Below are 115,343 nucleotides of genomic sequence, written 5' to 3'. Positions count from 1 at the left end.
ATGGCGTCGTAGCCCTCAAGCCGCAGGACCTCTTCGACGAGGTCGTTCGGGTCGGTGAGGTCGGGACGCCAGGACGGCGGGGCGACGGTCAGTTCGTCGATGCCCTCGACCGTGCAGCCGACGTCCTGGAGGCGGGCGACCACGGTCTCGGCGGGGTACAGCACCCCGGCGACGGCCGACGGGTGGGCGGCGCGCATGTGGATGCGGACCGGCTCCCAGTCGGCGTTGACCTCGGTGACGCCGGCCTCGCCCGAGGCACCCTCGCCGCCGATGGCGGCCAGGAGGTCCACGGCGCGCTGCGCGGCGGCGCGGGCGGCGTTCGGGTCGACGCCCCGCTCGAAGCGGCGGGAGGCCTCGGAGGACAACTTGTGGCGGCGTCCGGCGCGCGCGACGACGACCGGGTCGAAGTTCGCGGCTTCGATGACGATGTCGCGGGTCTCCGCGCCGATCTCGGTCGAGGCGCCGCCCATCACACCGGCCAGGCCGATGGGGCCCGAGCGGTCGGCGATGACCAGGTCCTCGACGGTGAGCGCGCGCTCGACGCCGTCGAGGGTGGTGAGCTTCTCGCCGTCGGTCGCGCGCCGGACGACGATGTCGCCCTGGAGCTTGTCGCGGTCGTAGGCGTGCAGCGGCTGGCCGAGTTCGAGCATCACGTAGTTGGTGATGTCGACGGCGAGCGAGATGGGCCGCATTCCGGCCATCTGCACCCGGCGCTGGAGCCACAGCGGGGACGGCTGGGTCGGGTCGACACCGGTGACCGTACGGGCGGTGAAGCGTCCGCAGGCCGCGGCGTCCTCGACGTGCACGGGGTAGCCGTACGAGTTCGGGTCCGGCACGTCGAGCAGCGCCGGGTCACGCAGCGGCCGGCCGTAGGCGGTCGCGGCCTCGCGGGCCACCCCGCGCATGGACAGGCAGTAGCCGCGGTCGGGGGTGACGGCGATGTCCAGGACCTCGTCGACGAGCCCGAGCAGCGCGATCGCGTCGGAGCCGACCTCGACCTCGATCGGCAGCACGATGATGCCGTCATGGTCGTCGCCCATGCCCAGTTCGCGGGCCGAGCAGATCATGCCGTGCGAGTTGTGGCCGTACGTCTTGCGCGCGGAGATCGCGAAGCCGCCGGGCAGCTCGCCGCCGGGCAGGATCGCGACGATCTTGTCGCCGACCTCGAAGTTCCGGGCGCCGCAGACGATCTCCTGCGGCTCACCGGTGCCGTTGGCGTCGCCGACGTCGACCGTGCAGAAGCGGATGGGCTTCTTGAAGCCCTCAAGCTCCTCGACGGTCAGGACCTGGCCGACGACAAGCGGGCCCTTGAGGCCTTCGCCGAGCGGCTCGACGGTCTCGACCTCAAGCCCTGCGGCGACGAGTTTGGCGGCGACGTCGCGGCCGGTGGCACCGGCCGGCAGGTCGACGTACTCCCGCAGCCAGGAAAGCGGGACGCGCATCAGATCTCCATACCGAACGGGAGGGTGAAGCGGACGTCACCCTCGACCATGTCCCGCATGTCCTCGACGTTGTGCCGGAACATGAGGGTGCGCTCAAGGCCGAGGCCGAACGCGAAACCGCTGTAGACGTCGGGGTCGACGCCGCACGCGACGAGCACCCGAGGGTTGACCATGCCGCAGCCGCCCAGCTCGATCCAGCCCTCGCTGCCGCACGTGCGGCAGGGGCGGTCCGGGTTGCCGACCGACGCCCCGTGGCACACGAAGCACTCGAGGTCGATCTCGGCGGACGGTTCGGTGAAGGGGAAGTACGAAGGGCGCAGGCGCGTCTTCGTGTCCTCGCCGAACATCGACTGGATGAAGTGGTCCAGGGTGCCCTTGAGGTCGCCCATCGTCAGGCCCTTGTCGACGGCCAGGCCTTCGACCTGCCCGAAGACGGGGGTGTGCGTGGCGTCCAGCTCGTCGGTCCGGTAGACCCGGCCCGGGCAGATCACATACACCGGGGGCTCGCGGTCGAGCATGGTGCGGATCTGGACGGGCGAGGTGTGCGTACGCAGGACCAGGCCCGAGCCCGGCTCCCCGTCGGGGCCGGCGACCCAGAAGGTGTCGTGCATGGTGCGCGCGGGGTGGTCGGGGCCGAGGTTGAGGGCGTCGAAGTTGAACCACTCCGCCTCGACCTCGGGGCCTTCGGCGACCTCGTAGCCCATCGACGTGAACACGTCCGCGATCTTCTCGGACAGCGTCGTCAGCGGGTGCCGCGCGCCGACCGGGGTACGGTCCCACGGCAGCGTGACATCGACGGACTCCTCGACCAGGACGCGGGCGTCCCGCTCGGCCTCAAGCTCGGTCTGGCGGCCCGCCAGCGCCTTGTTGACCTGGCCGCGGGCCTGGCCGACGCGCTTGCCGGCCTCAGCCTTGGCCTGCGGGGGCAGCGCACCGATCTCCCGGTTGGCGAGCGCGAGGGGCGACCGGTCGCCGGCGTGGGCGAGCCGGGCCTCCTTCAGTGCGTCGAGGTCGGCGGCCGCGGTGATCGCGGCGAGCGCCGCATCGCGGGCCGCCTCGATCGCCTCCGGCTTCAGAGCCTCGACCTCCACCGGGTCGTACGACTTATTGGGTGCCGACATGTTCTTCCCGTGCTCCTGTCAAGGGTGTACGCCCGCTCGCCGCGGTCCGGTGTCCAGTGACACCGGCCGGTGGGGGGCGACGATGACGTACGGTGACGCCGGTCCCGAGTCTAGGCGCTCAGCCCGGACAAGCGTGATCGAGGTCTCCGTACGGGGAAATATGGGTGCGGCCCGGGTTCCGCCCGCTCAGCGCGATCAGCGCAGTACGTCGGGCATCGCCACAGGCAGGATAAATCGGAAGCGCGCGCCGCCGCCGGGCGCGCGGCCGACATCGATGCTGCCGCCGTGCGCTTCGACCAGGCCCTTGGCGATGTACAACCCCAGGCCGGTCCCGCCGCGGCGGCGGGTACCACGCCAGAAGCGGGTGAACACCAGACCGAGCAACTCGTCGGGGATACCGGGGCCTTCGTCCACCACGGTCACCTCCACGCCTTCGTCGTCGACCGGCTGCGCGGCGTGTGTGGTCACGATGACCGGCCGCAGTCCGATAGTGACGGCTCCGGCGCCGTGGCGCACCGCGTTTTCCAGCAGGTTGCCGAGCACCTGGTGCAGTTTGTCGCGGTCCGTCCACAGCTCCGGCAGCTCACCGTCGACGGTGACGGTGAACCGCTCCTCGGGCTGCCCCGAGGCGACCATGGCGTCCACGTGGCGGTGCACGGCCGCCTCGACATCGACGATCTCGCGGTTCAGCTGGACCCTTCCGGAGTCGATCCGGGAGATGTCCAGAAGCTCGGTGATCAGCCGGGTGACCCGGTCGGCGTCCGCGTCCACCGTTTCGAGCATCAGCTTCTTCTGCTCGTCGGTGAACCGCTCCCACTTCTTGAGCAGGGTCGCGGTGAAGCCCTTGACGCTGGTCAGCGGGGACCGCAGTTCGTGGGCGACGGTGGCCACCAGGTCGGCGCTGTCCCGCTCGACGCGACGCCGCGCGTTGGTGTCGCGCAGCGCCACGACCAGTCGGCTGAGCCGGCTGTCCGGACCGGGTTCGCGCACGAAGGTGGCGGTGACCAGCACTTCCCGGCCACCGGGCAGCAGCAGGTTGCGCTCCGGCTGCCGGGTGCGGGTCCGCAGACCGCCGTACGGGTCGGTGCACACCCACCAGCGGCGGCCTTCGAGGTCTTCGAGGGGCAGCGCGTCGGCGATGTGCTTGCCGAGCGCGTCGGCGGCCCGGGTCCCGGTGATCCGGGTCGCGGCGGTGTTGAAGCACACCACGTGGCCGTCGGCGTCCGCGACGATGAGCCCGTCGGGCAGATCATCGGGTTCCAGGGCCGGTACGGGTGAGAAGCCGTTGTCGGGGGCGCGGCGCGGCGCGGGAACGTTCTCCGCGACGAGGCGGGACACGGTTGTACGGCCGGTGTCGCCCATGCCGATCGACCCCCTCTGCCTGTGGCCTGCACGTCCCACCACGTCATGCCGTGTCGCACATGTCCGGATTAGCCGGTCCACACACGACTCGTACGCGTTCGAACCTCCGGGCGCGTCACACTACTCCGGTCGACCACTCTGCCACCACTACCAGGCTCCAAGCGCCGACGTCATCCTCACGTCTCCGTCGCTGGCGCTCCGGAGTCGTTCTGCGTCGGCGCGTCGCCCGGCCCAAGCTGCGTCCTCCGGACGCGCTTCTTCGCTTCGCTCAGTCGCCTCGCACGGGTGGCGCAGCGTCCCGAGCGCGACGAAGGAGCCGGCGAAGCTCGGCGGGTGTCGCAGGTTGACCGGGCGACGCGCGGCGCCGAGCGACGACTGAGCGAAGGGCACGAAGCAAAGGGCACGAAGCGAAGGGCGCGAAGCGTCCCGAGCGCGTCCGGAGGACGCAGCTTGGGCCGGGCGACGCGCGGCGCCGAGCGACGACTGAGCGAAGCGAAGGCGGCGGGAGGAAAACGCCGCGCTTGGAGCCCGGCATAAGAACAGCTCAACGCTGTGCGCGGGCGGACGCGTACAGGCACACAGCCGCCGCGGTCGCCAGGTTCAGACTCTCGGCCCTGCCGTGGATGGGCACCCGTACGACGGCGTCGGCCAGGTCCCGGGTCTCCGCGGGCAGGCCCCACGCCTCGTTGCCGAACACCCACGCGGTGGGCTGGACCAGCGCGCCGCGGTCCTGTTCGTCGTCGAGGTCGTCGTCCCCGGCGCCGTCCGCGGCCAGGATGCGCAGGCCGATCCCGCGCAGCTGCGCGACCACGTCCTCGACCGGCACGCTGGTGACCACAGGCAGGTGGAACAGGCTGCCGACAGAGGCCCGTACGGCCTTGGGGTTGTAGAGGTCGACCGACGCGTCGGTGAGGATCACGGCGTCGGCCCCGGCCGCGTCCGCGGCGCGCAGGACCGTGCCGGCGTTGCCGGGGTCGCGGACGTTGGCGAGCACGGCGACCAGTTTCGGCCGGGCCGCGACCACGTCGGCCAGAGGGACGTCGATGAAGCGGCAGACCGCGACGATGCCCTGCGGGGTGACCGTGTCCGAGACCGACGCGATGACCTCGTCGGTCGTGTGGTGGACCGGGACCCGGGCGGCGTACGCCTGCTCGATGATCTCCGGGTAGCGCCCGGCGGTCTCGTCGGTGGTGAACAGTTCGACGAGGGTGCCCGGCAGCGCGGCGGCCTCCCGGACCGCCTGCGGCCCCTCCGCCAGGAAGCGGCGCTCCTTGGTCCGGAAAGCACGTCTGGCGAGCCGCCGGGCCGCCACCACCTTCGAAGACTTGGTGGATGTCAGCTCGGAGCTCGCCATTCGTGTTACCGCTCTCAACTACTCGGTCTGGACCTAGGACGTGCGTTCAGTGAAGAACGGACGGATCAGGCCGCGACCCGGGGCGCGTTGATGTCAGCCGGGAGGGCCTTCTTCGCGACCTCGACCAGCGTGGCGAACGCGTTGGCGTCGTTCACGGCGAGGTCGGCGAGGATCTTGCGGTCGACCTCGATGCTAGCGGCCTTGAGGCCCTGGATCAGACGGTTGTACGTCATGCCGTTGAGGCGCGCCGCCGCGTTGATGCGCTGGATCCAGAGCTGACGGAAGTCGCCCTTGCGCTTCTTGCGGTCGTTGTAGTTGTAGACGAACGAGTGGAGCAGCTGCTCCTTCGCCTTGCGGTAGAGCCGTGACCGCTGGCCACGGTAACCCTTGGCGCGCTCGAGAACTACGCGGCGCTTCTTCTTGGCGTTGACGGAACGCTTGACGCGTGCCACTTGGTACTCCTTGTGTTCGGAACGGGACGTGATGACCCCGCCCCGGGGTGACGACTGGACCGGCGCCTGGACTCACTTCACTACTGGGACCCGGGGGCTGGCCCTCAGGACGGCACAGCGGCTGTGGTCCGGCACACGCGGCTCACTTGCCGAGCAGTTTCTTGACCCTCTTGAGGTCGGCCTTCGCGACGACGACGGTGCCGTCGAGGCTGCGGGTCTTCTTCGAGGACTTGTGCTCCAGAAGGTGGCGACGGCCGGCCTTCTCGCGCATGATCTTGCCGGTGCCCGTGATACGGAAGCGCTTGCTGGCGCCGCTGTGCGTCTTGTTCTTCGGCATGTCGCCGCTGCTCCTCGTCGTGCTGCCTGCCTGTCCGATCAGCCCTCGCGGGTCGCACCGGACAGGCGCACAGGTTCTCAGTGTCTGGATAGCCTCACAGGTCCCGCCACTCGGGCGGGCCCGGTGCGGTTGACCCGGGGAGAGGTCAGACCTGCTGCTCGGCCTCGGCCGGCGCAGCTTCGTCCGCGGTCTCCACGGCTTCCTGCTCGGCAGCTTCCTCCACGACGTCCTCCTGCTCCTCGTGCACCTCTTCGGGTGCCTCGTCGGAGTGGGAGTCGCCGCGACGGGCGGCCTTGCGGGCGTCAGCGATCTCGCGGGCCTCGGCCATGGCTTCGGTCTTCTTCTTGTGCGGACCGAGCACCATGATCATGTTTCGGCCGTCCTGCTTCGGGTTCGATTCGATGAACCCGAGCTCCTGGACGTCCGTCGCCAGACGCTGCAGCAGCCGGAAGCCGAGCTCCGGCCGGGACTGCTCGCGACCACGGAACATGATCGTGATCTTGACCTTGTCGCCCGCCTTGAGGAACCGCTCGACGTGACCCTTTTTGGTCGTGTAGTCGTGCGGGTCGATCTTCGGCCGGAGCTTCATCTCCTTGATGACCGTGTGCGCCTGGTTCTTGCGCGCTTCACGTGCCTTCATGGCCGACTCGTACTTGAACTTGCCGTAGTCCATCAACTTGGCAACGGGAGGGCGGGCCGTGGCCGCGACCTCTACAAGGTCCAGGTCGTATTCCTGGGCAAGTTCCATGGCCTTGTTGATGGGCACAATGCCCACCTGCTCGCCATTAGGACCGACGAGTCGCACCTCGGGGACGCGAATCCGGTCGTTGATGCGGGGCTCAGCGCTGATGGGGCCTCCTCCTACCTGAAGTGGTCGCGGTCTGGCGGCCACATAATCCACGCGGTCGACCCCACCGATGCCGGGGCCCGCCACGACCAGGAGGCCGAACAGCAGAAAACCCCGCATGGGATGCATGCGGGGCTCCATCTGCACCGGTGCGGCACAGGCATCTCAGCCTTATGCGCTCAACACGGACGGGAATCGCTCCCCGTTCCCGCTGGACCGGACCATGACCCGTCGTCCCGGGGGGCGACAAGGTGGGAGACGGAGCCTCCACTTGCAGACCGGCGACGGTGAGGTCCCCGGTCGGTCGATTCCCAACACTACCATCCCTACTCAGCTGCGCCCGTCCGGTGCGGTGACGCATCTGAGTAGGTGAGCGGATGCGGCCTGCGGATGCGCGGATGCGGACCGCCTCAGCCGAAGACCGGCCCGGTGTACTTCTCCCCCGGGCCCTTCCCCGGCTCGTCCGGGAACAGCGACTCCTCACGGAAGGCCAGCTGGAGCGTCTTCAGCCCGTCGCGCAGCGGACCCGCGTGGTAGGTGCCGATCTCCGGCGCCGCGGCGGTGATCAGACCGGCCAGCGAGGTGATGAGTTTGCGGGCCTCGTCCAGGTCCTTGTGCCCGGCGCCGTCCTCGGCCAGGCCGAGTTTCACGGCGGCCGCGCTCATCAGGTGGATGGAGACGGTGGTGATCACCTCGACGGCGGGGACGTCCGCGATGTCGCGGAGGTGGGTCTCAGCGGACGTGTCGGCAGAAGTAGCGCTTTCGGTCATGCGCCCCAGTGTCGGGCATACCGGGACCGTTGCGGCACCTGCCCCCTTGGTGCGCTCGGTTACCCCGCCGGCGCCTCCCGCTGGAACACCGCACTGGCGCACCCCACGGGCGCACCTCACGGGCTCACAACGTGTCCGGCGGCCGGACGAACAACGGTTCCCCCGGGGCCGGGGCGCCCGGTGCCAGCAGCGCCAGGTCGAGCCCGCCGTCGAGCCGCCCCCGCACGGTGTCGTCCGCCGCCAGCCGGGCCGCGATGCGCTGCGCCGCGGCGGTGACCTCGGCGGGCGGGGCGGCCGACGCGAGGGTGAGCACGGGGTCGCCGTGCCCCCCGGGGCTGAGGTAGGCGGCGGTGACCTGCGTTTCGACTGAGACGGCGGTACGGACCGCGGCCGCGACTTCGGGGTCCTCGTGCGCCGGGAGGTGAACCCTGTTCTCGGCCAGCGCGCGCAGCCGCGGTCCGGTGATCTCGTACGGGACAGGTCCGGCGAGGTCGAGCAGGAGGGTGTCGGCCTCCTCCGCGTAAGTCGCCTGCGCCGCCTGCAGGGCCCTGACCGGCACCGGCCTGGCGTCCGCCCGCCAGGCGGTCATCGCCGCCACCGAGGTGAAGGCAGGCAGTGCCTTGCGCCCGTCGGGCCCGGTCAGTGTCGGGACGGCCATGTCGCTGGACTTGTCGTGCCTGAGGCCGTTCCCGTCGACTTCGACCTCGCCCAGGACAGCTACGACAGGGACGAGGAGCCGGGCCGCGCGCAGCGCGGTGAACAGCCGTGCCTCGTTCGCCGTGCTCTTCTCCGTACGGACGGCCGTCAGGGCCGTGACCAGCGCCGCGTCCGCGGTGCCGTCGTCGCCGGAGAAGCCGGGGTCGGGGATGTTCCTGCCTTCGAAGTCCACCGCACGACTTTATCCGCCGCGTTCCACCCGGCTGACTCCGCCGCCGGACTCCGCTCGGCACCTCCGACGCCGCCCGGCTCCGCCGCTGACCCGGCCACCGCCCGGCTCAGCCCGCCGACGCCCTGACTGACTCCGGGCGCGGCAATGGGCCGCTGCCCGCCGGACCGACCACAGACCCGGCGGGCAGCGGCCCACGGCAAGTGGACGCCCCCTTCTTGGTGATGCCGGAACAGTCGGCGGGGGTGCACCCCCGCCGCCCACGGGCCGGCAGTGCTTGTCCGGTGTGGGGGAACCGCGCCAGACCCGGACCGTTCTTCACGATCCGCCCCGGCATCCGTTCCCCACCCCGTCCGCAATGTGCCGCCCGCGTCCCGGTGTCCCCTCAAGCTAGGCCCCGGTACGGCCTGCCATTCGGGTTCATATCCATTTCACCCGGACGGGGGACATCTGGCCGCTTTGTTCAACACGGTCGTCAGTTTTGCGGTAGTCCAACACCCGCGCCGCCCGGCACCGTCGTCAGCTCTGCGGCAGTCCGAGCCGCCGGTACCGCTCCAGGCGGGCGGCCAGGCGCGGCCCCGGCTCCACACGTCCGAGCAGTTCCAGTTCCTGCGCCAGGACGTCCCCCACCCGCTGGACGAACGCCTCGGGCTCGTCCGCCGCGTCCGGGTGTTCGGGCACCACCCGGTCCACGATGCCGTCGCGCAGCAGGTCCGCGGAGCGGATGCCCTGCCGGGCGGCGACCTCCGGTGCGTGGTCGACGGTGCGGTAGCGGATCTCCGACGCGCCTTCGGGCGGCAGCGGGGACAGCCAGCCGTGCTGGGCGCACACGACGCGGTCGGCAGGCAGCAGGGCGAGTGCCCCGCCGCCGGAGCCCTGGCCGAGCAGGAGGCACACAGTGGGTGCGGGAAGCATCACCAGTTCGACCAGGCACCGGGCGATCTCCCCGGCCAGTCCGCCTTCCTCCGCTTCCTTCGACAGCGCCGCGCCGGCGGTGTCGACCACGGTGACCAGGGGCAGGCCGAGTTCGGCGGCGAGCCGCATCCCACGGCGGGCCTGCCTGAGTCCCGCCGGGCCGAAGGGGCCGTACGTACTCTGTCTGGCCCTGTCCTGTCCGAGCACGACACAGGGCGCGCCGCTGAACCTGGCGAGGGCCAGCCGGAGTCCGGGCTCGTTCTCCCCTTCCCCCGTCCCGCGCAGCGGGGTCACGTCGAGGGCCGCGTGGCGCAGCAGCGCCCGCAGGCCGGGCCGCCGGGGGTCGCGGGAGCGGACAACGGACTCCCAGGCTGTGCTGGCGCCGGGCTCCAAGCCCTGGCGCCCGCCGCGAAGCGGATGTGGTTCACAGTCTCCAGTCTCCGGCGCTTCGCTCCGGTGCCCGTCGGCGCCGGCCCGTCGCCCGGTCGAACCGCGTCCGCCGCCGGGTTTCGCCGGTTCGTTCGACGCGCTCGGGACGCTTCGCGCCCGTCGCCCCGCAGAGGCACCGCCCGCTGGGGCGTCCTGGTGCGGGCCGAGCACGTCGAACACCCGCACCGCCACGTCGCGCAGTTCCTCCGGCGGCACCACCGCGTCGACGAGCCCGTGCGCGAGGAGGTTCTCGGCGGTCTGCACTCCTTCGGGGAAGGGCTGGTGGTAGAGCGCCTCGTACACTCTCGGCCCGAGGAAGCCGATCAGCGCGCCGGGTTCGGCGGCGGTCACGTGGCCGAGCGATCCCCAGGAGGCGAACACTCCGCCCGTGGTGGGGTGTCTGAGGTAGACGAGGTAGGGCAGCCCGGCGGCCTTGTGCTGGGCGACGGCCGCGGAGATCTTGACCATCTGGAGGAAGGCGACTGTGCCCTCCTGCATGCGGGTGCCGCCGGAGGTGGGTGAGGCGACCAGCGGCAGCCGCTCGGCCGTGGCGCGTTCGACCGCCCGGACGAGGTGTTCGGCCGCGGCGACGCCGACCGATCCGGCGAGGAACGCGAACTCGCAGGCCACCACGGCGACGCGGCGGCCGTGGATGAGTCCTTCGCCGGTGACCAGGGCTTCGTCCAGGCCGGTCCGCCGCCGGGCCTCGGCGAGCTGCCCGGCGTACTCCGGATCACCGGACGGAGGTTCCACCGGCGGTCCGGTCCAGCGGGTGAAACTGTCCGCGTCGAGGACGCGGACGATCAGGTCGAGGGCCGGAAGGGATCTACGTCGCGGAATGGCCATATCTGCCCGGTCTCCGATCGCTGGTGATCACGTGACATCACTCTCGGCCCCCTACCCACAAGTAATACTGATCTGGCAGGCTGCCGCCATGGTGAACCTCGCTGCCGCGCCCCCGCACCTCTCCGCCGCGCCGGACCGGTCCCGCTACGACCAGGCCACCGCGCACCTCCAGGCCCCGTTCGCTGTGGTAGACCTCGACGCCTTCCGGGCCAACGCGGCTGACCTCGTCCGCCGGGCCGGCGGGACCCCGGTACGCATAGCCAGCAAGTCCGTACGGTCCCTCCCCCTGCTGCGCGAGGCACTCGCGGTCGACGGCTTCCGGGGGATCATGGCGTTCACCCTCCCCGAAGCCCTGTGGCTGGCCGCCGAGGGCATCGACGACATCCTCGTCGCCTACCCGTCCACGGACACCGACGCCTTCGCGGCACTCGCCGCCGACCCGGTCGCCGCGTCGCGCATCAGCGTCCTGGTCGACGACCGCGGCCACCTCGACCTGATCGACCGGGCCCGCGCCGACAAGTCGGTCGACATCAAGGTGTGTCTGGACATCGACTGCTCGCTCCAGTTCCTGGGCGGCAAGGTGCGCCTGGGCGCGTTCCGCTCGCCGCTGCGCACCCCCGAGCAGCTCGTGGACATGGCCGGGGCCGTGTCCAAGCGTCCGGGTTTCCGGCTGAGCGGTCTGATGGCGTACGAAGCCCTCGTCGCGGGTGTCGGCAACGACGTCCGCGGCCGCCCGGCGTTCTCCCGGGTGATCAGGGTCCTCCAGGGCCGGGCCGCGGCCGAACTGGCCGTCCGCCGCGCGGAGATCGTGCGCGCGGTGGGCAGGATCGCCGAACTGGACTTCGTCAACGGCGGCGGCACGGGAAGCCTCGAAATCACCAGCGCGGAGTCCTGCGTCACCGAAGTCGCCGCCGGTTCGGGATTGTTCCAGCCGCACCTGTTCGACACCTACCGGCACTTCCAGGGCAAGCCGGCCGCGCTGTTCGCGCTGCCGGTCGTCCGGCGCCCCGGGGTCGGCACCGTCACCGTCCTGGGCGGCGGCTATCCGGCCTCCGGCGCGGCCGGCAGGGACCGGCTGCCGCAGCCCTACCTGCCCACGGGCCTCACGCTCGACGGCAAGGAGGGCGCGGGTGAGGTCCAGACCCCGCTGCACGGCACCGCCGCCGACGACCTGCTGCTCGGCGACCGGGTGTGGTTCCGGCACGCGAAGGCCGGGGAGCTGTGCGAGCGCTTCGACGCCCTGCACGTCATCGAGGGCGACCGGGTGACGGGGGTCGTACCGACGTACCGGGGCGAGGGCAAGACGTTCTTGTAGGGCCTGCAGGCAGCCGCACACACAAGATTCCCGTGCATCTGAGAGGCGGAAACACCCTCTGGATATCCGGAAATCCCGGTTTCCGGGCACGCCTCACCCAGTGGGCGGTGTGTTCCCCTCAGTCCGGTTGTCGCCCCGCTGTGGTGTGGTGGGTCCTTCAAGACATGCACGGTCTATCGGGGGTTGTCCGCAGTGACACAGGTTGCCAACAGCACTTGTCTCGCCGTGACCTACTTCCTCGGCGGCGGCCCGAAGGCCGCCGCCGCCGGCCACGCCCCGGACTGGCACCCGGCGGATCCGGGCATGCGATCGCCGCTCTGATCCGGGGCTGACCAGGCGTTAAGGAGTCCTCCGGGCGCCTGGGAGGACCCCACCCGCGGACGAACCACTGTGCTAGCGCACGGTTTTGACGCACAATGCGGTGACACGGTCGCGGCACCATCGCCCCCGGTCGTCTCAGGAAGGGTCGGAAGCCATGACGGCGCGGCTCGACAGGCTCAGCGAAGAGCACCCCGTCACCGGAGTGACGATCTGGCGCGGCTGCGCGGTCGTCCACATCGTCGGCGAACTGGACGTACACAACGCGCCGCTGCTGCGGCGCACCCTCGTGGAACTGACCGACGGGGGCTGCCAGCGGATCGTCCTCGACGCGACCGGCCTGGTGTTCTGCGATTCAGTCGGCCTGGGGGTGCTGATAGACGCCTACCGGATGCTGGAGGCGTGCCAGGGCCAGCTCAGGATCGCGGCGACGGAGCGGCACATCCGCGAGACCCTGCGGATGACCGGACTCCTGGAGATCCTGGGTGTGCGCGACACCCTGCGGGAGGCGATGGCCGACTTCGGGGAGATCCGGAGCTGAGCCGCGGAATCCGCTGGCAGCGGACCGCGGGCACGGGTCAAAATGAGACATGATCACCGACCACTGGCCCCTGTTCGGTCTGCGCGTCACCACGCCACGCCTGGAGCTCCGCGTCCCGGGTCTCGACGATCTGGCCCTACTGGTCGAGCTGGTGGCCCAGGGTGTGCACGAACCCGGCTACATGCCGTTCAACTTCCCGTGGACGCGGGACGCCGAGCCCAAGCGGTCCCGCGGCATCCTCCAGTACCACTGGGCGCGGTGGGCGTCGTGGAAGCCCGACGACTGGACCTTGATGCTGGCCGTGTTCCACGAGGGCGCGCCGGTCGGCGCACAGGACGTCACCGGGCGGAGGTTCGCGGCCTCCCGGGAGATCAGCTCTGGTTCCTGGCTGGGCCTGCCGCACCAGGGCCACGGCCTGGGCACGGAGATGCGCGCGGCGATGCTGCACCTGGCGTTCGAAGGGCTCGGCGGGCAGTGGGCGAGGTCGTCGGCGTTCACCGACAACCCGAGGTCGCTGGGGGTGTCCCGGAAGCTCGGCTACGTGGACGACGGCTTCGAGGTGTGGCCCGACGACGAGTCGGGCGCCCGCATGGTGCAGCGGCTGCGCCTGTCCCGCGCGGACTGGGAGACGCACCGCACGGTGCCGGTGGACATCCACGGCCTCGAAGCGTGCCGGGACATGTTCGGAGTGTGAACCCCGGGCGGTGGACTCCGGCCGGTGAACCCCGGCGGGTGAACCCCTGCCCGTGAACCCCTGCCCGTGAACTCCGGTCAGTGTCCGGGGTGTACGGGACAATTCACGCATGCAACCACGCCTGATGCTCCTCGACACCGCCACCCTCTACTTCCGCGCCTACTTCGGCATCCCCGAGGGTGCGATGAAGGCCCCCGACGGCACGCCGGTCAACGCGGTGCGCGGGCTGCTCGACTTCATCACCCGGCTGACCACCGACGCTCCCCCCACCCACCTGGTGGCCTGCATGGACGCCGACTGGCGGCCGCAGTGGCGGGTGGACCTCATCCCGTCGTACAAGGCGCACCGGGTGGTGGAGGAGGTTCCCGGCGACACGGACGTCGAGGAGATCCCCGACACCCTGGGCCCGCAGGTGACGATCATCGAAGAGGTGCTCGACGCGCTGGGCGTCGCGCGGGTGGGCGTGCCCGGCTACGAGGCCGACGACGTGATCGGGACGTACGCGACACAGGCCGGTATGCCGGTCGACATCGTGACGGGCGACCGTGACCTGTTCCAGCTGATCGACGACAAACGTGGCGTACGGGTCCTCTACACGGTCAAGGGCGTCGCGGCCCACGAGGTCCTCGACGACGCCGCCGTACGGGAGCGCTACGGCGTGGGGGCGTCCTCGTACGCGGACTTCGCGACCCTGCGCGGGGACGCCAGCGACGGCCTGCCGGGGGTCAAGGGGATCGGCGACAAGACCGCCGCGCTGCTGATCGCCGAGTACGGCGACCTGGCCGGGGTGATGGCGGCGGCCGACGACCCCGCGGCGAAGCTGACACCCGCACGGCGTAAGCGACTACAGGAAGGGTTGGGCTATCTGGCGGTAGCGCCGAAAGTCGTCCGGGTCGCGACCGATGTGCCGCTGCCGGCCGGGGTTGACGCCGGCGTCCCGAAGGCCCCCAGGGACCCCGACGCCTTGGCTCTGCTCGGTGAGCGGTGGGGCCTGGGCGGTTCGCTGCGCCGGGTCGGGGAAGCCCTGGCGTCACTCGGTTGAGCGATAGCGCGGCTCGCTCGAAAGAGTGCATTCACCCCTGCGCCCGGCGCACGGTGACCTGATCCATTAAATGTGACCCAGGTCACACACAAACCTACCGGGAAGTCGCGTCACTTTCCGGAGGGACCCCGGTCTCTCCAGTTATGAACACTGAGCGTGACACCACTGTTTTGACCGATCCCGACTGGCTGCGCGAGGAATGGCACCGGGTGACGACCCGGGCCGGCTGGCCGGGCCGGGTCGCCTGGCACAGCGAGGCCGCCGAGGCCTGCGTGGACGCGTTCGCGCACCACGGACACCTGCGGGCGGCCTGCCTGGCGCTGAGCCGGGACCGCACGGCTGCCGAGATCCCCCTCGAAGTGGCACTGTCCGAGTTGGACGCGCTGTTCCTGTGCGCGACCGGGGCGGAGGCGCCCAGCCAGGTCGTCCAGGCCTATCTGGCGGTGCGGACCCGGGCCACCTCACCGGGCACGCTTCCGCCCTGCACCGACCCGATCACCGAGTACCCGTCGGCGGCGGTGCTGCAGCAACGCCTGCGGGAGCGGCTGCGGTCCGGTGAGCACACCCGCCTGACGGTGGTCCGGCTCGAAGTGCCCGAGTCGCGCTTCTGGGGCTGCCTGCGGCACCTCCTGCTGACGGCCCGCCACATGGAGCGGGCGCTCGACGAGGAGGTCTACGCGGTCCCGTCCGGCCGGCTGATGGCGCTGGTCGACGCGGAGCACCCGGAACTCCCGGAGCGGCTCGACCGCCTGTGCCGCTCACCCGTCGATCCGCTGTCCGGGCCCGCGGGGGCCCCGGGCGTGGTCCCGCACGTCCCGCGGTCCCATGTGCGGCTGACCGTCGACTCCACTCCGGGGCGGGGGCTGTGACCGTGACCGGCTTTGACCGGCGGGTGGCGGTCGCGGACGGGCCCGCCGTACAGAAATTCGCACTTTTCCGTACCCCCGCGCTTGACCACGCGCCCCACGAGACACATCAGGTGACGCTGCGTCACAGCATCAGTGCCCACAGGCTCGGGGCGGGCGCGGTGCCACACACCCAGCGCCCACCCCGGACCACGCACGCCGGGGTGCACTCCCTCCGGTCCAGGACGCCCCGCCACTGGTGGACAGCCCCGCACAGGTCGACCACGATGCTGCCGACACGGGTCCTCGGTTCCGACCCGGCTTTGTTCGGTGTGGTGGTAGTTGGGGGCGATCGGTGGCACGCGAAGACGACACCGGAGCGGAAGCCCCGGGAGCCGACGAATCTGGAGCCGACCCCGGTACGGACGGTCCCGCGGGCCTGCCTGCGGACCCGGTGGAAACGACCCCGGACGGGGAGCAGGACCCGGACGGGGAGCAGGGCCCGGCTTCCGGATCTGACGGTCTGTCCGGCACACTGCCCGACCAGCGCAGAGCACACGGGCAGACCGGTGGACAAGACCGGGAACGCACGGAACACGGGTCCGACCACCCCGTGGGTCCGGTCGTCCCGGTGGACATCCCAGCCCAGGCCCGCCGCGAGGACCACCCCGAGCAGTACCAGACCTACGGGTTCAGCCCCGTGCCCGGCCAGCGCAGCGCACCCGACATCGAATTCGACGACGCCGGGTGGGACGCGCGGTACCCCGGCCTGCCCGACGGCGACCAGTCGTCCGGTCTGCCGGGGCAGCGTGACCTCTGGTCCCCGCAGCCGGGCCTGCCGGGCTCCGGCCACCCCGAGCCCGGGCTGCCCGGTCAGCGGGCTGTCGCCGCGGACGGATCCGAAGCGGCCGGCGCCGGCGCGCCCCGGAGCGGGCCGCCCGACCCCCAAACGGCCGGTGCCGTCCCGGCCGCCCTCGGGCACGTCCCGCCCTCTTCCTTCGGAGCACTGGTGGACCCACAGCCCTACCCGGAACACCAGTACGCCGGGGAGGACGCCCCCGGCGTGTGGGACGCGGAGACCGCGGGTGCCGGCGGTGACGCACCGGGGCCGAGCGACGCCGAGCTGGCGGACCGGGTGCGGCGGGGCGACGACTCGGCGTACGAACTCCTGTACGCCCGGCACGTCCGGGCGGTCCGCCGGATGGCACGGTCCTGCGCCCGTACCGCCGAGAACGCCGAGGACCTCGTCGGTGAGACGTTCACCCGCACGCTGCAGGCGCTGCGCGGGGGCCACGGCCCACGCGAGGCCACCCGCCCGTACCTGCTCACCACAGTGAGGCGGGTAGCCGGCGACTGGGCCCGCAACGACCGCCGGATGTGGCTGACCGACGACATGGCCGCAGTGGAGGCGGGTGCCGGCGCGGGACTGGGCGCCGGGCTCGGTCTGGCCGGTCCGGACGTGCCGGAGGACCCCGCGGTCCTGGCCGCCGACTGCGATCTGGCCGCCAAGGCGTTCGAGGGGCTTCCCGAGCGCTGGCGGGCGGTGCTCTGGTACACCGAGATCGAGCAGGAGAAGGCGGTCCGCGTCGCGCCGATGCTGGGCGTCAGCCCCAACGCGCTGGCGAAGCTGAAGGAGCGGGCCAGGGACGGACTGCGCGCCGCCTACCTGACCGCGTACGCGGCACACGGCGTGCCGGAGGAGTGCCGCCCGTACGCGAAGGACTTCGGCGCGTTCGTCCGGGGGAAGCTCGGCAGCCGGGCGGCCGGTTCGGTGGGCGACCACCTGGACGTGTGCGACCGCTGCCGGGTGGCGTGCCTGGAACTGTGCGAAGTCAGCACGTGCATGCGCCTGGTCGCAGGCGGGCTGCTCGGCCCGGCCGCACTGGCGTACCTCGGCGCGGTCAGCGCCGCCGCGGCGACGGCCACCGGGTTCGCGGTGGTGGCGGGCGCGGGGACCGGGACGGGAGCCGGCACCGGTGCCGGAGCGGGCGCCGCCGCAGGATCGGGTGGTTCTTCCGGCGGTGGTGCGGGGGGCGCCGCCGCCAACCAGGGCGGGCAGACGGCCGTCCGCGCGACGATGCTGGCCGGCGCGGCCGTGGTGGTCGCCGCCGTGGTGGCGTGGGCGATGACCGGGGCGGGCGGCGACAAGCCCAAGGCCGCGCCGCCGCCCCCGGCCCCCGCTCCGGTCTCGTCCCCCGCGGTGCTGCCACCTCCGCCTCCGCCAGTCGTCGTGACACCGGCGCCTGAGCCTCCCCCGCCGCCGACGCCCGCTGCGACGCCGACGCAGCCACCGGCACCCGCACCAACACCCAAGCCCGCGGTGGAGCCGCCGCAGCCGGATCCCGTAGCGGAAGTGACAAAACCGAAACCGCCTCCGCCCAAGCCGAAGCCGCCGGTCCCAGTGCCCGTGCCAGTGCCGGGGAAGCCGAAACCGAAGCCGCCGGTGGTCGTCCCGCCGGTGCGCGGACCGCGCGGCGTGGTCGTGCAGCCGGACCGGATCTCCATCAACAACGGCCGGGGCGCCCGGGTCGTGTGCGACGGCGAACCCGGCGGCCGGCTGGGCCCGGCCCGCTGCGACAAGGTCACCGTCGACGTTCCGCTGAAGGAGAAGCAGAAGGACCGGCTGAAGGGCCTCGTCAAGCCGGGCTGTACGACCTTCCCGGCCCGGAACGGGCGCCCGGAGGTCCGGATCTGCCGCCGCTGACCGACGCGACCGCGGCTCAGGCGGCTCAGACGGCTCCGGCGGCTGAGGCGGTCTGCTGCCAGGGGGCGGCCCGCTCCAGCTGCCCCGCCAGCCGGAACAGCGTCGTCTCGTCGCCGTACCGGCCGACGAACTGCACGCCGACGGGCATGCCGTCGGCCGACCGGCCCAACGGCACCGACATCGCCGGCTGCCCGGTGATGTTGGACAGGCTGGTGAACGCTGTCATCACGGCCATACCCTTGAGCGCCGCCTTCGCGTCCCGGTTCGGGTCCATCTCGCCGGTCTTCGGCGGGAGCACGGCCACCGTCGGGGTGAGCAGCAGGTCGTAACGCCCCATCAGCCGGGCCGTCAGGCGACCGCAGGTGTGCATCGCTTCCACCGCGGCGAGGTAGTCGTCGAGGGTGACCCGCTTGCCGGCCCCGTAGATGACCGCCGTCGTCGCGTCGAGGTCCTCCGTACGCAGTCCACGGCCCAGTTGCGCGAGCCGCCGGTCGACGTCCCGGACCAGGTGCGCGCCGCTGACCGCCGCGATGATCTCACCGGGCCTGGGCAGTCCGGCGGGCCAGGACACCGGTTCGACCTCGTGCCCCAGGGCCGCGCACAACCGCGCGGCGTCCTCGGTCACCCCGCGGCATTCGCCGTCCACGACGGTCCTGGGGTCCACCGGGTCGAGGAGCAGGCCGATCCGCAGGCGTCCCGGATCGGCGGTGACCTCCGTCGCGTACGGGCGCGGCGGGGCCGGCGCGTGGTAGGGGTCGCCGGGTTCCGGAGCGCCGGTGGCGTCGAGCAGGACCGCGCTGTCGCGGACTGTACGGGTGAGCGCGTGCGCGCCGGCCATCCCGGCCCAGGCTTCGCCCGCCCAGGGCCCGGAAGTGATCCGGCCGCGGGTGGTCTTGAGGCCGAACAAACCACAGCAGGAAGCCGGTACGCGGATGGAGCCGCCCCCGTCGGTACCGTGGGCGGCCGGGACGATGCCGCCGGCGACGGCTGCGGCGGACCCGCCGCTGGAGCCGCCGCTGGAGCGTCCGGTGTTCCACGGGTTGCGGGTGGGGCCGTGCAGTCCGGGCTCGGTGGTGAGGGACTGGCCGAACTCGGGGGTGTTGGTCTTGCCCAGGAGCAGCAGCCCGGCCGCGCGCAGCCGGGTGACCAGGGTGGATTCGACTGTGGGGCGGTAGTCCGCGTACAGCCGGGAGCCGTTGGTGGTGGGCAGGCCGACGATGTCACAGAACAGGTCTTTGACGAGGTACGGGACTCCGGCAAGCGGCCCGGGGACCGGGTTCGCGGCGGTCTGGCGGGCCTGGTCGTCGTTGCGGGTGATCACCGCGTTGAGTTCCGGGTTGTGCGCTTCCAGAACGGCGACGGCCGCGTCGAGGACCTCGACGGCCGTGACGTCGCCGCGGGCTATCAGGTCGGCGAGGCCGACGGCGTCGTACGCCTGGTATTCGTCGGTACGCATCGCGGTCCCCCACGGGTCGGAGCGTGGTGACGGGGGCTCAGGTCTTTGCGGACCTGAACCCCCGTCAGCATGACTCCGCCGACTGTACGGGAGCGCTCCGCGGTCAGTTGAGGGACGAGTACGAGACCACTCCGCGGCGCAGCGCGTCAAGGGCCCGGTTGGCGGTCTTGCGGACCTTGCTGCCGTCGGGGGCTGCGACGGCGATCTGGCCGAGGAGATCGATGAGCTGCTTCATCCAGCGGACGAAGTCGCCCGCGGGCATGTCCGATTCACCGAGGACCTCGTCGAGGCCGTGGCCCAGCGCCCAGCGGTAGGCCGTCCACGCGAAGCCCGCGTCGGGCTGCCGCAGGAAGTCCAGGCCGTGCTGCTCCTCCAGCGCGCCGAGCCGGCCCCAGAGGCGGACCATCCCGCCGAGCGCGTCGGCGGCACCGTCGGGGACCCGGGGCGGGACCGCGTCGTCGGCCTGCCTCGCCTCGAACACCAATGCGGAGACGCACGCGGCGAGTTCAGCCGCGTTCAGCGACTCCCACAGCCCGTCGCGCAGGCACTCGGACGTGAGCAGGTCCAGCTCGGTGTAGATACGGGCCAGTCGGCGGCCCTGGTCGGTGACCGTGTCGCCTTCGAGGTAGTCGAGGTCCGCGAGCATCGAACAGACCCGGTCGAAGGTCCGGGCGATCGTTCCCGTACGGCCCTTCATCCGGCTTTCGAGCTGCTGGTTGTCGCGCTTGAGCCGGTAGTAGCGCTCCGCCCAGCGGGCGTGGTCCTCGCGGTCCGCGCAGCCGTGGGAGGGGTGCTGCCTGATGGCGTCGCGCAGCCGCTTGATCTCGGCGTCGTCGACCGCCTCGGAACGTTCCTTGCGGTGCCGTCCGGGCTCGATGTGCCCCGCCTTGGTGCGCAGCGCGGAGGCGAGGTCCCGCCTGGACTGGGCACTGCGTGCGTTGAAGGTGCGCGGGATGCGCATCTTCTCCACCGCTTCGACGGGGACCGGGAAGTCGACGGGCGCCAGGCGCCGCACCTGCCGGTCCTCGGTCAGCACCGAGGGGCGGGGGCCGTCGGCCCCCTCGCCCATACCGGGGTCGAGGACCAGTGCGAGCCCGGCGGACTTCCCAGTCGGGATGAAGATCACGTCGCCGGCGCGGAGTTTCTCCAGCGACGTCAGCGCCTGTGCCCGGCGCTGCGTGGCACCCTGCCGGGCGAGGTAGGTCTCCCGGTCCTTGAGCTTGCGGCGCAGCCCGCCGTACTCCTCGAAGTCGCCGAGGTGGCAGGTCATCGCCTCGTGGTAGCCCGCGAGGCCGTCCTCGTTCTTGCGCACCTGCCGGGCGATGCCGACGACCGACCGGTCGGCCTGGAACTGCGCGAACGACGTCTCCAGGACCTCGCGCGAGCGGTGCCGTCCGAGCTGGCCGACGAGGTTCACCGCCATGTTGTACGACGGTTTGAAGGAAGACTTCAGCGGATAGGTGCGGGTGCCCGCGAGGCCGGCCAGGGCGCGCGCGTCGAAGGTCGGCTGCCACAGCACGACGGCGTGGCCTTCGATGTCGATGCCGCGCCGCCCGGCCCGCCCGGTGAGCTGGGTGTACTCCCCGGCGGTCAGGTCGGCGTGCGTCTCGCCGTTCCACTTGACCAGCTTCTCCAGGACCACCGAGCGGGCCGGCATGTTGATGCCGAGCGCCAGGGTCTCGGTGGCGAAGACCGCCTTGACCAGGTTCTTCACGAAGAGTTCCTCCACCACCTCCTTGAAGGTGGGGAGCATCCCGGCGTGGTGTGCGGCGATGCCGCGCTGCAGCCCTTCGAGGAAGTCGAAGTAGCCCAGGACGTGCAGGTCCTCTTCGGGGATGTGCTCCGTACGCGCTTCGACGATCTCGCGGACCTGTGCCCGTTCGGCGTTCGAATTGAGACGCAGACCGGCGTGCAGGCACTGCTGCACGGCCGCCGCGCAGCCCGCGCGGCTGAAGATGAAGGTGATCGCCGGGAGCAGTCCCTGCGAGTCGAGCTTCTCGATCACGTCGGCCCGGCTGGGCGTCCACATGCGCTGCTGCCGGGTGTTCTCGCTGCGGCCCCTGCCGCGCCGGTACTTGTCGTACGGGCGCCCGCCGCCGCGCTCCTGTTCCCGGGCCAGCTGGACGAGCTCGGGGTTGACCTCCTGCTGCTCGTCGTCGACGAAGAGGTCGTACGTACGGTTCCCGGCCATCACGTGCTGCCAAAGGGGCACCGGGCGGTGCTCGGAGACGACCACCGCGGTGTCGCCGCGGACCACGTCGAGCCAGTCGCCGAACTCTTCGGCGTTGGACACGGTGGCCGACAGTGAGGCGATGGTGACGGACTCGGGCAGGTGGATGATCACCTCTTCCCAGACCGCGCCGCGGGACCGGTCGGAGAGGTAGTGCACCTCGTCCATGACGACGAAGCCCAGGCCGCTGAGCTGCGACGATCCGGCGTACAGCATGTTGCGCAGCACTTCAGTGGTCATCACGACGACCTGCGCGTTGCCGTTGACCGTGTTGTCACCGGTGAGCAGGCCGACCTTGGCCGCGCCGTACTTCTTCACCAGGTCCTGGAACTTCTGGTTGGACAGCGCCTTGATCGGCGTGGTGTAGAAGCACTTCTTGCCCTGGGCCAGGGCCAGGTGTACGGCGAACTCGCCGACGATCGTCTTGCCGGAGCCGGTGGGCGCGGCGACGAGCACACCGCGCCCGGCCTCCAGGGCCTGGCAGGACTCGATCTGGAACGGGTCCAGGGGGAAGTCGCAGGCCGCCCGGAAGGCGAAGAGCTCGGTGCGCTCTTCCGCCGCGCGGCGCTTGGCCGCCGAGAAGCGCTCTGCGGGAGAGGGTTCTGCGGGGGAAAGCTCCACGGGGGAGGAATCCCCAGCGGTGGTGTCCTCGAGGTTCTCAGGGGTGCTCATGCCGACCACCTTCCAGAAGTTGTCAGGCGGTACGGGGAACACTGGGTGCGGCGCGCGCCGCTGCGGTGAACAAGCTGCATCTCACCGGAGAGCGTACCCGCCTGACCAGTTAAGACACGATCATTTTCAGGGCGCCTGGGACGCACTCGACGCTGAGCGGCAGCGCGCTGATCCGTTCGCCGTCGGCCCACCCGTTGACCCGGGGCGCGGACAGCGTGACGGACTGCCCCCGGTGGACGGTCACCTTGGGGTGGTCGAGGTGTCCGCCCTTGAACACCTTCGGCAGGACCCGGAGGAGTTCGGTGCGTGTGCAGGCGTCGACGACGATGACGTCGAGTTTGCCGTCGGTGGGGTCGGCCTGGGGGCAGATCCGCAGGCCGCCGCCGTAGTAGTCGGTGTTGCCGACCGCCACCAGCATCGCTTCCTGCTCGAACCGCCGGCCGTCGACCTCAATGCGGTACGGGATGGGTTTCAGGTCACGCATCTCGGCGAACACCGCGGCGGTGTACTGCATGCGCCCCAGCGGGATGGTCATCCGCTCGGCCCGGTCGACCACCCGGGAGTCGAATCCCGAGCACAGCACGGTGGCGTACCAGCGCTCGCCGACCTTGCCCAGGTCGAGGGTGCGGGTCCGGCGTCCGGTGATGGTCCGGGCGGTCGTACGGAGGTCCCGTACGCCAGGCAGGCCCAGCGAACGCGCGAAGTCGTTGCCCGTCCCCACGGGGACGACGGCGAGGGGGGTGCCGGTGCCGGCGACGGCCTGTAGCGCCTGGGACACCGTGCCGTCACCGCCAACGGCGACGACGGCGCGCACGCCGCGCCGGACGGCGGCGCGCAGCCGTTCGACGGCCCGGGGGAGGTCCGGGCCGTCGATCAGCAGGATGGTCGCGCCGGCGGCCTGCAGATGCGCGGCCAGTGGGGCTGCGGTTATGGCGCCCCGGCCACGACCGGCACCGGGATTGACGAAGAGTACGGTCTCACGGGTCACGGCCGGTCACAGTAGTGCACGGTGACCGGGTTTCAGGTGACGAAATGATCACATGCGGAACCACTCACCGGCCGACCCGCACTGTCAGGTGATGTCGTCGGCCCGCTGGAGCGGTCCGACGGGCTCCGCCACCCGGTCCCCGGCGTGGGCGCCCGGAGCGGACGGGCCGAGGTCGAGCGGGGAGGCCTCGTCGTCGTCGAGCTCCCGGCCGCCCAGGGCGTCGACGCGCTTCTTGTCACGTCTGCGGTCGTTGATCCAGGCGATGCCGACGGCCAGGAAGTACAGCACGACGATCGGCACCGACAGCAGGCACATGGTCACCGGCTCAGTGGTGGGCGTGGCGACGGCCCCGAAGACGAAGATGCCCATCACCGCCCAGCGCCAGGCGCCGATCATCTTGCGCGCGCTGAGGATCCCGCCGAAGTTCAGCATCACCAGGACCAGTGGCAGCTCGCAGGCCAGGCCGAACACCACGACCATCCGGACCACGAAGTCCAGGTACTCGTCGAGCAGGATCTGGTTGCTGGCGTCCTCGATGGTGAACCCGAGCAGCACCGGCAGGGTGTGTGGCAGGATCGAGTACGCGAAGTAGGCCCCGCCCAGGAACAGCGGGACCCCCGCGGCCACGAAGGCCAGCGAGTAGAGCTTCTCGTGCTTGTGCAGGCCGGGGGCTATGAAGGCCCACAGCTGGTAGAGCCACACCGGACTCGATGCGATCACCCCGGTGGCCAGGGAGATCTTCAGCATCATCGAGAACGGGTTGAGCACGCCCGACTGGACCAGGACACCGTCGCCGCACTTGGTGCTGCCGGTGCCGTGCACGTTCTTCAGGTCACACACCGGACCGACCAGGAAGCCGCCGATCTCCTTGTAGTAGAGCGATGCGACGACCGTGACCACGATGAGGGCGAGCAGCGCCTTGACCAGCCGATTGCGCAGTTCGCGCAGGTGGTCCATGAGGGGCATGCGCCCCTCGGTGTCCTTCGATGCGGCGGCGCGTTTGCTCCGCATCCCTTTGATCCCACTCACTCTTCAGGTTTCCGCTCTCAGCCGTCGGGTGCGGAAACTAGCGGCCGGTCTGGCCCGGTTCACCGACCGGCCGGGACTCCGTGGTCGCGCCGGGCGCGGCCTGGATGGTCCGGGGAGCCTCGGACTGCGCGGCGGGCGCCGGCTCCGCGGGCTTCTCGTCGTCCTTCATCGCCTTGGCCTCGCTCTTGAGGATGCGCATCGACCGGCCGAGGGCACGCGCGGTGTCCGGCAGTTTCTTCGCACCGAACAGCAGGATCACGACAACGAGAATCAGAATGATCTCGCCGGTTCCGAGCCTTCCACCAAACATGAGTTCACTACTCTCGCAAGCCGGGATTGATGTACCCGATCGTACGCCCTCCTGTGTTACAAGCGCGCAAAGCCACAGTGGACGACACATGCACAAACAGGAAGGGCTGCGGCACCGGGCATTACGCCTTGTCCCTCCCGGCGGCCCGCGCCCCGGTGTACTGCCGCAGCGGCTCGGCCGCCTCGGCCAGCGCATCCGAGGAGGATTTCAGCCGGTCGACGGCGGCTGCGGACACACGGGTGAAGTGACGCAGCTCACCGAACAGCTGTACGCCGTACTTGACCAGCACGCCGAGGCCGGCGAGGACGAGCAGGACGAAGGGCGCGATCAACCAGAGCATGGGGCGACTGTACCCACGTCACGGCGCGGCCTGGGAACGCGGCAGGACCGCTTCCCCCGCGACGCTCACGGACGGCACCCCGCCGTCCGACAGCAAGGCGACCAGCTTCTCCCCCGCCGGCCGGCGCACCGAGTCCTCGCACCCCGGGCAGCGGAAGCGGTAGAACGCCCCCGCCGCCCGGACCACCAGGCGAAGCCGGTCGGCGCCCAGTTCGACCCGCCCGCACAGCGGGCAGCGGACCGCGAAGACCGGTGGAGCGGCAACGTTCACCACAGACTCCTTCAGTTTCCGTACGCGGCCAGCGCCGCCTCCGCCGAACCGCGCACCTGCGCGACGAGCTCGGGCGGCGAGACCACCCGGCCCTGTCCGCCCAGGCGCAGCGCGAGGCGGCGCATGCCGGACACGTCCGGCGAACGCAGGGTGATCCGCGCGCCGCCGTCAGGGGTGTCCTGGACCTTCTCGCAGGTGTAGTACTCGGTGACCCAGCGCCCCGCCGGTCCGACCTCGAACACCACGACGGTGTCGTGGTCGCTTGGCTGCACCAGCGACTGCGAGAGGTCGAGGGGGGCGACTTCGTGCTCTTCGGCCGGGATGCCGGTGATCTCCGCGGCCACCACCCGGTCCAGGCGGAACAGTCGGCGGTCCTCCGCGCGCAGGCACCAGCCGACCAGGTAGGTGCGGCCGTCGACGATGACCAGCCGGACGGGGTCCACGTCGCGTTCGGTGACCTCGTCCCGGCGCGGGACGTAGTAGCTGAGTTTGAGCCGCCGCTTCTCGGCGATGGCGCGGTCCATGGTGGCGTACGCGGACTCGGCCGCCTCAAAGTCGACGGAGACGTTCGCGGCGGCCTTGGCCGCGTCGCCCGCGGCGTCCTCCAGTTTGGCCGTCACGCGGCCCAGGGCGGCCTTGTCGCGGTCGCGCAGGCCAGGCAGGCCCGAGAGGGCGCGCAACGCGACCAGGAGCGACAGGGCCTCGTGCGGGGCCAGCCGGACCGGCCGCACCGGGGCGTCGAGGTTCTCCAGCCAGATCCGGCCTTCGCTGTCCACGTGGGGTTCGAGCAGGTCGTCGGCCATGAAGCTGGTGCCGCACATGTGCAGGGTGCCCAGGTCGGCCTGCAGGTCCTCGGCTTCCACGCCGAACGCCCGCGCGACGTCCTCCAGCCTGGTGCCGGGCCGCTCACGCAGGTACGCGACCAGCGAGAGGAGGCGGCGGGTGTCGTCGATAGCGTTGCTCATGCCCCGGTCTCCTCGGCGATGACTGACTTCAGCTGCTGGATGACGGCGTCCCGCAGGTCCACCGGCTCCATGACTACGACGTCGGGACCGAACTCGGCGAGCGTGCGGTGCAGACCGTGTCCGTACGGCAGTTCGATCTCGTCCCAGTCACCGTCGACGGGACGCTCCTCGGTCGCCCGGGAGCGCAGTGGGTACGCCGACCCGCGGCGCACCTTGAGCCGGGCGGTGCGGTCCCCGCCCTCCCCGGCGAAGGCCGCGACCTTGCCACGGATGTCCACGTCGTCCGGGACGGGTGCGGTGAAGGCCTGGCGCAGCACCTTGACCTTGGGCTTCTCGATGATGCGGTCGAGGCGGAAGACCCGCTGCTCGGCGCGCTCCCGGGCCCAGCCGACGAGGTACCAGCGGCCCCGCCAGCAACTCAGGCCCCACGGCTCGACCGTTCGCACGCGCGCCTCGGTGGTGCCGGAGCTGCGGTACGGGAACTGGACGGGGCGGCGGTTGCGCAGCGCGTCGAGCAGCGGCCCGAAGGCGGGCTCACGCACGGACACCCGCGGTTCCAGGGTGCGCAGCGGATCGGTGTCCATCTCCACGCCTGCGGCCTTGAGCTTGAACAGCGCGCCGCCGGCCGCCCCGGCCAGGGCGGACTGCTGCCACGCCCCGGCGGCCAGCGCGAGCGCGGCGGCCTCCTCCTGGTCGAGTTCTATCGGCGGGAGGGTGTTGTGCTCGGGCCGGATGCGGTAGCCGTCCGGGGCTTCTATCAGCGGGTCGTTGGCGCCCGTCTCGATGGTGAAGCCGAGTTCCCGTACGTCGTCCTTGTCCCGCTCGAACATACGGTCGAAGGATTCGTCGGAGGTGGTCAGCCGGTAGGACTCGATGGAGCGCCGCAGCTCCTCCTTGGTGACGTACCGCCGGGCGGCCAACAGGCACATCACCAGACTGACCAGTCGTTCCTGCTTGGGAATCGCCATCCCCGCCCCTTTCGCCGCCACTCAGGCGCGGCACTCGTCCGCAGCAACGACCGTATCGCGACCGTGGCGGCACCTTTACCTCTTCAGAACCAAACGCCCCCGTACGTCCGGAGTGTTCCGACGCACTCCTCGCTAAGCTCACCAACCGTGATCAGTTGGCGTCGTGGAGAAGTTGTCGAAGTCCGCCGTACGTGGCGGGGCGCGGTCGAAGTGCTAGTCAACACGGAGGACCTCGGTCCGGTCCGCGCTCTGGCCTATCCGGAGGTCGTGGGTACTCCCGGGCCGGGTGACGTGGTCCTGGTGAACACCACGGCGTTGACCATGGGTCTGGGCACCGGCGGCTACGCGCTCATCGTGGCGCTGCCTGAGCGGCTCCCCGCGGATCCCCCCGCGGGCCCCGGCCACCTCGTCAAAGCCCGCTACACCCCTCTGCAGACCGTCGTCCTGGGCGTGGACGAGCAGGACTCCCCGCACCACGGGGTGCTGCGCGACGCCGACGACCTGGACGGCATGCCCGTGGTCGTCGCCGACCTGCACTCGGCCCTGCCTGCCGTCTGCGCGGGAATCCGGGCTGACCGGCCCGGGGCGCGGACCGCGTACGTGATGACCGACGGCGGGACGCTCCCCCTGTGGTTCTCGATGACAGTCGACACCTTGCGTACGGCGGACTGGCTCGCCGGGTCCGTCACCGTCGGGCAGGCCTTCGGCGGCGATCTGGAGGCAGTCACCCTGCACACCGGGCTGCTGGCCGCCCGGCACGTCCTCGGCGCGGACATCGCGATCGTGGCCCAGGGCCCCGGCAACCTCGGCACGGGCACCCGCTGGGGCTTCTCCGGAGTGGCGGCGGGTGAGGCGGTCAACGCCGCGGCCACGCTCGGCGGGCGGCCCGTGGCGTCGCTGCGCATCTCCGACGCGGACGGCCGGGAACGGCACCGCGGGGTGTCGCACCACAGCACGACGGCGTACGGACGGGTCGCGCTGGCCACGGCCGACGTCCCCGTGCCCGAGCTGACCGGCCCGCTGGCGGACCAGGTCGCCGAAGACGTCAAGGCGCTGGAGCGGCACCGCATCGTGCGCGTTGGTGTCGACGGGCTGGACGCGGCGCTGCGCACGGTCCCCGTGAAGCTGTCCACGATGGGCCGGGGGCTGGACGAGGACTACGCGTACTTCCTGGCGGCGGCCGCCGCCGGACGCCACGCGGCGGGCCTTCTCACCACTCCTTGGGAAACGCAGAAGCCGGGATGGACCCCGTACAGGATTCATCCCGGCTCGACTGCTGCTGACTAGCGCACGCCCACCAGGTCCACGATGAAGATCAGGGTCTCGCCCGGCTTGATCGCGCCGCCGGCGCCACGGTCCCCGTACGCCATCTTCGCGGGGATGACCAGCTCGCGGCGGCCGCCGACCTTCATGCCGAGGATGCCCTTGTCCCAGCCCTCGATGACCTGACCGAGACCCAGGCGGAAGTCCAGCGGCGCGCCGCGGCCCCAGGAGGCGTCGAACTCCTCGCCGGTGGAGAACGCGACACCCACGTAGTGGGCGCTGATGTTCGAGCCCGCGACGGCCTCGGCGCCTTCGCCGACCGACAGGTCGCGGATCTGCAGCTCGGCCGGGGCCTCGCCACCCGGGAATTCGATCTCAGGCTTCGTGTTGTTGTTCGCGGTCATGCGCTTGGTGCTCCTTGCTGATCCGGTACGGCGTCGCCGTCGACGCCGCGTGTGTTTCCCAGAGAGTCGTGCCCGCTTCCGGGCCGACTAGCCCTGCTTCTGCGGCGGCACGACGCCGAGGACGTCGATGACCCAGACGAGGGCAGCGTTCGGCGGAATGCCCGACGCTTCCTTGCCCTTCGCGCCGTAGGCCTTGTCAGCGGGGGTGACGAGCAGGACGCGACTGCCGACCTTTTTGCCCGTCAGACCTTCGACCAGGCCCGGGAGCGTGCCCTGGGCCAGCGGGATGCCCTGCGGGCCCGACCCGGTCCACGTGTCGCTGACCTGCTTGCCGCCGTCCCACAGGTACGACCCGAGGTTGACGATGAGCTGGTCGCCGTCCTTGATGGGCGCGCCCGCGCCCTCGATCAGGACCTGGGTGGACTGCTGCGTCGGCGCGGGCTTCCCGGCCGGGATGGTCACGCCGTCCGGCTTGTCGCCGACCGTCTTGACCTTCGGCAGGTCCGCCGGGACGTCCTTGACCGCGGTGCCCTGGGCGACTGAGTTCTTGCCGAAGCTCGAGACGATGTCGACGACGAAGACCAGGGTCTCGTTCTTGCCGATGTCCGCGCCCCGGCCCTCGGCCCCGTAGCCCTTGTCCGGCGGGATGGTCATCAGCAGCCGGCTGCCGACCTTCTTGCCCGGGATGCCGTCCAGCCAGCCCTGGATCAGGCCGCCGGTCAGCGGCATCGGCCCGAAGACCGACCCGCGGTCGAAGGAACTGTCGAAGACGGACTTAGTGCTCCAGGCCACGCCTTCGTAGTTGAAGGAGGTCTGGTTCTCCTTTTCCGCCACCGGACCGGTGCCCTCGGTGAGGACCTCGACCTTCAGCTCCGTCGGCGCCGGGCCGTCGGGGACCTTGATGTCCGGAGTCGTACCGAACTGCTTGCCCGCGGTGGCGGCACCCGTGGTGCTCACCCCTACCTTGCGGGCGGTGGAGGACGGGGAAGGGCTGCTCTTGCTCTTGCTGTCGCCCTTGTCGTCACCGCACGCGGCGGCGGTGACCATCAGGACGGGGACCAGCGCAAGCGCGGCGATTCGACGGCGCACAGTGTTCCTCTGCGGTGGCGGATGGTGGGTGTCCGAGAAGGACGCCGACACTCTACGGGGTACGGCGGTTAATACCGCGTGAAGATGCGCACCCGCGGCCACGCCTGTCCGTGGAACAGCCCGTCCCGCCGGGGCAATCAGCGGAACGGGCTGCTCTTTGTGACCTTGGGACCACAGACGGTACGTCAGGTCACATGCTGGCGATCAGCTTCTCCACCCGCTCGTCCACCGAACGGAACGGGTCCTTGCACAGGACGGTGCGCTGCGCCTGGTCGTTGAGCTTGAGGTGCACCCAGTCGACGGTGAAGTCCCGCCGCTGCTCCTGCGCCCGTTTGATGAACTCGCCGCGCAGCTTGGCGCGGGTCGTCTGCGGTGGCAGGGACTTGGCCTCGAAGGTCTTCAGGTCGGTGGTGATGCGCTCGATCTGCCCGCGCCGCTGCATCAGGTAGAACAGGCCGCGACGCCGGTGGATGTCGTGGTACGCCAGGTCGATCTGGGCGATCCTCGGGGAGGACATGGGCAGGTTGTGCTTGGCACGGTAGCGCTCGATCAGCTGGTGTTTGATGACCCAGTCGATCTCCCCCGACACCATGTCGAGGTTGCCGGTGTCGATGGCCCGCAGTGTGCGGTCCCACAGCTCCAGGGTCTGGGCGACGACCCCGGTGTTGATGCCCCGCCGGTCGGCGAAGTCCTGGGCCTTGCTGAGGTACTCGCGCTGGATCTCCAGCGCGCTGGCCTCCTTGCCGTTGGCCAGGCGCACCTTGCGCTGGCCGGTGATGTCGTGGCTCACCTCGCGGATCGCCCGGATCGGGTTCTCCAGCGTCATGTCCCGCAGGACCGTGCCGGCTTCGATCATGCGCAGCACGAGGTCGGTGGAGCTGACCTTGAGCAGCGTCGTCGACTCGGCCATGTTGGAGTCCCCGACGATCACGTGCAGCCGCCGGTAGCGCTCGGCGTCGGCGTGCGGTTCGTCACGGGTGTTGATTATCGGGCGGGAGCGCGTCGTCGCGGAGCTGACGCCCTCCCAGATGTGCTCGGCGCGCTGGCTCACGCAGTAGACCGCGCCGCGCGGGGTCTGGAGGATCTTCCCCGCGCCGCACAGCAGCTGTCTGGTCACCAGGAAGGGGATGAGCACATCGGCCAGGCGGGAGAACTCGCCGTGCCGCGCCACGAGGTAGTTCTCGTGACAGCCGTACGAATTCCCGGCGGAATCGGTGTTGTTCTTGAAAAGGTAGACGTCTCCCGCGATCCCCTCCTCGTGCAGACGCCTTTCGGCATCGACGAGAAGGCCCTCGAGGATTCGCTCACCGGCTTTGTCGTGGGTCACCAGCTCGGGTACGGAGTCACACTCAGGTGTGGCGTACTCGGGATGACTGCCCACGTCCAGATACAGCCGGGCACCATTGCGTAGGAAGACGTTACTGCTTCGGCCCCATGACACGACACGGCGGAAGAGGTACCGCGCCACCTCGTCCGGGGAGAGCCTGCGCTGTCCCCGGAACGTACAGGTGACGCCGTATTCGTTCTCCAGCCCGAAGATTCGGCGGTCCATGAATCAACATTACGCTCATGACAGGCCGTTATGGCACAGCTCCGTACGGGTGATTTCAGAAATTTCGATCTTTCTCCACCGCGCGTCCCGGCACCGGACCGCAGGAAGGACCCGCCCGTGTCCCGGGCGGGTCCTTCCACTGACATGACGTACGGTCAGGACTCCGCGGAGTCCCCCGCCTCCTCAACCGCGGCGGCCACTTCGGCGTCCGTGCCGTTGAGGAGCCGGGCCAGCGGCCCGCCGACGATCCGCTTGAACTTGCGCTTCTGGGTGCGGGTGCGGTCCAGCACCGCCACCTCCAGCTGCGAGGCGGTGATCGTCCGCTTCTCCCCCGCGCTGTCCCGGGCGAGCGCGTCCACCGCCACCTTGAGGGCGTCCGACAGCGAAAGCCCCTGCTGGTGGTGCTGTTTGAGCTGCCCGGTGATCTGGTCGGAGTTGCCGCCCATCGCGACGTACCCGTGCTCGTCGGCGATCGAGCCGTCGTACGTCAGGCGGTAGACCTGGTCGTCGGAGGGCGAGTCGCCCACCTCGGCGACGATCAGCTCCACCTCGAACGGCTTCTCCCCGCCTGAGGAGAAGATCGTGCCGAGGGTCTGCGCGTACAGGTTCGCCATCCCGCGCGCCGTCACGTCGGTGCGGGCGTACGAGTAGCCCCGCACGTCGGCGTAGCGCACGCCGGCGATCCGCAGCTGCTCGAACTCGTTGTACTTGCCGACCGCGACGAACCCGATGCGGTCGTACAACTCGCTCATCTTGTGCAGTGCCCGGGACGGGTTCTCCGCCACGAACACGATTCCGTCGGTGTACGTCAGCACAACCACACTGCGGCCCCGGGCGATGCCCTTGCGGGCGTAGTCGGCCCGGTCCGCCATGGCCTGCTGCGGCGACACATAAAAGGGCGTCGTCACCGTGGAGTCCTTTCCCGAGTGCTCATCGTTTTGTCCGCAGGAGATGTCAGGTCAAGGACGCGGTCGGGCCGTCCGGATGGTGCATCCGGGCGCCGACGATCCGCTCCACGATCGTGCCGAGCTCGTCCTCCGGCATGCGGCGCACGCCGTCCTCGGTGACCACTGTCACCACCGGGAAGATGCGCCGGTACAGGTCGGGCCCGCCGGTGGCCGAGTCGTCGTCGGCCGCGTCGTACAGCGCCTGCACGCACACGGTGACGGCGTCCTCGGCGGACAGGTCCGGGCGGTACAGCTTCTTCATCGACCCGCGGGCGAACAGTGATCCGGAGCCCACCGCGTGGAACCCCGTCTCGTCGGACCGGCCGCCGGTGATGTCGTAGCTGTAGATCCGGCTCTCCGCCGACTCGACGTCGTAGCCGGCGAACAGTGGCACGACGGCCAGGCCCTGCATCGCCATTCCGAGGTTGCTGCGGATCATCTGGGAGAGGCGGTTGGCCTTGCCCTCGAGGGACATGACCGTCCCCTCGATCTTCTCGTAGTGCTCGAGTTCGACCTGGAACAGCTTGACCATCTCGATGGCCAGGCCGGCGGTTCCGGCGATACCCACACAGGAGTACTCGTCGGCCGGGAAGACCTTTTCGATGTCCCGCTGGGCGATGATGTTGCCCATCGTCGCCCGGCGGTCGCCGGCCATGACCACGCCGCCCGGGAAGGTCGCCACGACGATCGTCGTGCCGTGCGGGGCCTCGACGACACTGCCCGCAGGCAACGGTCTTCCGCCGGGCAGGAGTCCGGGCTGGTACTGGGACAGGAAGTCGGTGAACGATGACGAACCGGGGGTCAGGAAGGCAGCCGGCAGACGCCCGGCGCCATGAGTGTTGGCTTCCACACGATCCCTTCCAGGTAGGAGGCGGCGCGGCGTGCGACGGCCGGCCGGTCCTTGAGGACTTGCCTAGTGCGGCGTTGCAGGTGAAGCAGGGTACGGCCCGGACCTTACCGGTTCCATGATCGATGCCGGTGTGCCCGGCCCCGGCGGACATCCGGACCGGACGGGTTCCGGTGCGGTCGGGGACCACGGAATTCAGCCTCCGCCGCCGACGGCGGACCGAGTGGCGCAAAGCTGGACCTTTGGATTCCGCTGAATTCTGCCAGTATCCGTTGAATTCCCGCGAAACCAGGAAGAGTCCTGCGATTCCCTGAGTCCTGGGAAAAACTTCACCACCCTCGCCGATCTTTACCTATACATTGCCTTTTATTGACCACCCTTTTGCACGAAGGACCGCACGAATTCTTCGGCGTTCTCTTCTAGGACCTCGTCGATTTCATCGAGAATCGAATCGACGTCGTCGGTCAGTTTCTCCTGCCGCTCCTGAAGGTCCGTGGCCTCCTGCGTCTCCGTGGTGGTCTCGTCGACCTCCTCGGAACGCCGGTTCGCATGCTGCTGCCCGCCGCCGGTGTCTTTTGTAGGCATTCCGCTCACCCCGCCATTTCTTTCCGCATTTCCGGTCGGCGTCGCGATGGGCGCCGGTGATTCAGACCCTTCACGTGACAGGTTGTGGATGATCCCGGTTTGCGCGGTATCCGGCCTCTGTCCCGTTTTCTGGGGATCCGTACGGATCCCCTGCGTACGTTGTTCCCCCACTCGCTCCACATCACCCGTGGAACAGACGGTTCACCTGACGGCGAACGCCTGTTCCACCCTCCGGGAGTCCCGCGGGGGACCGTCTCAACCGCCGGTGAGGGCCCGGACCAGGTCCTCGGCCGTACGGCACCGGTCGAGCAGGTCCTTGACGTGCGCCCTGGTCCCCCGCAGCGGCTCCATGGTGGGCACCCGCTGGAGCGAGTCGTGCCCCGCCACATCGAAGATGACCGAGTCCCACGACGCCGCCGCGACCTCGTCCGGGTACTGCGCCAGGCAGCGCCCGCGGAAGTACGCCCGGGTGTCGTCCGGCGGCTGGTGGACCGCGCGCTGCACCTCGGCCTCGGTCGTGATCCGCTCGAAGCGCGACTCAAGCTTGTTGTACAGGCCCTTGTCCGGCCGGACGTCGGCGTACTGCAGGTCCACCAGGCCGAGGCGCGGAGCGTCCCAGTCGAGGCCGTCCCGCTGCCGGTAGCCCTCCAGGAGCTGGAGTTTGGCCACCCAGTCGAGCTCCCGCGCCAGCGACATCGGGTTGCCCTCCAGCCGACTGAGCACCGACTCCCAGCGGTCCAGGACGTCGGTGGTGACCTCGTCCACATCCGAGCCGAACCGGTCCTCGACGTACTTGCGGGCCAGCTCGAGATATTCCATCTGCAGCTGGATCGCCGTCAGTTTCCGGCCACTGCGCAACACCATCAGGTGCTTGAGCGACGGGTCGTGGGAGACCTGGTGCAGGGTGCGCACCGGCTGGTCCACGGTCAGGTCGGTGGTGATGAACTTGTCCTCGATCATCGACAGGACCAGCGCGGTGGTACCGAGCTTGAGGTACGTCGAGATCTCCGACAGGTTGGCGTCACCGATGATGACGTGCAGCCGGCGGTACTTCTCCGCGTCGGCGTGCGGTTCGTCGCGGGTGTTGATGATGGGGCGCTTCAGCGTCGTCTCAAGGCCGACTTCGACTTCGAAGTAGTCGGCGCGCTGGCTGAGCTGGAAGCCGTGCCCGGAGCCGTCCTGCCCGATGCCGACCCGGCCCGCTCCGGTGACCACCTGGCGGGAGACGAAGAACGGGGTGAGGTGGCGGACGATGTCGGCGAACGGGGTCGACCGCTGCATGAGGTAGTTCTCATGCGTGCCGTACGAGGCGCCCTTGTTGTCGGTGTTGTTCTTGTAGAGCAGGATGTTCTGCCCACCGGGCGCTTCGGCCGCCTTCCGGGCGGCCTCGGCCATGATGCGTTCGCCGGCCTTGTCCCACACGACCGCGTCCCGCGGGTTGGTGTTCTCGGGACCGGAGAACTCGGGGTGCGCGTGGTCGACGTACAACCGCGCGCCGTTGGTCAGGATGACGTTGGCCAGGCCGACGTCCTCGTCGGTGAGCTGGCTGGCGTCGGCCAGTTCGCGGGCCAGGTCGAACCCGCGCGCGTCGCGCAGTGGGTTCTCCTCCTCGAAGTCCCAGCGCGCGCGCCGCGCCCGCTGCATGGCCGCCGCGTAGGCGTTCACGATCTGAGACGATGTCAGCATCGCATTGGCGTTCGGCTGCCCCGGAACGGAGATGCCGTATTCGGTTTCGATGCCCATCACGCGCCAGACGGTCATGCGACCCCCTCTGTTGCCCGGCCGGTCCCCGGAGCCGGAGCAGGTCACAACCGCGGGACGGGAGCGGACTGCTCCCGTACGACGCTGTGGACCGCCCGGCCAGGGACACCCTGGTCATGCCTTGAGCCTATTGCTGCGGATCGTCCCGTGGAATGCCATTGGACGGATCACCTGCGTGGTTTCCGTACGACGGCGTCCTTCCGGCCGACCCCGGTCGTGCGTGTCGCCGCGGTCCGCATAACCTGCGGACCGCGGCGACTGTGTCCGGTCTTTCGCGGACTGCGCCGGGCATGAGGCCCTCCGCAGAACCGGCGGAGGACCTTCGCCCTTCGGCTTGCCCCGCGCCTAGAGGTACTGCCCGGTGTTGGCGACAGTGTCGATGGACCGGCCGGCCTCGGCACCCTGCTTGCCCGAGATGAGCGTACGGATGTACACGATCCGCTCGCCCTTCTTGCCGGAGATCCGCGCCCAGTCGTCGGGGTTGGTGGTGTTGGGCAGGTCCTCGTTCTCCTTGAACTCGTCGACGCACGCGGCGAGGAGGTGGGTCACGCGGATGCCCCGCTGCCTGGCCTCGAGGAAGTCCTTGATGGCCATCTTCTTCGCCCGCCCGACGATGTTCTCGATCATCGCGCCGGAGTTGAAGTCCTTGAAGTACAAGGTCTCCTTGTCACCGTTGGCGTACGTGACCTCCAGGAAGCGGTTCTCGTCGGTCTCGGTGTACATCCGCTCCACGGTGGCCTGGATCATCGCGCCCACCGTGGCTTCGCGGTTGTTCCCGTTCTCGGCCAGGTCGTCCTCGTGGAGCGGGAGGCTGACCTTGAGGTACTTGCCGAAGATGTCCCTGGCCGCTTCGGCGTCCGGACGTTCGATCTTGATCTTGACGTCGAGGCGGCCCGGCCGCAGGATCGCCGGGTCGATCATGTCCTCGCGGTTGGAGGCGCCGATGACGATGACGTTCTCCAGACCCTCCACGCCGTCGATCTCGGAGAGCAGCTGCGGGACGATGGTGTTCTCCACGTCCGAGCTGACACCGGAGCCGCGGGTGCGGAACAGCGAGTCCATCTCGTCGAAGAAGATGATGACCGGCGTGCCCTCGTTGGCCTTCTCCCTCGCCCGCTGGAAGACCAGGCGGATGTGCCGCTCGGTCTCGCCGACGTACTTGTTGAGGAGTTCGGGGCCCTTGATGTTCAGGAAGTAGCTCTTGCCCATCTCCGTGCCGGCCATCTCCGCGACCTTCTTGGCCAGGGAGTTGGCCACCGCCTTGGCGATGAGTGTCTTCCCGCATCCGGGGGGCCCGTACAGCAGGATCCCCTTCGGCGGCCGCAACTCGTGCTCTTTGAACAGGTCGGGATGGAGGTAGGGGAGTTCGACCGCGTCCCGGATCATCTCGATCTGGTTCCGCAGGCCGCCGATCTTCGTGTAGTCGATGTCCGGGACCTCTTCGAGGACCAGCTCTTCGACCTCGCTCTTCGGGACGCGCTCGTACACGTATCCCGAACGGGAGTCGAGCAGGAGCGAATCCCCCGGCCGGAGCGGGGCGTTCAGGAGCGGTTCGGCCAACCGGACGACACGTTCCTCGTCAGTGTGGCCGAGGACGAGCGCGCGCTCGCCGTCCTCGAGGAGTTCCTTGAGCATCACCACGTCGCCGAGCCGTTCGAACTCCATGGCTTCGACGATGTTGAGTGCTTCGTTGAGCATGACCTCCTGGCCACGCTGGAGTCCGTCGAGGTCGATGTCGGGACTGACGTTCACCCGGAGCTTGCGGCCCCCGGTGTGGATGTCTGCCGTGCCGTCCTCGTTGCCCTGCAGGAACGTGCCGAAGCCGGACGGCGGTTGGGCCAGCCGGTCGACTTCCTCCTTCAGCGCGACGATCTGGTCACGGGCTTCTCGGAGCGTCGCGACGAGCCGTTCGTTCTGCGACGTGAGACCTGCGAGTGATGACTGGAGTTCGACTACCCGCTCGTCCAACAACCTTGCCTGCCTCGGTGACTCGGCGAGCTTGCGACGCAGGACTGCTACTTCCTGCTCTAGAAAGGACACCTGGCCCATGAGGTCGTCCGTACCCCGGGCCGGCCTGCCACTACGGTTCATGTCATCGTCGTGGACTGCCACGGTCCTCACCTCCTCCTGGGGAGCTGCGACGTCTTCCGACCCTACCTACGGCAGACGGGGTGTAAACCCCTTGATCGGAAAGACGGTCCGGGCGTGTCCTGTCTTCACCCTTGTGACTGCCCCCACATGCTGTGCGGTCGTGATACCCACCGTTGCGTGCCGGGAATCTGTCCGGAGGTAGTGTCTATAAGACAGATCGCGATAGAAAACAGTACGGTTTCCACACAGATGGGGCGCACGCATGTCCGCAGACAACGAACCACTTGAGGTTTGGATCGACCAGGATCTGTGCACCGGGGACGGGATCTGCGTGGAGTACGCCCGCGAGGTGTTCGAACTGGACATCGACGGGCTGGCGTACGTGAAGGGCCCGGACGACGAGCTGCGCACCGAAGTCGGCGCCGCCGTGCCGGTGCCGCGCAACCTGCTGGTCGACGTGATCGACGCGACGGCGAAGTGCCCGGGTGACTGCATCCACGTCAAGCGCGTGAGCGACGGTGTGGAGATCTACGGTCCTGACGTCGCCTGACACGGTCCGCTCCACGGCCTGACATACCTGAAAGCCGGTCCTGACCTGTCGTCAGGGCCGGCGTTTCCGTCTGCGTGGCCCGCGGTCGTACCGGGTTTCAGTCACCGGTGTGGTTGCCGCTGCCGTCAGCCGGGGCGGTCGTGCCCGGCCGGCCGCCGTCGAAGGAAGCGCCGGCGTAGACCGCCGCACCGCTGAGGACGGCGATCAGGAACACGATGACCATGTACGTCACCGCGGTCTTCGTCGTCATGTCTTCGCGTGGGGCGGGGCGCTCGGTGTGGGCGAGGGCTGTGCCGCCCCTGGGCTTCATGGCGACTTCGTCGCGGTTCTCAGTCACCCTTGTGACGTTAACGATCGACCCCGGGGCCCGTACAGGCCCCGGGGTCGGTCTCTGTGATTTCTATGACACGGCGTCAGGAGCTACCGGACCTACGCGGTCCCGGCCGCCTCCGAAGCGGGGGTCTGCACAGTGGCCGCCTCCACGACAGCTTCTTCCACGGCAGTGGTCTCGGCGGCATCGGAGCCGCTGCCTTCTCCCGTTGCTGCCGCCTCGGCGGCCTTGCGTGCCTCCAGACGCTCCTTGAGCGAACCCTTCGGCTTGCCCTCCTGCGCCGCCTGCCAGTCCTCACCGTACGAGCCCTTGGAGGGGCGCAGACGGCGCAGCGGCGGTTCGACGCCGTCGGCCAGCCTACGGGCGGTGACCAGGAAGCCGGTGTGCCCGATCATGCGGTGGTCGGGGCGGACGGCCAGGCCCTCGACGTGCCAGGTGCGGACCATCGACTCCCACGGCTGGGGCTCGGCGAAGCCCTTGAGCTCACGCATGGTCTCGACCGTGCGGGACAGCTGGGTGGTGGTGGCCACGTAACAGACGACGAGGCCGCCGGGGACGAGGGCCTTGTGGACGGCTTCGAGGCATTCCCACGGGGCGAGCATGTCGAGGACGACACGGTCGACCCCGGTCTCGCTGAGGTTGTCCTGGAGGTCGCCGACGGTGAGTTTCCAGGACGGGTGTGGCCCGCCGAAGAAGGTTTCGACGTTCTTTGTAGCGATCTGGGCGAAGTCGTCGCGGCGTTCGTAGGACGACAGCGAGCCGCCGTCGCCCACTGCGCGCAGGAGGGAGCAGGTGAGCGCGCCGGAGCCGACACCGGCCTCCACGACGCGGGCGCCGGGGAAGATGTCGGCCATGGCGACGATCTGGCCGGCGTCCTTGGGGTAGACGACGGCCGCTCCGCGCGGCATGGACAGGACGAAATCGGAGAGCAGGGGGCGCAGCGCGAGGTATTCGACTTGTCCTGTGGAGCGCACCACGGAGCCTTCTGGGGCTCCGATCAACTCGTCGTGCTGGAAGGCACCCTTGTGGGTGTGGAATGCCTTGCCTGCTTGAAGTGTGAAGGTGTGGTGGCGGCCTTTGGGGTCGGTCAGCTGGACCTGGTCCCCGACCTGGAATGGGCCGCGTCGGCGGGCGGCACCGGTCGGTTCGGACATGTCGTACAGCTTAAGGCGTTGCCCCCGGTGCGCCTTACCAAGGGGTCCTGCTGGTGAACGCGGTGACCGTCGTGATCGCCTGCCGACCAAACCCGGCCCTTGTCGCCTAGCATTCGGTCGTGGACGACTCCAGACCGCAGGACGTACGTGACGAGGGACAGGACCCGTCGCGGAACCGCGGCATGCTCATGGGTCGGCCGTTCGGGGTGCCGGTGTACGTGGCGCCGACGTGGTTCCTGATCGCGGTGGTGATCACCGTGCTGTTCGGCCCGACGTTCGGGGAAGTGATCCCGGGGCTCGGGAACTGGCAGTACGCGGTCGCGTTCGGTTTTGCGGTCCTGCTTTATCTGTCGGTCCTGGTGCACGAGTTGGCGCACGCGGTCACGGCGCAGCGTTTCGGGTTGAGTGTCAAGCGCATCACCATCCAGTTCCTGGGCGGGGCGACGGAGAGTGACAAGCCGAAGACGCCGGGCAGCGAGTTCGCGGTGGCCGCCGCTGGGCCTGTGCTGTCCCTGGTGCTCGGCGGAGGGTTCTGGCTGGCCGCGCAGCCGTTGGACACGGACAGTGTGGGGGGCCGGATGGTCCTGCTGCTGGGTGTGTCGAACCTGCTGGTGGCGGGGTTCAACCTGCTGCCGGGGCTGCCGTTGGACGGTGGCCGGATGCTGCGGGCCGTCGTGTGGGGTGTGAGCGGCCGGCCGTTGAAGGGGACGGCCGCTGCGTCGTGGGCCGGCCGGGTCCTGGCGGTGGCGACGCTCCTGTTCACGGTGTGGTGGTCGGCCGGGGAGAGCGGCGGTACGCGCCTGTACCTCCTGCTGTGCGGCTGTTTCGTGTCGATGTTCATGTGGGCCGGAGCTGTGCAGTCGCTGCGGGCTGAGCAGATCCACGAGCGGCTGCCTGAGCTGTCGGTGCGCGGGCTGACCCGCCGGGCCGTGCCGGTCCCGGCGGACACGCCGTTGTCGGAGGCGCTGCGCCAGGCGGACGAGGCCGGGGCGCGGGCGCTGGTCGTGGTCGACGGGGCCGGTGCGCCGGTCGCGCTGGTGAACGACGCGAAGATCCTGGCGGTGCCGGCACACCGGCGTCCGTGGGAGTCGGTGGGGCCGCTGTCGCGTCCGCTGGAGCCGGGGTTGCGGGTCTCCGCCGAGCTGACCGGCGAGGAACTGCTCGGGGCGCTGCGGGTCGCGCCGTCGACGGAGTACCTCGTGGTTGAGGCCGACGGCAGCGTGTACGGAGTCCTGGTGCGCAGTGATGTGGAGCGGGCGTTCCTGGGTCTCATGCGCAACTGAGCGACGCCGGGCGTACGGACGTGTTGACAGACGTCGGCCGTACGCCCGCCGAATTTCACTTGGGTGTGATCGTGACCTGGTAGGTGCCGGCGCCCTTGGTGGTGATCTCCAGGAGGGACTGACGGTCGTCGCACCTCTTCCAGCGGGTCCGGCCGGGGCCGGTGACGTCCACCGTGTAGCCCTTGGCGTAGACGTCCCTGGGGATTTCTATGTCCGTGGTGCCGCGGACGTCGCGGCGGGTGGTGAAGGTCAGGGTGTACGTGCGGGTGGCCGTGTCGTAGGCGTAGGCCGTGGGCGCGCCGGCGACCGCCTTGGCGTAGGGCTGGACGAGCAGCCGGTTGTTGGGCTTGGGCTGCCCGGCGGCGTCGTTGAAGCAGTAGCCGCCGCCGCTGCACCAGGTGTAGTTGGCCCACCCTGAGGAGAAGCGGTCCATCGCGGCGGTGATGCGGTTGTACATCAGGGGGATGTTGGGGAGGGACGCGTCGGGCGGGCCCCACTCCCCCACGATCACCGGCATGCCGTACTGCTCGGGGTAGGCGCTGACAGCGGCTTCGTAGTTCTCGATGAATCCGCCGTCCGGGTCGTAGTCCGCCCCGACTTCCATCGCCGATTCGTAGAAGTGCGGAGCGTACGCGGCTTTGTCGTCCGTGATCTTCCCGAGCGCGGTCGGGACGCCGAAGCCGACGATCGGGGTGGGTTCGACGAAGACCCAGTTTCTGCGGTCGACGAGCCTGATCGCGTCGGTGAGACGGTTCCACATCCCGGTGATCTGGGTGGCTTCGATGCGTCCCGCGGCCGCCGGGAGGTCGTCCGGGACGGTCTCACCCGGGAGGAACTTGCCCATGGGCTCGTTCATGAGGTCGTAGCCGAGGACCGCGGGGTGCCGGCCGAAGGTGGCGGCGACTTTCAGCCACATGTCCGCGTGGGCCTTCTGGAGGTCCGCGTCGGTGTAGAGGTGGTCGAACGCGGCCTGGACGCCGGGGGTGTAGTACTCGGCGAACCAGTCACCCGGGACGGTCTCGTAGGGCTGTCCGTCGTCGCGGGTCGTCCACTCCGGCATCCCGCGGTGGTGGCTGAAGTACGGGCCGTAGACGTCCTGGTGGGCGTCGAGCATGACTTTGACACCGTACTTGCCGGCCCAGTCGAGGATGCGGTCCATCTTCTTCAGGTAGTCGCGGCTGTAGCGCCCCGGCCGCTCTTCCAGGTCGTCCCAGAAGAACAGCACCCGGGCGAGGTTGTAGCCGCGGGCGGACATCATCCGGAAGTCCTCCTCGGTGATGTCCTTGAACGCTTCCGCACCGCGGTGTTCCTTGTCGCCGACGTTGAACCCGCGCCATTGGGTGGCGCGCCCCTGGCCGTCGGCGATGAAGGTCTTGTCACCGACGGTGACCTTCGACGGCGTACGGGACGACTCGTGCGCTGAGGCCGGGGCTGTCGCGGTGGCCAGGAGCAGGGCGGCCGTCGCGGCGGCCACGGCGGCTGATCTGGGACGCAGAGCTGTGCGCATAGAGGTGAGGCCCTTCGGCTGGGACGGAGGGTGCGACCACGTACACGAGCGGCGGCTGAGCGTAATGCCACAGAAGACTGAAATACAGGCTCCGCAGCCCCCGTGTCGGGGGGACCTCGTACGCTGGCTGGTTATGAGCACCGTCGACCCCGCGCCCCCAGCCGAGCCCGCCGTCACGCCGCCGCGGCCCCCCGTGTCGCTGTCGCCGTCGCGCGCGCAGGACTTCATGCAGTGCCCGCTGCTGTACCGGCTGCGGGTGATCGACAAGCTGCCGGAGAAGCAGAGCCCCGCGGCGACCCGCGGCACGCTGGTGCACACGGTCCTGGAGAAGCTGTACGACCTGCCCCGCCCCGACCGCACGGTCGCGCACGCGCAGGCGATGGTGCGGCCTTCGTGGGAGGCACTCCTGGCGCAGAAGCCGGAGCTGGCCGACCTGTTCGACGGTGGGGAGGACGTCCGCGCGAAGGAGTTCGCGCAGTGGCTCGACGAAGCCGAGCGGCTGGTGGAGCAGTACTTCGCGCTGGAGGACCCCACCGTCCTGGACCCGGCCGAGCGGGAGATGTACATCGAGACGACGCTGGCGGACGGCCTGACGCTGCGCGGCATCGTCGACCGGCTCGACGTCGCCCCGGGCAGCGGTGACCTGCGGGTGGTGGACTACAAGACGGGCAAGGCCCCGCCGCTGCGGTTCCGGGACAAGGCACTGTTCCAGATGACCTTCTACGCGCTGGTCCTGTGGCGCGCGAACGGGACGATCCCGCGTCGGCTGCAGCTGGTGTACCTCGGCAACGGCGGCGAGGTCGTCACCTACGACCCGGTGGAGAGCGACCTGCTCGCGACGGAGCAGAGGGTCAAGGCGCTCTGGGCGGCGATCGAACTGGCCACGCGCACGGGCGACTGGCGGCCGCAGCGCAGCAAACTGTGCGGGTGGTGCGAACACCAGTCGGTGTGCCCGGAGTTCGGCGGGACGCCGCCGGTCTATCCACTGCCGGTGGTCCCCGCGTAGTCGGCGCCCAGCTCAGCGCAGCAGACCCACCACAAGCGACCGAGCGAAGCGAAGAAGCGCGCCCGGAGGGCGCGGTATGACCGGGCGACGCGCGGGCGCCGAACAGCTCCGGAGCCAAGCAGACCCACCACAAGCGACCGAGCGAAGCGAAGAAGCGCGCCCGGAGGGCGCGGTATGACCGGGCGACGCGCGGACGCCGAACAGCTCCGGAGCGCAGCGACGGAGATGTGAGGATGACGCCCGCGCTTGGAGCCCGGCAAAAGAACAGCCCGCGCTCGGAGCCCGGCAAAAGAACAGCCCGCGCTTGGAGCCCGTACGTTCAGAGGCTTCCAGGCCGTACGAGACCGCTTTCATAGGCGTAGACCGCGGCTTGCACCCGGTCGCGCAGACCCAGCTTGGTCAACACGTGCCCGACGTGCGTCTTGACCGTCGTTTCGCTGACGTAGAGCTCCGCGGCGATCTCCGCGTTCGACATCCCCCGGGCCACCAGCCGCAGCACTTCGAGCTCACGCTCGGTGAGCGAGGAGAGGGTGTCCGGGGTGGGCGACTCGGCGGACGGCAGCCGGGACGCGTACATGTCCAGGAGCCTGCGGGTGACGCTCGGGGCGAGCAGTGCCTCGCCCGAGGCGATGACCCGGATCGCCTCGATCAGGTCGTCGGCGGGGACGTCCTTGAGCAGGAAGCCGCTGGCTCCGGCGCGCAGTGCCTCCACCACGTATTCATCGAGGTCGAAGGTCGTCAGCACCAGGACGCGCGGGGCGTGTGCCTGGTCCTGCCCGGCGGCGACGATGTGTCGGGTGGCCTGGACGCCGTCCATACGGGGCATCCGGATATCCATGAGGACCACGTCGGGCTGCAGGATGCGGACCTGCTCCACGGCCTGTTCACCGTCGCCGGCCTCGCCGACCACGGCGATGTCCGGCTCGGCCTCGAGGATCATCTTGAAGCCCGTGCGCAGCAAGGGCTGGTCGTCGACGAGGATCACACGGATCGTCATGGGTGGCTCTGCTCCAGTCGTTCGGCACCGGGGGTGGTGGCGCGGTCGTTCACCCTACGGGCGGGGCGGCCGGTGCCCGACGCCGGTACTGGGAGGGGGATGCGGGCGCGGACTTCGAAGCCGCCTTCGGGGTGGCGGCCGGTGTGGATCTCCCCTCCGTACAGCGCGACCCGTTCGCGCATGCCGACCAGGCCGTGGCCGTAGCGCTTCTCGGCGCTGCTGGGCCGGGGTTCGGCGCCGTCGTCGGTGATGCGGACGAAGACTTCGCCGGGGATGTACCGCAGGAGGACCCAGGAGGCCGCGGGGCCCGCGTGCTTGAGGGTGTTGGTGAGGGCTTCCTGGACGATGCGGTAGACCGCGAGGTCGATGCCCTGGGGCAGTTCGCTGGGGACGCCCTCGATGGCGAGTTCGACGGCCAGGCCGGTGTCGCGGACCTGGCCGATGAGGGTGTCGAGCTGGTCGAGCCCCGGCTGGGGCGCGTGCCCGCCGTCGATCGACTTGTCGGTGTTCGGGTCGTCGCTGCGCAGGACGCCGACGAGGCGGCGCATTTCGACCAGGGCGTCGCGCCCGGTGGATTCGACCGCCGCCATGGCCTCTTTGGCGCGTTCGGGGTTGCGGGTGAGGATGCGTCCTGCGGCGGAGGCCTGCACGGTCATCACCGAGACGTGGTGGGCGACGACGTCGTGGAGTTCGCGGGCGATACGGGCGCGTTCCTCGGCGACGGCGGCGCGCATGTCGGCGTCGCGGGTGACTTCGAGGCGGACTGCGTGGGCTTCGAGCTCGGCGGTGTACGCGCGGCGGAAGCCGACACTCCGGGCGAAGGCCCAGACGGCGAAGAGGGCGGCGGCGTTGGCGATCACGTTGACGACACCGTCGGGGGCGTCGCGCAGGGCGAGCCAGGTGACGGTGGTGATCTCAGCGAAGAACAGCGCGAAGGCGGCGGGGACGCGCGGGCGGCCGACAGCGACGCTGTACATGGCGACGATCTGGCCGAGGCTGGCGGCGGCGGACTCGTAGTGCAGGGAGGCCAGGGCCAGGAGCGGGCCGGTGGTCGCGAGGAGGACCCGCAGGGAGTGGCTGTTGCGCCACAGCAGCGGGAGGACGCACAACAGCGCCAGGATGACGCCCAGGGCGTCGGGTTCGTGGTCGACGCCGTCGCCGATGTTGTCGAGGAACAGGGCGCCGACGGAGCAGAAGCCCAGCAGGGCGACGACGACGAAGTCGTGCCGGGTTGGCCGGCGCCACAGGTCTTCGTCACTCCGGCAGCCGTGCCGCAGTTCGTAGAACCAGTCGGTGGCGGTCGTGCGCGCGCGCTCGACCACCGGCTGCCTGGGGCTGTCGGAGGGATTCGGAAGGTCAGGGCCGCTGCGCACGGTTACACCGTACGGGTTACCCGCCAGTGGTCTAGACGAGTTTCCGGCGACCCCGGCGACCCCCGGCCGCAGATCGACCGGTTCGTTCGTTTTCACACTGATATCAGGGCATTTTTGTCCGGTTACCCGCGCTTTGGAGCGAGGGAGTGGGGCCAATGATGAGGGACTTCCCTGCGGCGCCGGGGGTGTGCGGTCGGACAGACTGAACCTGTAACGGGGAACGCTTCACGCAGAACTTCGGCGGGAGCGTACCGGCCTGGTCCGGCGGGGACGACGGACTCAGGACGGGACGGAGCACGGGACCCATCCCACCGGTCGACGGGGAACGGCGGGACGGCGGACTTCGGTCCGGCGGGGTCCATGAGGAGAAGTGCACGGGGGAACGGGGATGCAGGACCGGCGTCCGTAACGGGGGAAGACGTGGCGGGCGCCGCGTAACGGGGTAGCGGGAGCGGACGGGGCACTTCACCCGTCCGCTCCCGCTGTTTTTATGCCGGGCTCCAAGCGCAGACTGTGCTGCTGCCGGGCTCCAAGCGCAGACTGTGCTGCTGCCGGGCTCCAAGCGCAGACTGTGCTGCTGCCGGGCTCCAAGCGCAGACGTTTTCCTCCCATCTCCGTCGCTTCGCTCCGGAGCTGGTCGGCGTCTGCGCGTCGCCCGAAAATCCGCGTCCTCCGGACGCGCTCGGGACGCTGCGCGCCCTCGCCCTGTTGTAGTGCCGCTCGGGACGCTGCGCGCCCTCGCCCTGTTGTAGTGCCGCTCGGGACGCTGCGCGCCCTCGCCCCGTTGTGGTGCGGCAGGGACGCTGCGCGCCCTCGCACTGTTTTAGTGCTGCTCGGGACGCTGCGCGCCCAGCGCCTCGTAGAGGTAGCGCTTCAGTGGCGCGCGTGGGCCGCCACCAGGTCGCGGAGGAACCCCGCGTCCACACGTTCCAGTGAGTCGATGACCGTGCGCCGGGGTCCGTCCGGGATCGGGCTGGTGCTGGGGACGGCCAGGACCGCGCAGCCGGCGGCCTCCCCCGAGGCGATGCCGGTGGGTGAGTCCTCGATGACGACGCAGGCGACCGGGTCGGCACCCAGGGCGCGTGCCGCGGTCAGGTAGGGCTCGGGGGACGGTTTCGTCTGCGTCACCTCGTCGCCGCCGACGGTGAACGCGAAGTGGTGTGCGCCCAGTGAGGGCAGGACTGCGTCGATGATCGCCCGGTGGGACGCGGTGACCAGGGCGCAGGGGATGCCTGCGGCTTCGAGGCAGGTCAGCAGCTGCTTGGCGCCGGGGCGGAGGTCCACGCCCGAACCGCGCAGTTGTCCGATCATGCCGTCGTTGATCCGCTGTTCGAGTACGGCGGGGTCGATGTCGAGTCCGCTGACGCCCAGGAGGTAGGCGACCGCGCGGTCCATGGGCCGGCCGAGCAGGTATTCCTCGTGCCGGGCTTCGAGGGTGTAGCCGAGGCCGGCCATCACACTGACCTCGGTGGCGAACCAAGTGCGTTCGGTGTCCACCAGGGTGCCGTCCATGTCGCACAGGACCGCTTGCAGGACGGGTCTGCGGGGATCCTGCCTGGTTTCCGCCGTAGTGGTCACACTTGCAAACGTCACACGCACCTCCGGGACGTACCACGGCCCGCCACAAGGAGTGGCGGGCCGTCGATTGTGCGCTTCCGAGGGGTTGGGGTCAAGAGTGACACCCACGGTGCGACTGGGCGAAGCGTAGGAGCGCGGCCGGAGGTCGCGGCTTGACCGGGCGACGCGCTGAGGCAGGTCTGACACGTGAGCGGAGCAAGGGGGCACTCCCCGGACTCCGCCCGGGGAGTGGCAGGCCCCTCAACGCTTGGAGCCCGGCGTCAGCTCAGGTGTTGAAGTACTTCGCCTCCGGGTGGTGCACCACGATCGCGTCGGTGGACTGCTCCGGGTGCAGCTGGAACTCCTCGGAGAGGTCGACCGAGATGCGGTGCGGCTTGAGCATCTCCACGATCTTGGCGCGGTCCTCCAGGTCGGGGCACGCGCCGTAGCCCAGGGAGAAGCGCGAGCCGCGGTACTGCGTCTTGAGCATGCCGTCGAGCGTGGCGGGGTCCTGGTCGCCGAAGCCGAGTTCCGCGCGGACGCGGGCGTGCCAGTACTCGGCGAGGGCCTCGGCCAGTTGGACGGACAGGCCGTGCAGCTCCAGGTAGTCGCGGTAGGCGTTCTCCGCGAACAGCTTCGCGGTGGCGCCGGACAGCCGGGGGCCCATCGTCACGATCTGGAAGCCGACGACGTCCGTCTCGCCGGCCTTGAGGTCGAGCGACTCCTTGGGCCGGAAGTAGTCGGCGAGGCACAGGTGCCGGTCGCGGCGCTGGCGCGGGAAGGTGAAGCGGTGCCGCTCGTTGCCGTCCTCGTGCAGGACGACCAGGTCGTCGCCGTCGGAGTAGCACGGGAAGTACCCGTACACGACGCCCGCGTCCAGGAGGTTGTCGGTGAGCATCCGGTCGAGCCAGTAGCGCAGGCGCGGGCGGCCCTCGACCTCGATGAGCTCCTCGTACGACGGCCCTTCCTTGCCGCGGGCCGGCTTGAGGCCCCACTGGCCGAGGAAGGTGGCGCGCTCGTCGAGCCACGAGGAGTAGTCGCCCAGCTGGATGCCCTTGACGACCCGGTCGCCCCAGAACGGCGGGGTCGGGACGGGGTTGTCGACGGCGACGTCGGAGCGGGCCGGGATGTCCTCGGGGGCGGTCTCGACCAGCTTGGCGCCGGCGACCTTGCGCTTGCGCAGCGCCGGGAGCTCGACGCCGGGGACACCGCGCTTGACGCCCATGAGGGCGTCCATGAGGCGCAGTCCCTCGAAGGCGTCGCGGGCGTAGCGGACCTCGCCGGCGTAGATCTCGTAGAGGTCCTCTTCGACGTAGGCGCGGGTCAGGGCCGCGCCGCCGAGGATGACCGGCATTCCGGCGGCGAGTCCGCGCTGGTTGAGCTCCTGGAGGTTCTCCTTCATGATCACGGTGGACTTGACCAGGAGACCCGACATGCCGATGACGTCGGCCTTGTGCTCGTCGGCGGCTTCGAGGATGGCGGAGACCGGCTGCTTGATGCCGATGTTGACCACGTTGTAGCCGTTGTTGCTGAGGATGATGTCGACGAGGTTCTTGCCGATGTCGTGGACGTCGCCCTTGACCGTGGCGAGCACGATGGTGCCCTTGCCCTGCTCCTCGCCTTCGACCTTCTCGATGTGCGGTTCGAGGTGGGCGACGGCGATCTTCATGACTTCGGCGGACTGGAGCACGAACGGCAGCTGCATCTGGCCCGAGCCGAAGAGCTCGCCGACGGTCTTCATGCCTTCGAGCAGGGTCTTGTTGATGATCTCCAGGGCGGTCTGGTCCTGGAGGGCCTCGTCGAGGTCCTCGTGCAGGCCCTTCTTCTCACCGTCGACGATGCGGCGCTGGAGGCGCTCGCCCAGCGGGAGGCCGAGGAGTTCGGCGACCTTGTCGGCCTTCATGGACTGCGTGTTGACGCCGACGAACAGCTCCATGAAGCGCTGCAGCGGGTCGTACTCGTCGGCGCGGCGGTCGTAGATGAGGTCGAGGGCGACCTTGACCTGCTCGGCGTCCAGGCGGGCGATGGGCAGGATCTTCGAGGAGTGGACGATCGCCGAGTCGAGTCCGGCCTTGACGCACTCGTCGAGGAAGACCGAGTTGAGCACCATGCGGGGCGCGGGGTCGAGGCCGAAGGAGATGTTGGACAGGCCCAGGGTGGTCTGCACCAGGGGGTGGCGGAGCTTGAGCTCGCGGATCGCCCCGATGGTGGCGATGCCGTCCCTGCGGGACTCCTCCTGGCCGGTGGCCAGGGTGAAGGTCAGGCAGTCGATGATGATGTCCGACTCCTGGATGCCCCAGTTGCCGGTGAGGTCCCCGATCAGCCGCTCGGCGATGGAGACCTTGTGCTCGATGCTGCGGGCCTGGCCCTCCTCATCGATGGTGAGGGCGATCAGCGCCGCGCCGTGCTCGGCGGCCAGGGCGGTGGTCAGCGCGAAGCGCGACCCGGGGCCGTCGCCGTCCTCGTAGTTGACCGAGTTGATGACGGCACGGCCGCCCAGCTTCTCCAGACCGGCCCGCAGGACGGGCACCTCGGTGGAGTCCAGGACGATCGGCAGGGTGGAGGCGGTGGCGAAGCGTCCGGCGATCTCGGCCATGTCGGCGGCGCCGTCGCGGCCCACATAGTCGACGCACAGGTCGAGCAGGTGCGCGCCCTCGCGGATCTGGTCGCGGGCCATCTCGACGCAGTCGTCCCAGCGCGCTTCGAGCATGGCGTCGCGGAACTTCCTCGACCCGTTGGCGTTCGTGCGCTCACCGATGGAGAGGTACGCGGTGTCCTGCCGGAACGGGACCGCCTGGTAGAGCGACGACGCGGACGGCTCGGGCTTGGGCTTGCGGGGGGTGATCGCGCGGCCCCGGACACGCTCCACGATGGCCTTCAGGTGCGCCGGTGTCGTGCCGCAACAGCCACCCACCAGGGACAGGCCGTAGTCGCGGGTGAACGAGTCGTGCGCGTCGGCCAGCTCGTCGGCGCCCAGCGGGTAGTACGCGCCGTCCTTGGTCAGGACCGGCAGCCCCGCGTTGGGCATCGCGGAGATGCCGATCCTGGCGTGCTTGGCCAGGTGGCGCAGGTGCTCGCTCATCTCGGCAGGACCGGTGGCGCAGTTCAGGCCGATGAGGTCGATGCCGAGCGGCTCCAGGGCGGTCAGTGCCGCGCCGATCTCGGAGCCGAGCAGCATCGTGCCGGTGGTCTCGACCGTCACCTGGACGATGACCGGGAGGTCCGTGCCGGCTTCGGCGTTGGCCCGCTGCGCGCCGATGACCGAGGCCTTCGTCTGGAGCAGGTCCTGGCTGGTCTCGATGAGCAGCGCGTGCGCGCCGCCGGCGATGAGGCCCGCGGCGTTGATCTGGTACGCGTCCCGGAGCGTCGCGAATGGGACATGGCCGAGGCTCGGCAGTTTGGTGCCGGGGCCGATGGAGCCGAGCACCCAGCGGGGCTGGTCCTCGGTGCTGTACTCGTCGGCGACTTCGCGGGCCAGGCGCGCGCCGGCCTCGGAGAGCTCGAAGATGCGGTCCGAGATGTCGTACTCGCCGAGGTTGGCGAAGTTCGCGCCGAACGTGTTGGTCTCGACGCAGTCGACACCGACGCCGAAGTACTCCCGGTGCACGTTCTGGACCATCTCCGGGCGGGAGACGTTGAGGATCTCGTTGCAGCCCTCGTACCCCTGGAAGTCGTCCAGGGTGGGGTCCTGCGCCTGGAGCATCGTGCCCATCGCGCCGTCGGCGACGACGACTCGGGTGGCGAGGGCTGCACGGAGCTGGCTTACGGTTGCCGGTGACACGATGTTCATCTCCCAGGATGCGACGGCTGTCGGCTTGGCGCGGGGAGGACTCGTGACCCCCGGCCCGACGGCCAGCGTATCGGGCGGGTCCACCAGGATTTCAGATCGTCCCCTCAGATGGCCTAGTGACGTTGGTCCCCCAACTGCCGCCGGGCCGGTCCCGCCCGGCTTGGTCCTTCCGGCTCCCCGCCGGTCCCGCCGCACTGCGGGAAAGCGTGAAAGTCTTAAGCTGTCCCCGCGCCGACGATCGTCGGCGCGACTGAATGAACGTGCTGTTTCCGGCTAGGAGGCCATGGGTGATCGAGCTCGACGACATGCCCGAGCTGATCGACCCGGTCATGGTGGCCGCGTTCGAGGGTTGGAACGACGCAGGTGAAGCCGCTTCCGCCGCGCTCACCCACCTGGACAAGGTGTGGGGCGGGGAGGTCTTCGCGGCGCTGGACGCCGAGGACTTCTACGACTTCCAGGTGAACCGTCCGGTCATGTGGATGGACGGCGACACCCGCAAGATCACCTGGCCGACCACCCGACTCTCCGTCGTGCACCTCACCGAACCCCGCAGGGACATCGTCCTGGTGCACGGGATCGAGCCGAACCTGAAGTGGCGCACGTTCTGCAACGAGCTCCTCGGTTTCGCCCACGAACTGGGTGTGGAAACGGTTGTCACGCTGGGTGCGCTGCTCGGCGACGCCCCGCACACCCGGCCGACCCCCGTGAGCGGGACCACGGCCGACCCGGTCGTCGCGCAGAGCACCGGCGTCGAGCAGTCGAGGTACGAGGGCCCGACCGGCATCGTCGGGGTGTTCCAGGAGGCGTGCGCGCACGCGGGCCTGCCGGCGCTGACGTTCTGGGCGGCGGTGCCGCACTACGTGCACCAGGCCCCCTCCCCCAAGGCGACGCTCGCGCTCCTGCGCAAGCTGGAGGACTTCCTCGACGTGCCGATCCCGCTCGGCGACCTCACGGAGGACGCCCGCGCGTGGCAGCACGGCGTGGACCGGCTCGCGGAGGAGGACGGTGAGATCGCGGAGTACGTCTCGGAGCTGGAGCAGGCCACAGACGCCGCGGAACTGCCGGAGGCCTCCGGCGAGGAGATCGCCCGGGAGTTCGAGAAGTACCTGAAGCGGATGGGCGAAGGCAAGTAGTCCGCGCGGCCTCCGGTTCCGGACCAACCAGACAGACCGGAGAGATGTGGTGGTCATTCCGCACGGATGACCACCACATCTCTCCGGTCTGTTCAGTTGGCCGTCGTGGTGGACACCGTGGTGGACGCTGCGCTGGCCGCTGAAGTGGCCGCGATGCGGTCGAGGACGTCCCCGTAGACGTGGCGGCGGTCGGGGCGCGCGCGGCCGTGCGCGTGGCGCAGGGCGGGGACGGCGTGGTCGCCGAGCAGTTCCAGGCCGTCGGCGGCGGCTTTCTGTACGGTCGCGTGCGGGTGGGTGAGCAGACTGACGATCGCCGGGACCGCTCCGGCCCATTCGCCGTGGGTCAGGGTTCTGATTGCTGAGCGGACCACGTCGGGACGCGGGTCGTCGAGCAGGATCTCCGTGTGCCGCAGATACGCCGGGCGGTCCAGGATTCTCCGGGACGTACGGTGTGCGAGCAGGCGGACGCGTGGTTCCGGGTGGGTGAGGAGACCGGTCAGCAGGGCCTCCGGTTCCGCTCCTGGGGTGGTGAGCCGGGACAGTGCCTCGCGTATCCGCGCGAAGTCGCCGGTGCGGACCTGCTCCAGGAGGTCACCGGGGGTCGGTGGTTCCGCGGGCTCCGGTGGGGTCCGCCCGCGGAGCTCCGCCAGGGCGGCGGCGTCCCCGGCTGCGGCCCCGGGGCCCCGGAACGGGCCGTCGGTCAGGGTGAACCCGGCTTCGGCGCCGAGTTGCTCCACGGCGCGTTCGAGGAGTGGGGTGCGCAGCACGCTCCGGCCGGACAGCAGTTCGGCAAAGCCCCACTGCCCGGCTTCGAAGTAAGCGGTCAGGGCGTTGGCCAGGACGTCCGGGTGTACGGCGGCCAGGGCGCTCCGGGCCTGGGCGTGGATGCCCGGTCCGCCGTGCTGCCAGCGGTCGAGAAGCAGCGGGATGAGGCCGTCGGTGCCCGGACACCGGGCGGGGATGGCGTGGGACAGTCCGGCGATGAGCCGCACGACCCGGTCCCGGGCGTCGGCGCCGAGTGCCGCGAGTTCGCCCGGTGCGAAGTATTGCAGGGTGTCGTCCGCCTCCTCGAAGAGCCGGATCCGCCCGGCCACGTACGCGCGGAGCAGCGCGACGCGGGCCTCCGCGTCGGTCCGCCGGCCTTCGAACTCCCTGACGGTGGACTCCCGTTCGTCCGGATCCGGCGAGTCCAGCAGGCCGAGGAGGCGTTGCCGGCGCGCCGTCGTCCCGGGTTCGGGTCCGTCCGGGTCCCTGCGGGCGGCCGCCGACCCGGCCTCCTCGGCGATGGTCCACGGCGGCGCGCCGACCGGCTGGAGTTCCTCCATCGCGTTGAGGAGTGCGGGCCGGGCTCCGTCCGGGGTCCGGGGGAACTCTTCGATCAGCTGGTCGAGGCGGGATCTGGACGGCAGGAGGACTTGCGTCCGGGACGGCTGGCCGAACGCCTCGCGTAGCACTCCCTCTTCGGCTCGCCAGGGGTCCGGTCCACGGCGGGCCGCGGCCAGGGCGTCGTCGAGGTCGGCGCGGGTCAGTTGCGCGCCGAGGCGGCGGAGCAGGCCGATCACCGGCCGGCCGGCGGGCGCCGCGCGGAGGTCGGCGGCGAGTGCTGACGCTTGGTCAGCGGACAGGCGGGGCGCGAGGTCGTTGAGGATTCCGTACACCACGTCCCCTGAACGGCCGGACGGAGTCTCCGGGTCCGTGGAGCGGAGCCCCGCGGCGAGTTCCGGTGCGGCGTGGAGAAGGGCGGCCTGCTCGTCGGCTGTCCACGGCTGCGGGCACAGGCGCGGCAACAGCCTGAGGACCGCTTCCCGCTCCCCCGCTTCGGCCATGCCCGGAATGTTGTGCCCACAGGCTTCTCCACAGCGTTCCGAGCATGTTTTACGGGCCACTGCCAGGGCCAGCCAGTCCGCGAGACGGGGGCGGAGGCGGGCGAGGTGACGGGCGGTCAGGTCGGCGTGGTGGTCTGTGGCGATCCGGATGGCGAGGGTGGGGTTCCAACTCTGGGTGACGAGCTGGGTGACAGCCGGATCCGCGGAGGTCTCCCGTACGCGATCTTCTTTCGGCTCCGGGCCGAGAGCCCGCAGGAGAAGGGCACGGGTCCGGTCGTCGTCAGCGTGTCCGGCGGCGGACCCTACGGTCGCGGCGAACGCCTTGGTGAGGATCGCCCGCAACGCCTCGGTGAGGGCCGCGCGGAAGCCGGGGTTGTCGTGGCGGCCCAGCCAGGTCAGCAGGGCGGGGACCTCGGCCGGGGTGCCGGCTCCGGCGAGTGCCGACGCGGCGGCCTTCTTGATGTTCATGTTGGGGTTGTCGAGGCAGGCGGCGATCGCCGGAGCCGCCGATTCTGCCTGCCCGAGGGCGGCGAGGGCCTGGCGTACGGTCTGGACGTCGTCCGCGGCGGCGAGCGGTGTGAGGCTCGCGGCCAGGGCCCGGACTCCGGCGGGGTCGCGGGCGATCAGCGCGATGACGTGTTTGCGCACGTGCGGATCGCGGTGGCGCAGGAGGCGGTGCACGCGGGCCCGGGTGTGCTCGTACGGGGTTTCGAGGAGCAGCTTCAGCAAGACGGCCTGTTCGGCGTCGCTGAGGCCGGGCCGGTCGAGGAGGTCCAGGGTGATGTCCGCGAGCAGGGCGTTGCCGGGGTCTCCGGTGTCGAGCAGGCAGGCCGGGCGGATGTGCTTGCGGGCATGGAGGCGGCGGCCGAGTTTCCTTACGGCGTCGGCGACTTCAGCGGGGACGGCCGGTTCGGAGCCGGTGAGCCGGTGGCTGCGGCGCAGGTCACGGCCGGAGCCGAAGTGCTGGTAGGGGTCGTCGTTCGGGATGGGCCGCTTCTCAGCAGTCACCGCGTCGGTCGCGATCCGCAGGAGCAGGTCCGCGATGAGCGGGATGGTTGACGCCGAGCCGTGGGCGGCGAGTGCGCGGAGCGCGTCAGCGGGTTCTGCCGAGTCCAAGTGGGAGCTGAGCAGCGCCAGTTCGCACGGGGCGGGTGCGCCGAGGTCGGCGGCGATGCCGGCGGGCAGGTCGTGCGGGTCGAGTCGGGCGAGGAGTTCCGTGTGGTCTTCGGTGAGCTGCCACAGGAGTTCAAGCGCCTGATGCCGGAACGGGCGCAGATATGCGGGCAGTTCACCCAGGAGCGCACCGTGCAGGAAGTCGGCCGTACGCGGTCCGCCGATGTGGCGCAGCGTGTGCAGAGCGGCCCGCGGTGCCCGCGGCAGCAGGGCGAGGACCGCGTCCTCGGCAGGTCCGTAGCCGAGGCGGGCGATTGTGGTGAGGAAGGGCTCCGGACGGACCGCGTGCGGCAGCAGTGCGGTGACCGTCGCGCCGATGGGCAGGTCCCCCACGCCCTGGCCGGCCAGCGCGGTCAGGAGTCCGGTGCGGAGCGGCCACGTCAGGTCGTCGTACGGGATCCCCTCGGTGATCGCGCTCAGGGCCTCGTGGCGGCACGTGTAGAGGATCGTCGCGACGTCGTCGAGGGCGACGGGCGCCTGGGTGAACACGACGTCGAGGACCGTCGCGGGGGCGGTGACGAAGTGGCCGCGTCGGTGCAGTCGTACAAGGCAGGTGATCAGGGATTCGCCGAACAGCAGCGGGTCTTCTGTCGCGGTGGCGATGAGCGCGGGGATGTCCGCACGTGTCGTCAGGTCGCCGAGGAGTTCCAATGCTTCACAGCGCAGGTGTGGGTGCGCGTCACTTTCGAGGACTTCGCGCAGGAGTCCGGCGTGGCCGTGCCGGGCCGCGGCGCGGAGGCCGACTCCGGATCCGAGGTGCGGGCGGAGGTCTGCCGCCGGGACGGGCTGGAGCGCCGCCCAGGGTTCGGCGAGTTCGCGGAGGACGTCGGGGGCGGGGTGGACGTCGAGCATCCGGCGGAGTCGCGCCAGGGCGGGTGCGGGCGTCAGGCGCCCGCTGTGGAGCGCTTCTTTCAGTAGGCGCAGTGCCTCGGCCTGGAGGACCGGGTCGGGGCTCCCGGACAGTTCCGCGAGCAGATCCGTACCCGATTCGCCGTCGACACTGCGGACGGCCTGGTAGAGCCACTCGCCGGCGGGTCCGGCCCGGAGGGTTCCCGCGGGGTTGTCGAGTAGTTCTGTGCGTAGTGCTTTGAGCCGCCGCGCAGGGCAGGGTTCTCCGGCCGGGGGTCCGGGGGCCGTCCCCCGGGTCCGGGAAGGTTTAGGGTGCACGTTTTTTTGCGACCTCCGCGAAGCGCGCGAGTTCCCGTACCGGGTCGGGCCCGAGGGGTTGGTAGACGACCTCGGTCACGCCGTTGGCCGCCATCGCGTCCAGTTTGCGGCCCACCTCGTCGGGTGTGCCGGTCAGTGTCAGCTTGGTTACCAGGTCGCGGGACTGCGGCCAGATCAGCCGGTCGTGCCGGTTGAGGCCGATGAGGTGGCCGTTGTGGACGGACAGGTGGCGGGCGTCGGCGGGGGTGAGCTCGACCGATTCGCGCCACGCCCTGCCGCCGGGGAAGCCGTCGACGCCGGCGCCGGACTTGTCGTAGACGGCGTGGTAGATCATCGCCACGGCCGGTCCGGCGGCTTCGCGGACGCGGTCGGACGTGTGGTCCTCACCCTCGTCCAGGACCGTGCCGAACTGCAGGGTCGCCCGCCACGGGATCTTGTCGGCCTGGCTGACGGAGCCGACGGTGATGACGCCGTCGCCGTACTGCTCGGCCACCGCCAGGCCCTTGGGGCCCTCGGCGCCGATGAGGATCGGCACGTCGGTGAGCGGCCTGGGGGCTGCGTAGGAAGCGGGTTGGAGCATCCGTACTGCCTTCCCCTCCCACAGGATCTCCTTGCCGTGCAGGAGGTCGCGCAGGGCGCGGACGTAGACGGCGACGTCCGTCCAGGGCATGGGTTTCTGACCCAGCATCATGCGGCCGGTGAACCCGGCGCCGAGTGCGACCGCGACGCGTCCGGGCGCCAGCGCCGACAGGTGTGCAATGGCGGCGGCGTTGGTCATCGGGTGGCGCAGCGACGGGACGAGCACCGCGGTGCCCAGGCCGATGCCGCGGGTCTTCTCGGCGGCCAGGGCGAGGGTCATCCATACGTCCCCGTACAGCACGGGCGAGTCGAAGCACCACGCACGGCGGTAGCCGAGGCGTTCGGCCTCGGCGATGAGGGACGGGGCTTCGATGGACGGCGGGAATGCGCAGGAGATCTCCACGGGCGAAGATTAGTCAGCGCAGGGGCTGGTGGGAACGGGTTTTGGTACGTGCGTTCCACGGGGGTCCGGAGGATACCCCCGGGTATACACAGCGAGTGATGTGACACCGGACACGAACCGGTTACCACGGCTTGAAGTGAAGACTTTCCGGCGTCACTCCGGGCTACTTTCTGATCCACCGTCAGCGAGATGTCCCCTCCGACCCAGGGAGCGCACGTGTCGAATCCAGTCGCCGAAACCGACCTTCTGATCATCGGCGCCGGTCCCACCGGCCTGTACGCGGCGTACTACGCCGGATTCCGGGGGCTGCGCGTCGCGGTCCTGGACTCGCTGACGGAGGTGGGCGGGCAGATCACGGCGATGTACCCGGAAAAGATGATCTACGACGTGGCCGGGTTCCCCGCGGTCAAGGGCCAGACGCTGGTGGACGACCTGGCGGCGCAGGCCGCGCCGTTCACGCCGGAGTACCTGCTCGGGCACCGCGCCGAGGGGTTGGAGCACAGCGACGACGGGGTGACCGTCACCTGTCATTCGGGTCTGGTCGTGCGGGCGAAGGTCGTGCTGATCAGCGGGGGCATCGGCACCTTCAGCCCGCGTCCGCTGCCGGCCGCGGATGTGTTCACGGGCCGGGGCGTACGGTATTTCGTCCCGCGCCTGGACGAACTCGCCGGCCTGGACGTCCTCATCATCGGCGGCGGCGACTCGGCCTTCGACTGGGCGCAGTCCCTGGAGCCGCTGGCCAGGTCCATCACGCTCGTGCACCGGCGGGACAAGTTCCGGGCGCACCAGCACACCGTGGACAAGGTCCTCGCTTCCCGTACGACGGTCATCACGTCAGCCGAGGTCACCAAACTGCACGGGGTGGAAGCGGTCGAAGCGGCGGACATCACGGCCAAGGACGGCGGAGCGGTCCGTACGGTCGACTGTCAGGCTGTCGTGGCCGCGCTGGGATTCGTCGCGGACCTCGGGCCGATGAGCCACTGGGGGCTTGAGCAACGCAAACGCCACATCCTGGTGGACTCGGCGATGCGGACGAACCTGACGCGGGTTTTCGCCGCCGGGGACATCGCGGACTACGACGGCAAGGTGAAGCTGATCGCGACCGGCTTCGGCGAGGCGGCCACCGCGGTGAACAACGCGATGACGGTGATTGATCCGTCGGCGCATGTTTTCCCGGGGCACTCGTCGGATGTGGGGTGAGGGGTGGGGGTGAGTGGTGGGGGTGTGGTGAGGAATGTCGGGTGAGGGGTGTGGTGAGGAATGTCGGGTGAGGGGTGTGGTGAGGAATGTCGGGTGAGGGGTGTGGTGAGGAATGTCGGGTGAGTGGTGGGATGCGGGCCAGCACCGCGTCGTCCGCCTGGCCGAAGCCGTAGGCGATCGTGTTGGGGCGGCACTTCCAACCACTGTCGAGCAGGTAGTGCAGACCCGCCTCCCACTCTCCGGGATCCGTCGGGATGCCGTCGGTGAGCACGGACACCACGGGGCGCAGGACCTGGATCCCCGCTGACTGGAGGGCCGGTACGTCCCGGTCTATCTGCTCCCGCAACAGGGTGAACACCGGGCCGAAGTTGGTCAGTCCCTGGCATTCGAGCTGTGGGAGGTCCGACACCTCTTCGATGTCCGCCATCGTGCTGACCACGTGGGGCAGGGTGTTGAACGAAATGATGGACAGGTGGATGAACTCCCGCAGCACCGGGCTGGTGTAGAGCGTGTCGTAGATGTCCATGAGGGTGTCGTTCAGCAGCTCCTGGAACGGGATCATGGAGCCGGACGTGTCGAGCACCAGGTAGGTGGGCAGGCCTTTGATCTTGGTCTTCGCGGTGAAGGGCTGGCTGTACGTCATCGTCGGCTTCTTCCGTGTGGGTGGGCCGGGGGCTGTCAGCTGTGGACCGTGGGCTGTGGGCTGTGGGCTGTGGCCGTCGGACTCCGTGGACTGCCCGGGGGACGACGGTCAGCGGACACCCAGGATGACCGTGATGACCGTGATGACCGTGATGACGAGGATCACCGCGCCCCAGATCCAGTCCTTCCCGTTCTGGTCCGGGACCCGGTAGCCGTTGCCTGGCGGCAGCGGGGCGACGGGCGTGGGCGGGGCGCCCGCCTGGGGCGCGTTCCGGGCCGGAGTCCTGGGGGACACGGGCTGCGGACGCGGCCCGGGCACGGGCCGGCGGGGTGCCGTGTTCTGCCGTGGTCCGGCCGCGGGCTGCTGGGGTGCCGGGTGCGACCTCGGCTTCGGTATCGGCCGACGGGTCCCGGGCCGTGACCGGCCCCCGCCGACGGGGACCACCCCGATGACGTTGTGTCCACCGGTGTCCGCCGGCGCGGTCCCCGACACGTCCCCGGTCAGCGCGTTGAACAGATCCGACGGGGGCGGCCGGTCCTCGGGTCGTGCGGCCCGCAAGGTGGACAGGAGTTGCCGCCCGAAGCTGCCGTCCCTGGGCTCAGGAACGAGGCTCGCGTGCGCCGACAGGGGGTGGCCGCGTACGCCGGTCAGACACCGTACGACCAGCACGGCGATCTTGAATCTGTCGCTGTAGTGGTCCAACGGCCTTGTGGAGTCCGGGTACAACGGGTCTTCCCACTGCGGGGACTGGATCCAGTCGCGGCTGCCGACCCCGCAGCTGTCCATGTCGATGATGAACACTTCGCCGGTGGACTGGTCCCAGAAGGCGTTGTTGTACGACCAGTCGCCGTAGACGACATCGAACCCCTGGAACAGCGCTCCGATGGTGAGCAGTGACAGCATCGCGTTGGGACGGACCGTCATGTCCGGGACCGTCAGGCGGACCCTGGCGTACGCCTCCGGCTTCTCCACCAGCCAGTCCAAGCGCAGCGGCTGCCGTTTGGTGGTCCCCCTGCCCGGCTGGTAGAGAGCCGAGTAGAAACGTTCCGGGGCCTTGGCCATGACCACGCCCACGGTCTGCTGCCGCCCGTTGACGATGCGGGACACCGGCCAGGCCGTCGCCCTGTCCAGCGTGTCGAGCCAGAGCCCCAGCCCGATGACGACCGGCAACCCGATCAACCGGGCCAGAGTCGCGTCCCGCTCCGGAGGCAGCGGCGCTCTGAAAGATCTTGGCGATCCAGCCGACGTGTCCCGCGATCTCGTACACCTTGACGGACTCGCCGCCCCCGACGCCGGCCTCCGGCCCCTCCGGGACAGCGGACTCGGGGATCACGTACGGGAACGGACTTTCCGACCACGTCCTCATTCCGCCCCCTTCCGGCTGCCGCACCACGCAGCGACAGCCGTCTGGTCGTCGATGAGCTGCTTCTGCTCGAATCCGACGTCCAGGAGGAACGCGGCCAGCGGAACCGGTACTTCCCAGCGCGCGGCGAACCACCCGGGGGCCGCCGCCACCGAGTCGAAGGCGTCGGACACACCGTCGGAGACCAGCAGGAGCAGATCCCCCGCTGTCAGGGAGACCAGACGCTGTTCGAAGCTCCCGGGGGTGAAAGGCAGATAGGTGTCAAGTCCGCTCTGGTCCTGCCCGCCCTTCCCCTCACCGGTGAGCCGACTCCACTGCCCGTCCCGGAGCCGCCAGGCGCTGGCGTCGCCCACCGAGGCGACCCACGCGTCATAGAGCCCGGCGGGGCCCGGTTCGACCGCCACAGCCGCCGCGACAGCGACTGCGCGGACGTCGTCCGGCGGCCGGTGGCGCTTCTTCGCGAGCTGGAACATCTGCCCGGACGCATCCGTGAAGTGCTTCCCCCCCGTCGAGGCGCTCCAGGGGCTCGCCGCCGTCGATCTCGTCGCGCAAGGTCGTCACCATCGACGTCACGGCAATTCCGGCGCCGATCTCGGCGTGCGCGCTGTCCGACATGCCGTCAGCCACGGCCGCCACCAAAAACCGGTTGCCGCGGGTGCGGCCGAGCCGGAACGCTTCCTGCCTGGCGACGCCGACGCTGCGGTGTCCGACGCCGACGACCGATGCGGCGCGTACTTCCAGGGAGCCGATCCGGGCCTGGTCCGCGGCTACGCCAGGCGCGGAGGGGTGTGCCGGGAGCAGCCACGCCTCGCGGGAGGCCGGGTTGCCGGTTTCCAGGACTGCGAACAGGCCGTCGGTGGAGCGCGGGTCGGGCTTGGGGTCGGGGTCGGGCTTGGGGTCGGGGTCGGGCTTGGGGTCGGGGTCGGGCTTGGGGTCGGGGTCGGGGGATGCGGTCGACTTCGGGAGGGGCGCATCCGCCCGGATTCCAGGAGTAGTCCCCGGTCGCGCTGGGGGAAGAACGACCGCCCCGCCTGCGCCTCCGCCCCGCTTCCACCAGACACCGTCCGCTCCCCCCGGAGACCTTGCGGTCCGGCGCTGCGGGCCAGCAATCCGCACCCGACCGGACCATTCGACGACCGGCCGCCGCCGTGCGCATGAGCATGTCACCCGGACACCGGACGTGAGGCATATGACGCATACTCATCCGGCTTTTCATGTCTCCATAGTGCTAACGAAGCACTCACGGCCAGGCATTCTGCCGTATATCAACTCGGTGGATTCACGGACAGGGGAACGGAATTACTACGCCGAACACCGGAACCACCCGGCCGTCCGAACTTCCGCCTGCACTTCCACCTGCACTTCCACCCACGGGGATGCGGCTGATACGGCCTGGAAAATCCACTCATCACTTTGCGACTGGACAGGCAAGGCCGACGCTAAAGCGTCCTTCGCCCTGGCCCTGGAATCCGCCGCCCTCGGCGGCGTGGTCACTGTCGCCAGCGGCAGGAACCTTCCTGGACAAGGCGGATCCACCGTACTCTCCGCACTGTTCTGGAGCGGCCTGACCCTCCTCATCGCTGTGGTCCTCCTCGCCGGAGCCGCAGTATTACCACGACTGTCCGGAAAGCTGCAGAAGAAAGACGGTTCAGGAGGATTCATCTACTTCGGGCATATCCGAAGCCTTTCGCCCACTGAACTCACGGCGGCAGTCCATACCAGAGACCATCTCCCGACGCTATGCCATCAGCTGATCGCGATGTCGAAGATCCTGTGGATCAAGCACCGTCTGGTCCAGGCATCACTGCTGGCTGCGTTCACAGCCGGAATACTTCTTTCCACTTATCTGCTGACGGCCTGACGGCGCAGCGCCGCTTGACCGCCGCGCAGGGACTTCCCGGCCCCTCGTCGTTACTCGTCGGCTGCGGGCTGAGGCTGTCCGGGTTGCGGGGCCGCACCCTCGGCCGGGGCGGCTGCCGCTGAAGTCACTGCGGCCGGAGGCGTCAGGGTCGGGCGCACCAGAGCTGGAGGCACCGGAGTCGGGTCTGGTTTCACCGGGCGCGCAGAGGTGGCCTGTGCCGGGACGAACGGCCTAACACTGGCCGGTTCCTGGGTCATCGCAAGGAACCGGTGGGCCGCTGCTGACAGGAGGCCCGTCACGGCGAGCACTACGGCGGTCGCGGTCAGCGCGCCGGTGAGGCCGGGGAGCGTGCCGTGGGCTCGCCAGCCCGACCGGTCCGGGAGTACGGCGTACAGCCACGCGGCGACGAACACGGCCCCTGCCGTGCCGAGCAGCGCGCGGTCCACCCACGTACGCCGGTAGTCCGTGACGGTGAGTCCGGCGAGCAGGGAGCCGAAGGCGGCGAGCAGTCCGGTGAGCCCTGCTCCGAGCACGGCCAGGTCTCCCCCGTCGTCGCTCAGCGGCACGGCGGTCAGCAGCCCGGTGAGGGTGAGGACGGCCGCGCAGACAGGTCTGGCCGGCAGCGTGTGGACGGACAGCCGGTTGACGGTCAGCAGGACCGCCAGGAGCGGGAGCGGCGCGACCAGCGCGACGACCCGGCCCGGATGGGAGTCACCGTACTTCCAGGCCCAGAGGTCCAGGACCGGCCACGCGGCGCACAGGGTCAGCAGGACCACCCCGGTGAGGGCGCACAGCCGTAGCAGGGTGTCGCGCGTACTCATGATTCCCCATCCCCCGTGAGTAGGGCCGGTCACGAGGCCGCGGAAGGTCCGACCGGATCAGGGACCGGGTCGGGCAGCGGCGTCTTTCGGGCCGGTCGCAGCGTACGGCCACGTTCCGGACAGCGGTAGGGATCCATGCGCCGTCAGAGTGGTTTTGTGCCCGGACGGGTGACGATCGGTCAGCCGGAAATCCGGCAGACGGGTGAAGGTCCAGGGCCGTAGCGTCCCTTGGGCCAGATCGAAACACCAGTCGGGGCTTCAGCCCAGGATCCAGTCGAGGCTTCCAGGAAAGGAAAGTTCATGACCCGGCACGTGCGCGTCTTCGAACCGCTGCCAGGACCGTCGCGGGGCTCCGGGGAGCTGTCCACCGCGCGGGGCGGCCTGCCGCTGGAGTCCGTCTCCGTCCGCACCCGGATCACCGGCCTGACCTCCCGTACCGTCCTCACCCAGGTCTTCCGCAACGGCTTCGCCGAGCCGGTCGAGGCGACGTACGTCTTCCCGTTGCCCGACCGAGCGGCGGTGACCCGGATGCGCATGGAGGCCGACGGCCGGGTCGTGGACGGGGTCCTGCAGGAGTTGGAGCGGGCCCGGGAGACCTATGGGCAGGCCGTACGGGAGGGCAGGCGCGCGTCGCTCGCCACGGAGGAGTCCGCCGGGGTGTTCAGCCTGCTCGTCGGCAACATCCTGCCGGGTGAGCGGGTGACAGTGACGCTGGAGATGTGCGGCCCTGTGCCGTACGAGGACGGAGCAGCGGAGTACCGCTTCCCGCTGGTGGTCGCGCCACGTTACGTGTCCGGGGGCGGTTCGGTGGTGCCGGGACCGGTGCTGCCGCCGGGACTCCCCGACCCGGTTCGGTTGTCGGCGGAGGTCTCCGTCGACCCTGGCGGGCTGCCGCTGCTGGATGTCTCCTCGTCAATGCCCGCGGAGCGTTTCGACGAGGGAGGACTCGTACGTGTCCGTCTCGGTCCGGGCGCGCGGGCGGACCGGGACTTCGTGCTGCGGCTGCGACTGGGGTCGGTTGACACGGTGACGAGTTCGGGCATCGCCTCGCCGGAGGGTGTGGTGTCGGTGACCGTCGTGCCGCCGACGGATGTGCTGCCACCGCGTCCGCGTGACGTGGTGCTCGTCCTCGACCGCTCAGGCAGCATGTCCGGCTGGAAGATGACCTCCGCGCGGCGCGCGGCCGAACGGATAGTCGAGTCGCTGACGGCCCGGGACCGCTTCGCGGTGCTCCTGTTCGACCATGATGTCGAGCGGCCGCCGGGTCTGGGCGACGGACTGGTGCACGCCACGGACCACGCGCGTTCGGTTGCTGCCGGGTTCCTGGCGTCCGCGCAGGCGCGGGGAGGGACGGAGATCGGCGTGCCGTTGCGTACGGCTCTCGGGTTGCTCTCGGGCGCGGCGGCGGAGCGGGACCCTGTGGTCATCGTGGTGACTGACGGTCAGGTGTACGGGGAGGACGAAGTGCTGCGCGCGGTCGTCCCGTTGCTGGGTGGTACGCGGCTGCACACGCTGGGTGTGGACCTCGCGCCGAACGAAGCGTTCCTGCGCAGGCTGGCGGCGCTGGGACGCGGGCACTGCGCGATCGTCGGCTCACAGGAGCGGCTGGAGGAGGCGATGGAGGGATTGAACCGGCGTTTCGGTTCACCCGTACTGACGTCTTTGTCGTTGACTTTCGACAGGCTCGAAGAGGGCAGTCTGGCACCGTCCCGGCTCCCTGACGTGTTTCCCGGGGTTCCGGTGACCGTCAGCGGGCGGTTCAGCGGGGTTCCGGACGAGGTCGCGTACGTGAACGGCCTGCGCGCGGACGGGACACCGTGGGCGGTGGAGGTGCCGGTTGTCCAGGTTGAGGGTTCCGCTGTCGCCGCGGGGTGGGCGCGGGCACGGATCAGGGACTTGGAGGACCGCCTGGCGGCGACTCCCTCCGGCTCGTTGAAGGAGGAGATCGTTGCGGTCTCGCTGCGCCACGGGGTGCTGAGCCGGTTCACCGCGTTCGTGGCGGTGGACCAGCGGGTCGTGGCGGACGGGGAGGTGCTTGAGGTCGTGCAGCCGGTGGAGCCGGTCGCGGGGTGGGAGATGCCCGGCACCGGGGCTCCTGACGGTGCGGTGCGGGTCCGGATGTCCGGGCCTCGCCCGGTCGGGCGTCCCGGTGGTTCCCGGGGCGCGCCGGCGCAACCCGCCAGCGCCACCATGGACTGGATGGAGATGGAGCAGATGCGGGCGTTCACTCCGCCTGGGCCGGGGCCCGTTCCGTCGCCACTCGGGGCTGCTTATGCGGTGCCGCCGCGCCCTGGGGACTTGGACTCCGGTCTTGGTCTGACCGGTCCGACCGGCGAGGTCGGCGCGGTCGGCGCGGTCGGCGCGGTCGGCGCGGTCGGCGCGGTCGGCGCGGTCGGCGCGGTCGGCGCGGTCGGCGCGGTCGGCGCGGTCGGCGCGGTCCGGCGGCAGGCGTATGAGGAGTTGGTGTTGCTCTGCCTGGTCGCCGGCGGGTCTGTGGCTGAGGTTTCCGACTGGCTGGTCGCTCTGGCGGACCGGATCGGTTCCGCTGCGGATGAGTTGCTCCAGGAGTTGGCGGTCCAGATCCGCGGGGCCGACCTGAAGTCGACGCCGGAGGTGACGGCGCTGCTACAGCTGGTGGTTGAAACGCTGGAAATTGTCGTGTACGGAGCGGACGGGGCGACCGGCCGGTGCGGCCCCGAGCGGGGATCGCCCCCGTCGGCCTACCCGCCGGGCGAGCGTCGCCGGAGGCCCCGTCGACGTCCGTGACCTGCGTACGGCCCGGTTCCAGAGGTTCCGCTGTGCGTTCGGGAAGCTCTGGGGCCGACCCGCCGAAGGGCCGGATCAACCAGGTGGCGGAACCACCCCCGAGGTGCGGTATTGTTTTCCACGTCGGAAGAGGCCGCAAGGCAGTGGAAGACACCGGGACGTGGCGCAGCTTGGTAGCGCACTTGACTGGGGGTCAAGGGGTCGCAGGTTCAAATCCTGTCGTCCCGACGGTGTAAAAAGGCGCTGAATCTGGGTGAAAGTCCAGGTCAGCGCCTTTTTCTTGTCTAGACCACTGCGCGGCCGGGCGGGCCCGGAACCGGGTCTACGCACCAGTTATGGACCACCCGGCGTCCGAACCGGTGTCAGATAGGTACTCAGGGCCTCCCCCGCGCCGGTGATCGACCGGGCGTCCGGGTGCAGGTACCGCTGCGTCGTGGACAGCGAACCGTGCCCCGCGATCTTGCGCAGGACGTGTACCTGGATGCCCGCGTCGGCCATCCAGGTCAGCCCCGTGTGCCGCAGCCCGTGCCGCAGGAGGTAGGCGCTGCCGAGCGCGGTGACGACCTCGTCCCAGTGGGTCGCGTCCCGCAGCACCGCCGCGGTGCAGTCGGCGAACCGCACCACGTTGCCCCAGACTTGGGTGTTGCCGCTGGCGCGGGCGACCAGGGCGTCGGCCAGCGCTTCGAGCGCGTCCCAGTCCTTCAGAGCCAGTGCGCGCGGGTCGTCGAGCTCGTCCTCGGCCTGGCGGAACGGGTGCTGCCAGCCGGTGATCCGGGCCGGGTTGGCGTCGATCAATCCGTCGCGTACGGCCTGCTGCACCACCCTCACCAGTACGGCGATCGAGCACTTGGCCGAGGAACGGCCCACCACGTCGACGATCCGCCCGTAGACGGCGCGGTCCACCGCGCCGTGGGTGACGGCCTGGACCGGCAGGTGCCCCAGCCAGGGCGCCACCCGCAGCCGCCACCCGGCCAGGTAGGGCTCGGTGGTCTTGTTCTCCAGGCCGCGCAGCGCCATGTCCATCGCCGCGTCGCCGTACTGCGCCAGCGTCATCGTCGCCATCGACGGGTCCACACCCGCCCGGGCCAAAGCGTCCACCCGGTCGATCCACGCCTGGGCGGCCTCCCGGGTCACGGTGCTCTCCGAGACGGACCGGCGCCTGCGGCTCGCCGCGCCCGTCCACCGCACCCTGGCCCGGTAGGGCTTGGGCAGGCCGGCGAGGAACTCGATGTCCGAGGCCAGCGGTCCTCTTGCAGGACCACGAAAAACATAACGGGGTGTCTTCCGGGTGACCCGGGGTCTGCGGGAACGCTTCGGCGAGGACCGGGTGCGCGACTCGCTGCTGGCCGAGTCCACCATCGTCGGCCAGGCCGTCGGCATGGCGATGAGCGGGCTGGTGCCAATCTGCGAGATCCAGTTCGACGGGTTCACCTATCCCGCGGTGAACCAGCTGGTGACCCAGGCGGCCCGGATCGGCGGCCGGTGGAACGGGCAGGTCAGCCCGAGCCTGGTGGTGCGCATCCCGACCGACGGCGGAGTCCGGGGCGTCGAGCACCACAGCGAGTCCAACGAGGCGCTCTTCGCCCGCGTCCCGGGAATCTCGGTGGCGTGTCCCTCCACGGGCGAGGACGCCGACCAGATCCTGCGGTACGCGGTGACGCTCGGTTCGCCCGTGGTGGTGTACGAGCCGATCCGCCTGTACTGGCGGCGGAACACACCCGCCCGGGACCCCGGGCCGGCGCGGTCGCCGACGGCGGCCCGGATCGTGCGGCGTAGCACGGACCTGACGATCGCCACGTTCGGCGCGGTCACCCACGAAGTGCTGGAAGCGGCGCACGCGCTCAGTCCCGATGTCGACGTCGAGGTGGTCGACCTGCGCTGGGTGTCCCCGCTCGACATGGACACGGTGTTGGAGTCCGTCGCCCGCACCGGGCGGCTGCTGATCGTGCACGAGGGGTCGAAAGACGTCGGCATCGGTGCCGAAATCGCCGCGTCAGTGGCCGAGTTCGGCTTCGACGCGCTCCGGGGCCCGGTCCGCCGGCTGGCGCCCGACCGCCGCGCCTATCCCCCGGCGGACTTCGAGAAGGACTACCTGATCGGTGTGCGGGAGATCAAGGACGAGGTGCTGGTGATGACGAAGTGAGCGACTCCCCGGTGGACATGCGCGTTCCCAGCTTCGGGCACGGCCTCGGCGGGGCCCTGCTGATCGAGTGGGTCGCCGGTGTGGGCGACCGGGTCGGGCGGGGGGACGTCATCGCGGTCGTCGAGACCGACAAGGCCAGCACGGAGATCGTGGCGGAGCGCGGCGGACGGGTCGCGGCCCACTCCGCGACGGTCGGCACGATCCTCATGTCCGGTGATGTGCTGTACCAGTTGGCGGCCGCCTGGCCCTCCCACTCCCCGGGATCCGAAGAATCCAGTCACGTGAACGGAGAAGGAACATGAGCGACATCGAAAGCCGTATCGCGGACACCATGCTGGCCAAACTGCGCCAGCGCGACCCTTCGTTGGGCCCCGACGCCCTGACCCGGCCGGTCACCGACCTCGACCTCGACTCCCTCGACCTGGTCGAGCTGCACCAGCAGTTGGAGCGCGAGCTCCAGGTCAAGGGCGATTTGACGGAGACCGGGGGCTTCGCCTTCCTGGACGACTTCAGCACCTACTTCGTGAAGCTGGCGAGCCGGGGATGAGCGCGGGCATCGTCGACATCTCCACCGCGAAGCCAGGCCGGAGGATCGACAACGGTCACTTCGCGTCGATCGGTCTCACGGACGAGTGGATCCGGCGCCGCAGCGGCATCGCGGCCCGTTCCTGGCTGCCGCACGACACCCCGCTGGCGGAGGTGGCGGCGGAGGCCTGCGCGCCGATCGTGACCAGGATGGACGCCCCTTCCTCGATCGGCGCCCTGATCGTCGTCAGCACCTCGGTGCGCCAGCGCGTCCCGGGTATCGCGCAGAAGGTGGCGCGACTCGCCGGGCTGGAGCCCTCGGTGCTGGCCTTCGACATGAACGCGGCCTGTTGCGGCTTCGTCTACGGGCTGACCACCGGGCTCTCGCTCTGCGACGCCGGACAGGCGCGGTCGGTCCTGGTCTGCTCGGCGGAGGCCATGTCCCGGCTGGTGGACCGCTCGGACCGGCAGACGGCGCACCTCTTCGCCGACGGTCCCGCGTCGACCGTCCTGGTGGGCCACCAGGCGAACGGCCGCATCCTGGAACAGGTCCGCGGCTTCACCGCCCATCTCGGCGTGCCCTTCGTGAACCGGATCGAGAACTCCGGGAACACGTCGTCCGCCTCGATCCCGCTGGCGTTCGCCGAGGAGCTGGACGCCGGCGCCCTCCCCGCCTCGGGCCGGCTCGGGGCCGTGGCGAGGACGTGGTGGTCGTCGGCAACATGGGCGTGGTGCGCGTCCTCAAGGTGAACGCGGGGAGCCGGGACGTCCAGGTCCGCGAATACGACTTCGACCGGGTGCCGGAGCTGGCCGACGACTACGCGAACGGCAGGATCGGGTCGTACTTCCCGATGTACCGCGTCAACCCGCTCTGACCGGCTCCGGGCGCGTCAGCCACTGCGCGTGCACGACGTCCTGCGCCACCTGGTGACGACCCGGCGGACGGTCTGTTCACGGCTGATTCACCTTGGCGCCACAAAGCCCGGGATCATGCCTCCGACCAGCTGACCGACCAGGACGACGGGGCCAACGCAACCGTACGGGCGACGAACGGTTTTCGGCCAACCTCCCAATCTGCTACTGACACGTACCGGTTGTGCCTGGCACTGTTCGCACCGTCCCAGACATCACTGGGACCACTTGCGCCACAGCGCACAGTCAGTACTCATGCTCCCCCTGTTCTTCCGTTCTGCTGCAATGCCCGGTCGGCCCACCCCGCCGACCGGTACATCCTTCGCAGATGGAGTTCACGTGAGACTCACTTCCCCCCACCGGCGCAACCGCGCCGCGACAACCGGCGCGCTGCTCGCCGCCGCTCTGCTCGCCCTCGGCACCCAGGCCGGCACCGCGGGTGCCGTCCCCGACCCGGGTACCGGCACCAAGGCTGCCGCTCAGCCGAACCCGGGCGCTGTGCCCGCCAAGCTCACCCCCGCCCAGCGCGCCGGGCTGATCGCCAAGGCCGACGCCGCAAAGGCGGAGACCGCCAGGGAACTCGGCCTCAGCGCCGAGGAGCAGCTGGTCGTCCGTGACGTCGTCCAGGACCAGGACGGCACCACCCACACCCGCTACGAGCGGACCTTCGCCGGACTGCCGGTCCTCGGCGGTGACCTGGTCGTCACCAGGACGAAGGCGGGCAGGACCGCGGACGTCAACAAGGCATCGCAGGCCGAGCTGAAGGCCGTCGGCACCAACGCGGCGGTCACCCCGGCTGCGGCCGAGCAGCAGGCGCTGAGCGCCGCCCAGGCGAAGGGGTCCACCAAGACCGACGCCAGCCGGGCGCCCCGCAAGGTCGTCTGGATGACCGAGGGCAAGCCCACGCTCGCCTTCGAGACGGTCGTCGGAGGTGTGCAGCACGACGGCACCCCGAACGAACTGCACGTCGTCACCGACGCCTCCACCGGCGCAAAGCTGTTCGAGTGGCAGGCGGTCGAGACCGGCGCCGGCAACACCCAGTACAGCGGCCAGGTGACGGTGGGCTCCACGCAGTCGGGTTCCACGTACAACCTGACCGACGGCGGCCGCGGCAACCACAAGACCTACAACCTCAACCGCGCCACGTCGGGCTCCGGGACGCTCTTCTCCGGGCCGGACGACGTCTGGGGCAACGGCACCCCGCAGAACACCGAGACCGCGGGTGCGGACGCCGCCTACGGCGCGGGTCTGACGTGGGACTACTACAAGAACGTGCAGGGCCGCAGCGGTATCCGCGGTGACGGCGTCGGCGCGTCCTCCCGGGTCCACTACGGCAACAACTACGTCAACGCCTTCTGGCAGGACAGCTGCTTCTGCATGACGTACGGCGACGGCTCGGGCAACGCCAAACCGCTCACGTCGATCGACGTCGCCGCGCACGAGATGACGCACGGCGTCACCGCCAGCACCGCCGGGCTGGTCTACAGCGGCGAGTCCGGCGGCCTCAACGAGGCGACCTCCGACATCTTCGCGGCGGCCGTCGAGTTCAACGCCAACAACAGCAACGACGTCGGCGACTACCTGGTCGGCGAGAAGATCGACATCAACGGCAACGGAACCCCGCTGCGCTACATGGACAAGCCGAGCAAGGACGGCGTCTCCAAGGACGCCTGGTACGCGGGCATCGGCAACATCGACGTCCACTACTCCTCGGGCCCGGCCAACCACTTCTTCTACCTCCTCTCCGAGGGCAGCGGCACCAAGACCATCAACGGCGTCACCTACAACTCACCGACCTCCGACGGCCTGCCGGTGACCGGCATCGGCCGCGAGAAGGCCGCGCAGATCTGGTTCAAGGCGCTCACCTCGAAGTTCAACACGCGGACCGACTACGCGGGTGCCCGCTCCGGAACCCTCGAGGTCACCGGTGCGCTGTACGGCACCACCAGCGCCGAGTACAAGGCCGTCGCCAACGCCTGGGCGGGCGTCAACGTCGGCGCACGCCCCGGCGGCGACCCCGGCGGCACGTCCTTCGAGAACACCACGGACGTCGCCATCCCGGACAACGGCGCCGCGGTGACCTCCCCGATCACCTCCACCAAGACGGGCGCCGCGCCGGCCACCCTCCAGGTCGCGGTGGACATCGTCCACACCTGGCGCGGTGACCTGGTCGTCGACCTGATCGCCCCGGACGGGACGGCCTACCGGCTGAAGCCCGCCTCGGCGAACGACTCGGCGGACAACGTGAAGGCGACGTACACCGTCGACGCGTCGTCCGAGACCGCGAACGGCGTCTGGAAGCTCAAGGTCCAGGACGTCGCCGCGCAGGACACCGGTTACATCAACAGCTGGAAGATCACCTTCTGACGGAGTGTCAGTCGGCAGGTGAGGTGAACGGTGCCCGGGGCCACCAGCCCCGGGCACCGGCATGCCGGGCAGGGACCGTCAGCACCCCGGCCGGGGCGAAGCTGACCCACGCCCCCGGACCGGGGCGGACGTGGAGATCCCGCCGACCGGTGTGCGCGCGATGCCGTACGCGACGGCCGTACGGCCGTGACGGCCGTCCGCCCCGGGTCCCGGACCGCGCTGGAAGCGTGTCGGGCCGTTCCTCACGCGTCCCCCGACTCCCGCAGCCCGGCGCGCTGGACGAACTCCGTGAACGCGCGGGCCTGCCTGGTCAGGCTGTCCGCGTTGTGCACCAGGGCGACGGCGCGCAACAGCGGCGGCTCGAAGGAGCGGATGGCCGCCGATCCGCCGAACACGCCCTGGGCGATGTCGCGGTACCAGAGCATCGAGCCCTCGCCGTTGAGCACCGTGGCGATCCACTGCACGCGGTCGTCGGTCTCCACGACGGACACCGGCCGGACCCACAGTGACGCGAACATCGCCTCCATCTCGGAGCGCCGGCCGCTGCCCCGGGTGGCGAGTGCCATCCTGAGCCCGTTGAGGCAGGACCACGGCACCGGGTCGGGCAGGGGCTCCGCCGGCGGCGAGACCAGGACCACCTCGTGCTCGGCGATCCGGTGCGAGCGCAGGTCCTGCGGCACGGGCGCGTCCACGACGCCGAGTACGGTCAGTCCGCTGCGGACCGCTTCGAAGACGGCCTCGCGGCTGAGGCAGCGCACGATCTCGACCGTGACTCCGGGGGTCTCCAGGCCGAACTCCGGGACGATCCGGCCGACGAGGTCGACCGCGAGGGTGTGCGTCGAGGCGATCCGCAGGCCCGATACCCGCGCCGACTCCGTCGCCCGGCCCACGTCCTCGATGGCGCCGACCGTCTCCAGGACGGTACGGGCGAGTCTGACGACGCGTTTCCCGTCGGCGGTCAGGCCGACGCTGCGCCCCTCGCGGGCCAGGAGGCCGCCGCCGAGTTCGTGCTCCAGGGACTTCAGCGCCCGCGACAGCGCCGACTGTGCGACGTAGAGGGCTTCGGCCGCAGCGGTCATGGTGCCGTAGTCCGCGACAGCGATGAGGTACCGCAACTGCTGGAGGGTCACGCGAGGCACATTAACTGTTCCGCGCTCCCCGGTAGCCCTGAATCAAAAATTCCGATGGGGATTTCCCGGGCCGGCGCGCGGCGGCGGCCGGCGTCCCGGAATCGGCCCCGGGTAATCGTCGGGCCAGAAAACGGCAGGTCTTTTCGGCAGCGAACCATGCCCGGAAGGAATAGATCGTCAGGCATGTCCGCGGCTGGCCCCACGCGCGCCGCGCCCCGCGCGTCCCGACAACCGGAACAGAACATGCGCATGCGTATGGCTGGCTGCGCGTTTGCGCTGGTCAGAACGTGTTCTAGTACGAATCCCCAGGTAGGACTAAGGGAAGTGACACAACCGATTCGACGGACACCTGGACTGCCGGCCCCGGACCACACCGGACGGTCCCCCCCCGGAACCGCACCCTTGACAGCCCACGGCGCGCACCACACGATGCAGCGAGCCGAACCGGTGAACGCAATTCCGATTCACGCACAGAGTGTCAAGAATTTCCGCAGGACTTCCTGTCCGCGTTATATCAACCGTGTCCAGTGCGCAATACAAGGCTGTTTTTCTTCCATTGTGCCGTCGCCGGATGGCGTGAATTCACGTCAGTTCCGCGTACGGCCGCCGTGCACGTCCGGGAAGGAGACGCACCCATGGCGTCGGAGTCCGCACGTCGTGACCTCATCCTCGCGGTCGGACCGTTCGAGGAACCGAACGGCACGCTCGCGGTCGCCGCCCACCGGGCCGGCGCGCTGGGCGTGGTCGACCTCGGCAGGGACCGTACGCGAGCACTCGCAGCACTCGCGGAAGTGGTTCGCCGCCCCGAACGGTCCTTCGGGGTCCGCGTCCCGGCCGGCTGCCCGGTGCGGCCGGCGGACCTCCCCGAGCCGGCCGACGTGGTGATCCTCGCCGCCGGGTCGCCGTGGCCGGTGGCCGGTGCCGGACCCGGCAGACGCGTCCTGGTCGAGGTCACCTCGCCCCAGGAGGCCTGGGCCGCGGCGTCGGCGGGCGCACACGGGCTGATCGCCGTGGGCAACGAGGCCGGCGGGAAGGTCGGCGACCTGACCACGTTCGTCCTGCTCCAGCATCTGCTCGCCGACCCCGCACTGCGGCTTCCGGTCTGGGCGAAGGGCGGGATCGGCCCGCACACCGCCGCCGCGGCGGTGGCGGGCGGGGCCGCCGGTGTCGTACTGGACACCCAGCTCGCGCTGCTCGCGGAAGCCGCACCGCGCCTGCCGGACCCGGTGGCCGCGGCACTGCGGGCGATGGACGGCAGCGAGACCGTCGTCCTGGAAGGACACCGGGTGTACACCCGGCCGGATCTGCCGCTGCGTCAGCTTGTGGACGCAGCGGTGGCACAAGGCGGCGTCGGGTCGGCGTTCGGGGCGCGCGGCCTCGACCGGCAGTTGCTCCCCGTGGGACAGGACGGAGCGCTGGCCCGACGTTTCGCCGAGCGGTACGGGACGACGGGACGGACCGTGCGGGCCGTCAGGTCGGCCGTCACCAGCTCCCTCACCGCGGCCGTACGCTGCCGGCCGCTGCTGTCGACGGACCGTCACCTGCCGGTCGTCCAGGGCCCGATGACCCGGGTCAGCGACCGGGCCGCGTTCGCCGACGCGGTCGCCCAGGGCGGCGGCCTGCCGTTCCTGGCACTGGCGCTGATGGACGGCGCGGCCACCCGCGCGCTCCTGGCGGAGACCGCCGGGCGGCTGGGCGAACGCCGTTGGGGCGTAGGCCTCCTGGGCTTCGCCCCACCCGACCTGCGCGACGAGCAGCTCGCCGCCGTCGCCGCGGCCAGACCGCCGTACGCGCTGATCGCGGGCGGCCGGCCCGGCCAGTCCGCGCCGCTGGAGGCGGCCGGAATCCGGACGTACCTGCACGTCCCCTCCCCCGGCCTCCTTGAGCAGTTCCTGCGCGAGGGCGCCCGCCGTTTCGTCTTCGAAGGCCTGGAGTGCGGCGGCCACGTCGGTCCCCGGGCGAGCTTCCCCCTGTGGGAGGCGCAGATCGACCTGCTGCTCACCTTCGCGCGGCGCGGCGGCACGGGCGCCGGGCTGGACGTGCTGTTCGCGGGCGGTGTCCACGACGCGCGGTCGGCCGCGATGGTCGCCGCCGCGGCCGCCCCGCTCGCCGAACTGGGCGCCCGTGTGGGTGTGCTGATGGGCACGGCGTACCTGTTCACCGCGGAGGCGGTCGCGGCCGGGGCGATCCTGCCCGGCTTCCAGCGCGCGGCCGTCGACTGCGGGGCCACCGAACTGCTGCAGACCGCGCCCGGGCACGCGACCCGGTGCGCCGGGACCCCGTTCGTCACGGCCTTCGCCGCGACCCGGGCGGACCTGGAGGCGCGCGGGGTGCCCCAGCGTGAGATGTGGGCCGAGTTGGAGGAGCTCAACCTGGGCCGGCTGCGGATCGCCAGCAAGGGTGTGCGCCGGGAGGGCGGCGGCCTGGTCAGTGTGGACGAGGACGCGCAGCACCGGGACGGCATGTTCATGCTCGGCCAGACCGCGGCGCTGCGCTCGGAGCCGACCACGGTCGCGCGTCTGCACACCGAAGTGACCGGGGGCGCGACCGCGTTCCTGGCCGCCCGTACCGCACAGTTGGGGTTGTCCGCCGAGGATCCCGAGCCGGCGGCGGAGCCGGTCGACGTCGCGATCGTCGGCATGGCGTGTGTGCTGCCCGGAGCGGTGGACCTGTCGGCGTTCTGGCGCAACATCGTCACCGGCGCCGACGCGGTGACCGAGGTGCCACGCGAACGCTGGGACCACGACAAGTACTTCGACCCCGCGGCGGTCCGCGACCCGGACGGGCGCACGCCTTCCAAGTGGGGCGGTTTTGTCCCCGCGGTGCCCTTCGACGCGCCGGCGTACGGAATCCCCCCGGCCTCGCTCGCCTCGATCGAACCGGCCCAGCTGCTGTCGCTCCAGGTGGCGTCCCGTGCGCTGGAGGACGCGGGGTACGGCGGTGGCCGCGAGTTCGACCGGGGCCGCACCTCGGTGATCTTCGGTGCGGAGGCGGGCACGGACCTGGCCGGGGCGTACGGCTTCCGGGCGTTGTACCCCGCGTACTTCGGCGACCTGCCCGCCGACCTGGACGCGCAGCTGCCCAAGCCGACCGAGGACTCCTTCCCCGGTGTGCTGGCGAATGTGATCGCGGGCCGGATCGCCAACCGACTCGACCTGGGCGGTGTGAACTACACCGTCGACGCGGCCTGCGCGGCCTCGCTCGCGGCGCTCGACCTGGCCTGCAAGGAACTCGTCCTCGGCAGCAGCGATGTGGTGCTGTGCGGTGGTGTCGACACCCACAACGGGATCAACGACTACCTGATGTTCGCGTCGGTGCACGCGCTGTCCCCGTCGGGGCGGTGCGCGACGTTCGACTCGGCGGCGGACGGGATCACCCTCGGCGAGGGCGCGGCGTGTGTGGTGCTCAAGCGGCTGGCCGACGCGGAACGCGACGGCGACCGGGTGTACGCGGTGGTCAAGGCGGTCGCCGGATCCAGTGACGGCCGTTCGCTCGGCCTGACCGCGCCCCGCCCCGAGGGGCAGCGCCGCGCACTGGAACGGGCCTACCGGCGGGCCGGCGTGTCCCCCGCCGAGATCGGCCTGGTCGAGGCGCACGGCACCGGGACCGTGGTCGGCGACCGGACCGAACTGGAGACGCTGACCGAGGTGTTCACTTCGTACGGCGCAGAGCCGGGGGCCTGTGCGCTCGGTTCGGTGAAGTCCCAGATCGGGCACACCAAGTGCGCGGCGGGCCTGGCCGGGCTGATCAAGACGGCGTTGGCCCTGCACCACGGGGTGCGGCCCCCGACGCTGCACGTACGCAAGCCCAACGCGGCCTGGGACCCGGAGTCGAGCCCGTTCTTCTTCGACGCCCAGGCCCGCCCGTGGGCCGCGGAACCGGGCCGGCGACTGGCCGGGGTGAGTGCGTTCGGCTTCGGCGGGACGAACTTCCACGCGGTCCTGGCGGGGCACGCGCCGCCGGACCACGCCTATGCGGACCACGGCTGTGCGGACCGCGGCTGTGCGGACCGCGGCTGTGCGGACCGCGACTGTGCGGACCGCGACTGTGCGGACGACAACCATGCGGGCAACCGCTGCTCGGACCACGGCTGCTCGGACCACGGCTGTGCGGACCGCGACTACGCGGCGGACACGCTCGGCAGCGCGGCACTGAAGGAATGGCCGGCCGAGTTGTTCTGCTTCCGGGGCACCGACCACGCGGACGCCGTCCGGTCGGTCGACCGCCTCGTCGCCCTCCTTGACGACCCCGCTCCGCGGACCCTGCGCGGCCTGGCGGCGCTGGCGGCGCTGTCGGTTCCGTCGGTTCCGTCGGTTCCGTCGGTTCCGTCGGCCCCTTCGGCCACCACGGCCACCACGGACACCGGCGCGCCCGTGCAGGTCGCCCTGGTGGCGTCGGACCTGGAGGACCTGCGGGTGAAACTGGCCCGGGCCCGCGACGGCGTGGGCGACCCGGCCGGAGCCGTGTTCCTGCGGGACTCCGGTGCCGAACCGGGCACGGTCGCGTTCCTCTACCCGGGCCAGGGCAGCCAGCGGCCCGGCATGCTCGCCGACCTGTTCGTGGCCTTCCCGGGCCTGCGCGGGGTGCTGGACGAGGCACCCCGGTCATGCGTGTCGGCCCTGTTCCCGCCGACGGCGTTCAGTCCAGGGGGCCGCGAGGCGCTCCACAACACGATCACCGACACCAGGACCGCCCAGCCGGCGCTCGGTGTCACGGCGGTGGCGATGACGCGCCTCCTGGCACGGCTCGGCGTACGGCCCGACCTGACCGCCGGGCACAGCTACGGCGAACTGGCCGCGCTGTGGGCGGCGGGATCGTACGACAGCGCGACGCTGCTGAAGTTGAGCTCGGCCCGTGCGGAGGCGATCCTGGCCGCGGCGGGCGACGACCCGGGGGCGATGGCCGCGGTGGCCGCGTCGGCGGCGCGGCTGGCCCCGGTGCTCGCTCGTGTGAACCTCGACGACCACGACCTCCGTCCCGGCGGCGACGGTGGCGACAGCGACAGCGACAGCGCTGGTGGCGTCAGCGTCGGCGGCCCGCGCGGCCCGGTCGTCGCGGCCAACATCAACACCCCGCACCAGACGGTGATCTCGGGTCCGACCGCGGCCCTGGCGGCAGCCGTGGCGGCCCTGGAAGCCGACGGCCTCCGGGTCCGGCGGCTGCCGGTGGCCTGCGCGTTCCACAGCACGGTGGTGGCCGGGGCGTCGGCGGCCCTGGCGAGGACGCTGGCCGGCCTGCCGGTTGCGGCACCGGTCCTCCCGGTCTGGGCGAACTGCACGGCCGGGAGATACCAGGAAAGTCCGCAGAGCGTACGGGAACTGCTGGCGCGTCAGGTGGCCGAGCCGGTCCGCTTCGCCGAGCAGGTCGAGTCGATGTACGCGGCCGGAGCACGCGTGTTCATCGAGGCGGGACCCGGGCGGGTGCTCACCGGCATGGTCGGGGCGGTCCTCGGGGACCGCCCGCACACCGCGATCGCCTGCGACGTGCCGGGCGAGCACGGCATCCGCCGGCTGCTGACGGCCTGTGCCGAAATGGCCGTCCACGACGTCCCGGTCGCCGTCGGCGAACTGACCCGCGGCCGCGCCGGCCGTGCCGACACCCACCCCGACCCGCTCCCCGCATGGAAGGTTGACGGCCACATGGTGCGTACCACCGACGGATCGCCGGTTGCGGGCGGCCTCCGCCCCGCCGAACCCGTACAGCCGCCGGCGGTCGTCCGGGTCTCCGGAGGCGGAGACGACGTCCGCGAGAGCGCGGTCCTCGAATACCTGGCCGGCTCACGGGAGTTGATCGCGGCCCAGCGCGACGTACTGCTCGGCTACCTGGGCATGGGCCCGCAGCCCTGGACCGCGGCACCGCCCGCACCGGCTGCACCGCTGCCGGCCCAGCGCCCGGCGGCTACGCAGACCCCCGCTCCGGCGACCGGGGCGGCCCCCGCGGCCGGGGCGCCGACGGCCACCCCCGCCCTCGACGGGCCCGCTGCCCTGAACGCGGTGCTGGACGTCATCGGAGCCCGTACGGGCTACCCCCGGGACATGCTCGACACCGGCCTGGACCTCGAAGCGGACCTGTCGGTCGACTCGATCAAACGGACCGAAATCATCGGCGAACTCGCGGTCCGCCTCGGCATGATGGACGAATCCCTCGTGGAGCGGCTCGCCCGGGTGAAGACGATCAGCGGAATCGTAGAAGGGCTCCTGGAGCACGCGGCCGCCTCAGGTGAACCGGCCGGAACGCCGGGCGGGAACGCGCCGGCGGCGGACGCGACGCCGGCAGGCGCGGGGACAGGACCGGAACGGGTCCCCGCCGACGCGGCACGGTCAGCCGTGGCACAGTCAGACCCGGCACGGTCAGCCGGGGCACAGTCAGCCGCAGCGCAGTCAGACCCGGCACGGTCAGCCGTGGCACAGTCAGACCCGGGGGCCGGAACGGAACCGGTCCCTGCCGGCGGCCTCCCGCACAGCGGGCGGCCCGTACGCCACACGGTCGATCTCGTCGAGCTCGCCGATACGGGGTCTGTCGCCGACCCGGGCGATGAAGCCGCCGGCTCCTTCGCCGGCCGCTCGGTCGTCCTCGTCGCCGACGCGCACGGGATCGCGCTCGCGCTCGCCCACCGGCTGGAGCGGCTGGGCGCCAGTGTCCGGATCACCGAGCCCGGCCAGCCCACCGCTTCCGGGCAGGTCGACGCCCTGGTCCACCTCGGGGCGCTGCGTCCCGACGAAGTCCCGGTCCTCCTCGATGACTTCGCGCTCCTGCGCGACTCCCTCACCGGCGGCGTACGCCACCTCGTCCTCGCCACCGGGGGCGGCGGCCTCTTCGGGCGGGACAGCACCGTCGGGCGCGCCACCGACCACTCGGCGGGCATCGGGCTCGCCGGGTTCGCCCGTACCGCCGCCCACGAGTACCCCGACTGCGTCGTCCGCGTCGTCGACGTCGACTCCAAGGACGAGCCCGACCTGATCGCCCGTCACCTCCTCGCGGAGCTCCGCACCACGCCCGACCCCCAGGCCCCGGTCGTCATCGGCCTGGGCGCGGGGGTACGCCGTACGCTCGTCGTCCGACCCGCACCCGTTGGAGCGTCACCCACCGCCCCCATCCTCGGCCCGGACTCCGTGGTCCTGCTCACCGGGGGCGCGCGGGGGATCACCGCGCGGGTCGCCGTCGGGCTCGCCGAAGCCTACGGCTGCCACATCGAACTGGTCGGCCGTACCGACGACGACGGTCCGGAGGACCCCGGCACCGCTGCGGCCACCGACCGGGCCGGACTCCGGGCCGCGCTCATCGCCGCGGGCCTGCGCGAGCCCGCGCGGATCGAGGCCGGAGTGTCGCGGACCATGGCCCGCCGCGAAGTGCGCGCGACACTCGACGCCCTCGCCGGGCCCGCCGCGTCCGTCCGGCTCCACACCATCGACGTACGGGACCCCGCCTCGGTGCGGGCGGTGGTCGAGGAGGTGCACACCCGGCACGGGCGCCTGGACGGCATCGTGCACGGCGCCGGCGTCCTGGAGGACCGGCTGCTCAAGGACAAGACCGAAGAGTCCTTCGCCCAGGTCTTCACCACGAAGGTCGTGGGCGCCCGGGCCCTCGCGGACGCCGTACGCGCCCTGCCCTGCGGTGCCCGGCCCGCGTTCATGGTCCTGTTCGGCAGCGTCGCCGGGGTGTTCGGCAACCGGGGCCAGGCGGACTACGCCGCGGCCAACGACGCCCTCGACTCCCTCGCGCTGCTCTGGAGCCGGTCCGGCGGGGCCGACGCGGTCGCCGGCCGCGTCGTCTCACTGGACTGGGGACCCTGGGCCGCCACCGGCGGCGGCATGGTCACCGAGGAGCTCGAACGCCACTACCTGCGGCTCGGTATGCCGTTGATCGACCCGGACGCGGGTGTCGACGCCGTGCTCAGCGAACTCGCGTACGGCACCGGGGCCCAGGCCGTGTACCTCTGCCCGCCGCGCACCCCCGCCGGAGCGACGGAGGCCGGACTGTGACCGGAGACCGGGACGGTGACGGCCCGAAGCCCGGCGACGCGGCGATCGTCGGCATCGGGGCGGTGTTCCCCGCCGCACCGGACGCGCCCGCGTTCTGGACGAACATCGAGAAGGGCCTCGACGCGATCACCGACGTCCCGCCGCACCGGTGGGACCCGGCGGTCTACTTCTCACCCGGAGCGGCGACAGGACCGGTGCGCGCCGACCGGTTCTACTGCCGCAGGGGCGGATTCATCGACGAATACGCCTCGTTCGACCCCACCCGCTTCGGGATCATGCCGTCGGCCGTCGACGGCGCCGAACCCGACCAACTCCTCGCGCTGCGCACCACCGCCGAGGCGATCGCGGACGCGGGCGGCGAAGACCGGCTGCCCGACCGTTCGCGGATCGGCGTCGTGTTCGGGCGCGGCGGCTACATGGGCGTCGCGACGGCGCGGCTCGACCAGCGGGTGCGTACCGCGCACCAGCTCGTCGCGGTGCTGCGCGAGGTGGCGCCCGACCTCGGGGAGGCGCGGCTGACCGCGGTCCGGGAGGCGTTCCAGGCTTCCCTCGGCCCGGAACGGCCCGAGTCCTCGATCGGGCTCGTCCCCAGCTTCACGGCCTCCCGGATCGCCAACCGCCTCGACCTGGGCGGCCCCGCCTACACCGTGGACGCGGCCTGCGCGACCTCGCTCCTGGCGATCGACCACGCGGTGGCGGAACTGGCCTCGGGGCGGTGCGACGCGGTGATCGCGGGGTCCGTCCACCACTGCCACATCGCGACGCTGTGGAGCGTGTTCACCCAACTGCGGGCGCTGAGCCCGTCGATGCGGATCCGGCCGTTCGACCGCGCGGCGGACGGGACCCTCATCTCCGAGGGCACCGGCGCCGTCGTCCTCAAGCGCTGGGCGGACGCCCGGCGGGACGGCGACCGGGTGTACGCCGTGGTCCGCGGCGTCGGCGTGGCCAGTGACGGGCGGGCGGCGAGCCTGATGAGCCCGCTTGCCGCCGGTCAGGTCCGGGCGCTGGAGAGCGCCTGGCTGGCGGCGGGGCTCGACCCGCGGGCCGCGGGGGCACTCGGCCTCCTGGAGGCGCACGGCACCGGCACGCCGGTCGGCGATTCGGTCGAACTGGAGACCTTGGCGAGGGTGTTCGGTCCGACGGGCGCGCGTGGACGCGACGTCGTCGCCGGCTCGGTCAAGTCGATGATCGGCCATGCGATGCAGGCCAGCGGCATGGCCGGCCTGCTGAAGGCGGTCTACGCGGTCCACCACGCGACGCTCCCGCCCACCTTGAACGTGGACGACCCGCACGCGGGGCTGGAACCGACCCGGATGCGGCTGATCTCCGAGGCCGAACCGTGGGAGACCCCGGCGGGGACGGTACGCCGCGCGGCCGTGAACGCCTTCGGCTTCGGCGGGGTGAACGCCCACGTGGTGGTCGAGGAACCCCCGGCCGACGGCCGGGCCGCGGCGCTGCCGACCGACCGCCTGCGCGAAAGCCTCGCCGCCTGGCCGTCCGTCGGGACAGGAGCGTACGGAACTGACCGGGCGCTGCCCCGGTCCGTCGGGACAGGAGCGTACGGAGCTGACCGGGCGCTGCCGTCGTCCGCCGGGACAGGAGCGTACGGAACTGACCGGGCGCTGCCGTCGTCCGCCGGGCCCCGACGGGCGCCGGCCGCCGCGTCCGCTGACGTCGACGCGGCGCCCGGCCTTGCGCAGCGCGGCCGGGGGGCCCCGGTGTTCCAGGGGCCGGGTGACGATGCCGGGCGCGTGCTCACCCTCGCGGCCGGATCCGTCGGCGGACTCGCCGCGATGCTCCGGGACGGCTCCCCCGCGGGCGGTGACGGACCCTGCCGGCTGGCCGTGCTCGACCCCACTGCCCGACGTCTCGGACTGGCCGCCCGCGTCGTCGCCCGCGGCGAGCCGTGGCGTGGCCGCAGCGGTGTCTGGTTCACGCCCCGTCCGCTGCTCGGTCCCCGGGCGGAGCGTCCGGGGAAGGTCGCGTTCCTCTTCCCGGGTCTGGAGCCGGAGACCCAGCCCGCAGTGCACGACGTGGCCGACGCGTTCGGGCTGCCCCGGCCGGGTGTCCACGACACCGGTGACATCGTCGGACGCGCGCTCGAAGCGCTCGGCACCGGGCGGCTGCTCGCCGCCGCGCTCGGGGAACTGGGCATCAGGCCTGACCTGCTCGCGGGGCACAGCCTCGGCGAGTGGACGGCGATGGTCGTCGCCGGGATGTACCCGACCAGTGCCGTCGACGTCTTCCTGGGCTCCCTGCGCCCCGGCGGGCTCGCCGTGCCCGACCTCGTCTACGCCGCGGTCGCCTGCGGGGCCGCCCGGGCCGCCGAGGCCTGTGCCGCTGAGGCCCGTACGGCCGGGGGGCGTGCCGCCGGGGGCCGTGCCGCCGGAGTACGTACGGCCACCGGTGGCGTGGTCGTGTCACATGAGAACTGCCCGCACCAGTGCGTCGTGTGCGGCCCGGCCGACTCCGTACGCCGGGTCCTGGACCTGCTGCGCACCGACGGCGTCCTCGGGCAGGAACTGCCGTTCCGGTCCGGGTTCCACACCCCGATGTGGGAGCCCTACCTCAGCCAGGTGCGCGACTCCTTCGCCCGCCTCCCGCTGCACAAGCCGACCGTGCCCGTCTGGTCCGCTACCAGCGTGCAGCCCTACCCCGAAGAAGCAGACGCCGTACGCTCCTTGACGATCCGTCACCTCGTGGAGCCGGTGCGCTTCGGCGCGCTGGTCGAGCGCCTTTACGACAGCGGCGTACGGGCGTTCGTCCAGGTCGGGGCCGGCAGCCTGACCGGGTTCGTCGACGACACCCTGCCCGGCGCCGGTGTGCTGACCGTCGCCGCGCACAGTGCCCGGAATCCGGGTCTCGCCGGACTGCTGCGCGTCCAGGCCGCCCTGTGGACCGAGGGGCTGGAGCCGGCCGCGGAGCGGACCGCTCCCGCGCCGCCACCCCCGGCCCGGCGCCCCGGCACCACCATGCGCCTCGACCTCGGCTCCCCCATCGTCCGGCTCGACCGTGCCGCATTCCCTGAGCTGCCGTCCGCCACCCCGCCCGGAGCACCATTCACCGGCGAACAGCTCCAGAACCCCGTCCTGGCGGCCTTCGCCGCGATCCTCAACGAGGCCGGGGACGCCGCGACGCGGACCGTGGACGCGTGGCAGGCCGTCACCCCCGTCACCTCCGCGACCCCCAAGCACCCCACGGACCCCACGGACCCCACGAACCCTACGAACTCCACGAACTCCACGAACTCCGCGACCCCCACGACCAGTCGGCAACCGGCCGCCGGGCCTGAGTCCGGCCCCGGGGCCGACACCCCCCAGTCCCAGACCCGGACCCGCGAGTTCTCCCTGCGCAACCTCCCCTACGTCGCCGACCACTGCCTCTACGAGCAGCACGACGACTGGGCCGACGACTCCGACCGGTTCCCCGTCGTCCCGATGACCACCCTCCTGGACCTCACCGGCGAGGCCGCCCGCGCCCTGGTACCCGGGCGGACTGTCACCGGGTACGACGAAGTGCGCGCGCTGCGCTGGCTCCCCGTCGCACCAGCGACCAGCGCCGAGGTCACCGCGACCCGGCTCGGCACGGACCGGGTGCGGGTCGGGATCGCCGGATTCACCTCCACCGTGGTCCGGCTCGCCGGGTCACCCGCCCGCCCGGTGGCCCCGGACCGGACCCCGCTCACGGGCGAGGGGCCGGCCCCGGTCAGCGCCGCCGCGCTGTACGCGGACCGCTGGATGTTCCACGGTCCCGGCTTCGCCGGTGTCGACGAGGTCACCGCAGTCGGCGACGACGGCGTCCGGGGCGTGCTGCGCGCCCTTCCCGCACCCGGTGCGCTGCTCGACGCGGCCGGGCAACTCCTGGGCCACTGGATGCAGTTGCGCCTACCGGTCGACCGGCTCGTCTTCCCGGTGTCCGTCGACGAGGTGCGCCTGTTCGGCGACCCGCCCCGCACCGGTGACAGGCTCCTGGCGACCGCCCGGATCCGACACGTCTCCGCGACCACCGTCCGGGGTGACGTCGAACTGTGCGACGCCCGCGACGGGCTGGTCCGGGCCCGCCTGACGGGCTGGACGTACCGCAGGTTCGCCGCGGACGAGCGCGTCTGGCCGATGAAGTTCACCCCGCACACCACCGGCGTCGGCGAACCGCAGCCCGGGGGCTGGTGCCTGGTGCGCACCCGGTGGCCGGACGCCGCGTCCCAGGAACTGGTCATGCGGCGCTACCTGGGCGCGGGCGAGCGCGCCGAGTTCGCCGCCGGGACGCCGCGCGGCCGCGCGGGCTGGCTGCTCGGCCGGATCGCGGTCAAGGACGCGGTACGCCGCTACCTGTGGGCGCGCGGCGAAGGCCCGATGTACCCGGCTGAGGTCCGTGTCTCGAACGGTGCGGACGGCCGTCCGCTGGTCGAACGCGTCGTCCCGGGCGAGGAGTTCCAGGGTGCCGAGTTCCCGGGTACGGAGTTCCCGGGCCGCCGCACCCGCCTGCACGTATCCCTGGCACACAAGGACCGGCTCGCGGTGGCCATCACGGACCGGGTGCCGGTCGGCATCGACATCGAGTCGCTGTCCGAGCGCCCGGAGTCGCTGGAACAGGTCGCGCTCGGCCCGGCCGAGCGCGGTCTGCTCGACCGGCTCAGCGCGGGCGACCCGGATCTGCGCCGTGACTGGCTGGTCCGCTTCTGGTGCGCCAAGGAAGCGGCCGGCAAGGCGGACGGCACCGGGCTCGCGGGCCGCCCCCGCGACCTGCTGGTCACCGAAGCCGCCGGGGACCGGCTGGTCGTCGCCGGCCCGGGGCCCGGGGCCGCGCCGCGGGTGGTCCGTACGCGCACCGTCTCCGACGCTTCCCAACGCTACGTCGTCGCCTGGACCGTCCCGTCCGACGGCACCCCCACCGTCCCCCTGAGCCCTGTGGAGTCACTGTGACTACAGAAACCGCCGGTGCCGGCACCCGTGCCGGCCGGATCCTCGACGAACTCACCGGTCTGCTGGTCGAGGTGGTCGGCGACGAGCTCCTGGTAGCCGTGGAGATCACCCGCGACAGCTCGTTCAGCGACGACCTGGCCATCGAAAGCATCGAATTCGTCGCACTGGCCGGGAAGCTCGAACAGCGGTACGGGCGCAGCGTGGACTTCATGGCCTTCCTCGCCGGTCTGGAGATGGACGAGATCCTCGGTATGACAGTCGGCACGCTGGTCGACTACATCACCGCACAACTGCTCCTCGACGGCGGGGAGGTCTAGCCGTGTCCGACGTCCTCGCCAACGGGCTGCGCTTCCACGTCCAGCACCTGCGCGGCAGCCGTACGGCCACCGACCGGCCGACCGTCGTCCTGCTGCACGGACTGATGCTGGACAACCTCTCCAGCCTCTACTACACGCTCGCGCCGCCCATCGTCCGGGCCGGGTTCGACGTCCTGATGTACGACCAGCGCGGCCACGGCATGTCCGACCGGCCGCCGACCGGGTACGACGTCGACACCGCCGTCGACGACCTCGCCGCCATCCTCAAGGAGGCCGGCGTCACCGGGCCCGCGCACATCCTCGGGAACAGTTACGGCGGCCTGACCGCACTGCACACCGCGTACCTGCACCCTGAACTCGTCGCAAGCCTCATCCTCGTCGAGGGGCAGTGCCTGGACCCCGAACACAGCGGCCGGCTCCCCGGGGCGACCGGGTACGCGGGGGGCTGGGTCGAGGACGTCGCCAACACCCTCAACCTGATCGCACTCGGCCTGGAGTGCAATCCCTTCGACGGCGACTTCATCCCGCACGGTGCCCGCAAGTCAGCCCGGATGCGCGCCAACGCGGACACGCTGCTCAACCGGACCACACTCATCGAGGACGTCACGACGGTCCGGTTGCTGACCGCGGGGCAACTCGCCACGGTCGCCTGCCCGGTCCTCGCGCTGTACGGCAGCGGCTCCAGTCTCGTCGACTCGGGCGCTGTCCTGGCCGGGCATCTGCCCGACTGCGTCCTCGAGGTCTTCCCCGGCGCCGCCCACGCCCTCCTGCGCGACGCCCCCGAGGCGCTGGTCTCGTCGGTGCTGCGCTGGCTGGGGACCCGCTCTGCGGCGCGGCCGGCCGCCGGGGAGGGCCCGGCATGAGATTCCTCTTCGTGGTGCCGCCGTTCGCCGGACACGTCAACCCGACGGTGGCCGTAGCCGCCGAACTGACCACCCGCGGGCATGCCGTCGCGTGGTGCGGCCCCGGCGAGGTGCGGCCGCTACTGCCCCCCGGCGCCGTGCTGTTCGCCTCCGCGACGGCGCCCGCGGGCGGGTACGGGGCCCTCCACGCGCAGTGGCGCGACCAGCGTGGCGTCACCGCGCTGCGGTTCCTCGTCGAGGACGTCCTCGTCCCGCTGGCCCGTTCGATGGCGCCGGCGGTGGACGCGGCCCTGGCGGCGTACCGGCCCGATGTGGTGGTGTCCGACCAGCAGGCGTTCGCCGGGGCGGTCGCCGCTGAGCTGCGCGGCGTCACCTGGGTGACGTCCGCGACGACGTCGGTGGAGTTCACCCGGCCCTTCCAGGGGTTCCCCAAGATCGACGCGTGGGTACGGGACCGGATCGCCGGACTGGCGGGGGGACACGGCCTCGGCGAAGGCTGGGACCCGCGGTTCTCCGACCGCCTCGTGCTCATCTTCTCGACGCCCGCGCTGGTGGGGACGGCGCAGGCGTCGCCACCCCACCACCGCTACGTGGGCCCTGCGTTCGGCGCGCGACCGGCTCCCGACGACTTCCCCTGGGAGCGGCTCGCCGCCGGCCGCCGCCGCGTCCTCGTCTCCTTGGGGACGCTCAACAGGGAGGCGGGGAAGCGGTTCTACCCGGCGGTCGTCGAGGCGACGCGCCCGCTGGCCGACCGGGTCCAGGTCGTGCTGGCCGCCCCCGGCCACCTCCTCGGCGACGGCGACGGGCATGTGCTGTCCCACGAGTACGTACCGCAGGTCGCCCTGCTCCCGCACATGGACGCGGTGGTCACCCACGGGGGCCACAACACCGTGTGCGAGGCGCTGGCCTTCGGCCTGCCGCTGGTCGTCGCGCCGATCCGAGACGACCAGCCCCTGATCGCCCAGCAGGTCGTGGCGGCCGGGGCGGGGGTACGGGTCCGCTTCGGCCGGGCCCACGTGCCCGAGATCCGCCAGGCGGTCACGGATGTGCTCGACACCCCGGGCTACCGCGAGGGGGCGCTGCGGGTGCGCGACTCCTTCGCCGCCGCCGGCGGGGCCCCGGCCGCCGCGGACGAGTTGGAGAAACTGCTGTGAACCTCAGTCCTGCCTTCAGTCCGTTCCCGTGGCTGGGTCTGCTCCTGCTGATCGCCCTGACGTTCGGGAGCCTGCGCGCGCGGGCCCGGTTGCGCCGCCTCCCGGTCCTGACGGCTCCCGGCGCGGCACCCGTGTCCGCGGCCGCGGTCGACGGTGCGGTCGGCAGCTCGGTGGACGGCGCGGTCGACAGTACGGCTGGCAGCGCGGCCGACAGTACGGCCGGCGGCGCGGGCGCGGAATCGGTGGAAGCACCGGACGCCGCGGCTTACCGCTGGGTCACCGCTGCCGGTGTCGACCCCGGCGACGGGCTGCGCGGGGCCGCCGTCGCGTACGCGCGGCGCGAGGGGCTCCTGGTCCTCGACCTGGTCCCCGCGGACCTCGCCGTCGAACCGCTGCTCGACCTGGTGCGCGATGTGGACCCGGCGGCGTACCGCGGGGATCCGACGGCCGCCGGGCGCGGGGCGGTCCACGCGCTGCTCGTCCACGAGAGTGTGCTGGTCCGCGCCGGGGTGGAACGCACCCGGGGCCTCACCCCGGTGGAGCTCGAATCGCTCACCGCACTGCTCAAGCGGTACGCACCGCGGGAGGGCGGCCACGCGGTCGCCCCGGGGCTGGTCGCGATCGACCGGGACCCGGCCGATTTCAAGGCGCGGGTACGGGCGGCGGGCGCGCCGCCGGCCGCCGCGCTCGGTGGACTGCTCGGTGAGGCCGGCGCGTTCGCGGGTGCCGTGTGGAGCACTCCGTTCTGGGGTCTGACGGCGCTGGCCCTGTGGTGGGTCCAGCCGTACCTCGTCCTCGCCGGGCGCCCGCCCGTACGACCCCGGCACGCGCACCGCGCGGCCCTGCTGCGGCCGTGCCTCGCCGCGGTCCGCTGGGTGCGGGCGGCGACCGGGCCACCCGCCCCCGCGCCGGGCACCGGGGCCGAGGCCGCCGAACGCCGCCGCGTGTACACCGCCGACATCGCCCAGGGCGTCGGGCGCTTCCTGGAGGACCCCCGGGACTCGTGCCCGTGGTGCGGTTCGGGACGGCTCCGCGTCCGGGTGCGGACGAAGGACCGGCTCCAGGGCAAGCCCGGGCGGTTCCGCCTCGACCAGTGCCGCGACTGCCGGCACATCTTCCAGAATCCCCGGCTGACCCTGGCCGGGCTCGACTTCTACTACCGGGACTTCTACGACGGGGTCGGCGGCAAGGGCGCCGAGGCGATGTTCGCGTCGATGAGCCGTCAGTACAAAGGCCGCACCCGACTGGTCAAGTCCCATGTGGAGCCCGCCCGTTGGCTCGATGTGGGGACCGGCCACGCGCACATGTGCCTGGTTGCCGGCACTGATCTGCCGGACACCGTCTTCGACGGGCTCGACCTGGGCGACGGGGTCAACGAGGCCAGGCGGCGGGGCTGGATCTCGCAGGCGTACGTCGGCCAGTTCCCCGAACTGGCCGACCAGCTGACCGGCCGCTACGACGTCGTCAGCATGCACCACTACCTGGAGCACACCCGCGACCCGTTCGCGGAACTGGACGCCGCGGCCAAGGTCGTCCTGCCCGGCGGGCACCTGCTCATCGAGCTCCCCGACCCACAGTGCTGGTACGGCCGGCTGCTCGGCCGGCGCTGGCTGCCGTGGTTCCAGCCCCAGCACCAGCACCTCATGCCCCTCGGCAACCTCCAGCAGGCTCTGGCCGCACGCGGATTCACGACGGTCGAGGTCGAGCACGGCCGCGCCCACCAGGGCGGCGCGTTCTTCGCCGTGGTCAACCAGACGCTGACCGCCGCGGCCCCGCCGCCCACCGCACCGTGGTTCCCGCCCGGACCGACGCCACCGCGCCGGGCCAGGCGGGTCGTCGCGATCGCCGTCGCCGTGCCGTTCTTCGCCGTCGCGGCGCTGCTCGACACGGTCGGCGGCGCGGCGGCCCGGGTGTTCGGGCGCGCGGGCGGCAGTGACGCGTACCGGCTCCTCTCCCGCAAGGACGCCGGCTGACCCGACGGCCCCCTCCGCTGAAAGAAGCGAACCTGTGGAAGGAACGAACCTGATGCCACTTGAAGACCAGCGCGGCGCAGCACCGGTGCTGCGCGTCGTCCCCTATTCCTTCACGCAGGCGTACGGCTACGCCCCGGCCGGGGTGTGGACCGCACCGTACGCGTTACGGCTGACGGGGGTTCCCGGCCGCGCCGGTATCGTCACCGCGACCGGCTGGCAGGTGCTGGTCGCCGCGGCGCCGCGCAGTGACGGGATCCTGCGCGTCAGGTCCCTGAACCGGCCCTGGGACGCGGTCGAAGTTCCGGTCGACGGCCCGGCCGGCCCGGTCCCAGGATGGGCGGCGCCGATGGTGGACGCCGCCCGTGCGCTCGCGGGCCACACAGGCCGCACGGGCCGCACGGCCGGACTCCCGGGCGCGGACCTCCTGCTGCACGCGGACCTGCCCGGGGCCGCGGGGCTCGCCCCGTCAGCGCCGCTGGCGTGTGTGACCGCGCTGGCGTGGACGGGGTTCCACGGCCCGGAGCTGCCGGCCGCGGCCCTGGACGCGCTGCTGCGCGAGGTGCTCCAGGCCCCGGCGGACACCGTCGACGCTGAAGCGTTGCGTTCCGCGGTGCTGTCGGGCCGCGAGGACCGTGCGCTGGTGGTCGGCCCGGCGGGGCCCACGGCCGAGGTGCCCCTCGGCCTGACCGGCGCGTCGCTCCGCGTCATGCTGGTCATCGCCCGCGGGCGCGGCTCCGCCCCTGCGTCGGCGGCCCCGGCCGTCGGGTCGGTCCGTGCCGCGCGCGCCGAGACCGAACGGGCCGGGCGCATGGAGGCCCTGCTGCGCATGGGTGAACTCCCGCGTGCGCTCAGCCTGTTGACGGCATCTCACCTGTCACGGGTGCCCGGCTACGGAACGGGCTGGGCCGAGGCCGACGTCATCGTGGAAGCGGCCGGGCGTGGCGGGGCGATCGGGGCCCGCACGGCGGGCGGTCCCGGCGGGCTCGGCGTCGCCGTGATCGTTCCCGGCCCCGCCCTGTCGTCGGTGCGCTCCCGCGTCGTCGAGGCGTTCCGCGAACTCGGCCGCCCGACACCGAGGTTCCTGACCGCGGCCACCGGCCGGGCCGCGGCTTCGGCGACCTGACCGGCATCCCCGATGGGCAGCCTCACGTGTATTCGGTCTCCTCGACCCCGGTCGCGCGGGCGAACGCGCGCAGCGCCCTGACCTCGGGGGTCATCGGCCTGCGGGACCACGCGAAGGCGATCGTACGGATCAACGGGGGTGTGAATGAGCGCACCGAGACCGCCGCCGAGAAGCGGCCGGCCATATCGCCGTACCAGATCGCCGATCCGTGCCCGGCCGCCACACAGGCCATCCAGGCCCCGCGCTCATCGGTCTCTATGCCGACCCGGGGCCGTACGCCACGTGTGCTGAACAGCATCTCGAAGTCCAGGCGGCGGGCCGTGCCCTGCTCCGGCATGATCATCGGCAGTCCGTCGAGGGCCGACCACGGCAGCGGGTCGGGGAGGTCGGTGTCCGGCGGGGAGACCAGCACCACCTCGTGGTGCCGCAGCGGCTGGACGCGTAAGTCCGGGGGCGCGGGCAGGTCCACGATCGCCAGTTCCGCCGCGCCCTTGCGCAGCGCTGTGAAGAGCGACTCCCGGTCGTCGTAACGGTCGACGTCGACGTGGATCTCCGGGTGCCGCCGACTGAAGGCCGGGAGCAGTGTGCTGATGAACTCGATGGCCAGGGTCTGCGTGGCGCACAGCCGGATGTGGCCGGTGGCCACCCGGTCGTCGGGGCGTACGGTCTCCTCGATCGCGCGCATCCCGGCCAGGACCTTCCGCGCGAGGTGGGCGACGCACACCCCCTCCGGGGTGAGTGCGACGCCCCGGCCCGCCCGGACGAACAACTCGATCTTGAGTTCCCGCTCCAGGGCCTGGAGGGACCGCGACAGCGCAGGCTGGACGACGTACAGGGCCTGCGCGGCCGCGGTCATGCTCCCGTGCTCGACAACGGCGATGAGGTAACGCAGCTGCTGGAGAGTCACGCTCGCACCGTACTCCTGCGTATGTGAACGGTCACCACATCTGACCGGTTGTTACTCCCCGGCCGCGCGGTGGACTCAGAACCAGGAGACCGTCCACGTGAACGCCGCCGTGCCGGTCTTGCCCGCACTGTCCTTGACGGTGACGGTCACCGGGAAGGTGCCGGTCGCCCAGATGGAACCGGTGATCGTCCCGGTACTGCTGTTGACGCTGGTGCCGAACGGCAGGCCCGTCGCCGCGTAGGTCAGCGTGGCACCCGGGACCGAAGGCGTCGCCTGGATCTTCAGGTTGGCCTTCTGGTTGAACTTCGAACTCTGGTTGCCGGGGTTGACCACCGTGACGTTGCCACCCGGGGTGGTCTCCGGGGTGACGGTCCAGGTGAAGGACACCGCCGCCGAACTGGCGTTGGCCGAGTCCTTCGCGGTCACCGAGACGTTCGAACCGCCCTGCGTCGTCGGTGTGCCCTGCACGGTGCAGCCGCCGGCCGGGTTGGACAGTCCGGCCGGGAGGCCGGTGAACGTACAGGTGTACGGACCGGTTCCGGCGCTGACCGAAAGCGGCAGGCTTGCCGCACGGCCGACGACGGAGGTCTGCGCGCCGGGGTTCGCGACGACCGGCTGCGTACCGCCGCCCGGCGGGAAGGCCTCAGGCGGCAACGGCACCTTCCACAGCGGGCTGTTGGTCCCCTCGGACCCGACGAGGAGGGCCTTGCCGTCGGCGGTGTAGGTGAGCGACTCGCCCTGCTGGGCGCTCGGCAGCGCGAACTGGGTGAGCAGCACGCCGGGTGCGGAGTAGACGTACGCGTTGTTGTAGTCGCGGACCGTGAACGACCGGCCGTCGGGTGCGAAGCTGCCGTCGGTGCCGGTCAGCGTCGACGCGCCGACCCTGCTGAACGTGTTGGTCCCGGACGTGCTCAGCGTCGCCGGCCCCTGGTAGACCCCGCTCGGACCGGCCCCGGTCAGGAGCTTCGACGCGATGTAGACGCGGTTGTCGCGCGGGTCGATCATCATCGTCTCGGCGTCGTGCCTGCCGTCCGCGTAGGCGACCGTGTACGCCGTCGCCGGCACGGTGGCGTTGGCGAGTGTGTCCGGCTCGGTGAAGCGGTAGATCCTGGGGTTGTTGGAGCCGAAGTTGTCGCCGATGTCGCCGACGAACAAGGCCGGGCGGCCCTGTTCGTCCTTGCCCATGCTGATGGCCTCCCAGTCGGTGTTGGTGGCGCCGCCGACGCGCAGGACCGCGAGCGTCCTACAGGTCGCCAGGTCGAGCGCGAAGATGTCCGGGGTGCCGCCGCTGTCGTTCTGCGTGTAGACGACCCCCGGGTGCTTGACGCTCAGGGCCAGTCCGCTGGACTCGGTGATCGCGGAGTTGTTGATACCGCACAGGTTCACCGGCGGGTCGACCGCGTGCGCCGGTCCCGCACCGAAGGTCACGGTGAGCAGCGTCGCGGCGGTCAGGACGGACAGGGCGCGACCGGCGGTCGGGCCGGTGCGTCCGCGTTGCTTGAGTTGTCGATGCATGAGTCAAGGACATGGCCGCAGGTTCGCCGGGTCCAATACCGGTAGCGCATCCACCCATGATCTGACGTCATGGGTTCCGGAGAGTGACCATTCGGTTCCGGAGCGTGTGCGACTGTCAGGCCCCACGTCCCCGCGAGTGGACCGAATAGGCATGGGTCCATGCCGGCTACGTCGGGGACCCGCCCGCTGAGGTACGGAACCGCAGGTCACAGACCGGACCCGGGCAAAGGCCCCCAGCACGGCCGTTGTATGCGCGCTCTGCCTGACCCACCATGCGCCCGGTGGTCACGGCCGTCCCCGCGCCGTGCCCCTGGCGTCGCCTCCGTCCGGCGCGCGAGCAACGCCCGTTCGCAGTGTCGTTCCGGCTCCACCGGATTCATCAAGGAGGCACCCAGTCATGCTCCAACGCACCCGCAGATCGTGGTTCGCCAAGGCGGCGGCGGTCTGCGCCGGCTCCGCGGCGGCCCTGGCGTCCGGCATCGTGGCGCTGACGGCCACCCCCGCCTCGGCGGCCGCCGTCCCGCAGTACGACCACGTCGTGATCGTCGTCCACGAGAACACCAACTACGAGAACGTGATCGGGAACTCCGCGCTCCCGTACATCAACTCGCTGGTTCCCGGGGGCGCCTCGTTCACCAACTTCCACGGGGAGACCCACCCCAGCCAGGGCAACTACTTCGCGATGTTCTCCGGGGCGACCCAGGGGGCCACCTCGGACAGCTGCCCCGAGCCCGGCTCGCCGTACAGCGCGGACAACCTCGCCAAGCAGCTGGCCGACGCCGGCAAGACGTTCGGCAGCTACAACGAGGACTGGGACGGCAACAAGGCGACGTGCACCACGGCGAAGTACGCCCGCAAGCACAACCCGTGGATGGCGTTCAGCAACGTCGACATCAACACCGCGCACAAGATGACCGACTTCCCGACCGGTGCGGCCGGCTACGCGGCACTGCCCAATGTGTCCTTCGTGGTGCCGAACCTGTGCAACGACATGCACGACGCCGGCTGCGCCACGACCGGCGACACGTGGACGAAGAACAAACTGGACGGGTACGCCCAGTGGGCCAAGGCCAACAACAGCCTGCTGATCGTCACGTGGGATGAGGACGCGTTCCGCAGCCAGAACCAGATCGCCACGATCTTCTACGGCGCCAACGTCAAACCCGGTACGTACGGCACCAACTACAACCACTACAACATGCTCCGCACCCTGGAGGACATGTACGGGACCCGCACGGTCGCCAACTCCACCAGCGCGACCCCGATCACCGAAGTCTGGGGGGGCACGCCGCCGAAGCAGCCGGTCATCGCCGACCCCGGACCGCAGGCCTCCGCCAAGGGGCAGGCGGTCAACATCCCGCTCCAGGTGAGCCAGGGCACCGCTCCGTACACGTGTGCCTTCACCGGACTGCCCGCCGGACTCGGCAACCCGGGCGGCGGCTGCACCGTGGAGGGCACACCGACGACACCGGGCAACTCGAACGTCTCGGTGACCGCTAAGGACGCGGCCAACGTGGGCTCGGCGGCGGTCTCCTTCAGCTGGACCGTCTCAGACGGTGGCACCAATACGCCGCCGACCGTGACGAACCCGGGCAACCAGTCCAGCGTCCAGGGCCAGCCGGTCAGCCTCCAGATCCAGGCGGGCGGCGTCCCGGCACCGGCCTGTAGTGCCACGGGGCTCCCGGCCGGCCTGACGATCAGTCAGTCCTGTCTGGTCACCGGCACCCCGACGGCCGCCGGGAACACCAGCGCCACCGTGACCGCGACCAATGCGGCCGGCAGCGCCAGTGCGACGCTCACCTGGACGGTGACCCCCGCCCCCGGCGGCAACGTCACCGTGGTCAACCCCGGCAACCAGAGTTCGAAGTTCAACCAGAAGGCCAACCTGAAGATCCAGGCGACGCCTTCGGTCCCGGGTGCCACGCTGACCTTTGCGGCGACGGGCCTGCCGTTCGGCACCAGCGTCAACAGCAGTACCGGGGCGATCACCGGTTCCATCTGGGCGACCGGAACCTTCCCGGTGACCGTCACCGTCAAGGACAGCGCGGGCAAGACCGGCACGACCGCCTTCACCTGGACGGTCACCTGGTTCTGACACCTCGTCAGTGACATCGGCGACGCGTGAGAACTGATTCCGGCACACCGTGATCCAGCCGGTGTGCGGAGCTGTACCCCGGCCCCGCACACCGGTCCGCCCGGACGGTCCAGGAGCCCCCGTGTACCTGTCCTCCAGCCGCAGCGGCGACCTGTCCAGCGGAGTCCGCCGGGACCGCGCCGCGGTCCTGCCCACGACCGACGCCACGAGCGGCCCCGCGAGCGGCACTGCCCCCACGGCACCCACGGCACCCACGGCACCCACGGCTGGCAACCGCCGCCGGGCGGCCCGCGCCGTCGCACCCAACGTCATCGCCCTCGGCATGGTCTCGCTGGTCACCGACGTCTCCTCCGAGATGGTCACCGCGATCCTGCCGGTCTACCTCGTCCTCGGCCTGGGACTGTCACCCCTCGCCTTCGGCATGCTCGACGGCCTCTACAACGGCATCACCGCCTTCGTCCGCGTCGCGGGCGGCCACATCGCGGACCGCACCCGCCGTCACAAGCCCGTCGCCGGGACCGGCTACGCGCTGTCGGCGGTGTGCAAACTCGCGCTGTCCGCCGCCTCGACGGTCCCGGTGATCGGCGTCGTCATCGCCGCCGACCGGATGGGCAAGGGCATCAGGACGGCGCCGCGCGACGCCCTCATCTCCCTGTCCAGCCCGCCCGACGCGCAGGGCCGCGCCTTCGGCGTCCACCGCGCGATGGACACCGCCGGGGCCCTGCTCGGCCCGCCGGCCGCGCTGGCCGTGCTGTGGTTCACCGCCCAGGCGTACGACGCCGTCTTCGTCGTGAGCTTCTGCCTCGCCGCCTTCGGCGTCCTGCTGCTCGCCCTGTACGTCCGCGAGGTCCCCGGAGTCAGCAAGTCGCCCACCCGACCCCGGCTGCGTGAGGCCTTCGGGGTGCTGCGGGTCCCCGACTTCGCCCGGGTGTGCGCGTACGCCCTGGTCCTGGGCGCGGCGACGATCGGGGACGGCATGGTCTACCTGCTGCTCCAGCGCCGGGTGGGCCTCCCGCCGCACCTGTTCCCGCTGCTCCCCTTCGGCACCGCCCTCGGCTTCCTCGCCCTGGCCGTGCCCGTCGGCCTGCTCGCCGACCGGCTCGGCAGAGTACGGGTGTTCCTGGCCGGGCACGCCGTCCTGCTCGGCTGCTACCTGGCCCTGCTCGCGCCCCTGCCGCAGGCGGCGCTGGTCACCGTGCCGCTCCTGCTGCTCGGTGTCTTCTACGCCGCGACCGACGGCGTGCTCATGGCCGTCGCCGCGCCCCTGGCCCCCGCCCGGCTGCGCGGCGGATCGCTCGCCCTGGTCCAGACCGGGCAGGCGGCGGGCCGCGCTGTCGGCGCCGTCGGGTTCGGCGCGGCCTGGACCCTGTGGGGACCGCACACCGCCCTGGTCGCCGCCGCCGCCGTCCTGGCCGTCCTCTGCGCCCTCTGCCTGCTGACGGCCCGTCACTACCCCGTCAGGACTGAGGAGAACCGCCCATGACCCGTGCGACCCGGGCCACCGTGCTGGCCGTCGTCACCGTGCTCCTGATCGGGATCGCGGTCGTGTACACACTGCGCGCGGCGGACAAGTCCGCGGCAGGCCCGGAGCAGGCGTTCTCCGAGGTCACCCTCGACCAGCCGGGCCGGATCCTGTTCCGCACCACGGCGGAGGGCACGGGACGCGACCACATGGCGTCCGTCGGTCCCGGCCGGACGGCAGGACCCGGGGGCACCGACGGGCGGGCCGTCTCACCGACCACCTGCCTGGTCTTCCACGCGGCGGCCCGTACCGGCGTGTGCCTCAAACTCGCCAACGCGGCACTGCACACCTACAACGCCGTCATCCTGGACTCCCGGCTGCTCCCGGTCGCCAGCCACCAGATGGCCGGGACGCCCTCGCGCACCCGGGTCTCCCCCGGCGGTCACCTCGTCGCCTGGACCTCGTTCGTCGGCGGCGAATCGTACGCGGGCCTGGACTTCTCCACCCGTACCGCCGTCCTCGACACCCGCACCGGGCAACTGCGCGACAACCTGGAGGACTTCGCGCTCACCCGGGACGGACGCCCGTACAAGGCCGCCGACGTCAACGTCTGGGGCGTCACCTTCGCGGCCGACGAGAACCGCTTCTACGCCACGGTCGCCACGGGCGGGCGGACCCACCTCGTCGAAGGGGACCTGGCCCGGGGCACGCTGCGGACCGTCCACGAGAACGTCGAATGCCCGTCCCTGTCCCCCGACGGAACCCGTGTCGCCTTCAAGAAGCGGATCCCCGGCGCCGACCCGGACCGCCCCTGGCGGCTGTACGTCCTGGACCTGCGCACCATGGCCGAGACCCCGCTCGCCGAAACCCGCACCCTCGACGACCAGGCGGAATGGCTGGACGACCGCACCGTGCTCTACACCCTCCCGGGTGACCAGCGCGGCGACGTCTGGTCGGTGCCCGCCGACGGCGCCGGCGCGCCGCGCATGGTGGTCAGGTCCGCCCTGTCACCGACCGTCCTGCGCGGCTGACGCCGCCAGGTCCCGCTACTTCGCGGGGATCACACAGACCGAGGTCCCGGTCGAGCCCGCCGAGGCCGCCGGCTTCGCGGCCGGCCTTGGCGGGGTTCTGGCACGAGTACGCCCGTGAGTTTCAGGGCGGGGTGCGCGTCGACGGCGCGGATGGCCGCGCGGCCGACGCTGCCCGTTCCCCAGACGACCGTGGAAATCATGGCCGGCGAGTAGCGACAGGGCGTGCGGGTTCCCAGTGGTGTGACCGGAAACTCCTGTCGCACCGGGCAGTTGCCTCCCTGGTGTCTACTCCACGTTCCTGGCCAGGATGCCGAGGGTCGCGCGCAGTCCGGCTTCGGGGATGACGGGGAAGATCCCCATGGCCCGGTACGACTCCTCGATCTCGCTCCAGTCGTAGTAGGACGTCACCAGGGTCCCGGCCGCACTGGGCTCCAGGCGGTAGCCGTAGCGGTGCTTGATCGGCGGCTGGATCGCCCCGGAGATCGTCCACTCGATGAGGGCGTCCTGCTCGAACTCCGTGATTATCACGGTGACGTCGTACTTGCCGAGCGGGAAGTCGTTGAGCGCCTCCCGGTCCATGTGCACGACGAACTCGTCGCCCGCCTTCCGCACGTGGTCGCCGGCCGCGGACTGGAGCATCCCCGAACTGTCGATCGCCACGTGCCCGCGGGGGTCGCACAGGAGCGTGAACACCTGCGCGGGGGTTGCTGAGATCTCCCGCTGTACTTCGAACCGCTCTGTAGTCATGCCCGCACCCTCGCACGCCCGACGCGTCGCGGGCGAGCCGTACGCCGGCCCGGTTCGTGGCTGAACGTAACACCTACGCAAGAAGTTGCGGAAGGGATTCAAGCTCCCGGAACTGGCGATCTTCCGCCTGTGAGACCAGTTTCCCGCACAGGGTTGACCCGGCCCGGCCAGGCTCGTACGGTCTCGACCGCAATAACTTTCCGCAAAATTGCGCAAGAAATCTCACGCTTCTTCATCTCACGGTCATTCAGAGGCCGTACGGACAGCACGCGTTGCCGGACCAGGCCGCGCCGGCGTCCGTACCCCCCGCTCCCAGGAGGTCCCATGGCCCGCCGAACCGCCGGAACCCGTCGGCCGACAGCCGCAACCCTCGCCCTGCTGGCCGCCGTAGTCGGCAGCATCGGCTTCGGTGCCCCGCAGGCCCAGGCCGCGCCGCCCGGCGGCAAGGACGTCACGGCCGTGCTCTTCGAGTGGAACTTCACCTCGGTGGCCAAGGCCTGCACGACTGACCTCGGTCCGGCCGGCTACGGCTCCGTGCAGGTGTCGCCGCCGCAGGAGCGCGTCCAGGGCGACGCCTGGTGGACCGGCTACCAGCCGGTCAGTTACAAGATCGGCAGCCGGCTCGGCGACCGGGCCGCGTTCAAGAACATGGTCGACACCTGCCACGCCGCCGGGGTGAAGGTCGTCGCCGACTCGGTCGTCAACCACATGTCGGCGGGGTCGGGCACCGGTTCGGCCGGGTCGGCGTTCACCAAGTACAACTACCCGGGCACGTATTCGTCCGCCGACATGGACGACTGCCGCTCGGAGATCGGCGACGACTACCGGAGCCGCACGAACGTGCAGAACTGCGAGTTGGTCGGCCTGGCCGATCTGGACACCGGCGAGGAGTACGTCCGCAGAACGATCGCCGGCTACCTGAACGACCTGCTGTCCCTGGGCGTCGACGGCTTCCGCATCGACGCGGCCAAGCACATGCCCGAGGCCGATCTCGCGAACATCAAGTCGAGGCTCAACAATCCGCGCGCCTACTGGAAGCAGGAGACGGTCTTCGGCGCGGGCGAAGCCGTCCAGCCGGGCGAGTACACGGGCACCGGCGACGCACAGGAGTTCCGCTACGGATCAGGCCTGAAGCAGAGCTTCACCGGCGGGAAGCTCGCACACCTGAAGAACTTCGGAGAGGGCTGGGGGTTCATGCCCGGCGGCACGTCCGCGGTGTTCGTCACGAACCACGACACGGAGCGCAACGGCCAGACGCTCACCTACAAGGACGGCGCGAAGTACACCCTCGCGAACGTGTTCATGCTGGCCTGGCCGTACGGATCACCGGATGTGCACTCCGGCTACGCGTTCGGCAACACGGACGCCGGACCGCCGAGCGGCGGCCAGGTGAACGCCTGTTACAGCACCGGGTGGAACTGCGAGCACGCCTGGCCGCAGATCGCCGCCATGGTGAAGTTCCGCAACACCGCGAGCGGTTCGGCCGTCGGCGACTGGTGGGACAACGGCGGGAACACCGTCGCGTTCGGCCGCGGGAACAAGGCGTTCGTGGTCGTCAACAGCGAAACCTCCCCGGTCACCCGGACGTTCCAGACCTCCCTGGCCGCCGGTGACTACTGCGATGTGCAGAGCGGCCGGAACGTCACCGTGGACGGCGCGGGCCGGTTCAACGCCACCGTGGCGCCGAATACCGCCGTGGCCCTGCACACCGGGGCCCGGACCTGCGGCGGCGGCACCCCCGACCCGGGCGACACCGCGTCCGGGGCGTCGTTCAACGTGAACGCCGCGACCGTGCCCGGCGAGAACATCTTCGTCACCGGCGACCAGCCCGTGCTCGGCGCCTGGGACCCCGCCCGCGCGCTCAGGCTCGACCCGGCGGCCTACCCGGTCTGGCGGCTCGACGCCGCGCTGCCCGCCGGAACGTCCTTCGCGTACAAGTTCATCCGCAAGGACGCCGGCGGCAACGTCACCTGGGAGAGCGGCGGCAACCGTACGGCGACAGTGCCCGCCACCGGGAAGGTCGCACTGAACGACACCTGGCGCGGCTGACCGACCGGCACGCCCGACACGCCCGGACCAACTGCCACGTCCCGGCCGACCGCCACGTCCCGGCCATACAACAGCCCCTGACTGTCCGTCACCTCCGAGCGTCCGGCACCCCCGACTGTCCGGCACCCCCGAACGCACGCCACCCCCTGACCGCACGTGGTTCCTGATCCGGAATGAGACCCCGCAAGATGATGGGTTCACCGACCCGCCGCAGAACGGCCGCGGCCGTCACAGTCGCCCTGCTGGCTACGCTGCTGTCCGCGGCACAGACGGCGCAGTCCGCCGCCGCCGCCGGGCACAGAGTCCCGCCTCCCCCGTCCGACGACAGGCTCGCCGACGAGCCGGCCCGGCACGATCTGACGCGCGAGCAGCCCTACTTCGTGCTCCCGGACCGTTTTGCCAACGGCTCCCCCGCCAACGACACGGGCGGCCTGAACGGATCGCGCTCCGTCACCGGCTTCGACCCCACCGACAAGGGCTTCTACCAGGGCGGCGACCTCAAGGGGCTCACCGACAGGCTCGACTACATCAAGGGCCTGGGCACCACAGCCATCTGGATGGCCCCCGTCTTCAAGAACAAAGCAGTCCAAGGGGACAGCGCCGGCTACCACGGTTACTGGATAACCGACTTCACCCAGGTCGATCCGCACTTCGGCACCGACAAGGACCTGGAGAAGCTGATCGACAAGGCCCACGCCAAGGGCATGAAGGTCTTCTTCGACGTCATCACCAACCACACGGCCGACATCATCGGCCGGGAGCAGCAGAGCGGCGACTACCTCTCCAAGGGTGCGTTCCCGTACCTGACGACGGACGGCGTACCGTTCGACGACACCGAATATGCGGACGGAGTACGGAAGTTCCCCGAGGTCGGCGCCGGATCCTTCCCTTACACCCCGGTGGTCCCCCCGGCGGAGCGGAACGCCAAGACCCCGGCCTGGCTCAACGATCCGGCGATGTACCACAACCGGGGCGACTCGACCTTCGTCGGCGAGAGCGGCCTGAACGGCGACCACACCGGCCTGGACGACCTGTGGACCGAGCGTCCCGAAGTCGTCGAGGGCATGGAGCGGATCTACGAGAAGTGGGTCAAGGACTTCGGCGTGGACGGCTTCCGGGTCGACACGGTCCGGAACGTCAACATGGAGTTCTGGACCCGGTGGGCGACCGCGCTCGACAAGTACGCGGCGAAGCGGGGCCGCGACGACTTCTTCATCTTCGGTGAGACGTACTCGTCCGATCCGGCGGTCACCGCACCGTATGTGACGCGGGGCCGGCTGGACGCGACGCTCGACTTCCCGCTCCAGAACGCCCTGCGCGGCTACGCGTCGCAGGGTGGTCCGGCGAAGGCGCTGTCCGATGTCTTCGCGCAGGACTACCGCTACACCACGGACAAGGCCAACGCGTACGAGCAGGTGACGTTCCTGGGCAACCACGACATGGGCCGCATCGGCGGGTTCCTCGTCAAGGACAATCCGAAGGCGGGTGACGCCGAGTTGCTCAAGCGCGACCGGCTGGCCCACGAACTCCTGTTCCTGGGCCGGGGAAACCCCGTCGTCTACTCCGGTGACGAGCAGGGCTTCACCGGCGCGGGCGGGGACAAGGACGCCCGGCAGACGATGTTCGCGTCGAAGGTGCCGGACTACCTGGACGACGACGAGATCGGCACGGACCGCACGCACGCGACCGACGCGTACGACCAGAACCACCCGGTGTACAGGGCGATCGCGGCGCTCTCCAAACTCCGCCGGGACAATCCGGGGCTGGCCGACGGCGTGCAGACCGAACGTTCCGCCGCGGCGGGGCCCGGCGTGTACGCGTTCTCCCGTACGGATGCCAAGTCCAGGACCGAGTACGTGGTCGCGGTCAACAACACTGCTGACGTGACGTCAGCGACGTTCCCGACGGGTTCCGCGAACACCGTCTTCACGGGCGTCTACGGCACGGGCGTCGACGGCGCGGACGGCGCGGTCACGAGCGCTGCCGACACAACGGTGAGCGTACGGGTCCCCCCGTTGTCAGCCGTCGTCTACAAGGCGCAGAAGCCGCTGGGCACACCCGCGGCGAAGCCGTCGGTCACGCTGACCGCGCCCGCGGCGGGTGCCACCGGTGATGTCGAACTCTCCGCGGAGGTGTCCGGTGGTCAGCTGAACCGGGTGGTGTTCGCCGCGCAGACCGGCGACGGGAAGTGGGAGACCCTCGGTTCGGCCGACCACGCCCCGTACAAGGTCACCCAGCATCTCCCCAAGAGCATCAAGCCGGGAACGGCCTTGCGCTACAAGGCTGTTGTCATCGACTCGGCGGGGCGCAAGGCGAGCAGCACAGCGACGACGGTAAGCGGCACGCCGCTCCCCGGAACCCCACCGACCGCGACGCAGCGCGACTACGCGGTCGTCCACTACAAGCGGCCCGCAGGCGACTACGCCGACTGGCGGCTCTACGCGTGGGGTGACATCGCCGACGGTGAGTCCACCGTCTGGCCGGCCGGGCACGACTTCACCGGGCGGGACGCGTACGGCGCGTTCGCGTACGTGAAGCTCAAGCCGGGCGCGTCCACCGTCGGTTTCCTCGTCATCGACAAGGACGGCGGCAAGGACGGCGCGACCGACCGTACGGTCGACGTCGGAAAGACCGGCGAGGTCTGGGTGGAGCAGGGCAAGGACGGCCTGCTGACCGAAGGCCCGAAGCCCGGCCAGGACACCACGAAGGCCGTCGTGCACCTCAGGCGCGCCGACGGTGTGTACGAGGGCTGGGGAATCCACACCTGGGCGGGCGCGGCCGTCCCCACGGACTGGGCGAATCCGCTCAAGCCGGTGAAGACTGATGCTTTCGGGGCAGTGTTCGAGGTGCCCCTGAAGGACGGTGCCGCCAGTCTGAGTTACATCATCCACAACGGTGACACCAAGGAGTTCGCGGCGGACCGGGCCCTGGACTTCTCCACGTACGGACACGAGGTGTGGCTTTTGGACGGGACCCAGAAGTACCTCCTGCCGTCCACCGCGGGCTCCGCCGCCGACGTCGACCCCACAAAGTCGAAGGCGCAGTGGATCGACCGGGACACGGTCGCCTGGGAGACCGGGAAATCCGCAGCGAGCTACCAGTTGGTGTACGCGCCGGACGGCGGCATCACCGTCAAGGACGGCGCGCTCAGCGACGAAGGCCACTGGCTGCGGCTGAACCCGGTCAAGGACGGCCTCACCGCCGCCCAGCGGGCGAAGTTCCCGCAGCTGAAGGGTTATTCCGCCTTCACAGTCGATCCGCGCGACCGGGCCAGGGCGGACCAGGCCCGCACCGGGCAGATAATCGCCACCCAGCGGCTCGCCAACGGAGCCCTGCTCGCGGCGACCGGCGTGCAGACGCAGGGGGTTCTGGACGATGTCTACAGCGCCGCCGCCACCAGGGCGTCACTCGGCCCGGTCTTCGACCACGGCCGCCCGACCCTCTCCCTGTGGGCGCCGACCGCCCAGCGGGTCGACCTCGAGATCGACGGCCGTACGGTCGGCATGAAGCGGGACGCCGCCTCCGGCGTGTGGTCGGTGACCGGCCCGGAGGGCTGGTCCGGCAAGCCCTACCGCTATCTCGTGAAGGTCTGGGCGCCGAGCGTCCGGCAGGTCGTCACCAACGCGGTGACCGATCCGTACTCGACGGCCCTCACCACCGATTCGGCCCGCAGTCTTGTCGTCGACCTCCGCGACCCGCGGCTGGCTCCGCCCGGGTGGGCCACCCAGCAGAAGCCGGCCGCCGTCCCGCTGCGCGACGCGCAGATCCAGGAACTCCACGTGCGCGACTTCTCCGTCGCGGACCGCACGTCGAAGCACCCCGGCGAATACCTGGCGTTCACCGACACGGCGTCAGACGGCATGAAGCACCTGCGGGAGCTGGCCGCCGCGGGCACGTCGTACGTCCACCTCCTGCCCGTCTTCGACATCGGGACGATCCCCGAGCGGAAGTCCGACCAGGCGTCCCCGTCCTGTGACTTGAAGGTGTTCGCGCCCGACTCCGCGCAGCAACAGGCGTGCATCGCGAAGACCGCCGCGAAGGACGCGTACAACTGGGGCTACGACCCCCTGCACTACACGGTCCCGGAGGGCTCCTACGCGAGCGACCCCGAAGGGACGCGCCGGACGGTCGAGTTCCGCCGGATGGTCCAGGGCCTGAACGACTCGGGCCTGCGCACGGTCATGGACGTCGTCTACAACCACACGGTGGCGAGCGGCCAGGACGAGAAGTCCGTACTCGACAAAATCGTGCCTGGTTACTACCAGCGGCTGCTCGCCGACGGGACTGTGGCGAACTCCACCTGCTGTGCGAACACCGCGCCCGAGAACGCCATGATGGGCAAGCTCGTGGTGGACTCGGTCGTCACGTGGGCGAAGGAGTACAAGGTCGACGGCTTCCGCTTCGACCTGATGGGCCATCACCCGAAGGAGAACATCCTCGCGGTCCGCACGGCGCTCGACGCCCTGACGCCCGCGAAGGACGGGGTCGACGGCAGGAAGATCATCCTGTACGGGGAGGGCTGGAACTTCGGCGAGGTCGCTGACGACGCCCGGTTCGTCCAGGCCACCCAGAAGAACATGGCGGGTACGGGTGTCGCGACCTTCTCCGACCGCTCCCGCGACGCCATCCGCGGCGGCGGCCCCTTCGACGGGGACCCGGGCGTGCAGGGCTTCGGATCCGGGCTGTTCACCGACCCGAACTCCTCAGCGGCGAACGGGACTCCGGCCGAACAGAAGGCCCGACTGCTGCACTACCAGGACCTGATCAAGGTGGGCCTGTCCGGCAACCTGGCCGGGTATTCCTTCACCGACTCGTCCGGCCGTACGGTCAAGGGTTCCGAGGTCGACTACAACGGCTCCCCCGCCGGATACGCGGCGGTGCCCGGTGACGCGCTGTCCTACGCGGACGCGCACGACAACGAATCACTTTACGACGCGCTCGCGTTCAAGCTGCCGCCGGGCACGAGCGCGGCCGACCGGGCCCGTATGCAAGTACTCGCCATGGCCACCGCCGCGCTGGCGCAGGGGCCTTCGCTCTCCCAGGCCGGCACGGACCTGCTGCGGTCCAAGTCCCTGGACCGGAACTCCTTCGACAGCGGCGACTGGTTCAACGCCGTCCACTGGGACTGCCGGGACGGCAACGGCTTCGGGCGCGGACTGCCACCCGCGGCCGACAACAAGGACAAATGGCCTTACGGGAAACCACTGCTGACGGACCGTACGCTCACACCCGGCTGCGCGGAGATCAACGGCACGTCCGCCGCCTACCGGGACCTGCTGAAGGTGCGCACCACCGAGCCCGCGTTCTCGCTGGCCACCGGGGGCAAGGTCCAGTCGGCGCTGTCCTTCCCGCTGTCCGGCGGCGGCGAGACGCCCGGGGTCATCACGATGGAACTCGACAAGCTGGTGGTCGTGTTCAACGCCACGCCGCGGGCGCAGACCCAGGAGGTGCCCGGACTGACCGGTGCCGCCTACGCGTTGCATCCGGTGCAGGCGGCCGGGGCCGATCCGGTGGTGAAGTCGTCCTCCTATGGGAAGGGCGTGTTCAGCGTCCCCGCCCGGACCGTCGCGGTCTTCGTCCGGGACTGACCCGCGCGGGGCGCTACCGCGGGCCCGCGGGCGGGCCCGACGCGAGGTAGCCGCCGTCGTGGAAGATCAACGCCGGTCCCGGCCGGTCCCAGTGGGTGAGCACGGTGCCCATCAGCATCAGGTGGTCACCCGCCGGGACCAGCCGGCCGCGACGGCACAGCAGGGTGGCCACCGTGCCGTCGAGCAGCGGCAGACCGTGAGGACCGATCCGTACGCCGACGTCCTTGAACCGGTCGCCGGGCCCCGCGAACCGTTGGGCCAGTCCGCACTGCCCGGCGGCCAGGACGTTCACCGCGAAGTACGGCGCCCGGGCGAACACGGGGCGGCTCGCCGCCGACTTCCGCAGGCACCACAGGACAAGCGGGGGCTCCAGCGAGAGGGAGGTGAAGGAGCTGACCGTGATGCCGACCGGCGTGCCGCGGTGCGCGGTGGTCACCACGGTGACGCCCGTCGCGAAGCGGCCCAGGACGGTGCGCAGCGCGCGCTACTGTCCGAGCGCGTCGGGCGTCCGGATGCCGGTGGTGCTCACGCCGTCACCACCAAAGACACTTCGCCCGTACGGGATTCAACGCCGCTCACGCCGTCACCGCCGCTGTCCGGCACTCGGCCATCGCGGCGCGGATGTCGGGGTCGTCGGGGTCGTCGGGGTCGTCGGGGTCGTCGGGGTCGTCGGGGGCCAGGCTCAGCGCGGACTCCAGGTCGGCGAGCGCCTCGTCCCACCGCTGCGCCGACTTGTGCACCATCGCGCGGTTGAAGCGCAGGTCGGGGGCGTCCGGGTCGAGTTCCACCGCGCGCCGCAGGTCCGCCAGCGCCTGTGCCAGGTCGCCGTCCTCGTAGGCGGTGCCGGCCCACCGCGCGCGGGTCACGATTTGCTGAGCCGCACCGTGTCTCCGGAACGGCCGCCTGCGACGACGTCGATCCGTACGCCCGCGGCCTGGTCGGTGAAGGACTGACCGGGGGCGTACGCGGCCAGGTCCAGGGCGATACAGCCGGCGGGCTGGCCGCCCTGGGCGAAGATGGACTCCTGGAGGACGGCGAAGAGCGGGTTGTCGGTGAACCCGGTCAGCCCCACCAGCTGCTGGAGGAATGTGCCGGTCAACTCCCCCTGTGCGTCGAGTGCTTCGTCCAGCAGCCAGTGCACCCGCTCGAAGCCGTCACCCATGCCGAAGGCGAGGCCGAGGGTGCGCAGTCTGCGGGCGGTGAGGCGGTCGCCGTCCGGGAGGCGCACGTCGGTGGCGGTGAGCAGGTCGGCGATCCGGCGCAGCAGGGCCGCGTCATGCGGGTAGCGGTCGTAGTACTCCAGTACGCGGTTACGCACCCGCGGGTAGGTGCGCGCGTAAAGGTCGTCGGCGGGGTCCGGTGATCCCCTCGCGGAAGCGTCAGTAATATTTCACATTGCACTGCCATTGCCAAGAGTCTCCCGCAGGGAGCTTCCCGGACGCGGATCAGGCGTGGCTCCCCCGCCTCCGGTCGGCGGCAACCATCCGTTGCACCCGGGCGGGCAAGCCGCTAGGCCCTGGGTCCGGCACCGCGCACCCGGGATGGTGATGACACGGCGCGGGCAGCTCGCACGTCGGCCGACCGCCGGACACCAGCCCGGCGTCACACCAGGAGGCAACCGAGATGGCCACGTCCCAGGACCACCGCCCGAGCGCACGCTTCCACCGGTCCCACCGCGCGGCCCCGGTGGGCACCACCCGCACCGCGGGCACCAACGCCACCAACGCCACCAACGCCACCAACGCCACCAACGCCACCAACGCCACCAACGCCACCAACGCCACCAACGGGACTGTCCGCTCCGCGCGCTCACCGGTCCGGGCCGCCGACGCGGCGATCGCCGGATTGCGGGTCCTGCTGGGCTTCGTCTTCCTGTGGGCGTTCCTCGACAAGATGTTCGGCTTCGGATACGCCACCGCGGACGGCAAGGGCTGGGTGGACGGCGGCTCGCCGACCAAGGGCTTCCTGTCCCACGTACACGTCGGCCCGATGGCCTCGACGCTGCGCGGCTGGGCCGGTGACACGTGGGCCGACTGGTACTTCATGCTGGGTCTGCTCGGAGTCGGCCTCGCGCTGATCCTCGGCATCGGGCTGCGCCTCGCGGCCGTGGCGGGCACCCTCATGATGGCCTTCATGTGGATCGCCGAATGGCCACTGGCCAAGCACCTCGACAGCGGCGCACCGAGCATGTCCACGAACCCGTTCGCCGACTACCACCTCGTCTACGCGCTCGCCCTGGTCGCCCTCGCAGTCTTCGCGGTCCGCAGCCGGCTGGGCCTGGGCGCCCGCTGGAACCGGCTCCCGATCGTGGACCGCAACCGCTGGCTGCTCTGAATCCGCCGGAACCCGGCCGGGCCCGTCAAAGTGACGGCGTCCGGCCAGTTCCTGTTTTTCCGGTCGGATGGAAAAGGCGGCAACAGCAGAGACCCTGGAAACGCGCCGGGAGTTCCTCCCGACCGACAGGTTCCGGGACCGGCGAGTCCGCGCACCGCGATACGCGCGGGGCAGGACAGTCCCCCGCCCGGCATGGCGCACCCTAAAACAACGCAAAGACACCGCAGGTCAGGAACCTCCTTGTCGTTTGTGAGCGTGTTCTGAAAGGACAACACCCGTACGCGAACAGAACTTGGAGTCCCGCTGTGACACGGCCGTCCACACACCGCACCCTGCGTCGTCTGCCCGCGATCGCCGTAGCCGGAGCACTCGCCTTCGGCGGGGTCGCCTGCGGTTCCGGGTCCGACAACCCACCCCACAGGGAAGGCTCGGCGGAGGCCGTACAGACACCCACGGACGCCCCGGGTTCCGCCGACCCCGCCGCGTCGATCCCACCACCGCTGGTGTCCGACGTGCTTGTCCGCACCACCGCGGGCGGTGGGCGCACGGTGGCGCTGACCTTCGACGACGGCCCGAGCCCGCAGTGGACACCCCAGGTGCTGGCCCTGCTCAGGCAGTACGGCGCGAAGGCCACGTTCTGCATGCTCGGCCCCAACGCCAAAGCCAACCCCGCGCTGGTCAAGAAGGTCGTCGCGGACGGCAACCGGTTGTGCGACCACTCGGTGACCCACGACGAGGGCATGTCGAAACGCCCGGTGTCCCGGATCAAGTACGAGATCGCCACCGCCCACGACCAGATAGCCGCCGCTGCGGGCCCCGGCGTCCGGATCGACTGGTTCCGCGCACCGGGCGGCGACTGGTCACCGCAGGTCCGCGCGATGGCGGCGGGTTACGGCATGCGCTCACTCGACTGGTCGGACGACACCCGCGACTGGCAGCGCCCCGGCGCCGACAAGATCCTGGCCAACGCGCAGAAGGAACTGAAGCCGGGCGGGGTGATACTCATGCACGACGCCGGGGGCGAGCGCTCCCAGACGCTGGCAGCCCTGAAGCAGTTGCTGCCGTGGCTGGTGAAGGAGGGCTACAAGTTCGACTTCCCGGCGTAGCAGGCTCCAGACCTTAACCGCTCACGATGTGCAGCCGGACCGGCTCCTTCAACGCGGCGGACGCCCCGTCGAAGTCCGCCAGCCGCGCCGCGACCGTCGCAACGGCCAGCCGTTCCGGCAGCGCTGCGGAAAACTTCAACCCCCGTACAGCACGCGGGTCAACACTCGGCAGCACCAGGCCGTCACCGGCGCTCACATGCGCGCTGCGCCACATATCGAGTGTCAGATCTTCACGGAGCCGGACATACGAGTCAGTCGGCCGTTGCACGGGGTCGGCGACCGACGAAAGAGTCGCGGCGAGCGTGGCGTTGGCCCGGAACCCCGCCCAAGTCCACCAGCGAACGTCGGTTCCAGTGCGGGTGATGAGCGTGCCCGCCGGGTGCACGCTGTCCGGCGCTTTCTCGTCGCGCAGTTCCTGGAGGCACGCCTCGGCCCGCCGTGTCAGGTTGACGGACGGGTCGGCGCCCAACAGCACATCGCGCATAGAACGCGTCAGATCGTACGAGAGTCCGGCGATCCCGTTACCCGTCCACTTGGCGACTCCCCCGCCATCTGCGGGTTCCACAAAGGCCCGCTTCCTCCCCCAGTCGATGAAGGTGACCTGCCAACTCCTCCCGCCGAGCAGCAGACGACGGGGGCCTGCACATTCCTCGGTAAGTACCGAAGGGTCGGTCTGCCCGATCTCCGTACGTCCCGACAGCACCGTGAACTGCGGAGGTGCGGTGAACGATGCAGTCAGGTCGATGAAGTGCCGGTGCCCGAAACGCCGTTCCGCCTCCGGACCGATGAAGAGCAGACTGCCGTCCTCGTCGAGGAATCCCTCTCCGACCAGATGTCGCACGATGGGCTCGGCTGAACGGTCGAAAGGTGCTAGCCCGTTCCATTCCCGATCCCAGAGTCTGTCGCCGACCTTGTGCTGTTGCAGGACTACGGCAAGCAGTTGCTGCGCCACCAAGTGCCGGGGCTCGGGCGGGGGGATGACGGGCTCAACCCACCCGCGTCCCCAAAGCAGGAGCAGCCCTGCCGACTGGAGCAAGGTCTCCTCCCGGGTCGCCAGGAACAGACAGTTTCGTACGCTGCCCGCCCGCCGCCCTGTTCGGCCGATGCGCTGCAGGAACGAAGCGACGGTGCCCGGCGCGTCGATCTGGATGACCCGGTCCAGGTCACCGACGTCGATGCCGAGTTCAAGAGTGGAAGTGGAAACAATGACGCAGTCGCGGGCCTCCGCGAACGCCAGTTCCGAGCGGGCCCGCTCTTCGACGGACAAAGAAGCGTGCGAGAGGAAGGTCGTGATGCCGCGGATCCGCAGATCCGCTCCGAGTTGTTCGACCTGCCGACGGGAGTCACAGAAGACGAGCCGCTTTTCGCCGCGGTGCAGGATGGAGATGAGTTTCGCCGCGTTCTCCAGCGAGCCGACGTAGTCGAGTTCCACCTCACCGGCGGGCCGGGGATCAATGGGTGTCACCGCCTGGTCGGGTGCGACGACCTGCCCGGGGCGGCTGCCCGCTCCCGAGCCCTGAAGCCACGTCAGCAACTGCTGCGGGTTGCCGACCGTTGCCGACAGGCCGATGCGCTGGATGGCCCGGCCGGTGATCCGCTCAAGCCTTTCCAGTACGGCCAACAGGTGCCAGCCCCGGTCGTCCCCCGCGAAGGCATGCACTTCGTCCACGACCACCGCACGGATGGAACCGAGCATCCGCGCGTGGTCGGTCTTGATCCCGATGAGCATGGCCTCAAGAGACTCGGGGGTGGTGAGGAGGATGTCCGGCGGTTCCGCGCGGATGCGCTTGCGCTGTGACTCCTTGGTGTCCCCGTGCCAGAGCTCCGCACGCCGACCGATCCACTGCGCGTACGAGTCGACCCGGGTGACCAGGTTGTTGAGCAGCGCCTTGAGCGGACACAGGTACAGCACGGACGTGCCGGTCCAACGCTGCGCGGCCATCGCCGAAAGCAACGGGAAGCACGCGGCTTCAGTCTTGCCGCCCGCGGTCGGCGCGAGCAGGACGGCGTCCTGACCATCCATCAGCGGATCGATCGCGGCGCGCTGCAACGGACGCAGATCGGGCCAGCCGAGGGTGTTCACGATGTGGTGCAGCACCACCGGATCGAGCCGGTCCAGGGGGTCTGCCGGCTGCGTCATCACAGGTCCAGGTCGATGTCGTCTGCCGAGCCGGAAGCCGCCAGATTCCGTTCCGTGTCCGTGAGTTCGCTTCCGGAGAGAGTCAGTCTGTAGTGCCTTCGCGGATCGAAGTCGTCGAACTGGTCGATGCGGTCCAGCACATCGCCGACCAGTTTCTTCAGGAACAGCCGCGGTGCCACACCCACCTTGCCGCCGAGTGCGCCCCCGACCGCTGCGGCGAGATCCGCGATGTACTTGTCGTCCGCAAGGGCTTTGATCCGGCCAGGCGCAGCGGCTGATTCCGCGTACAGGTCACGGATCGTGATCCCGAGGCCGATGAGCGAGTCCAGATTGAATCCAGGCAGTCGCACCTGTACGGCGCGCGGATTGTCGAAGCGCGGGTCGGTGGTGAAATCCGTGGCGAGCCGCTGGGCCAGTGGGGCGAGTCGCTGGACGCCCTGTTGTCCGTCATAGAAGGCGGGAGTTCCGGTGATCACCAGGTAGAGGCCGGGGAACCGGCCGGAGTGCACTTCGTCGATGAGCTGGCGCAGGGCGTTGAGTGCCTTGTCCCGCGCGTCGGAGCGTACCCGCTGAAGGGTTTCGACTTCGTCGAGCACGACGAACAGTCCCGCGTGTCCGGAGTCCCTCAGCACGGTGAGCAGGCCCTGCAGGAACCCGAAGGCGCCAAAGTGGTCCAGATCGCCGCGTACGCCGGCGCTTCTGCGCGCGGACGCCGCCACATGGGGCTGCCCGCCCAGCCAGGCCAGCACGGCGGCAGCAGTGCTTTCGTCCCCCGCTTCGAGGGCCGCCCGGTAGCCGCGCAGGGCGGTGGCGAACGACGGGGCGTGCCGGGAGACCTCAGCCAGCCGGGCCGCGAGCAGTTGCTCCACCTCGCCCGGCAGATCCTCTTCCGAGGCCCCGGCGGCCAAAGCGTCCTCTTCCAACGCGTAGAACCAGGCGTCCACCACGGAGCGCAGTGCACTCGGCGGGAAGCTGGAAGTGGCGAGGCGCTCGGTGAGACGGCGGTAAACGGTCTCCAGCTTGTGCAGCGGCGTCTCGGTCTCCGAAACCTGGATCTCAGCGACGGCGAAGTTGCGGCGTTTGGCGCGTTCACCGAGCCAGCGGGTGAAGAACGTCTTTCCGGACCCGTACTCGCCCCGTACGGCCTTGAACACCGATGCCCCGGAGGAAACAGCGTCCAACTCTGCGTCAAGGGCGGTTTCGAAACGGCCGAGCCCGGTGGCGAGCAGGTCGAGCCCGTTCTCGGGCACGGCACCGCGGCGCAGCGCGTCGATCACGTCGCGACGGCGGGCCGCGCTGACGGGGACGGAGGAGTTGCTTGTGCTCACCCGGACAGTCTCCCATTGATCATGTGACAGGGAAGGCCGGTGTTCACGATGCCGTCGCCACGTGAAACAGCCGATACAGCAGATACAGCAGATACGGCAGATACGGCAGATTGCCGTTCGTTTTCGCATAACCAAGCTGCTCCATAAATCGGAATTTACGGAGGAATTCAGACATTCACGACCTGCCCGTGAGGTATTTGCTCTATAAAATGGCAAAAAATTGGCGTTCGGTCGGCATTTACGCAATAAGGCACCGCCCGCCGGCCGCCGGAGGCGTGGCACCGCCCAATCACCTTGACATGCTGGTGACTTCTGGGCTGAGATTCGCCGTTGAGGATCAAAATCCAGGGGGAATCCTTCAGTGGCACTCGACAGTCCCAAGTTGCGGGAAGTTCTGCAGCACATCAAGGCCGGCAAGCTCCAACTGCCCGACTTCCAGCGGGAGTGGAAGTGGGACGACGAGCGGATCCGGGCACTCCTCGCGACGGTGACGCTTGATTACCCCCTGGGTGTGGTGATGACCCTGGAGACCGACGGGAAACCGCCCTTCAAGGCACGGCCGCTGACTGGTTCAGACGTACCGGCCGGGCACGTCCCCGCACAGCTTCTGCTGGATGGCCAGCAGCGCCTCACGTCGCTCTTCCAGGCACTCCAGCTGAACCGGCCCGTGGAGACGGTGGACGCGCGGGGGAAGAAGTTGCGCCGCTGGTACTACATCGACATGGCCCGGGCCGTCGACAAGGCCGCCGACCGTGACGACGCGGTGATTTCCGTGCCCGAAGACCGGATCCTGCGTGCGGACTTCGCCCGCAAGGTACGTCTCGACCTGAGTTCCCCGGAGCTGGAGTGCGCAGCCGGCTATTTCCCCTTGAACCTGGCCTTCGACACCGACGCGACCAGCATCTGGCAGCAGTGCTTCGTCGGCGCTGACCACAAGAACTGGGGCGTCTGGGCACAGTTTCAGGAACGGGTACTTGAAAACATCAAATCCTTCCAAGTCCCTATGATCAGACTCGCTGCCAACACGACGAAGGATGCCGTGTGCGCGGTGTTCGAGCGGGTCAACCTCGATTCGTCAGTGGGGTCTGATTACTGACTGAACCGGTAGGTTGCCCGTAATGTCCCCAGCCGTTCGGGGACGGGCCGTCGCGTGACGCCGC

85 protein-coding genes, 1 tRNA gene and 3 pseudogenes (1 of these 89 running past the window's edge) are annotated in these 115,343 nt (G+C 70.6%); 38 read left to right on the top strand and 51 right to left on the bottom strand.

What is annotated here, in order from left to right; translation table 11 throughout:
- From pheT to AC0Z36_RS08725, 10 genes are all read right to left on the bottom strand, one after another.
- Nucleotides 1-1,442, bottom strand: partial view of a phenylalanine--tRNA ligase subunit beta gene (pheT, locus tag AC0Z36_RS08770; RefSeq protein WP_485462164.1) — the 5' portion only. It extends 1,042 nt beyond the left edge of the window; 1,442 of the gene's 2,484 nt are visible here — the first part of the coding sequence; its start codon is at nt 1,440-1,442; the stop codon falls past the left edge of the window.
- Nucleotides 1,442-2,563: a phenylalanine--tRNA ligase subunit alpha gene (gene pheS / locus AC0Z36_RS08765; RefSeq protein ID WP_485462163.1), complete on the bottom strand. Its 1,122-nt coding sequence runs from the start codon at nt 2,561-2,563 to the stop codon at nt 1,442-1,444. The genes pheT and pheS overlap by 1 nt, the downstream gene beginning before the upstream one ends.
- Before the next feature lie 195 nt (nt 2,564-2,758).
- Nucleotides 2,759-3,925: a sensor histidine kinase gene (locus AC0Z36_RS08760; protein ID WP_485462162.1), complete on the bottom strand. Its 1,167-nt coding sequence runs from the start codon at nt 3,923-3,925 to the stop codon at nt 2,759-2,761.
- A gap of 544 nt (nt 3,926-4,469) precedes the next feature.
- On the bottom strand, nt 4,470-5,279 hold the full coding sequence (locus AC0Z36_RS08755) for a TrmH family RNA methyltransferase (RefSeq protein WP_485462161.1): 810 nt from the start codon (nt 5,277-5,279) through the stop codon (nt 4,470-4,472).
- A gap of 65 nt (nt 5,280-5,344) precedes the next feature.
- Nucleotides 5,345-5,731 (bottom strand): 50S ribosomal protein L20, encoded by a 387-nt coding sequence (rplT, locus tag AC0Z36_RS08750; RefSeq protein WP_485462160.1) that lies wholly within the window; start codon nt 5,729-5,731, stop codon nt 5,345-5,347.
- A 142-nt stretch (nt 5,732-5,873) separates the two neighbouring features.
- Entirely contained in the window at nt 5,874-6,068 is a 195-nt protein-coding gene (gene rpmI / locus AC0Z36_RS08745; protein WP_485462159.1) for a 50S ribosomal protein L35, read from the bottom strand.
- 145 nt (nt 6,069-6,213) lie between these two features.
- Nucleotides 6,214-7,044, bottom strand: a complete 831-nt coding sequence (infC, locus tag AC0Z36_RS08740; protein WP_485462158.1) for a translation initiation factor IF-3 — start codon at nt 7,042-7,044, stop codon at nt 6,214-6,216.
- Nucleotides 7,045-7,325: 281 nt separating this feature from the next.
- Entirely contained in the window at nt 7,326-7,685 is a 360-nt protein-coding gene (locus tag AC0Z36_RS08735; RefSeq protein ID WP_485462157.1) for a DUF1844 domain-containing protein, read from the bottom strand.
- A gap of 124 nt (nt 7,686-7,809) precedes the next feature.
- Nucleotides 7,810-8,574, bottom strand: a complete 765-nt coding sequence (locus tag AC0Z36_RS08730; RefSeq protein ID WP_485462156.1) for an SseB family protein — start codon at nt 8,572-8,574, stop codon at nt 7,810-7,812.
- Nucleotides 8,575-9,090: 516 nt separating this feature from the next.
- On the bottom strand, nt 9,091-10,761 hold the full coding sequence (locus AC0Z36_RS08725; RefSeq protein ID WP_485462155.1) for a carboxyl transferase domain-containing protein: 1,671 nt from the start codon (nt 10,759-10,761) through the stop codon (nt 9,091-9,093).
- A gap of 88 nt (nt 10,762-10,849) precedes the next feature.
- On the opposite strand from AC0Z36_RS08725, the gene AC0Z36_RS08720 reads away from it, so the two are divergent.
- The 7 genes from AC0Z36_RS08720 to AC0Z36_RS08690 all read left to right on the top strand — a co-directional run bounded on the left by AC0Z36_RS08720 (nt 10,850) and on the right by AC0Z36_RS08690 (nt 18,220).
- A complete protein-coding gene (locus AC0Z36_RS08720) occupies nt 10,850-12,076 on the top strand; it encodes an amino acid deaminase/aldolase (protein ID WP_485462154.1) in 1,227 nt (408 codons plus the stop codon).
- A 192-nt stretch (nt 12,077-12,268) separates the two neighbouring features.
- Nucleotides 12,269-12,397, top strand: coding sequence for a hypothetical protein (locus AC0Z36_RS08715; RefSeq protein WP_485462153.1), 129 nt, complete (start codon nt 12,269-12,271; stop codon nt 12,395-12,397).
- Between the two features lie 154 nt (nt 12,398-12,551).
- Nucleotides 12,552-12,935, top strand: coding sequence for an STAS domain-containing protein (locus AC0Z36_RS08710; RefSeq protein WP_485462152.1), 384 nt, complete (start codon nt 12,552-12,554; stop codon nt 12,933-12,935).
- Between the two features lie 49 nt (nt 12,936-12,984).
- Nucleotides 12,985-13,629 (top strand): GNAT family N-acetyltransferase, encoded by a 645-nt coding sequence (locus tag AC0Z36_RS08705; protein WP_485462151.1) that lies wholly within the window; start codon nt 12,985-12,987, stop codon nt 13,627-13,629.
- Nucleotides 13,630-13,738: 109 nt separating this feature from the next.
- Nucleotides 13,739-14,671 (top strand): 5'-3' exonuclease, encoded by a 933-nt coding sequence (locus tag AC0Z36_RS08700; RefSeq protein ID WP_485462150.1) that lies wholly within the window; start codon nt 13,739-13,741, stop codon nt 14,669-14,671.
- A 143-nt stretch (nt 14,672-14,814) separates the two neighbouring features.
- Entirely contained in the window at nt 14,815-15,540 is a 726-nt protein-coding gene (locus AC0Z36_RS08695) for a hypothetical protein (RefSeq protein WP_485462149.1), read from the top strand.
- A gap of 331 nt (nt 15,541-15,871) precedes the next feature.
- Nucleotides 15,872-18,220 carry an RNA polymerase sigma factor gene (locus AC0Z36_RS08690; RefSeq protein ID WP_485462148.1) on the top strand — a complete coding sequence of 783 codons (2,349 nt, stop codon included), beginning with the start codon at nt 15,872-15,874 and terminating at the stop codon, nt 18,218-18,220.
- A 25-nt stretch (nt 18,221-18,245) separates the two neighbouring features.
- Here the strand turns inward: AC0Z36_RS08690 and AC0Z36_RS08685 are convergent, their stop codons facing one another.
- The 9 genes from AC0Z36_RS08685 to AC0Z36_RS08645 all read right to left on the bottom strand — a co-directional run bounded on the left by AC0Z36_RS08685 (nt 18,246) and on the right by AC0Z36_RS08645 (nt 27,448).
- The gene (locus tag AC0Z36_RS08685; protein ID WP_485462147.1) at nt 18,246-19,676 is read right to left on the bottom strand and encodes an amidase; all 1,431 of its coding nucleotides are present in this window, start codon (nt 19,674-19,676) and stop codon (nt 18,246-18,248) included.
- A 103-nt stretch (nt 19,677-19,779) separates the two neighbouring features.
- A complete protein-coding gene (locus tag AC0Z36_RS08680; RefSeq protein WP_485462146.1) occupies nt 19,780-22,578 on the bottom strand; it encodes a DEAD/DEAH box helicase in 2,799 nt (932 codons plus the stop codon).
- A gap of 109 nt (nt 22,579-22,687) precedes the next feature.
- Nucleotides 22,688-23,566, bottom strand: a complete 879-nt coding sequence (locus AC0Z36_RS08675; RefSeq protein ID WP_485462145.1) for a diacylglycerol/lipid kinase family protein — start codon at nt 23,564-23,566, stop codon at nt 22,688-22,690.
- A gap of 84 nt (nt 23,567-23,650) precedes the next feature.
- Nucleotides 23,651-24,577 carry a twin-arginine translocase subunit TatC gene (tatC, locus tag AC0Z36_RS08670; protein WP_485462144.1) on the bottom strand — a complete coding sequence of 309 codons (927 nt, stop codon included), beginning with the start codon at nt 24,575-24,577 and terminating at the stop codon, nt 23,651-23,653.
- Between the two features lie 55 nt (nt 24,578-24,632).
- Nucleotides 24,633-24,905 (bottom strand): Sec-independent protein translocase subunit TatA, encoded by a 273-nt coding sequence (tatA, locus tag AC0Z36_RS08665; RefSeq protein WP_485462143.1) that lies wholly within the window; start codon nt 24,903-24,905, stop codon nt 24,633-24,635.
- 121 nt (nt 24,906-25,026) lie between these two features.
- On the bottom strand, nt 25,027-25,245 hold the full coding sequence (locus AC0Z36_RS08660; protein ID WP_485462142.1) for a hypothetical protein: 219 nt from the start codon (nt 25,243-25,245) through the stop codon (nt 25,027-25,029).
- Between the two features lie 18 nt (nt 25,246-25,263).
- Nucleotides 25,264-25,515 (bottom strand): hypothetical protein, encoded by a 252-nt coding sequence (locus AC0Z36_RS08655; RefSeq protein ID WP_485462141.1) that lies wholly within the window; start codon nt 25,513-25,515, stop codon nt 25,264-25,266.
- An 11-nt stretch (nt 25,516-25,526) separates the two neighbouring features.
- A complete protein-coding gene (locus AC0Z36_RS08650) occupies nt 25,527-26,480 on the bottom strand; it encodes a helix-turn-helix transcriptional regulator (RefSeq protein ID WP_485462140.1) in 954 nt (317 codons plus the stop codon).
- Complete coding sequence (locus tag AC0Z36_RS08645) at nt 26,477-27,448, bottom strand: helix-turn-helix transcriptional regulator (protein WP_485462139.1); 972 nt, start codon at nt 27,446-27,448, stop codon at nt 26,477-26,479. Before AC0Z36_RS08645 ends, AC0Z36_RS08650 begins: the two co-directional genes overlap by 4 nt.
- A 147-nt stretch (nt 27,449-27,595) precedes the next feature.
- On the opposite strand from AC0Z36_RS08645, the gene AC0Z36_RS08640 reads away from it, so the two are divergent.
- Nucleotides 27,596-28,735 carry a DUF3866 family protein gene (locus AC0Z36_RS08640; RefSeq protein ID WP_485462138.1) on the top strand — a complete coding sequence of 380 codons (1,140 nt, stop codon included), beginning with the start codon at nt 27,596-27,598 and terminating at the stop codon, nt 28,733-28,735.
- On the opposite strand, the gene AC0Z36_RS08635 is transcribed toward AC0Z36_RS08640, so the two are convergent.
- The 8 genes from AC0Z36_RS08635 to arc form a co-directional block, all read right to left on the bottom strand.
- Nucleotides 28,732-29,115 (bottom strand): FKBP-type peptidyl-prolyl cis-trans isomerase, encoded by a 384-nt coding sequence (locus AC0Z36_RS08635; RefSeq protein ID WP_485462137.1) that lies wholly within the window; start codon nt 29,113-29,115, stop codon nt 28,732-28,734. The two genes, AC0Z36_RS08640 and AC0Z36_RS08635, sit on opposite strands and share 4 nt — an antisense overlap.
- Nucleotides 29,116-29,202: 87 nt before the next feature.
- Nucleotides 29,203-30,204: an FKBP-type peptidyl-prolyl cis-trans isomerase gene (locus AC0Z36_RS08630; protein ID WP_485462136.1), complete on the bottom strand. Its 1,002-nt coding sequence runs from the start codon at nt 30,202-30,204 to the stop codon at nt 29,203-29,205.
- A 190-nt stretch (nt 30,205-30,394) separates the two neighbouring features.
- On the bottom strand, nt 30,395-31,756 hold the full coding sequence (gene pafA, locus AC0Z36_RS08625; RefSeq protein WP_485462135.1) for a Pup--protein ligase: 1,362 nt from the start codon (nt 31,754-31,756) through the stop codon (nt 30,395-30,397).
- 155 nt (nt 31,757-31,911) lie between these two features.
- Nucleotides 31,912-32,664, bottom strand: a complete 753-nt coding sequence (gene prcA, locus AC0Z36_RS08620; protein ID WP_485462134.1) for a proteasome subunit alpha — start codon at nt 32,662-32,664, stop codon at nt 31,912-31,914.
- Nucleotides 32,665-32,710: 46 nt separating this feature from the next.
- Nucleotides 32,711-33,553: a proteasome subunit beta gene (prcB, locus tag AC0Z36_RS08615; RefSeq protein ID WP_485462133.1), complete on the bottom strand. Its 843-nt coding sequence runs from the start codon at nt 33,551-33,553 to the stop codon at nt 32,711-32,713.
- 363 nt (nt 33,554-33,916) lie between these two features.
- Nucleotides 33,917-34,135: a ubiquitin-like protein Pup gene (locus AC0Z36_RS08610; RefSeq protein ID WP_485462132.1), complete on the bottom strand. Its 219-nt coding sequence runs from the start codon at nt 34,133-34,135 to the stop codon at nt 33,917-33,919.
- Nucleotides 34,136-34,390: 255 nt separating this feature from the next.
- On the bottom strand, nt 34,391-35,896 hold the full coding sequence (dop, locus tag AC0Z36_RS08605; protein ID WP_485462131.1) for a depupylase/deamidase Dop: 1,506 nt from the start codon (nt 35,894-35,896) through the stop codon (nt 34,391-34,393).
- A 345-nt stretch (nt 35,897-36,241) separates the two neighbouring features.
- Complete coding sequence (gene arc / locus AC0Z36_RS08600; RefSeq protein ID WP_485462130.1) at nt 36,242-38,008, bottom strand: proteasome ATPase; 1,767 nt, start codon at nt 38,006-38,008, stop codon at nt 36,242-36,244.
- Nucleotides 38,009-38,249: 241 nt separating this feature from the next.
- Between arc and AC0Z36_RS08595 the strand changes: the two genes are divergently transcribed.
- On the top strand, nt 38,250-38,537 hold the full coding sequence (locus AC0Z36_RS08595) for a ferredoxin (protein ID WP_485462129.1): 288 nt from the start codon (nt 38,250-38,252) through the stop codon (nt 38,535-38,537).
- 97 nt (nt 38,538-38,634) lie between these two features.
- On the opposite strand, the gene AC0Z36_RS08590 is transcribed toward AC0Z36_RS08595, so the two are convergent.
- Both AC0Z36_RS08590 and AC0Z36_RS08585 read right to left on the bottom strand, forming a co-directional pair.
- Nucleotides 38,635-38,874: a hypothetical protein gene (locus AC0Z36_RS08590; RefSeq protein ID WP_485462128.1), complete on the bottom strand. Its 240-nt coding sequence runs from the start codon at nt 38,872-38,874 to the stop codon at nt 38,635-38,637.
- A gap of 92 nt (nt 38,875-38,966) precedes the next feature.
- The gene (locus AC0Z36_RS08585; protein ID WP_485462127.1) at nt 38,967-40,022 is read right to left on the bottom strand and encodes a tRNA (adenine-N1)-methyltransferase; all 1,056 of its coding nucleotides are present in this window, start codon (nt 40,020-40,022) and stop codon (nt 38,967-38,969) included.
- A gap of 119 nt (nt 40,023-40,141) precedes the next feature.
- Here AC0Z36_RS08585 and AC0Z36_RS08580 point away from each other — a divergent pair, with 119 nt between their 5' ends.
- Nucleotides 40,142-41,305 (top strand): site-2 protease family protein, encoded by a 1,164-nt coding sequence (locus AC0Z36_RS08580; protein WP_485462126.1) that lies wholly within the window; start codon nt 40,142-40,144, stop codon nt 41,303-41,305.
- Between the two features lie 55 nt (nt 41,306-41,360).
- Here the strand turns inward: AC0Z36_RS08580 and AC0Z36_RS08575 are convergent, their stop codons facing one another.
- Nucleotides 41,361-42,812 (bottom strand): cellulase family glycosylhydrolase, encoded by a 1,452-nt coding sequence (locus AC0Z36_RS08575; protein WP_485462125.1) that lies wholly within the window; start codon nt 42,810-42,812, stop codon nt 41,361-41,363.
- 133 nt (nt 42,813-42,945) lie between these two features.
- Between AC0Z36_RS08575 and AC0Z36_RS08570 the strand changes: the two genes are divergently transcribed.
- Entirely contained in the window at nt 42,946-43,818 is an 873-nt protein-coding gene (locus AC0Z36_RS08570; RefSeq protein WP_485462124.1) for a RecB family exonuclease, read from the top strand.
- Between the two features lie 319 nt (nt 43,819-44,137).
- Here AC0Z36_RS08570 and AC0Z36_RS08565 read toward each other — a convergent pair whose 3' ends face one another.
- From AC0Z36_RS08565 to metH, 4 genes are all read right to left on the bottom strand, one after another.
- Complete coding sequence (locus AC0Z36_RS08565; RefSeq protein ID WP_485462123.1) at nt 44,138-44,815, bottom strand: response regulator; 678 nt, start codon at nt 44,813-44,815, stop codon at nt 44,138-44,140.
- Nucleotides 44,812-46,188, bottom strand: a complete 1,377-nt coding sequence (locus AC0Z36_RS08560; RefSeq protein WP_485462122.1) for a sensor histidine kinase — start codon at nt 46,186-46,188, stop codon at nt 44,812-44,814. The genes AC0Z36_RS08565 and AC0Z36_RS08560 overlap by 4 nt, the downstream gene beginning before the upstream one ends.
- Nucleotides 46,189-47,061: 873 nt before the next feature.
- Nucleotides 47,062-47,781, bottom strand: coding sequence for an HAD family hydrolase (locus AC0Z36_RS08555; RefSeq protein WP_485462121.1), 720 nt, complete (start codon nt 47,779-47,781; stop codon nt 47,062-47,064).
- Nucleotides 47,782-48,031: 250 nt separating this feature from the next.
- A complete protein-coding gene (gene metH / locus AC0Z36_RS08550) occupies nt 48,032-51,526 on the bottom strand; it encodes a methionine synthase (RefSeq protein ID WP_485462120.1) in 3,495 nt (1,164 codons plus the stop codon).
- Nucleotides 51,527-51,822: 296 nt separating this feature from the next.
- On the opposite strand from metH, the pseudogene AC0Z36_RS08545 reads away from it, so the two are divergent.
- A pseudogene (locus AC0Z36_RS08545) lies at nt 51,823-52,662 on the top strand (PAC2 family protein); the annotation flags it as partial.
- Between the two features lie 98 nt (nt 52,663-52,760).
- Here AC0Z36_RS08545 and AC0Z36_RS08540 read toward each other — a convergent pair.
- Nucleotides 52,761-56,834: a HEAT repeat domain-containing protein gene (locus tag AC0Z36_RS08540; RefSeq protein WP_485462119.1), complete on the bottom strand. Its 4,074-nt coding sequence runs from the start codon at nt 56,832-56,834 to the stop codon at nt 52,761-52,763.
- A complete protein-coding gene (locus AC0Z36_RS08535) occupies nt 56,824-57,816 on the bottom strand; it encodes an LLM class flavin-dependent oxidoreductase (protein WP_485462118.1) in 993 nt (330 codons plus the stop codon). The genes AC0Z36_RS08540 and AC0Z36_RS08535 overlap by 11 nt, the downstream gene beginning before the upstream one ends.
- 216 nt (nt 57,817-58,032) lie before the next feature.
- Between AC0Z36_RS08535 and AC0Z36_RS08530 the strand changes: the two genes are divergently transcribed.
- A complete protein-coding gene (locus AC0Z36_RS08530) occupies nt 58,033-59,016 on the top strand; it encodes an NAD(P)/FAD-dependent oxidoreductase (protein WP_485462117.1) in 984 nt (327 codons plus the stop codon).
- A gap of 751 nt (nt 59,017-59,767) precedes the next feature.
- Here the strand turns inward: AC0Z36_RS08530 and AC0Z36_RS08525 are convergent.
- The 3 genes from AC0Z36_RS08525 to AC0Z36_RS08515 all read right to left on the bottom strand — a co-directional run bounded on the left by AC0Z36_RS08525 (nt 59,768) and on the right by AC0Z36_RS08515 (nt 62,138).
- On the bottom strand, nt 59,768-60,838 hold the full coding sequence (locus AC0Z36_RS08525; RefSeq protein WP_485462116.1) for a hypothetical protein: 1,071 nt from the start codon (nt 60,836-60,838) through the stop codon (nt 59,768-59,770).
- Nucleotides 60,839-61,021: 183 nt separating this feature from the next.
- Nucleotides 61,022-61,426, bottom strand: coding sequence for a PP2C family serine/threonine-protein phosphatase (locus tag AC0Z36_RS08520; RefSeq protein ID WP_485462115.1), 405 nt, complete (start codon nt 61,424-61,426; stop codon nt 61,022-61,024).
- Entirely contained in the window at nt 61,392-62,138 is a 747-nt protein-coding gene (locus AC0Z36_RS08515; RefSeq protein WP_485462114.1) for a protein phosphatase 2C domain-containing protein, read from the bottom strand. The genes AC0Z36_RS08520 and AC0Z36_RS08515 overlap by 35 nt, the downstream gene beginning before the upstream one ends.
- A gap of 157 nt (nt 62,139-62,295) precedes the next feature.
- On the opposite strand from AC0Z36_RS08515, the gene AC0Z36_RS08510 reads away from it, so the two are divergent.
- Nucleotides 62,296-62,883 carry a Pycsar system effector family protein gene (locus AC0Z36_RS08510; protein ID WP_485462113.1) on the top strand — a complete coding sequence of 196 codons (588 nt, stop codon included), beginning with the start codon at nt 62,296-62,298 and terminating at the stop codon, nt 62,881-62,883.
- A gap of 50 nt (nt 62,884-62,933) precedes the next feature.
- Here the strand turns inward: AC0Z36_RS08510 and AC0Z36_RS08505 are convergent, their stop codons facing one another.
- Complete coding sequence (locus AC0Z36_RS08505) at nt 62,934-63,704, bottom strand: hypothetical protein (protein ID WP_485462112.1); 771 nt, start codon at nt 63,702-63,704, stop codon at nt 62,934-62,936.
- Nucleotides 63,705-64,004: 300 nt separating this feature from the next.
- Between AC0Z36_RS08505 and AC0Z36_RS08500 the strand changes: the two genes are divergently transcribed.
- Nucleotides 64,005-66,470: a VIT domain-containing protein gene (locus AC0Z36_RS08500; RefSeq protein WP_485462111.1), complete on the top strand. Its 2,466-nt coding sequence runs from the start codon at nt 64,005-64,007 to the stop codon at nt 66,468-66,470.
- 154 nt (nt 66,471-66,624) lie between these two features.
- Nucleotides 66,625-66,698: transfer RNA gene (locus AC0Z36_RS08495), tRNA-Pro, on the top strand.
- Between the two features lie 105 nt (nt 66,699-66,803).
- Here the strand turns inward: AC0Z36_RS08495 and AC0Z36_RS08490 are convergent.
- On the bottom strand, nt 66,804-67,604 hold the full coding sequence (locus tag AC0Z36_RS08490) for a tyrosine-type recombinase/integrase (RefSeq protein ID WP_485462110.1): 801 nt from the start codon (nt 67,602-67,604) through the stop codon (nt 66,804-66,806).
- A gap of 151 nt (nt 67,605-67,755) precedes the next feature.
- On the opposite strand from AC0Z36_RS08490, the pseudogene AC0Z36_RS08485 reads away from it, so the two are divergent.
- From AC0Z36_RS08485 to AC0Z36_RS08455, 7 genes and pseudogenes are all read left to right on the top strand, one after another.
- Nucleotides 67,756-68,157 (top strand): annotated as a pseudogene (locus tag AC0Z36_RS08485) (alpha-ketoacid dehydrogenase subunit beta); the annotation flags it as partial.
- Entirely contained in the window at nt 68,143-68,613 is a 471-nt protein-coding gene (locus AC0Z36_RS08480) for a transketolase C-terminal domain-containing protein (RefSeq protein WP_485462182.1), read from the top strand. The pseudogene AC0Z36_RS08485 and the gene AC0Z36_RS08480, both read left to right, overlap by 15 nt.
- Nucleotides 68,610-68,915, top strand: coding sequence for a biotin/lipoyl-containing protein (locus tag AC0Z36_RS08475; protein ID WP_485462109.1), 306 nt, complete (start codon nt 68,610-68,612; stop codon nt 68,913-68,915). Before AC0Z36_RS08480 ends, AC0Z36_RS08475 begins: the two co-directional genes overlap by 4 nt.
- Nucleotides 68,912-69,160 carry a phosphopantetheine-binding protein gene (locus AC0Z36_RS08470; RefSeq protein WP_485462108.1) on the top strand — a complete coding sequence of 83 codons (249 nt, stop codon included), beginning with the start codon at nt 68,912-68,914 and terminating at the stop codon, nt 69,158-69,160. Before AC0Z36_RS08475 ends, AC0Z36_RS08470 begins: the two co-directional genes overlap by 4 nt.
- A complete protein-coding gene (locus AC0Z36_RS08465; RefSeq protein ID WP_485462107.1) occupies nt 69,157-69,888 on the top strand; it encodes a 3-oxoacyl-ACP synthase III family protein in 732 nt (243 codons plus the stop codon). Before AC0Z36_RS08470 ends, AC0Z36_RS08465 begins: the two co-directional genes overlap by 4 nt.
- Complete coding sequence (locus tag AC0Z36_RS08460; protein ID WP_485462106.1) at nt 69,870-70,013, top strand: hypothetical protein; 144 nt, start codon at nt 69,870-69,872, stop codon at nt 70,011-70,013. Before AC0Z36_RS08465 ends, AC0Z36_RS08460 begins: the two co-directional genes overlap by 19 nt.
- A 322-nt stretch (nt 70,014-70,335) precedes the next feature.
- Nucleotides 70,336-72,417 carry a M4 family metallopeptidase gene (locus AC0Z36_RS08455; RefSeq protein WP_485462105.1) on the top strand — a complete coding sequence of 694 codons (2,082 nt, stop codon included), beginning with the start codon at nt 70,336-70,338 and terminating at the stop codon, nt 72,415-72,417.
- 242 nt (nt 72,418-72,659) lie between these two features.
- Here AC0Z36_RS08455 and AC0Z36_RS08450 read toward each other — a convergent pair whose 3' ends face one another.
- Nucleotides 72,660-73,547 (bottom strand): LysR family transcriptional regulator, encoded by an 888-nt coding sequence (locus AC0Z36_RS08450; protein WP_485462104.1) that lies wholly within the window; start codon nt 73,545-73,547, stop codon nt 72,660-72,662.
- A 635-nt stretch (nt 73,548-74,182) separates the two neighbouring features.
- Between AC0Z36_RS08450 and AC0Z36_RS08445 the strand changes: the two genes are divergently transcribed.
- The 7 genes from AC0Z36_RS08445 to AC0Z36_RS08415 are packed head-to-tail and all read left to right on the top strand — an operon-like array spanning nt 74,183 to nt 91,881.
- Nucleotides 74,183-81,529: an SDR family NAD(P)-dependent oxidoreductase gene (locus AC0Z36_RS08445; RefSeq protein ID WP_485462103.1), complete on the top strand. Its 7,347-nt coding sequence runs from the start codon at nt 74,183-74,185 to the stop codon at nt 81,527-81,529.
- Nucleotides 81,526-86,451 (top strand): beta-ketoacyl synthase N-terminal-like domain-containing protein, encoded by a 4,926-nt coding sequence (locus AC0Z36_RS08440; protein ID WP_485462102.1) that lies wholly within the window; start codon nt 81,526-81,528, stop codon nt 86,449-86,451. The genes AC0Z36_RS08445 and AC0Z36_RS08440 overlap by 4 nt, the downstream gene beginning before the upstream one ends.
- Nucleotides 86,448-86,768, top strand: a complete 321-nt coding sequence (locus AC0Z36_RS08435) for an acyl carrier protein (protein ID WP_485462101.1) — start codon at nt 86,448-86,450, stop codon at nt 86,766-86,768. The genes AC0Z36_RS08440 and AC0Z36_RS08435 overlap by 4 nt, the downstream gene beginning before the upstream one ends.
- 2 nt (nt 86,769-86,770) lie before the next feature.
- Nucleotides 86,771-87,631, top strand: a complete 861-nt coding sequence (locus AC0Z36_RS08430; protein ID WP_485462100.1) for an alpha/beta fold hydrolase — start codon at nt 86,771-86,773, stop codon at nt 87,629-87,631.
- Nucleotides 87,628-88,785 carry a glycosyltransferase gene (locus AC0Z36_RS08425; RefSeq protein WP_485462099.1) on the top strand — a complete coding sequence of 386 codons (1,158 nt, stop codon included), beginning with the start codon at nt 87,628-87,630 and terminating at the stop codon, nt 88,783-88,785. Before AC0Z36_RS08430 ends, AC0Z36_RS08425 begins: the two co-directional genes overlap by 4 nt.
- Nucleotides 88,782-90,758 carry a class I SAM-dependent methyltransferase gene (locus tag AC0Z36_RS08420; protein ID WP_485462098.1) on the top strand — a complete coding sequence of 659 codons (1,977 nt, stop codon included), beginning with the start codon at nt 88,782-88,784 and terminating at the stop codon, nt 90,756-90,758. The genes AC0Z36_RS08425 and AC0Z36_RS08420 overlap by 4 nt, the downstream gene beginning before the upstream one ends.
- Nucleotides 90,759-90,810: 52 nt before the next feature.
- Nucleotides 90,811-91,881 (top strand): hypothetical protein, encoded by a 1,071-nt coding sequence (locus AC0Z36_RS08415; protein WP_485462097.1) that lies wholly within the window; start codon nt 90,811-90,813, stop codon nt 91,879-91,881.
- A gap of 22 nt (nt 91,882-91,903) precedes the next feature.
- On the opposite strand, the gene AC0Z36_RS08410 is transcribed toward AC0Z36_RS08415, so the two are convergent.
- Nucleotides 91,904-92,788, bottom strand: coding sequence for a LysR family transcriptional regulator (locus tag AC0Z36_RS08410; RefSeq protein WP_485462096.1), 885 nt, complete (start codon nt 92,786-92,788; stop codon nt 91,904-91,906).
- 75 nt (nt 92,789-92,863) lie between these two features.
- Nucleotides 92,864-94,303: a putative Ig domain-containing protein gene (locus tag AC0Z36_RS08405; RefSeq protein ID WP_485462095.1), complete on the bottom strand. Its 1,440-nt coding sequence runs from the start codon at nt 94,301-94,303 to the stop codon at nt 92,864-92,866.
- Nucleotides 94,304-94,700: 397 nt separating this feature from the next.
- Between AC0Z36_RS08405 and AC0Z36_RS08400 the strand changes: the two genes are divergently transcribed.
- The 3 genes from AC0Z36_RS08400 (at nt 94,701) to AC0Z36_RS08390 (ending at nt 98,891) form a co-directional block, all read left to right on the top strand.
- Complete coding sequence (locus AC0Z36_RS08400) at nt 94,701-96,398, top strand: alkaline phosphatase family protein (protein WP_485462094.1); 1,698 nt, start codon at nt 94,701-94,703, stop codon at nt 96,396-96,398.
- Nucleotides 96,399-96,519: 121 nt separating this feature from the next.
- Entirely contained in the window at nt 96,520-97,881 is a 1,362-nt protein-coding gene (locus AC0Z36_RS08395; RefSeq protein ID WP_485462093.1) for an MFS transporter, read from the top strand.
- Nucleotides 97,878-98,891 carry a TolB family protein gene (locus AC0Z36_RS08390; protein ID WP_485462092.1) on the top strand — a complete coding sequence of 338 codons (1,014 nt, stop codon included), beginning with the start codon at nt 97,878-97,880 and terminating at the stop codon, nt 98,889-98,891. The genes AC0Z36_RS08395 and AC0Z36_RS08390 overlap by 4 nt, the downstream gene beginning before the upstream one ends.
- A 13-nt stretch (nt 98,892-98,904) precedes the next feature.
- On the opposite strand, the pseudogene AC0Z36_RS08385 reads toward AC0Z36_RS08390, so the two are convergent.
- A pseudogene (locus AC0Z36_RS08385) lies at nt 98,905-99,091 on the bottom strand (dihydrodipicolinate reductase); the annotation flags it as partial.
- Between the two features lie 85 nt (nt 99,092-99,176).
- Entirely contained in the window at nt 99,177-99,638 is a 462-nt protein-coding gene (locus AC0Z36_RS08380) for an SRPBCC family protein (protein ID WP_485462091.1), read from the bottom strand.
- Between the two features lie 324 nt (nt 99,639-99,962).
- Between AC0Z36_RS08380 and AC0Z36_RS08375 the strand changes: the two genes are divergently transcribed.
- Entirely contained in the window at nt 99,963-101,687 is a 1,725-nt protein-coding gene (locus AC0Z36_RS08375; RefSeq protein ID WP_485462090.1) for a carbohydrate-binding module family 20 domain-containing protein, read from the top strand.
- 188 nt (nt 101,688-101,875) lie between these two features.
- A complete protein-coding gene (pulA, locus tag AC0Z36_RS08370) occupies nt 101,876-107,275 on the top strand; it encodes a pullulanase-type alpha-1,6-glucosidase (protein WP_485462089.1) in 5,400 nt (1,799 codons plus the stop codon).
- Nucleotides 107,276-107,288: 13 nt separating this feature from the next.
- Here pulA and AC0Z36_RS08365 read toward each other — a convergent pair whose 3' ends face one another.
- From AC0Z36_RS08365 to AC0Z36_RS08355, 3 genes are all read right to left on the bottom strand, one after another.
- Nucleotides 107,289-107,741, bottom strand: a complete 453-nt coding sequence (locus AC0Z36_RS08365) for a flavin reductase family protein (RefSeq protein ID WP_485462181.1) — start codon at nt 107,739-107,741, stop codon at nt 107,289-107,291.
- A gap of 109 nt (nt 107,742-107,850) precedes the next feature.
- Nucleotides 107,851-108,141: a tetratricopeptide repeat protein gene (locus AC0Z36_RS08360; RefSeq protein WP_485462088.1), complete on the bottom strand. Its 291-nt coding sequence runs from the start codon at nt 108,139-108,141 to the stop codon at nt 107,851-107,853.
- Nucleotides 108,138-108,593 carry a hypothetical protein gene (locus tag AC0Z36_RS08355; RefSeq protein ID WP_485462087.1) on the bottom strand — a complete coding sequence of 152 codons (456 nt, stop codon included), beginning with the start codon at nt 108,591-108,593 and terminating at the stop codon, nt 108,138-108,140. The genes AC0Z36_RS08360 and AC0Z36_RS08355 overlap by 4 nt, the downstream gene beginning before the upstream one ends.
- 305 nt (nt 108,594-108,898) lie before the next feature.
- Between AC0Z36_RS08355 and AC0Z36_RS08350 the strand changes: the two genes are divergently transcribed.
- Together AC0Z36_RS08350 and AC0Z36_RS08345 are read left to right on the top strand one after the other, a co-directional pair.
- The gene (locus AC0Z36_RS08350) at nt 108,899-109,609 is read left to right on the top strand and encodes a DoxX family membrane protein (protein WP_485462086.1); all 711 of its coding nucleotides are present in this window, start codon (nt 108,899-108,901) and stop codon (nt 109,607-109,609) included.
- Nucleotides 109,610-109,914: 305 nt separating this feature from the next.
- Entirely contained in the window at nt 109,915-110,715 is an 801-nt protein-coding gene (locus AC0Z36_RS08345) for a polysaccharide deacetylase family protein (protein ID WP_485462085.1), read from the top strand.
- Between the two features lie 13 nt (nt 110,716-110,728).
- Here the strand turns inward: AC0Z36_RS08345 and AC0Z36_RS08340 are convergent, their stop codons facing one another.
- Together AC0Z36_RS08340 and brxD are read right to left on the bottom strand one after the other, a co-directional pair.
- Nucleotides 110,729-112,855 carry a DEAD/DEAH box helicase gene (locus tag AC0Z36_RS08340; RefSeq protein WP_485462084.1) on the bottom strand — a complete coding sequence of 709 codons (2,127 nt, stop codon included), beginning with the start codon at nt 112,853-112,855 and terminating at the stop codon, nt 110,729-110,731.
- Nucleotides 112,855-114,183, bottom strand: coding sequence for a BREX system ATP-binding protein BrxD (gene brxD / locus AC0Z36_RS08335; RefSeq protein WP_485462083.1), 1,329 nt, complete (start codon nt 114,181-114,183; stop codon nt 112,855-112,857). The genes AC0Z36_RS08340 and brxD overlap by 1 nt, the downstream gene beginning before the upstream one ends.
- 361 nt (nt 114,184-114,544) lie before the next feature.
- Here brxD and AC0Z36_RS08330 point away from each other — a divergent pair, with 361 nt between their 5' ends.
- A complete protein-coding gene (locus AC0Z36_RS08330; protein WP_485462082.1) occupies nt 114,545-115,279 on the top strand; it encodes a DUF262 domain-containing protein in 735 nt (244 codons plus the stop codon).
- The last annotated feature ends 64 nt before the right edge of the window (nt 115,280-115,343 follow it).

This window comes from Kitasatospora sp. UYEF31, assembly GCF_057291755.1.
The sequence above is the reverse complement of the archived record's forward strand: the minus strand, read 5'-3'. Positions and strand labels throughout refer to the sequence as shown.

Bases quoted from the DNA above. Each gene is read 5' to 3' on its own strand.
- AC0Z36_RS08465 (WP_485462107.1), top strand. From the start codon at position 69,157: ATGAGCGCGGGCATCGTCGACATCTCCACCGCGAAGCCAGGCCGGAGG.
- AC0Z36_RS08645 (WP_485462139.1), bottom strand. From the start codon at position 27,448: ATGGCGATTCCCAAGCAGGAACGACTGGTCAGTCTGGTGATGTGCCTG.
- AC0Z36_RS08650 (WP_485462140.1), bottom strand. From the start codon at position 26,480: ATGAGCAACGCTATCGACGACACCCGCCGCCTCCTCTCGCTGGTCGCG.
- AC0Z36_RS08350 (WP_485462086.1), top strand. From the start codon at position 108,899: ATGGCCACGTCCCAGGACCACCGCCCGAGCGCACGCTTCCACCGGTCC.
- AC0Z36_RS08470 (WP_485462108.1), top strand. From the start codon at position 68,912: ATGAGCGACATCGAAAGCCGTATCGCGGACACCATGCTGGCCAAACTG.
- AC0Z36_RS08415 (WP_485462097.1), top strand. From the start codon at position 90,811: ATGCCACTTGAAGACCAGCGCGGCGCAGCACCGGTGCTGCGCGTCGTC.
- AC0Z36_RS08380 (WP_485462091.1), bottom strand. From the start codon at position 99,638: ATGACTACAGAGCGGTTCGAAGTACAGCGGGAGATCTCAGCAACCCCC.
- AC0Z36_RS08565 (WP_485462123.1), bottom strand. From the start codon at position 44,815: ATGACGATCCGTGTGATCCTCGTCGACGACCAGCCCTTGCTGCGCACG.
- AC0Z36_RS08445 (WP_485462103.1), top strand. From the start codon at position 74,183: ATGGCGTCGGAGTCCGCACGTCGTGACCTCATCCTCGCGGTCGGACCG.
- AC0Z36_RS08400 (WP_485462094.1), top strand. From the start codon at position 94,701: ATGCTCCAACGCACCCGCAGATCGTGGTTCGCCAAGGCGGCGGCGGTC.
- AC0Z36_RS08710 (WP_485462152.1), top strand. From the start codon at position 12,552: ATGACGGCGCGGCTCGACAGGCTCAGCGAAGAGCACCCCGTCACCGGA.
- AC0Z36_RS08425 (WP_485462099.1), top strand. From the start codon at position 87,628: ATGAGATTCCTCTTCGTGGTGCCGCCGTTCGCCGGACACGTCAACCCG.
- AC0Z36_RS08705 (WP_485462151.1), top strand. From the start codon at position 12,985: ATGATCACCGACCACTGGCCCCTGTTCGGTCTGCGCGTCACCACGCCA.
- AC0Z36_RS08505 (WP_485462112.1), bottom strand. From the start codon at position 63,704: ATGAGTACGCGCGACACCCTGCTACGGCTGTGCGCCCTCACCGGGGTG.
- AC0Z36_RS08700 (WP_485462150.1), top strand. From the start codon at position 13,739: ATGCAACCACGCCTGATGCTCCTCGACACCGCCACCCTCTACTTCCGC.
- AC0Z36_RS08375 (WP_485462090.1), top strand. From the start codon at position 99,963: ATGGCCCGCCGAACCGCCGGAACCCGTCGGCCGACAGCCGCAACCCTC.
- pafA (WP_485462135.1), bottom strand. From the start codon at position 31,756: ATGGACCGCCGAATCTTCGGGCTGGAGAACGAATACGGCGTCACCTGT.
- AC0Z36_RS08695 (WP_485462149.1), top strand. From the start codon at position 14,815: ATGAACACTGAGCGTGACACCACTGTTTTGACCGATCCCGACTGGCTG.
- AC0Z36_RS08500 (WP_485462111.1), top strand. From the start codon at position 64,005: ATGACCCGGCACGTGCGCGTCTTCGAACCGCTGCCAGGACCGTCGCGG.
- AC0Z36_RS08585 (WP_485462127.1), bottom strand. From the start codon at position 40,022: ATGTCCGAACCGACCGGTGCCGCCCGCCGACGCGGCCCATTCCAGGTC.
- AC0Z36_RS08720 (WP_485462154.1), top strand. From the start codon at position 10,850: ATGGTGAACCTCGCTGCCGCGCCCCCGCACCTCTCCGCCGCGCCGGAC.
- AC0Z36_RS08680 (WP_485462146.1), bottom strand. From the start codon at position 22,578: ATGAGCACCCCTGAGAACCTCGAGGACACCACCGCTGGGGATTCCTCC.
- AC0Z36_RS08575 (WP_485462125.1), bottom strand. From the start codon at position 42,812: ATGCGCACAGCTCTGCGTCCCAGATCAGCCGCCGTGGCCGCCGCGACG.
- AC0Z36_RS08735 (WP_485462157.1), bottom strand. From the start codon at position 7,685: ATGACCGAAAGCGCTACTTCTGCCGACACGTCCGCTGAGACCCACCTC.
- AC0Z36_RS08390 (WP_485462092.1), top strand. From the start codon at position 97,878: ATGACCCGTGCGACCCGGGCCACCGTGCTGGCCGTCGTCACCGTGCTC.
- AC0Z36_RS08755 (WP_485462161.1), bottom strand. From the start codon at position 5,279: ATGGCGAGCTCCGAGCTGACATCCACCAAGTCTTCGAAGGTGGTGGCG.
- pulA (WP_485462089.1), top strand. From the start codon at position 101,876: ATGATGGGTTCACCGACCCGCCGCAGAACGGCCGCGGCCGTCACAGTC.
- tatC (WP_485462144.1), bottom strand. From the start codon at position 24,577: ATGCGGAGCAAACGCGCCGCCGCATCGAAGGACACCGAGGGGCGCATG.
- AC0Z36_RS08635 (WP_485462137.1), bottom strand. From the start codon at position 29,115: ATGACCGCGAACAACAACACGAAGCCTGAGATCGAATTCCCGGGTGGC.
- AC0Z36_RS08760 (WP_485462162.1), bottom strand. From the start codon at position 3,925: ATGGGCGACACCGGCCGTACAACCGTGTCCCGCCTCGTCGCGGAGAAC.
- AC0Z36_RS08340 (WP_485462084.1), bottom strand. From the start codon at position 112,855: ATGACGCAGCCGGCAGACCCCCTGGACCGGCTCGATCCGGTGGTGCTG.
- tatA (WP_485462143.1), bottom strand. From the start codon at position 24,905: ATGTTTGGTGGAAGGCTCGGAACCGGCGAGATCATTCTGATTCTCGTT.
- dop (WP_485462131.1), bottom strand. From the start codon at position 35,896: ATGACCGTCTGGCGCGTGATGGGCATCGAAACCGAATACGGCATCTCC.
- AC0Z36_RS08570 (WP_485462124.1), top strand. From the start codon at position 42,946: ATGAGCACCGTCGACCCCGCGCCCCCAGCCGAGCCCGCCGTCACGCCG.
- AC0Z36_RS08405 (WP_485462095.1), bottom strand. From the start codon at position 94,303: ATGCATCGACAACTCAAGCAACGCGGACGCACCGGCCCGACCGCCGGT.
- AC0Z36_RS08610 (WP_485462132.1), bottom strand. From the start codon at position 34,135: ATGCCTACAAAAGACACCGGCGGCGGGCAGCAGCATGCGAACCGGCGT.
- rpmI (WP_485462159.1), bottom strand. From the start codon at position 6,068: ATGCCGAAGAACAAGACGCACAGCGGCGCCAGCAAGCGCTTCCGTATC.
- AC0Z36_RS08685 (WP_485462147.1), bottom strand. From the start codon at position 19,676: ATGCGTACCGACGAATACCAGGCGTACGACGCCGTCGGCCTCGCCGAC.
- pheS (WP_485462163.1), bottom strand. From the start codon at position 2,563: ATGTCGGCACCCAATAAGTCGTACGACCCGGTGGAGGTCGAGGCTCTG.
- AC0Z36_RS08725 (WP_485462155.1), bottom strand. From the start codon at position 10,761: ATGGCCATTCCGCGACGTAGATCCCTTCCGGCCCTCGACCTGATCGTC.
- AC0Z36_RS08455 (WP_485462105.1), top strand. From the start codon at position 70,336: ATGCCCGGTCGGCCCACCCCGCCGACCGGTACATCCTTCGCAGATGGA.
- AC0Z36_RS08595 (WP_485462129.1), top strand. From the start codon at position 38,250: ATGTCCGCAGACAACGAACCACTTGAGGTTTGGATCGACCAGGATCTG.
- infC (WP_485462158.1), bottom strand. From the start codon at position 7,044: ATGCATCCCATGCGGGGTTTTCTGCTGTTCGGCCTCCTGGTCGTGGCG.
- AC0Z36_RS08660 (WP_485462142.1), bottom strand. From the start codon at position 25,245: ATGCTCTGGTTGATCGCGCCCTTCGTCCTGCTCGTCCTCGCCGGCCTC.